Annotated in this window: 131 protein-coding genes, 2 tRNA genes and 1 pseudogene (2 of these 134 only partly in view); 63 read left to right on the top strand and 71 right to left on the bottom strand. The window is 61.2% G+C overall.

Annotated elements, in window-relative coordinates; all coding sequences use genetic code 11:
- From HX866_RS11460 to HX866_RS11320, 29 genes and pseudogenes are all read right to left on the bottom strand, one after another.
- A protein-coding gene (locus HX866_RS11460; RefSeq protein WP_177139638.1) for a phage tail tape measure protein crosses the window boundary here: on the bottom strand, positions 1-114 show its 5' portion. Its footprint begins 2829 nt before the window's first position; only the first 114 of its 2943 coding nucleotides appear in the window; the start codon lies at positions 112-114; its stop codon lies off the left edge, out of view.
- Positions 115-167: 53 nt separating this feature from the next.
- Positions 168-629, bottom strand: a complete 462-nt coding sequence (locus HX866_RS11455) for a hypothetical protein (protein WP_177139636.1) — start codon at positions 627-629, stop codon at positions 168-170.
- 64 nt (positions 630-693) lie between these two features.
- Positions 694-951: a phage tail assembly protein T gene (locus tag HX866_RS11450; RefSeq protein ID WP_177139635.1), complete on the bottom strand. Its 258-nt coding sequence runs from the start codon at positions 949-951 to the stop codon at positions 694-696.
- 23 nt (positions 952-974) lie between these two features.
- Positions 975-1331, bottom strand: a complete 357-nt coding sequence (locus tag HX866_RS11445; RefSeq protein WP_177139633.1) for a phage tail assembly chaperone family protein, TAC — start codon at positions 1329-1331, stop codon at positions 975-977.
- Positions 1331-2065, bottom strand: a complete 735-nt coding sequence (locus HX866_RS35045) for a phage tail tube protein (RefSeq protein ID WP_177139631.1) — start codon at positions 2063-2065, stop codon at positions 1331-1333. Before HX866_RS35045 ends, HX866_RS11445 begins: the two co-directional genes overlap by 1 nt.
- Positions 2066-2132: 67 nt before the next feature.
- Positions 2133-2495: a DUF3168 domain-containing protein gene (locus HX866_RS11435; RefSeq protein WP_177139629.1), complete on the bottom strand. Its 363-nt coding sequence runs from the start codon at positions 2493-2495 to the stop codon at positions 2133-2135.
- On the bottom strand, positions 2495-2980 hold the full coding sequence (locus HX866_RS11430) for an HK97-gp10 family putative phage morphogenesis protein (RefSeq protein WP_177139627.1): 486 nt from the start codon (positions 2978-2980) through the stop codon (positions 2495-2497). The genes HX866_RS11435 and HX866_RS11430 overlap by 1 nt, the downstream gene beginning before the upstream one ends.
- Positions 2973-3308 (bottom strand): phage head closure protein, encoded by a 336-nt coding sequence (locus HX866_RS11425; protein ID WP_177139625.1) that lies wholly within the window; start codon positions 3306-3308, stop codon positions 2973-2975. Before HX866_RS11425 ends, HX866_RS11430 begins: the two co-directional genes overlap by 8 nt.
- Complete coding sequence (locus tag HX866_RS11420; RefSeq protein WP_177139623.1) at positions 3305-3622, bottom strand: head-tail connector protein; 318 nt, start codon at positions 3620-3622, stop codon at positions 3305-3307. Before HX866_RS11420 ends, HX866_RS11425 begins: the two co-directional genes overlap by 4 nt.
- The gene (locus tag HX866_RS11415; protein ID WP_177139621.1) at positions 3615-4028 is read right to left on the bottom strand and encodes a HeH/LEM domain-containing protein; all 414 of its coding nucleotides are present in this window, start codon (positions 4026-4028) and stop codon (positions 3615-3617) included. Before HX866_RS11415 ends, HX866_RS11420 begins: the two co-directional genes overlap by 8 nt.
- Before the next feature lie 41 nt (positions 4029-4069).
- The gene (locus HX866_RS11410) at positions 4070-5275 is read right to left on the bottom strand and encodes a phage major capsid protein (RefSeq protein WP_177139619.1); all 1206 of its coding nucleotides are present in this window, start codon (positions 5273-5275) and stop codon (positions 4070-4072) included.
- A 10-nt stretch (positions 5276-5285) separates the two neighbouring features.
- Positions 5286-5939 carry an HK97 family phage prohead protease gene (locus HX866_RS11405; protein WP_177139617.1) on the bottom strand — a complete coding sequence of 218 codons (654 nt, stop codon included), beginning with the start codon at positions 5937-5939 and terminating at the stop codon, positions 5286-5288.
- Positions 5917-7143: a phage portal protein gene (locus HX866_RS11400; protein ID WP_177139616.1), complete on the bottom strand. Its 1227-nt coding sequence runs from the start codon at positions 7141-7143 to the stop codon at positions 5917-5919. Before HX866_RS11400 ends, HX866_RS11405 begins: the two co-directional genes overlap by 23 nt.
- Positions 7143-8870, bottom strand: coding sequence for a terminase large subunit (locus tag HX866_RS11395; protein ID WP_177139613.1), 1728 nt, complete (start codon positions 8868-8870; stop codon positions 7143-7145). Before HX866_RS11395 ends, HX866_RS11400 begins: the two co-directional genes overlap by 1 nt.
- On the bottom strand, positions 8870-9355 hold the full coding sequence (locus tag HX866_RS11390; protein WP_177139611.1) for a phage terminase small subunit P27 family: 486 nt from the start codon (positions 9353-9355) through the stop codon (positions 8870-8872). Before HX866_RS11390 ends, HX866_RS11395 begins: the two co-directional genes overlap by 1 nt.
- A gap of 180 nt (positions 9356-9535) precedes the next feature.
- Positions 9536-9928, bottom strand: coding sequence for an HNH endonuclease (locus HX866_RS11385; RefSeq protein ID WP_177139609.1), 393 nt, complete (start codon positions 9926-9928; stop codon positions 9536-9538).
- A complete protein-coding gene (locus HX866_RS11380) occupies positions 9919-10101 on the bottom strand; it encodes a hypothetical protein (RefSeq protein WP_177139608.1) in 183 nt (60 codons plus the stop codon). Before HX866_RS11380 ends, HX866_RS11385 begins: the two co-directional genes overlap by 10 nt.
- A 60-nt stretch (positions 10102-10161) precedes the next feature.
- Entirely contained in the window at positions 10162-10506 is a 345-nt protein-coding gene (locus tag HX866_RS11375) for a phage holin, lambda family (RefSeq protein WP_177139606.1), read from the bottom strand.
- Between the two features lie 157 nt (positions 10507-10663).
- The gene (locus tag HX866_RS11370) at positions 10664-11017 is read right to left on the bottom strand and encodes an antiterminator Q family protein (protein ID WP_065870011.1); all 354 of its coding nucleotides are present in this window, start codon (positions 11015-11017) and stop codon (positions 10664-10666) included.
- Between the two features lie 3 nt (positions 11018-11020).
- Positions 11021-11344, bottom strand: coding sequence for a hypothetical protein (locus HX866_RS11365; RefSeq protein ID WP_177139604.1), 324 nt, complete (start codon positions 11342-11344; stop codon positions 11021-11023).
- Positions 11341-11520 (bottom strand): hypothetical protein, encoded by a 180-nt coding sequence (locus HX866_RS11360; RefSeq protein ID WP_177139461.1) that lies wholly within the window; start codon positions 11518-11520, stop codon positions 11341-11343. Before HX866_RS11360 ends, HX866_RS11365 begins: the two co-directional genes overlap by 4 nt.
- Before the next feature lie 2 nt (positions 11521-11522).
- On the bottom strand, positions 11523-12815 hold the full coding sequence (locus tag HX866_RS11355) for a tyrosine-type recombinase/integrase (protein ID WP_177139602.1): 1293 nt from the start codon (positions 12813-12815) through the stop codon (positions 11523-11525).
- Entirely contained in the window at positions 12812-13243 is a 432-nt protein-coding gene (locus HX866_RS11350) for a VRR-NUC domain-containing protein (protein ID WP_177139600.1), read from the bottom strand. Before HX866_RS11350 ends, HX866_RS11355 begins: the two co-directional genes overlap by 4 nt.
- Positions 13240-13611 carry a Ref family recombination enhancement nuclease gene (locus tag HX866_RS11345; RefSeq protein ID WP_177139778.1) on the bottom strand — a complete coding sequence of 124 codons (372 nt, stop codon included), beginning with the start codon at positions 13609-13611 and terminating at the stop codon, positions 13240-13242. Before HX866_RS11345 ends, HX866_RS11350 begins: the two co-directional genes overlap by 4 nt.
- A 3-nt stretch (positions 13612-13614) precedes the next feature.
- Positions 13615-13809 (bottom strand): annotated as a pseudogene (locus tag HX866_RS11340) (hypothetical protein); the annotation flags it as partial.
- On the bottom strand, positions 13802-14584 hold the full coding sequence (locus HX866_RS11335) for a replication protein P (RefSeq protein WP_177139598.1): 783 nt from the start codon (positions 14582-14584) through the stop codon (positions 13802-13804). The pseudogene HX866_RS11340 and the gene HX866_RS11335, both read right to left, overlap by 8 nt.
- Positions 14584-15354, bottom strand: coding sequence for a helix-turn-helix domain-containing protein (locus HX866_RS11330; protein WP_177139776.1), 771 nt, complete (start codon positions 15352-15354; stop codon positions 14584-14586). The genes HX866_RS11335 and HX866_RS11330 overlap by 1 nt, the downstream gene beginning before the upstream one ends.
- A gap of 11 nt (positions 15355-15365) precedes the next feature.
- A complete protein-coding gene (locus HX866_RS11325; RefSeq protein ID WP_177139774.1) occupies positions 15366-16028 on the bottom strand; it encodes a phage antirepressor KilAC domain-containing protein in 663 nt (220 codons plus the stop codon).
- Between the two features lie 194 nt (positions 16029-16222).
- Positions 16223-16498: a transcriptional regulator gene (locus HX866_RS11320; RefSeq protein WP_177139596.1), complete on the bottom strand. Its 276-nt coding sequence runs from the start codon at positions 16496-16498 to the stop codon at positions 16223-16225.
- 100 nt (positions 16499-16598) lie between these two features.
- Here HX866_RS11320 and HX866_RS11315 point away from each other — a divergent pair, with 100 nt between their 5' ends.
- From HX866_RS11315 to HX866_RS11280, 8 genes are all read left to right on the top strand, one after another.
- Positions 16599-17312 carry an XRE family transcriptional regulator gene (locus HX866_RS11315; RefSeq protein WP_177139594.1) on the top strand — a complete coding sequence of 238 codons (714 nt, stop codon included), beginning with the start codon at positions 16599-16601 and terminating at the stop codon, positions 17310-17312.
- A gap of 42 nt (positions 17313-17354) precedes the next feature.
- Positions 17355-17588, top strand: coding sequence for a hypothetical protein (locus tag HX866_RS11310; protein ID WP_177139592.1), 234 nt, complete (start codon positions 17355-17357; stop codon positions 17586-17588).
- The gene (locus HX866_RS11305) at positions 17569-17934 is read left to right on the top strand and encodes a hypothetical protein (RefSeq protein WP_177139591.1); all 366 of its coding nucleotides are present in this window, start codon (positions 17569-17571) and stop codon (positions 17932-17934) included. Before HX866_RS11310 ends, HX866_RS11305 begins: the two co-directional genes overlap by 20 nt.
- A 472-nt stretch (positions 17935-18406) precedes the next feature.
- Positions 18407-18787: a helix-turn-helix domain-containing protein gene (locus HX866_RS11300; protein ID WP_177139588.1), complete on the top strand. Its 381-nt coding sequence runs from the start codon at positions 18407-18409 to the stop codon at positions 18785-18787.
- A gap of 501 nt (positions 18788-19288) precedes the next feature.
- The gene (locus HX866_RS11295) at positions 19289-19651 is read left to right on the top strand and encodes a hypothetical protein (RefSeq protein WP_177139586.1); all 363 of its coding nucleotides are present in this window, start codon (positions 19289-19291) and stop codon (positions 19649-19651) included.
- Positions 19648-19962: a hypothetical protein gene (locus HX866_RS11290; protein WP_177139584.1), complete on the top strand. Its 315-nt coding sequence runs from the start codon at positions 19648-19650 to the stop codon at positions 19960-19962. The genes HX866_RS11295 and HX866_RS11290 overlap by 4 nt, the downstream gene beginning before the upstream one ends.
- Positions 19963-20037: 75 nt before the next feature.
- Complete coding sequence (locus tag HX866_RS11285; RefSeq protein WP_177139583.1) at positions 20038-20400, top strand: hypothetical protein; 363 nt, start codon at positions 20038-20040, stop codon at positions 20398-20400.
- A 56-nt stretch (positions 20401-20456) separates the two neighbouring features.
- Positions 20457-20858, top strand: coding sequence for a hypothetical protein (locus tag HX866_RS11280; RefSeq protein ID WP_177139581.1), 402 nt, complete (start codon positions 20457-20459; stop codon positions 20856-20858).
- 6 nt (positions 20859-20864) lie between these two features.
- On the opposite strand, the gene HX866_RS11275 is transcribed toward HX866_RS11280, so the two are convergent.
- Positions 20865-21131 (bottom strand): hypothetical protein, encoded by a 267-nt coding sequence (locus tag HX866_RS11275; protein WP_177139579.1) that lies wholly within the window; start codon positions 21129-21131, stop codon positions 20865-20867.
- 101 nt (positions 21132-21232) lie between these two features.
- Here HX866_RS11275 and HX866_RS11270 point away from each other — a divergent pair, with 101 nt between their 5' ends.
- From HX866_RS11270 to HX866_RS11215, 12 genes are all read left to right on the top strand, one after another.
- On the top strand, positions 21233-21631 hold the full coding sequence (locus HX866_RS11270; RefSeq protein ID WP_177139459.1) for a hypothetical protein: 399 nt from the start codon (positions 21233-21235) through the stop codon (positions 21629-21631).
- A 56-nt stretch (positions 21632-21687) separates the two neighbouring features.
- On the top strand, positions 21688-23379 hold the full coding sequence (locus HX866_RS11265) for a DNA cytosine methyltransferase (protein ID WP_177139578.1): 1692 nt from the start codon (positions 21688-21690) through the stop codon (positions 23377-23379).
- A 310-nt stretch (positions 23380-23689) separates the two neighbouring features.
- Positions 23690-24193 (top strand): DUF4406 domain-containing protein, encoded by a 504-nt coding sequence (locus tag HX866_RS11260; protein WP_177139576.1) that lies wholly within the window; start codon positions 23690-23692, stop codon positions 24191-24193.
- Positions 24190-24894, top strand: coding sequence for a hypothetical protein (locus HX866_RS11255; RefSeq protein WP_177139574.1), 705 nt, complete (start codon positions 24190-24192; stop codon positions 24892-24894). The genes HX866_RS11260 and HX866_RS11255 overlap by 4 nt, the downstream gene beginning before the upstream one ends.
- Positions 24891-25469: a hypothetical protein gene (locus HX866_RS11250; protein ID WP_177139572.1), complete on the top strand. Its 579-nt coding sequence runs from the start codon at positions 24891-24893 to the stop codon at positions 25467-25469. Before HX866_RS11255 ends, HX866_RS11250 begins: the two co-directional genes overlap by 4 nt.
- A gap of 82 nt (positions 25470-25551) precedes the next feature.
- Entirely contained in the window at positions 25552-25749 is a 198-nt protein-coding gene (locus HX866_RS11245; RefSeq protein WP_177139570.1) for a hypothetical protein, read from the top strand.
- Positions 25750-25751: 2 nt separating this feature from the next.
- On the top strand, positions 25752-25991 hold the full coding sequence (locus tag HX866_RS11240; RefSeq protein WP_177139568.1) for a hypothetical protein: 240 nt from the start codon (positions 25752-25754) through the stop codon (positions 25989-25991).
- A 46-nt stretch (positions 25992-26037) separates the two neighbouring features.
- Positions 26038-26283 carry a hypothetical protein gene (locus tag HX866_RS11235; protein WP_177139566.1) on the top strand — a complete coding sequence of 82 codons (246 nt, stop codon included), beginning with the start codon at positions 26038-26040 and terminating at the stop codon, positions 26281-26283.
- Positions 26280-27026 (top strand): hypothetical protein, encoded by a 747-nt coding sequence (locus tag HX866_RS11230; RefSeq protein WP_177139564.1) that lies wholly within the window; start codon positions 26280-26282, stop codon positions 27024-27026. Before HX866_RS11235 ends, HX866_RS11230 begins: the two co-directional genes overlap by 4 nt.
- A 49-nt stretch (positions 27027-27075) precedes the next feature.
- Complete coding sequence (locus HX866_RS11225; RefSeq protein WP_256344901.1) at positions 27076-27555, top strand: hypothetical protein; 480 nt, start codon at positions 27076-27078, stop codon at positions 27553-27555.
- A 33-nt stretch (positions 27556-27588) separates the two neighbouring features.
- Positions 27589-27807: a hypothetical protein gene (locus HX866_RS11220; RefSeq protein ID WP_177139562.1), complete on the top strand. Its 219-nt coding sequence runs from the start codon at positions 27589-27591 to the stop codon at positions 27805-27807.
- A complete protein-coding gene (locus HX866_RS11215) occupies positions 27807-28919 on the top strand; it encodes a tyrosine-type recombinase/integrase (protein WP_177139772.1) in 1113 nt (370 codons plus the stop codon). The genes HX866_RS11220 and HX866_RS11215 overlap by 1 nt, the downstream gene beginning before the upstream one ends.
- A gap of 89 nt (positions 28920-29008) precedes the next feature.
- Here the strand turns inward: HX866_RS11215 and HX866_RS11210 are convergent.
- The 9 genes from HX866_RS11210 to thrS all read right to left on the bottom strand — a co-directional run bounded on the left by HX866_RS11210 (position 29009) and on the right by thrS (position 36475).
- Positions 29009-29085: transfer RNA gene (locus HX866_RS11210), tRNA-Pro, on the bottom strand.
- A gap of 90 nt (positions 29086-29175) precedes the next feature.
- Entirely contained in the window at positions 29176-29532 is a 357-nt protein-coding gene (locus tag HX866_RS11205) for a MerR family transcriptional regulator (RefSeq protein WP_017128239.1), read from the bottom strand.
- Positions 29513-29815 (bottom strand): integration host factor subunit alpha, encoded by a 303-nt coding sequence (gene ihfA / locus HX866_RS11200; protein WP_002553164.1) that lies wholly within the window; start codon positions 29813-29815, stop codon positions 29513-29515. Before ihfA ends, HX866_RS11205 begins: the two co-directional genes overlap by 20 nt.
- Positions 29816-29818: 3 nt before the next feature.
- Positions 29819-32200, bottom strand: coding sequence for a phenylalanine--tRNA ligase subunit beta (gene pheT / locus HX866_RS11195; RefSeq protein ID WP_177093604.1), 2382 nt, complete (start codon positions 32198-32200; stop codon positions 29819-29821).
- A gap of 34 nt (positions 32201-32234) precedes the next feature.
- Positions 32235-33251 (bottom strand): phenylalanine--tRNA ligase subunit alpha, encoded by a 1017-nt coding sequence (pheS, locus tag HX866_RS11190; protein ID WP_177093603.1) that lies wholly within the window; start codon positions 33249-33251, stop codon positions 32235-32237.
- A 110-nt stretch (positions 33252-33361) separates the two neighbouring features.
- Positions 33362-33718 (bottom strand): 50S ribosomal protein L20, encoded by a 357-nt coding sequence (rplT, locus tag HX866_RS11185; protein ID WP_007905879.1) that lies wholly within the window; start codon positions 33716-33718, stop codon positions 33362-33364.
- 28 nt (positions 33719-33746) lie between these two features.
- Complete coding sequence (gene rpmI / locus HX866_RS11180) at positions 33747-33941, bottom strand: 50S ribosomal protein L35 (protein ID WP_002553160.1); 195 nt, start codon at positions 33939-33941, stop codon at positions 33747-33749.
- A 60-nt stretch (positions 33942-34001) separates the two neighbouring features.
- Positions 34002-34553, bottom strand: coding sequence for a translation initiation factor IF-3 (infC, locus tag HX866_RS11175; protein WP_177093735.1), 552 nt, complete (start codon positions 34551-34553; stop codon positions 34002-34004).
- On the bottom strand, positions 34553-36475 hold the full coding sequence (thrS, locus tag HX866_RS11170; RefSeq protein ID WP_177105304.1) for a threonine--tRNA ligase: 1923 nt from the start codon (positions 36473-36475) through the stop codon (positions 34553-34555). The genes infC and thrS overlap by 1 nt, the downstream gene beginning before the upstream one ends.
- A 375-nt stretch (positions 36476-36850) precedes the next feature.
- On the opposite strand from thrS, the gene HX866_RS11165 reads away from it, so the two are divergent.
- A complete protein-coding gene (locus HX866_RS11165; protein ID WP_177093601.1) occupies positions 36851-37150 on the top strand; it encodes a hypothetical protein in 300 nt (99 codons plus the stop codon).
- Between the two features lie 293 nt (positions 37151-37443).
- Positions 37444-37656 carry a cold-shock protein gene (locus HX866_RS11160; RefSeq protein WP_003179963.1) on the top strand — a complete coding sequence of 71 codons (213 nt, stop codon included), beginning with the start codon at positions 37444-37446 and terminating at the stop codon, positions 37654-37656.
- Positions 37657-37727: 71 nt separating this feature from the next.
- Here the strand turns inward: HX866_RS11160 and HX866_RS11155 are convergent, their stop codons facing one another.
- The 9 genes from HX866_RS11155 to HX866_RS11115 all read right to left on the bottom strand — a co-directional run bounded on the left by HX866_RS11155 (position 37728) and on the right by HX866_RS11115 (position 45503).
- Complete coding sequence (locus HX866_RS11155) at positions 37728-38054, bottom strand: I78 family peptidase inhibitor (protein ID WP_177105303.1); 327 nt, start codon at positions 38052-38054, stop codon at positions 37728-37730.
- A 171-nt stretch (positions 38055-38225) separates the two neighbouring features.
- Positions 38226-38531 carry a hypothetical protein gene (locus HX866_RS11150; RefSeq protein ID WP_177093599.1) on the bottom strand — a complete coding sequence of 102 codons (306 nt, stop codon included), beginning with the start codon at positions 38529-38531 and terminating at the stop codon, positions 38226-38228.
- Positions 38532-38537: 6 nt separating this feature from the next.
- Positions 38538-39566 (bottom strand): nucleoside hydrolase, encoded by a 1029-nt coding sequence (locus tag HX866_RS11145; RefSeq protein WP_177139560.1) that lies wholly within the window; start codon positions 39564-39566, stop codon positions 38538-38540.
- A 28-nt stretch (positions 39567-39594) separates the two neighbouring features.
- Entirely contained in the window at positions 39595-39999 is a 405-nt protein-coding gene (rbsD, locus tag HX866_RS11140) for a D-ribose pyranase (RefSeq protein ID WP_177093597.1), read from the bottom strand.
- Entirely contained in the window at positions 39996-40916 is a 921-nt protein-coding gene (gene rbsK, locus HX866_RS11135; RefSeq protein WP_177139558.1) for a ribokinase, read from the bottom strand. The genes rbsD and rbsK overlap by 4 nt, the downstream gene beginning before the upstream one ends.
- Positions 40917-40939: 23 nt before the next feature.
- Positions 40940-41959, bottom strand: a complete 1020-nt coding sequence (locus tag HX866_RS11130) for a LacI family DNA-binding transcriptional regulator (RefSeq protein ID WP_177139556.1) — start codon at positions 41957-41959, stop codon at positions 40940-40942.
- Positions 41960-41962: 3 nt separating this feature from the next.
- Positions 41963-42940, bottom strand: a complete 978-nt coding sequence (locus tag HX866_RS11125; RefSeq protein WP_177093594.1) for an ABC transporter permease — start codon at positions 42938-42940, stop codon at positions 41963-41965.
- A complete protein-coding gene (locus tag HX866_RS11120; RefSeq protein ID WP_177139554.1) occupies positions 42937-44490 on the bottom strand; it encodes a sugar ABC transporter ATP-binding protein in 1554 nt (517 codons plus the stop codon). Before HX866_RS11120 ends, HX866_RS11125 begins: the two co-directional genes overlap by 4 nt.
- A gap of 56 nt (positions 44491-44546) precedes the next feature.
- Positions 44547-45503, bottom strand: coding sequence for a sugar ABC transporter substrate-binding protein (locus HX866_RS11115; protein ID WP_177093592.1), 957 nt, complete (start codon positions 45501-45503; stop codon positions 44547-44549).
- A 359-nt stretch (positions 45504-45862) separates the two neighbouring features.
- Between HX866_RS11115 and HX866_RS11110 the strand changes: the two genes are divergently transcribed.
- Both HX866_RS11110 and HX866_RS11105 read left to right on the top strand, forming a co-directional pair.
- Positions 45863-46141, top strand: coding sequence for a DUF1654 domain-containing protein (locus tag HX866_RS11110; protein WP_177093591.1), 279 nt, complete (start codon positions 45863-45865; stop codon positions 46139-46141).
- Positions 46142-46145: 4 nt separating this feature from the next.
- Positions 46146-46835 carry an endonuclease gene (locus HX866_RS11105; protein ID WP_177105299.1) on the top strand — a complete coding sequence of 230 codons (690 nt, stop codon included), beginning with the start codon at positions 46146-46148 and terminating at the stop codon, positions 46833-46835.
- Between the two features lie 155 nt (positions 46836-46990).
- Here HX866_RS11105 and HX866_RS11100 read toward each other — a convergent pair whose 3' ends face one another.
- The gene (locus HX866_RS11100; RefSeq protein WP_371318747.1) at positions 46991-47380 is read right to left on the bottom strand and encodes a hypothetical protein; all 390 of its coding nucleotides are present in this window, start codon (positions 47378-47380) and stop codon (positions 46991-46993) included.
- A 250-nt stretch (positions 47381-47630) separates the two neighbouring features.
- Here HX866_RS11100 and csrA point away from each other — a divergent pair, with 250 nt between their 5' ends.
- On the top strand, positions 47631-47822 hold the full coding sequence (gene csrA, locus HX866_RS11095; protein ID WP_121132523.1) for a carbon storage regulator CsrA: 192 nt from the start codon (positions 47631-47633) through the stop codon (positions 47820-47822).
- A gap of 93 nt (positions 47823-47915) precedes the next feature.
- Here the strand turns inward: csrA and bkdR are convergent, their stop codons facing one another.
- Entirely contained in the window at positions 47916-48404 is a 489-nt protein-coding gene (gene bkdR, locus HX866_RS11090) for a Bkd operon transcriptional regulator BkdR (RefSeq protein WP_177093589.1), read from the bottom strand.
- Positions 48405-48599: 195 nt separating this feature from the next.
- Between bkdR and HX866_RS11085 the strand changes: the two genes are divergently transcribed.
- Genes HX866_RS11085 through lpdA form a run of 4 tightly spaced genes read left to right on the top strand, consistent with a single transcriptional unit; the run spans position 48600 to position 53566 of the window.
- The gene (locus HX866_RS11085; RefSeq protein ID WP_177093588.1) at positions 48600-49835 is read left to right on the top strand and encodes a 3-methyl-2-oxobutanoate dehydrogenase (2-methylpropanoyl-transferring) subunit alpha; all 1236 of its coding nucleotides are present in this window, start codon (positions 48600-48602) and stop codon (positions 49833-49835) included.
- Between the two features lie 3 nt (positions 49836-49838).
- Entirely contained in the window at positions 49839-50894 is a 1056-nt protein-coding gene (locus HX866_RS11080; protein WP_177093587.1) for an alpha-ketoacid dehydrogenase subunit beta, read from the top strand.
- Positions 50895-52175, top strand: a complete 1281-nt coding sequence (locus HX866_RS11075; protein WP_177105298.1) for a dihydrolipoamide acetyltransferase family protein — start codon at positions 50895-50897, stop codon at positions 52173-52175.
- A gap of 2 nt (positions 52176-52177) precedes the next feature.
- Complete coding sequence (lpdA, locus tag HX866_RS11070; RefSeq protein ID WP_177093585.1) at positions 52178-53566, top strand: dihydrolipoyl dehydrogenase; 1389 nt, start codon at positions 52178-52180, stop codon at positions 53564-53566.
- A gap of 135 nt (positions 53567-53701) precedes the next feature.
- On the opposite strand, the gene HX866_RS11065 is transcribed toward lpdA, so the two are convergent.
- Complete coding sequence (locus tag HX866_RS11065) at positions 53702-54490, bottom strand: class II aldolase/adducin family protein (protein WP_177123658.1); 789 nt, start codon at positions 54488-54490, stop codon at positions 53702-53704.
- A gap of 334 nt (positions 54491-54824) precedes the next feature.
- Between HX866_RS11065 and HX866_RS11060 the strand changes: the two genes are divergently transcribed.
- The 4 genes from HX866_RS11060 (at position 54825) to HX866_RS11045 (ending at position 60417) form a co-directional block, all read left to right on the top strand.
- Positions 54825-56786: an oxidoreductase gene (locus tag HX866_RS11060; protein ID WP_177093583.1), complete on the top strand. Its 1962-nt coding sequence runs from the start codon at positions 54825-54827 to the stop codon at positions 56784-56786.
- A 241-nt stretch (positions 56787-57027) separates the two neighbouring features.
- Positions 57028-57624 carry a helix-turn-helix domain-containing protein gene (locus tag HX866_RS11055; protein WP_177139552.1) on the top strand — a complete coding sequence of 199 codons (597 nt, stop codon included), beginning with the start codon at positions 57028-57030 and terminating at the stop codon, positions 57622-57624.
- A 17-nt stretch (positions 57625-57641) separates the two neighbouring features.
- On the top strand, positions 57642-58742 hold the full coding sequence (locus HX866_RS11050) for a DNA alkylation repair protein (RefSeq protein ID WP_177139551.1): 1101 nt from the start codon (positions 57642-57644) through the stop codon (positions 58740-58742).
- A gap of 292 nt (positions 58743-59034) precedes the next feature.
- Positions 59035-60417 carry a nucleobase:cation symporter-2 family protein gene (locus HX866_RS11045; RefSeq protein ID WP_177093580.1) on the top strand — a complete coding sequence of 461 codons (1383 nt, stop codon included), beginning with the start codon at positions 59035-59037 and terminating at the stop codon, positions 60415-60417.
- Between the two features lie 67 nt (positions 60418-60484).
- Here the strand turns inward: HX866_RS11045 and HX866_RS11040 are convergent, their stop codons facing one another.
- Entirely contained in the window at positions 60485-61063 is a 579-nt protein-coding gene (locus HX866_RS11040) for a TetR/AcrR family transcriptional regulator (protein ID WP_177139549.1), read from the bottom strand.
- A 95-nt stretch (positions 61064-61158) separates the two neighbouring features.
- Positions 61159-61911 carry a 3-oxoacyl-ACP reductase family protein gene (locus HX866_RS11035; RefSeq protein ID WP_177139548.1) on the bottom strand — a complete coding sequence of 251 codons (753 nt, stop codon included), beginning with the start codon at positions 61909-61911 and terminating at the stop codon, positions 61159-61161.
- A gap of 274 nt (positions 61912-62185) precedes the next feature.
- On the opposite strand from HX866_RS11035, the gene HX866_RS11030 reads away from it, so the two are divergent.
- Positions 62186-63538, top strand: coding sequence for an OprD family outer membrane porin (locus HX866_RS11030; RefSeq protein ID WP_177105289.1), 1353 nt, complete (start codon positions 62186-62188; stop codon positions 63536-63538).
- A 154-nt stretch (positions 63539-63692) separates the two neighbouring features.
- Here the strand turns inward: HX866_RS11030 and HX866_RS11025 are convergent, their stop codons facing one another.
- Positions 63693-63908, bottom strand: a complete 216-nt coding sequence (locus tag HX866_RS11025; protein ID WP_177139546.1) for a DUF2790 domain-containing protein — start codon at positions 63906-63908, stop codon at positions 63693-63695.
- Between the two features lie 924 nt (positions 63909-64832).
- Here HX866_RS11025 and HX866_RS11020 point away from each other — a divergent pair.
- From HX866_RS11020 to HX866_RS10955, 14 genes are all read left to right on the top strand, one after another.
- Complete coding sequence (locus HX866_RS11020; protein ID WP_177139544.1) at positions 64833-66113, top strand: hypothetical protein; 1281 nt, start codon at positions 64833-64835, stop codon at positions 66111-66113.
- 131 nt (positions 66114-66244) lie between these two features.
- Positions 66245-67936 carry a type II secretion system ATPase GspE gene (gspE, locus tag HX866_RS11015; protein WP_256344910.1) on the top strand — a complete coding sequence of 564 codons (1692 nt, stop codon included), beginning with the start codon at positions 66245-66247 and terminating at the stop codon, positions 67934-67936.
- A 2-nt stretch (positions 67937-67938) separates the two neighbouring features.
- Entirely contained in the window at positions 67939-69147 is a 1209-nt protein-coding gene (gene gspF / locus HX866_RS11010; protein WP_177139542.1) for a type II secretion system inner membrane protein GspF, read from the top strand.
- A 12-nt stretch (positions 69148-69159) separates the two neighbouring features.
- On the top strand, positions 69160-69582 hold the full coding sequence (gene gspG, locus HX866_RS11005; protein ID WP_177093572.1) for a type II secretion system major pseudopilin GspG: 423 nt from the start codon (positions 69160-69162) through the stop codon (positions 69580-69582).
- Between the two features lie 2 nt (positions 69583-69584).
- A complete protein-coding gene (locus HX866_RS11000; RefSeq protein ID WP_177139540.1) occupies positions 69585-70040 on the top strand; it encodes a GspH/FimT family pseudopilin in 456 nt (151 codons plus the stop codon).
- Positions 70037-70408 carry a type IV pilus modification PilV family protein gene (locus tag HX866_RS10995; protein WP_177139538.1) on the top strand — a complete coding sequence of 124 codons (372 nt, stop codon included), beginning with the start codon at positions 70037-70039 and terminating at the stop codon, positions 70406-70408. Before HX866_RS11000 ends, HX866_RS10995 begins: the two co-directional genes overlap by 4 nt.
- Positions 70405-71034: a prepilin-type N-terminal cleavage/methylation domain-containing protein gene (locus HX866_RS10990; protein WP_177105282.1), complete on the top strand. Its 630-nt coding sequence runs from the start codon at positions 70405-70407 to the stop codon at positions 71032-71034. Before HX866_RS10995 ends, HX866_RS10990 begins: the two co-directional genes overlap by 4 nt.
- Complete coding sequence (locus HX866_RS10985) at positions 71031-71741, top strand: general secretion pathway protein GspK (protein WP_177139536.1); 711 nt, start codon at positions 71031-71033, stop codon at positions 71739-71741. Before HX866_RS10990 ends, HX866_RS10985 begins: the two co-directional genes overlap by 4 nt.
- Complete coding sequence (locus HX866_RS10980) at positions 71738-72805, top strand: PilN domain-containing protein (RefSeq protein ID WP_177139534.1); 1068 nt, start codon at positions 71738-71740, stop codon at positions 72803-72805. Before HX866_RS10985 ends, HX866_RS10980 begins: the two co-directional genes overlap by 4 nt.
- A 4-nt stretch (positions 72806-72809) precedes the next feature.
- Positions 72810-73433, top strand: coding sequence for a type II secretion system protein GspM (gspM, locus tag HX866_RS10975; protein WP_177105279.1), 624 nt, complete (start codon positions 72810-72812; stop codon positions 73431-73433).
- Entirely contained in the window at positions 73430-73921 is a 492-nt protein-coding gene (locus tag HX866_RS10970) for a general secretion pathway protein GspN (protein WP_177139532.1), read from the top strand. Before gspM ends, HX866_RS10970 begins: the two co-directional genes overlap by 4 nt.
- Before the next feature lie 97 nt (positions 73922-74018).
- Entirely contained in the window at positions 74019-76244 is a 2226-nt protein-coding gene (gene gspD, locus HX866_RS10965; RefSeq protein ID WP_177139771.1) for a type II secretion system secretin GspD, read from the top strand.
- 89 nt (positions 76245-76333) lie between these two features.
- A complete protein-coding gene (locus HX866_RS10960) occupies positions 76334-78193 on the top strand; it encodes a DAHL domain-containing protein (protein ID WP_177093564.1) in 1860 nt (619 codons plus the stop codon).
- A 70-nt stretch (positions 78194-78263) separates the two neighbouring features.
- Positions 78264-78842: a DUF4337 domain-containing protein gene (locus HX866_RS10955; protein WP_177093563.1), complete on the top strand. Its 579-nt coding sequence runs from the start codon at positions 78264-78266 to the stop codon at positions 78840-78842.
- 117 nt (positions 78843-78959) lie between these two features.
- Here HX866_RS10955 and HX866_RS10950 read toward each other — a convergent pair whose 3' ends face one another.
- From HX866_RS10950 to HX866_RS10920, 7 genes are all read right to left on the bottom strand, one after another.
- The gene (locus tag HX866_RS10950; RefSeq protein WP_177093562.1) at positions 78960-80282 is read right to left on the bottom strand and encodes an ABC transporter ATP-binding protein; all 1323 of its coding nucleotides are present in this window, start codon (positions 80280-80282) and stop codon (positions 78960-78962) included.
- A gap of 14 nt (positions 80283-80296) precedes the next feature.
- A complete protein-coding gene (locus HX866_RS10945; protein ID WP_177105276.1) occupies positions 80297-82039 on the bottom strand; it encodes an ABC transporter permease in 1743 nt (580 codons plus the stop codon).
- A gap of 349 nt (positions 82040-82388) precedes the next feature.
- A complete protein-coding gene (locus HX866_RS10940) occupies positions 82389-83153 on the bottom strand; it encodes an ABC transporter permease (RefSeq protein ID WP_177123730.1) in 765 nt (254 codons plus the stop codon).
- The gene (locus HX866_RS10935; protein ID WP_177139530.1) at positions 83153-84352 is read right to left on the bottom strand and encodes an ABC transporter substrate-binding protein; all 1200 of its coding nucleotides are present in this window, start codon (positions 84350-84352) and stop codon (positions 83153-83155) included. The genes HX866_RS10940 and HX866_RS10935 overlap by 1 nt, the downstream gene beginning before the upstream one ends.
- Positions 84339-85160, bottom strand: coding sequence for an ABC transporter ATP-binding protein (locus HX866_RS10930; RefSeq protein WP_177139528.1), 822 nt, complete (start codon positions 85158-85160; stop codon positions 84339-84341). Before HX866_RS10930 ends, HX866_RS10935 begins: the two co-directional genes overlap by 14 nt.
- Entirely contained in the window at positions 85157-86227 is a 1071-nt protein-coding gene (locus HX866_RS10925) for an acyl-CoA dehydrogenase family protein (protein WP_177139526.1), read from the bottom strand. The genes HX866_RS10930 and HX866_RS10925 overlap by 4 nt, the downstream gene beginning before the upstream one ends.
- A 49-nt stretch (positions 86228-86276) precedes the next feature.
- Positions 86277-86837: a carboxymuconolactone decarboxylase family protein gene (locus HX866_RS10920; protein ID WP_177105272.1), complete on the bottom strand. Its 561-nt coding sequence runs from the start codon at positions 86835-86837 to the stop codon at positions 86277-86279.
- 104 nt (positions 86838-86941) lie between these two features.
- On the opposite strand from HX866_RS10920, the gene HX866_RS10915 reads away from it, so the two are divergent.
- Complete coding sequence (locus HX866_RS10915; RefSeq protein ID WP_177139524.1) at positions 86942-87853, top strand: AraC family transcriptional regulator; 912 nt, start codon at positions 86942-86944, stop codon at positions 87851-87853.
- Positions 87854-88121: 268 nt separating this feature from the next.
- Here HX866_RS10915 and HX866_RS10910 read toward each other — a convergent pair whose 3' ends face one another.
- Complete coding sequence (locus tag HX866_RS10910) at positions 88122-88466, bottom strand: DUF6124 family protein (RefSeq protein WP_177105269.1); 345 nt, start codon at positions 88464-88466, stop codon at positions 88122-88124.
- Positions 88467-88892: 426 nt separating this feature from the next.
- Between HX866_RS10910 and HX866_RS10905 the strand changes: the two genes are divergently transcribed.
- Positions 88893-89597, top strand: coding sequence for a cyclase family protein (locus tag HX866_RS10905; protein WP_177139522.1), 705 nt, complete (start codon positions 88893-88895; stop codon positions 89595-89597).
- Positions 89598-89646: 49 nt separating this feature from the next.
- On the opposite strand, the gene HX866_RS10900 is transcribed toward HX866_RS10905, so the two are convergent.
- A complete protein-coding gene (locus HX866_RS10900; protein ID WP_177139520.1) occupies positions 89647-90612 on the bottom strand; it encodes an NAD-dependent epimerase/dehydratase family protein in 966 nt (321 codons plus the stop codon).
- 107 nt (positions 90613-90719) lie between these two features.
- Here HX866_RS10900 and HX866_RS10895 point away from each other — a divergent pair, with 107 nt between their 5' ends.
- Positions 90720-91610, top strand: a complete 891-nt coding sequence (locus tag HX866_RS10895) for a LysR family transcriptional regulator (RefSeq protein ID WP_371319247.1) — start codon at positions 90720-90722, stop codon at positions 91608-91610.
- A gap of 22 nt (positions 91611-91632) precedes the next feature.
- On the opposite strand, the gene chrA is transcribed toward HX866_RS10895, so the two are convergent.
- The 3 genes from chrA to HX866_RS10880 form a co-directional block, all read right to left on the bottom strand.
- Entirely contained in the window at positions 91633-92958 is a 1326-nt protein-coding gene (chrA, locus tag HX866_RS10890; protein ID WP_256344898.1) for a chromate efflux transporter, read from the bottom strand.
- Entirely contained in the window at positions 92924-93661 is a 738-nt protein-coding gene (locus HX866_RS10885; protein ID WP_177139514.1) for a class I SAM-dependent methyltransferase, read from the bottom strand. The genes chrA and HX866_RS10885 overlap by 35 nt, the downstream gene beginning before the upstream one ends.
- Positions 93662-93894: 233 nt before the next feature.
- Complete coding sequence (locus HX866_RS10880) at positions 93895-94413, bottom strand: SgcJ/EcaC family oxidoreductase (RefSeq protein WP_177139512.1); 519 nt, start codon at positions 94411-94413, stop codon at positions 93895-93897.
- Between the two features lie 174 nt (positions 94414-94587).
- On the opposite strand from HX866_RS10880, the gene HX866_RS10875 reads away from it, so the two are divergent.
- The 4 genes from HX866_RS10875 to HX866_RS10860 are packed head-to-tail and all read left to right on the top strand — an operon-like array spanning position 94588 to position 99198.
- Positions 94588-95772 carry a sensor histidine kinase gene (locus tag HX866_RS10875; protein WP_177139503.1) on the top strand — a complete coding sequence of 395 codons (1185 nt, stop codon included), beginning with the start codon at positions 94588-94590 and terminating at the stop codon, positions 95770-95772.
- Positions 95769-96422 carry a response regulator gene (locus tag HX866_RS10870; RefSeq protein ID WP_177139501.1) on the top strand — a complete coding sequence of 218 codons (654 nt, stop codon included), beginning with the start codon at positions 95769-95771 and terminating at the stop codon, positions 96420-96422. Before HX866_RS10875 ends, HX866_RS10870 begins: the two co-directional genes overlap by 4 nt.
- Positions 96419-98746 carry an ATP-binding protein gene (locus HX866_RS10865; RefSeq protein WP_177139499.1) on the top strand — a complete coding sequence of 776 codons (2328 nt, stop codon included), beginning with the start codon at positions 96419-96421 and terminating at the stop codon, positions 98744-98746. Before HX866_RS10870 ends, HX866_RS10865 begins: the two co-directional genes overlap by 4 nt.
- A complete protein-coding gene (locus HX866_RS10860) occupies positions 98743-99198 on the top strand; it encodes a response regulator (protein ID WP_177139497.1) in 456 nt (151 codons plus the stop codon). The genes HX866_RS10865 and HX866_RS10860 overlap by 4 nt, the downstream gene beginning before the upstream one ends.
- A gap of 33 nt (positions 99199-99231) precedes the next feature.
- On the opposite strand, the gene HX866_RS10855 is transcribed toward HX866_RS10860, so the two are convergent.
- Positions 99232-100245 (bottom strand): GlxA family transcriptional regulator, encoded by a 1014-nt coding sequence (locus tag HX866_RS10855; protein WP_177139495.1) that lies wholly within the window; start codon positions 100243-100245, stop codon positions 99232-99234.
- A gap of 72 nt (positions 100246-100317) precedes the next feature.
- The gene (locus HX866_RS10850; RefSeq protein ID WP_371316789.1) at positions 100318-101238 is read right to left on the bottom strand and encodes a LysR substrate-binding domain-containing protein; all 921 of its coding nucleotides are present in this window, start codon (positions 101236-101238) and stop codon (positions 100318-100320) included.
- A gap of 139 nt (positions 101239-101377) precedes the next feature.
- Here HX866_RS10850 and HX866_RS10845 point away from each other — a divergent pair, with 139 nt between their 5' ends.
- The 4 genes from HX866_RS10845 (at position 101378) to HX866_RS10830 (ending at position 105078) form a co-directional block, all read left to right on the top strand.
- Complete coding sequence (locus tag HX866_RS10845) at positions 101378-102244, top strand: aldo/keto reductase family oxidoreductase (protein WP_177139493.1); 867 nt, start codon at positions 101378-101380, stop codon at positions 102242-102244.
- 152 nt (positions 102245-102396) lie between these two features.
- Entirely contained in the window at positions 102397-102636 is a 240-nt protein-coding gene (locus tag HX866_RS10840) for a hypothetical protein (RefSeq protein ID WP_177139492.1), read from the top strand.
- A 190-nt stretch (positions 102637-102826) separates the two neighbouring features.
- Positions 102827-103501: a polysaccharide lyase family 7 protein gene (locus HX866_RS10835; RefSeq protein WP_177139490.1), complete on the top strand. Its 675-nt coding sequence runs from the start codon at positions 102827-102829 to the stop codon at positions 103499-103501.
- A 173-nt stretch (positions 103502-103674) separates the two neighbouring features.
- On the top strand, positions 103675-105078 hold the full coding sequence (locus tag HX866_RS10830) for a glycerophosphodiester phosphodiesterase family protein (protein ID WP_177093539.1): 1404 nt from the start codon (positions 103675-103677) through the stop codon (positions 105076-105078).
- Positions 105079-105159: 81 nt separating this feature from the next.
- Here HX866_RS10830 and HX866_RS10825 read toward each other — a convergent pair whose 3' ends face one another.
- A complete protein-coding gene (locus tag HX866_RS10825) occupies positions 105160-105366 on the bottom strand; it encodes a hypothetical protein (protein ID WP_177093538.1) in 207 nt (68 codons plus the stop codon).
- Between the two features lie 649 nt (positions 105367-106015).
- On the opposite strand from HX866_RS10825, the gene HX866_RS10820 reads away from it, so the two are divergent.
- Entirely contained in the window at positions 106016-106504 is a 489-nt protein-coding gene (locus HX866_RS10820; protein ID WP_177093537.1) for a hypothetical protein, read from the top strand.
- A gap of 170 nt (positions 106505-106674) precedes the next feature.
- On the opposite strand, the gene HX866_RS10815 is transcribed toward HX866_RS10820, so the two are convergent.
- Both HX866_RS10815 and HX866_RS10810 read right to left on the bottom strand, forming a co-directional pair.
- Positions 106675-107040 (bottom strand): helix-turn-helix domain-containing protein, encoded by a 366-nt coding sequence (locus HX866_RS10815; protein WP_177093536.1) that lies wholly within the window; start codon positions 107038-107040, stop codon positions 106675-106677.
- Positions 107041-107275: 235 nt separating this feature from the next.
- Positions 107276-107363 (bottom strand) — tRNA-Ser (locus HX866_RS10810).
- Between the two features lie 122 nt (positions 107364-107485).
- Here HX866_RS10810 and HX866_RS10805 point away from each other — a divergent pair.
- From HX866_RS10805 to tusC, 3 genes are all read left to right on the top strand, one after another.
- On the top strand, positions 107486-108154 hold the full coding sequence (locus HX866_RS10805; RefSeq protein ID WP_121132651.1) for a Bax inhibitor-1/YccA family protein: 669 nt from the start codon (positions 107486-107488) through the stop codon (positions 108152-108154).
- A 111-nt stretch (positions 108155-108265) separates the two neighbouring features.
- Positions 108266-108658, top strand: a complete 393-nt coding sequence (gene tusD / locus HX866_RS10800; RefSeq protein ID WP_177123712.1) for a sulfurtransferase complex subunit TusD — start codon at positions 108266-108268, stop codon at positions 108656-108658.
- A 1-nt stretch (position 108659) separates the two neighbouring features.
- Positions 108660-108958: the 5' portion of a sulfurtransferase complex subunit TusC gene (gene tusC, locus HX866_RS10795; protein WP_177105250.1), read on the top strand. It continues 64 nt past the right edge of the window; 299 of the gene's 363 nt are visible here — the first part of the coding sequence; its start codon is at positions 108660-108662; its stop codon lies off the right edge, out of view.

Here is a 108958-nt window from a genome sequence, read left to right as displayed (position 1 = left end):
CTTGATTACTTTTGCATTTTTCTTCGCATTGCGAGAGGCCTGATCCATCGGCGCAGTAAATCCACCGATCTTGGCAATCAGATCAAGCGTTAGAGTGCCAAGTGAACCCGACATACTTTTCTCCAGACATAAAAAAACCCGCACTAGGCGGGTCTATTGTCGAACATCTATCGACACAGTAAATTCCAAGAGGTAGAAAAATCACCACCCCCATCATCAAAAACAACAGATGATTTCTCGTAATGAAACAAAAACTTTTTTACGCCAGCGTACCCACCAAAGCCATTTTTAGAATTTACCGTTCCGCAAACAACATTCTGAGCACTGCCAGTAGAATATCTAGTCAAATGACCAAACACCGCACTTTCTGGATCTTTTAACTTCGACCTTACCGCAGAAAAAGCGCTTGCTATTATTTTCGGCTCACCAACAGAAGCATCTTTATCATTGGACTTTCCAAAATCAAAAATCCAAAAAAATAAAGCCGTGGCAGCAAAAAAAACTGCAAAAAACTTTATCGAAGATTTTGCCAAACCAGACAAGCCCGAGTTAGTTTTCAAGCAACTCGGGCAAACAGCATCACCAACAGGATATATCGCCGAACAGCTTCTGCACTTCAATGTCATCATGACGCCCTACTCCAAAAGAACCAAGGCAATCTAGCACTGTCGGTGCAAAGCTCCAAAACGCGCATCAGACCCAAGTAGCAATTGCCCCCTCAAGAGTCTCCACCGGCACATCCGTGTGTGGTGAAAAGTCCTCAATCCTGAAATCAGGCTTGCCGGCCTTCATGTTGGCGTACAGCGCGGCAAGCCTGGCCGAGGCCACCTCAACCCTCATGCCCAGGTTCAGGGATCCGCGCTTGCCCCGGTACTTGCACCAGAGCATGAACTCGGGATAGCTGATGTTTTCCTGTGCCTCGGCAACGGTGCGGCCGCCGATGCCATTCATCACCAGCTCGCACCAAAGCTCATCTAGGTCGCCGAGGGCTTCGTCTTTCCCGCGTTCTGAACCTCGCCGATGGCGATCAGCAACAGGTTGGTCAGCGCGGCATCAATGGCGCCGCGCTCCGGATCGTTCTCACCTGTCAAATCGGCAACGGTGAAAACCGCCTTGCCGTCCGCATCGCAGATGCTGGACGCAATACGCGACGCCAGGAAGTCATCACCGCGGTGCGAGGCGATGTCGCCGACGGCGGTCTGGTATGACAGCGGGCGAATGAAGGTAGTGAACTTGTGCTCCACACCCTCGCTCTCCCACACGATTTCCTTCTGCACCGGCTTTGACGTGAACGCCTTGGAGCTCTTCAGATTTGCAATGCTGAGTTCCATTATGCAATCACCTTACGCAACCAGGCGCTGCCGCCAGAGCGCTGGATCGTGGCCGCAGTGGTAACCACAGTGTTCGCTGCGAAGTCGAATGGGAAGTCCGAAACGTAACCGTCGAACAGGAACCAGGTCCGGGTGCTCGGCAGAACGAAGTCATCGCCGGCGCCCAGGATCGCCGTAGCGGCCGCTCCGGTGCCGCCGCCACCACCGCTGAAGGCCACGGCCGGTGCCGATGTGTAGCCGCTGCCAGGGTTGGTGATGGTGATGCTCGTGACTTCGCCAGCGGTAACGCTTGCCGTAGCAGTCGCACCGGTACCGCCGCCGCCAGTCAGAGACACATTCGGGGCCGAGGCGTAACCAGTGCCACCGGCGGTGATATTGATGCTGGTGAGCGAGCCGGAAGGCGCGACTGTCGGGAAGACATCCTTGCCGTCGGACCAACCAACCACCCAGCGCAGGCTCTCGATGCTGTCATCCTCGGACAGCTGATGGAGGCGGACGTGAGAGGCGTTGCGCGGATCAGCGTTCAATGTCAGGGATGCCTGGCCCGGGGTGCGCAAGCCACGCATGTAGCTGCGGGTCGTATTGGACAGACAGGTGTCTTCGATCTGGTCGGCCGGGTTGCCACCAGGGCTGAAGGCGGTTGCACACTCGATCTCCAGGACCTCGAACACCTTCGGATCGACAACAGTTGGAGCAAGGACGAACACCTGGGTGCCCTGCGTGAGAATTGACATATTTAACTCCTGCGGGTTTTCAGACAATAAAAAACCCGCACAGGGCGGGTTTGTTTTCGGTGCTGGGTTATCGCGCAACCAGCCAGCTCACGTCGAAGCTGTACCGGTAGTTCTTCGTTGCAGGGTCTCGGCCATCGCCGCCCCACCGGGTGATGTATGCGTGAAGCTCGATCGCGTCACGGATGGCCTTCGCGACAGCACGGGCAGACGGCCCAGTGGCTGCGTAGACATCGACCTGAAGTCGGTAGCCATCCACGTCTGGCCGCCCGGCCAAGTAGTTCTCAGGGCTGCCACCAATGGTCTGCCAGACCGCGTATGGCTTCTGTCCGTCTTGGGGTGCATCGCCGAACGGGTAGAGCCGCATGGGCATGCCAAGCAGCGCGATAACGCCGGCGTCCTTTGCACATACAGCATTGATCGGTGCAAACATCAGCTGCTCCTGTCGCTCGCGGCGCGCCGGCGAATAGCACGGTCAAGCCCCTTCTCGAACTGGGTGACAAACTCGTTTGTGACTTCGCCGATATGATCCTCAAGCGCCGGGCGGGCGACCGGGTCGGCGGCGATGTGTTCGGTGCCGAACTCGAGAAGGCGCCAGTGCGGGGTCGGGTCGTTGACTTCCTTGCCGCCGCCCTTCTTCAGCACCGCGCCGTGCAGGACCCCGATCCGGAACCCAAGGCTCCCGGTGCTCCGGAACAATCGTCCGTTCCAGCGGAGCACGATGTTGTCAGCGATGGATCGGCCGGTCTCAGGGTCGTCCCAACGGCGCGCGCCCTCCCTGAAGTGACCGGCCACCACCTCAGCTGCTCGACGAAGCGCCGCGCGGCCGGTCTTGCGCTTCACCTCTTCGTTCACCGTGGCCAGCTTTGAAAGCAGGCTGTCGACGCCGATCATGCTGAACTGGATCTCATCAGCCATCGTTCACTCCGAGCGAGTAGGGAAGCGTCAGATAATCAAGGCCCGAATCTGGATCAGGGAGAACCCCCTGGATGTTGTAGATCTCGCCACGATAAACGCCGCGCATCGACGCGGTAATGCCGGGCCGCCGCCGGATGACCAGGCGACCAACAACTTCGGATTGCACGGCCTGGGCCGCGATGAACTCGCGACCACTGAGCGGTTTGATGGCCGACCATAATTTGACGATATCAACCCACGCTCCCGGTGTTGGCTCCTGGGTTTCAGGGTCAACGCCAGCTTTCAGAGCCTGGAACTGAATGCTGTGCCGCAGATCGCCAGCTCTCATACATTCACCCAGCGGTGAGGCTTCCAGAGCGCGTTGGTTGCCAGCGGTAGGTCCGTGGCAATTGTGCCGGTCACCACAGTTTCACGATTGCTGTACCAGTGACCAATAAGCAGGAAGGCCCCCTGCTTTATGCTCTTGGTCATCAGGAGCGCATTTCCGACAGGATCCGGCAGCACCTCATCCGGATCTATCAGTGTTCGATTGGTCCAGGTCTCGAAAGCGCTGAGGGCTGCATCCGTGTAGCCCTGAATCAACGCATCCTCGTCGTCATGGTCGACCCGCAAGTGAGCCTTGACGATGGGCAGATCAATCACCCTTTGGCACCAGCGCCTGAAGCGCCTCTTTGTTGGCGGACGGATCGAACTCGATCCCCTTGCCGGTGAGCCACGCCTTCAGATCAGGAACTTTCATCTTGAGCGGGTCGGTTTCTTTCTGCGCCTCGACCGCTACGTCGATTTCTTCCTGCGTGCTGCGCGACGCGTAGCCCTCAGGCGGGTAGTTCACTGCCAGGTAGCCGGCAGATACAAACTCGACAATCGTCGGACCATCCAGCTTCAGACCATTGGCGTCCAGTTGGCCGAGGTAGGACGCCACGCCAAGGTGCTCGACGGCAACCAGCGCGCAACGATCAGATACATCCTGCTCGCCGGCCGCAACCTCGACTACATGGTTGCCATCCGCAGAGAATGGGAACGGCTTTTTCACAATAATGATCGGCATAAATCCTCCAGCAGGCTGGGCGCCCGTAGGCGCCCGCCCATTTAGGCAGCGGCGCTCAGGGTGAGAATCTTCACAGCCTGGGAGTCGACCAGCATGCCGCCGACGCGCTTGGTGGTGTAGAAGCCAACGAACGGCTTGTTGGTGTACGGGTCGCGCAGGACGCGGGTACCGATGCGGTCCACCACGGTGTAGGCGCGCTTGAAGTCACCAAATGCGATGGCATTGGCATCAGCCGCAACATCTGGCATGTCTTCGCTTTCGGTGATGCCGTAACCCAGCAGGACCGAGGGTGCGCCAGCTTCCAGGCCTGGGCGCCACAGGTAGTTGCCCTCACTGTCCTTCAGCTTGCGAACGTAGGCAACGGTCAGGTTGCCCATCATCCAGGTGCCGTTGGCGCGATAGCCCGCCTTGAGAGCGTGAATCAGGTTGATCAGGCTGTCGCCAGTGATCGCACCGGCGGTGCCGCTCACGAGCTTCTGCAGCACGCCGAAGGCGCGAGCTTCGTCGTCTTTCAGGTCCAGACCATAAGCCAGCAGACCTTTTGGCTTGTTCACACCATCGCCTTTCAGGAAAGCATTGCCTTCCTTCTCGGCGAAATCGCGAGCAACCTCGCCATTCAACCAGCCCTCAGCATCGAAGAAGATGTCGTCAAGGCTGGTCTGAGTGGCTTGTGGGTTGGCGTACAGCTCACCCATAAACGCAGAAATGTTGCCGAGCTTAGGAGTGTTGGTTGTCGGACGAGGATCGGTTTCACCTACCCAGCCCGCGCCGTTGCCGCCGAGGTTCACCAGGCGCTTGTAGTCTGGGCTACCCACGGTGATCTGATTGCAGACCTGACGCATAGGCGATGTATCGCGCAGCAGTTCGATGATGCTGCGGTCCAGTTCTTCAGGAACCGCGAAACCGCCATCAGCATCAACGCCGACCTGCAATGCCTTGGCCTGCAGTTCGCCCAGGCCGGTCTCGATACCCTTGCGCACGAACTGCATGAATGCGGTCTTGTGCTCACTGGCGGCCTTTGTGCCGGTGCCATCCGGACGCTTGAGCGCCAGCAGCTCTTTTTCCAGGCCGCTTTTCAGCTCGTCCAGTTCGCTCAACTTCTCGTTGAGCGTGTCGACCTGGCCAGACAGCTTGCCTTTCTCGGCCTCCAAGCCATCAATACGCTTGTCGTTGGCTGCCTTGAACTCGTCGAACTTCTTACCGAGGGCTTCAGTGACTTCCTGTACATCTTTCAATTCAACAGCCATGAGAGGCTCCTTACATTCGATTCATAAGTGATTTAAGGGATTGCAGTGCTTCGTCGGCACCCGCCTCTCGCGGTGAAACTGCGCCGTAGCCTTTGGCCATGAAGGCCTTGGCCTGGGAGCCAGAAAACCCAACCTCTCGAAGGGCTCGCTCCACTTTGCTGGGCGGCGGTGTTTCGCCGCGGGCCAGCAGAGATTTCACGTCAGTGATCCGGGCTTCATCGTTGGCCGGAAAGGTGACCAGGGAGACTTCCCACAGGTCGATTGCCTTCAGAATCCAAACGCCCTTTTCCTTGTCGTATTCGTAATCGTCGAGGATGTAGCCGATGGACATGCCAGTCAGGCTGCCAGCCTTCATATGGCCATGGGCACGCTTGGCCAGTGGATCGGCATCAATAAGCAACTGGCCCTTGACGTACAGGCCGGTGTCGTCTTCGCGCATCTCGGTGTAGATGCCGATAGGCTCACTCATGTTGTGCTGCCAGAGCATGGCCGGAAGACGGCCCTTCTCTTTCCACTTGGCCAAGGTGGCCGCAAACGCGCCGCGCACCACCACGTCGCCATAGCTGTCCTCGACGCCGAACACCGAGCCATATCCTTCGAACTCGCCGCTGTCGCTGACCGACTTGATGGTCAGCGGCAGATCAAGGCGTTGTTTTGTCTGCATTGCCAGCAGCCTCTGGGTTGGTAGTCATGTTCATTGGGGTGAGGTAGATGTCGCCGCCCTCGCGGGGGTTTTCGTCTTCCAGTTCGCGGCAGTCGTTGGGGCTCAAAATCCCCCACTGGATGCCCTTGCCGTACGACTCGTAACGACCCTTCAGGTCGCCACGCATCAGGGCGCCGGCATTGAACTTGGCGTAGTGCGTGAGGCGGTCTTTCTCGTCGAGCAAGCCGACCTGAACGCGATGCTCAATGCGGGTCATGATCGGAACCAGCGAGTAGTTCACGAAGCTCATGCCCATATGCTCGATATTGTTGAGCGTCATTTGCTCCATGCTACCCACCAGGTGTGGGGGCACCCGGAACAGGCCGCAGATCTGCGAGCCGCTGAGCTTTTTCGACTCGATGAACTGCGTGTCCTGGGCATTCAGGCTGATGGGCTTCCAATTCAACCCCAGCTCCAGAATCATTGGCTTGTAGGCGTTCGCCACGCCCATATGCTCGCCATTGAATTGCGTCTTCAGTCGGTTAAATGCCTCGTCCGTCAAGGCGTTGTCGGTAGAAAGAACGCCGCTTGCCACTGCGCCGTTGGTGAACAGCTTTGCCGCATGAACATCCATAGCCTGGCCCAGGCCGAGAGCCTGGCGGGCATAAGCAATTGGATTGAGTCCGTTCAGGCCGTCCAGGGTGAATAGCCGGACATGCCATATCTCATCCTGGGTAAGCACTCGCGTGCCGGACCTGAAGCTGACGGTGTACTCAACGGTCCAGTCGTCCCTGAGCTTTGGGGTGACCATGTCGGGATTGATCGGCAAAAGCTCGACAACCTTTCCCAGCACCACGACCTTGTAGGCGAAAAAATTACCCCGCAAGCAAAGGCACGCCACCAACATTTCCCAGAACTCCTGGGCCGTCATGTAGCCATTCGGAGCCATGGATAGCAGCGGAAACAGACGATGCTCGGTCGCAGGAAGTCGAACCCTACCGGTCTGCTTATACAGTCGACACGGGAGCATCCCAATTGATTCGGCCAGCACACGCACGCAGTTGAAAACCACCAGTTGCTGCATTGCGCTTGTGGTCGTTACCCGCTGCCCGGCATCGCTTTCGTACCCGGCCCCAAGGGCCTGGGCCAGCTTCTCCGGCGTATCGATAACCTGCGGATCGCCCTTCATGCCGATGAGCCGTCCAATGTTCTTGAGTAGCCGCATTAGAGCGTCCTGATTCCGTGTTTGGTTATGTGGTCAGAGAGGGTGTCCTCTGGATTTGCATTGGCCAGCACTCGCCCAATCGTCATGATCAGGGCCACTGCGCCGTCGATCTTGTTGTCATCGCCCTGCTTGATCGGGCGCACCACGTCGTCGTTGCCGTGCATGAACTTGCCGATCACGTTGCCGATACACCAGGTCATGATTGGGTTGCCGTCATGGTGGAACCGGCCCGCCTCGATAGCGGCTTCCAGCTCCTTCATGGGGTCGGACATGTTGGTGTAGTTCTGGGTGATCGTGACCGGGTTGAAACCCTCGTCATCAAGGTCGTGACTGAGGCCTGTAGCGCCGTGTGGGTCAATCGGGCATTCCCGAACGGGCGCCAGGTGGTTCGCCTCCTTGGCTTCGGCCAGGATCTCCCGGTAGTCGATCTCTGCGCCGTCCGTCACATCCAAGTGCCCGGAGTTGATCCATGCCTGAAAGCGCTCAGCCATTCGGCGGTTGTCGCTGTTGTGAGCGGTGTCCTCTGGGACCCAGAAGCGCGGCGCGATGCAGTAGTAATGCGTCCGACCATCGATCACCCGCCAGAACAGCCGGCACATCGAGTTCATGTCGAGCTTGCGCGCCAGGTCGAAGCCAAGAATGCATTCCTGCCCCTCGAACTGCTCCAGGGTCAGCGTCTTATCTTCACAGTTGCGCCAGCTTGAAACGTTGAAAAAGCCTGCCTTCGCGCTCACCCAAAGGTTGAGATGCTTCGTCTTGAAGGTGTTGGTGAATCGAGCCGACCGGATCGCCCGGGCAAGCTGGCTCTCCAGGTACTCCTGGAACACCGACACACCCATGCACGGATTGGCCTTTGCCAGGTTCTTCGGGTCAGTCCAATCGTCCCCCTCATCGAGCGTCCAGATGTAGCCGAACAATTCGGGGTCAGGGACGGTGCCGTCCAGCATCTCCAGCACCTGGCGCCGCTTGTCGTAGCACGGACCCTCGATGTTCGCGCCGGCAGTGGTGATGATGAACATCAGCGGTTGCCGACGGGCGCCCATGCCGGTCAGCATGGTGTCGTACTGAGCCGCCGTATCGTGCTCGTGGAACTCGTCGATGATCGCGCAGGACGGTGATGCTCCGTCGCCCGGATTGCCGATCAGCGGCTCGAAGCGGCTACTGTCGGACGGGATGTTCATGTTCGAGGCGTTGACCTCGATTCCGGCCGCCTCGATCAGCATTGGAGATCGCTGAACCATCAATCGCGCGGGGCGGAAAACTTCCCAGGCCTGCTTCTCGGTTGTGGCGCCCGAGTAGACCTCGGCGCCAAACTCGTTATCGGCGACGAACATACCGATACCGACGCCAGCGGCGATGACGCTTTTCCCGTTCTTCCTGGGGACCTCCCAGTAACTTTCACGGAAGCGGCGGTAGCCACCCTTCTTTTTGACCCAGCCAAATGTGCAGGCCAAGCCAAACAACTGCCAGGGCTCCAGGGTGATCAGCTGTCGCTTGAACGCCCACTCGCCTTTGGTGTGGGGCAGAAGCTGCATCAAGCGCAGCTTCTTCTCGGCCTTCTTGGGGTCGAACTTGTACGGGAACGACTTCAGACGGCTGGCGGCGACATCATCGAAGTGGCGCTGGATGGCCTGATGGATGTAACGGCATGCGGGGAACTTTCCCTTCAGGACAGTCCTTGCCCAAGCCATCGCCTTGTCGACGCTGGCATTGGGCGATCTGGCCATCAGCTATTCAGTACCTTGGCGAATTCGTTGGTTGATTTCTGCTTATTGCCGCCCATGATCCGGGTGCGGCTGGACGGGTCCAGGCCGAGCAGTGAGCCAAAGGTGACGATTTGGCGCATGGATTCGTTCGCTGCGGTAAGCGCCGGGTTCTTCATCGGGCTGCCCTGGGACGACTCGACGACAATTCCGAACTGCTGCACAGCCTCTTCGGCCATCCGCCACTTGTCATAGGCGGTACAAAAGGCCTCGACGTTGTGCAGATCCGTCAGCGCAACAACGTGCTCACGCAGCAACTCAGGGATCAACATCCTCCACATCGTTGCTGCGCGCTCGGTCAGCCACTCCGGCGGATCGATATTTGTGACTGTTGAAAACTGTGGCTCGGCCGTGTTCAAGGCCCGCTTGCCGGGGTTCCCAGCAAGTTTCTTTTGGGCCGTCGGCTTAGGTTTGCGACCACGGCCGGCGACCGTGGCGGTGCCTCCCATCGCGCAACTCCTGATTTTTTAATTTCGCGGGTGTGAAAAAACGATTGAGGGCGCGGTCTAGAAACTTTTTCGCCCGAAGTTTTGACCCTCCCCCTCCCCGCAAACGATAATTAATATCATTTCGACATTTTCGGTCGATTTTCCGTGGTTTTCATGAGAATTCGTCTCATTCATTGATCATCAGGCCTTGGGCGCCACCGCATTGCCCCATCCACCATCCTCGGCGGCCGTCTTCCGGCTGTGGCAGGGCCGGCACAGGCCTTGCCAGTTCGACCGATCCCAGAACACGGCCTTGTCACCCTTGTGCGGGGTGATGTGATCGAGGTCAGTGGCTGCGGTGGCCATGCCCTGGCGCTCGCACTCAGCGCAGAGCGGGTGCTTGACCAGGTACGACTTGCGGGCCTGCTGCCACTTGTAGCTGTAGCCGCGCTGCGAACTGGTATCGCGCTGCCGCTCTCGCTGCTTGGCCTCGAATCCTTTGCCGACGTCCGCATGCTCGTCGCAGTAGCGTGGGTTGCGCGTCAGCTTGTTGCAGCCCTGGGCATTGCATGGCTTCTGCGGTCTTAGAGGCACGGGGAGCCATCCATGTAGTGCGTCGGGGCAACGTCAGGATCTGCGCCGCCCTGATCTTCGGCCAGTGCCTGGATCAGCAGGGCCTGCTGCTCGGACATCCGGCTGAGGATTGATGTCTGCTTCTTCTGCTCGCCGAGGATCTCGACCAGCAAGGAGACCGCTTGCTCGTTCATATGCAACTGCACTCCACTTCTTCAGCCATTCGCGCCGGGCGGCACATCCACTGCAGGCCATCACTCAGCCTTCCGGCCAGGCAGCTTGATGTCAGCAACCCGCTCAGCGACTCGATCAGCGATCGCGGCGATCTTCTTCACGCCCAAGAAGCCAACGAACACCCCAGCAGCGGTTGCCAGGTTCTGCGGTAGTCCGAAGTACTCGAGCAGCGGGATCAGGCCAAGCGTGATCAGCGTGCAGAGCGAAGCCTCAAGCAGCGCCTGGCGCGTGCTGCCACCACCGTAGATGATCCGTAGGACGCCAACCACGAACGACAGAGCGCCGGCGTAGATCGTTGGCGCGTGCTGGCTCAGCCACGCGAACACAAGGATCCATGTGTCTGGTTTGTCGGGCATGTTGGGCATCCGATGTCCTCCCGATCAGGGAGCAAGAACGAAAAAGCCCCGCACGATGGCGAGGCTTATGAATGAGTCAGAAAGCAAAAAGCCCAACTCAGGGTCGGGCTTTGCTCGCGGAAAAACCGCAAAGTAACGAGAAAACTATATGGCGGGACCGGGCCTGTCAAGCTGCCTGACGACGAATATCTAAAGCCCCATCAATCCAGGCAATACCGGCCTTCCATAGCCCGCGCGTCTTCTCTTCGCCGAAGCCCATCTTTTTGCCGACCTCCATCAACGAGCTGTCGCGGGTGGTGTAGTACTTCATCAGCACCTGGCCGCATTCGGGGTAGCGTTTGAGCAGGCGACCCATCAGGCCATCGATCATCAACGCGTCGTCGTCGGTGATCATCGGCGACAGGATGGTGTTCTCGCGGGATGCACAGCAGGACACGCCTGAGCCCAGGACTACCCAGCGGCCCCAATGCTCCAGCAGATCCTCGGCGGTGCGTTCTTTAAAGCTCGGTGTGAAGGCCATGGATCAATCTCCTGTGTGGTTGGTGCCGCCGGCGCCGCGGCGATTGTTTGTGTTGTAGAGCGCCTCCGGGCCGACTGGCACGGGCGTCAACTTGCGAAATTGCGCAAGGTGAGATTCTGCAGCTTGGAGTCGGATGCTCAGTTGCGTCACCAGCACATCCGCCGGCAGCGCTTCACCGGTTTCGGCCGTGACCCAGCCCGAGGCGTTGCACTGCACACAGGCCAGTTCATGGAATACGCCCCTGATCACCGCCTTGCCACGGCATGCAGGGCACTTGGCCAGGTCCAGTTGGGCGGCGCGGAATGCCGGGCCGTGGGTCTTCTTCATGGGCGCGCACCAGCGAAGCCCTCAACAACTGCACCGGCAAAGAAGGACACCACGACGATAGTTGCGGCCCACCCCGAATTGAACGAGACCGCCAGGCCCATGCCACCGACACTGATGATGGTGACGTAGTGCTCCCAGAGGCTGATGCTCGGCTTGAAAAGGTCTTGATTCGCCATTTTTAAACCTCGCCATTAACAATTTGCGGAATTGCCTTGCAGACCACGTCATTCAAGGCGTGCGCGGACTTTTGCGAATCTTCGTATTGGGCGTCAGTCAGGTTGTGAATAGCCTGAAAGCCACGCTCATCTAACCAGTTGTGCCACTTCTCCAGAGCGGCCAGACGCTGCGCTCGGGCCTGGGTGTTGATGTAGGTCGACGCGATCTTGCCCAGCGAGTGGTTCAGCAACATCTCGCCGATGTGCCCGTCGATGCCCAGGTCTGTCCAGGCAGTTCGGGCGACCTTTCTCAAGTCATGGCTGGTCCACTCGCCTTGGCCCATTCGCGTGAACACGGCACTGGCCTGGCCCTCGCTCAATGACCGCCCGCGACGCGATGGGAACAGGTAGATGCCCTCGTAGCCCTGGGCTACCTGCGCGGCCCGGTAGCGACTCAGCAGGGCCTTGGCCTGGGCCGTCAGTGGCAGCCGGTGCTCGGTGCGCGTCTTCGTGTGCTCGGCAGGGATGAACCACTCATCATCGGCCAGGGATATATCGGACCAACGCGCCAGGCGGGTTTCACCGACGCGGGTGCCGTGGCATAGCATCATCAGCGCCAGCATGGCCTCACCCGGGCGACTGTCGAACAGGGCGGCCAGCATCGGCACCACCTTGACCAAGTGCACGCCGCGTAGCCGGGCCGGTTTTGGCATGATGCGAGCCTTGGTGAAGTCGACAAACTTCAGATCGGCCATGGGGTTCTTGTCGATCAGACCAAGCTTACCGGCCTGCCTGAATGCGACGACCAGCAGGCCGAACAGCTGCCGCACGTAGGAAAGGGACAGCACCTCTTGAGCAGGCCACATCAAGAGCTTGTCCAGCTCCGGCGCGCTCACGTCGCGAATCGGCAGTGCTGCCAGCCGAGGTTTCAGGTGACACGCAATAGCAGACTTGGCGCCGGCCTTGCGCTTTGCCGACAGGGATCTGTCCCGGCTCATCCGATCACCGAACCAGTCCAGCAACTGGCCAACTGTAGCGAGACCGCCCAGAGCGACGACCGCAGTAGGGTCGCGCAATAGCCGCTGACGCAGGGCGGGCAGCTCGGCCAGTACCGCGGCAGCCCCAAGGTCAGGGAATCGGGCAATCTGGTTCCAGGCCTTGCCCTTCACCAGGTACCACGATGCACGCTGCCGGTCCTGACCGAAACGCAGGTACAGGCCTGGGTGACGCGGGTCGCGCAGATCGTGCACGGCGGGATCGGCCGCCTGCCGGCGAATCTCGGCGTCTGTGAACTTCACTGCACGGGTCTTGCTCATGCTGCAGTCCTCGTTTGGGGTTGGAGCAGGTACGCCCTGATCGCCTCGATTGCGTCGACGTGCCCGCGGCAGACGATGGCCAGGTAACCCTGATCGGTCAGCGCCTGGAGATATGCGTCTTGCGCCGGGGATACGGGTGCGTCGTAAGGCGCCCTGGCCTTGAATTCGATGTACAGGCCGAAGTGCCCGCCGCGGGCCATCGGCAGCACCAGGTCCGGAACGCCAGCTTTGACGCCCTGCTCCTTGAGCTTGATCGCCACCAACTTGTGGCGGTGCCCGCCATTCGGGACGTGGTAGATCAGCTTTGCCGCGACCGGGTAGCGTGAAGCGACCTCGGCGAGCAGCGCGGCCTGCTCCAGGCCCTCACGATCTACTGGCTTGGCGCGAGCGACTTTTTGCTTGTATGGCTTGATCGATAATGACTTCACGCCTCCACCTCCGACCCGTCGAGCCAGACCATGAACGCCGCCGGAACGTCGGCGCCGGCGTCGGCAACGATCTGGACGCAGCGCTGCACCAGCGCACCCTGGGTGCCATAGGCGTTCTCGAACTGGGCTTTCTGGCCATGGAACGCGAAGCCAGGAAAGCCTTCGGCGCCGTACCCATGCTGGTGGTGGCCGGCGCACAGTGGCAGCACGTACCAGTGCGCATGCGGCTTGGTCCGGCCATCGACGTGGTGGATGCTGCACTGGTCGTTGTGGATGTCCATCGCCACCCGGCAAGCGATGCAGCCAACAGTGGTGACCAGCGTGTCGTGCCAGCGCTTCTGCACAGCCGAGACGGCGCGCCCTTTCATGCTCTCTCCAGAGACGATATCGATAACGTCGAAAGTTGATGGCCACATCATCTGGCCGAATTTGATTGCTGCCGCGCTGTCCTCGAACAGGGCGACAGCGCGGTCAGGGCCAGAGGACAACCCGAGCTTGTACGAGCAGCAGTGCGTGGCGTATCGGTAGCCCGCGGGATCGGTCGGGGCCAGGTGCGGGTCATGCATGACGCGACTCCCCTGCGACGCGCGCTGATGCCTTCAGGCCAAACCTCGCGAGAAGCTGCAGGCGCGCCGTGGGGCCGTCCGCAGAAATACCCATCCTCGCAACCTGGGCATGCGCGACCCGCTCGGTGAGTTCGGCCGCGCGCTGCATTTCGGTCTTGTGGCTGTCATGGCTGATGCCAATGGCGATATCACGCAATGGCTCGCCATTCATGATCATTCGGATGGTGATGTCGTAGTTGCGGTCGAACAGGTCACGGCCAATTGCCGAGTCCTGGTCGTTGAAGTTACCAACCTCGGACTGGAGGGCCGCATGCCTTACGGCCTCATGGGACCAGGTCCTGACACCGCCGCGGCTTGGGTGTAGGTTCTCGATGAGCTCGTTGTAAGCGGCAACGTGGCTGGGTATACCAAGCATTTCCGGCGTCGGCTGGCACATCTTGACGAACTTGCCGATGCTCGGAATGAAGTCGGTGCCCAGCTTTCGGCAGTTCACGACGCCGAAACGGATCTGCTCGAGGTGACTGATCCCTTCGGCCATCAACCCTTTGACCCAGCTCCGCTTTGCGTCGTCCTCGGACTTGGTATCCGGCCACGCCTGGCGCCAGGCGGGGAAGATCGACTTGAGCTCGCGGAAAAGCGTATTCACCACCTCGGCGGTCGCGGTATCGATCTGCGCCGGCGGCGGCGCGCTGAACACCTCGGGCGGGAGGTTGCCCATCTTCGACAGCATGTCGGTCATGGTCTTCGGCTTGAACAGCGGGATAGGCTTTGACATCAGACACCCCCCAGGTCATTTGCCCAGTCCGTGCTGGCGGAATCAGGCTCAGGCTGAGCGGCCGTCGCGGCTCGCTCGCGTTTAATCCAGCCGACCAGCTTGAAGCACCAACCGGCGGGCGTATCAACGACTGAAGTCTTCGCAACGAAGAACCCCTTGAAACCAGCGATCAGTTCGGCAGTGACCGAGTCAGCAGGCAGGCCGGCGATTTTCAGTTGGGTATCCAGGCATGCAGTTGGCGCATCCCACTCGGCGAACATGGCGAAACGTTGGCGGTCACCGAGCGCGTCGATGGCCGCACGGTCTTGCTCGGCGATCACATCGGAAATCTCGCGCTGCTGCTGCTCTTCGGTTACCTGATGGTTAATTGACGTATTGGGTGCAGCTGCTGCACCCCGTTCTGTTCCAGGCTGCACCCCGCTCTGTTGCTGGTTGCACCCCGTTGCGTCATTTGCACCCCGCTCTTCACGAGGTGCAGAATTTGCACCCCGCAATAGTTGGAGGTCGTAGACAACTGGGCGGCGGTCATGGCGATCGATGTGCACAGCAGCAATGGCCTGATTGCCCTTTTTTATCCAGCCGGATCGCTCCAGGTCATCCAGCTTGTAACGCACGGTACGCTCGGAAAGACCGGTGTCCTGGGCCAAGGTCGACGCCGACGGGAAAGCCCCGGCACCGTTCGATCCCGCGTAGTTGGCAAGGCACAGCAGCACGTGACGCGCGCTCGAATCCTTCAGGGATTGGATGGGCAGCGAGAGCGCCCAGGACATTGCTTGAACACTCACAGCGGATTTCCTTGAATTTGTTCGGCCAGGGCAACGATGCCCCGGCGGGTGACCATGACCTGCTCAACGACCTTGAGTTCTTCCTCCGTGCCCTTCCCTACCCTGATCAGCTTGTGCTCGAGCAGGCCGGAGGACAGGCGGGGCTGGTACGCAGACCAGGCAGCAAAGCCGCTACGGCGGTAGATCCAGCGGTTGTCGCTCATCCACTTGAAGAGTTTCAGCGGGCCCAGGCCGAGCTGCTTGGCGGCCGAGGTGATGCAGATCGATCCGTGGGTACCAGCCAGACGCTCAAGTGCTTGAACCTTCGGCGCCTGCTGCTGGATGACATGCTGGAGGTGCAGATTTTGTTCGGCCTGGTCTGCAGCGAGTCGAAGGGCCTCGGCAAAGCTAACGGGGATTTGCAGTTGACCGACCACTTTGGATTCCAGCTCCTGCCACCGGTCGATCACGCGGGCGCGGTGTTCATCGCTGTAGCCGGCCACGACAAGATGGGTATCTCGCTCGATCAGGTCGTAGACTTCAGTTGGCCGACCACCAGTGGATTCTCTGCGGGTTTTACGAGTTGATCGTAAAAGCCCTTTTCTGAAGAGTCGCTCGATTGTCGACACAACGTCGTTGTGGCGCGCCTCAACCAAATCGGCGATCTCACGTGACGACATGGTGTGTCGCGACACGTTCTGCGAATCCGCTAAAAGTGTCGTGACACGAGGGGTATTGCCAGGGGTATCTGTCATGTTCATAATGGCCCCACAGTGTTTTACAAGTTGTTAAAAGAGCCGCCCTGCCAGGCGGTTTTTTTGTGTCTGAAATTCAGGTACTGGATGAATGAACAGATAAATCGTCTGCCTGTCGGTCAGGACCTGAAGGCTGGATACTGGCTACATGGATCGGCGGCCTTAAGGCTGCCGGGATTTGTTCCCCGTACGTATGCCCAGTCGATGTCGGGTCGCAACTCTTCGCAGGTGACCTGCCCAGAGCTTTCGCGCTCAACGTTGATTGCGAGCGAAGCGCTTGGCCGTCGATTGCCGTAGGCAACCTGCTTTAACTGGCCAGGGCTCGTTTCGCAGGCCTTTGCAAAAGCGGCAACAGAGCCACCCTCCAAAGGCTTAAGAAATTCGCGCAGATTCATGTGCATCTCCTGTATTACAGGGAAGATTAGCGTTTGCTAATGCGACTGGCAATAGCAAACCGTAATTTACTGAATGCTAACTGAGGGCGATCATTGGCTGATGGACATCAACCAACTTCGGATAAAGGCTCTACGCCGCGCCATGGGGCAAAAGAGCCAAAAAGATTTTGCGAACGACTACGGGCTGGACGCTTCGTATTTGTCGCAGCTTCTGAATGGGCACCGCAAGCTAGGCGAGAAGGCAGCCGCAACCCTTGAGCAGAAGGTAGGGCTCAAGGCAGGCACCCTGATTTCTCCCAGCTCTACGGAGCCAGATAGCGACTTAGGCACGGAGAGCAATGTGATCGCGATCGATTCGCACAGGAAAGCGAAAGACGCCAGCTTCATCAAAATCCCGCATTTCGATGTCGCCGGGTCCATGGGCGATGGGCGTTTTCCGCCCGATCATCATGTAGAAGTAATTCGAGATATGACAGTCCATCTGGACTGGCTGCGCACCCAGGGTCTGACCTACTCGAAGCTGGAGAACCTGGCGATCGTCACCGGGGATGGCGACAGCATGGCGCCTACGTTCAGTGATGGCGACTCGCTGCTGGTGGATCGGGGTATAACCGAGATCCGCGCCGACGCCATTTACTTCTTTACCCTCGACGGGCAGATGTTCATCAAGCGCCTGCAGCGAATTGCCGGCGGCTCCTTGCGGATGATCTCGGACAACTCTGCTTATCCGCCGCAGATGATCGGTGGGGCAGATCTGGAAAAAGTCCATATCCAGGCACGAGTTTTGCTGGCCTGGAATACCAGAAAGTTATAATTGGGTGACTCAGCCAAATGTTTAATCCAAGGATGAAATGAGATGAATCCTGTCGATGATGCGCAGCAGAGGCTAGTGATCTCTCGCCTTGTGAGGCTTGGCGTACTTCAGAGCGCCTCACTTATGAATCTGAGCGCGGCCATTATGCGCATTGAAGGAGTTCCAAGAGAGGCGTTTGATGAGGCATACGAGGTTTTCTCAGGGATTCAGGGACAACTAGATATTCTGAAAGAGATCCAGGATCAGGAGACGGTCAATGTCCTCCGAGAAGATTGATGTTCGCCTGCTGCAAGCGCAGTATGAAGCGGTAACCAAAGATTTGGATCGGGAAAGAGAGCGTAATGGCGGGCCGAATGAGCCGCCTGGAGGTGGTGAGATGGACGCTCGAGTAGCGGCGCTTGAGAAGGCGATCCCCGACATCCGGGAGAGGCTTGCTCGCGTAGAAACAAAGCTAGACAACGTCGAGAAGACCATGGCTACGAAGTCGGATCTTGAGGCGTTGCAGGGCACAATATCTGCCGATCTCCATAAGGTCATTGGTGACTCCACATGGCGCTTCGTGCAGGTGGCCGTGGTCTTGGCCGGACTTGCATTCACTGCCGCAAAGTTCGTTAACCCATAGTACCAATCCGTATTTCAAAGCCCGGCCCAGTGCCGGGCTTTCTGTTTCTACCCTCCCCTGATCGTCCTGAAACAAGCCGCCGCTGAGCGGTTTTTTTTCGTCTCGCAAAAAATAATTTAGCAAATGCTATTGATAAAATATTTAGCAGTTGCTAATTTACATCTCAAGCCGACGCAACACCGGCCCAGCAGCACCGCTCTTTAGATCCACCGATTCACCCTTGCCGGATCGATACCGGCCACACAAGGCAGAAAGGCAGCGATGAACCGGCCTCAACGGTTCAGATGGGTGGCCACTACCCAAGGCGCGCAGCGTAAAGCGATCGAAAAAAGTGTTCTGGCGGACGGAGTCGCGGCCAGAGAAACAATCTGAACAGATCGGTACCGCGCCAGTAGCGCCAACGATCGCCGAATTTTTCACTGGCTGGCCTTGGCGACAGGGCCAGACGGGAAAACAACCGGGAGTCAAAACGATGAACACAATCATCAACGGCACATGGAAAGGCCAGCTCGGTATGGGCCTTGCGCCGAAAGAACTTCAGTACCTGCTGTCAGCGGCCCAGGGCAAGACGGCCAAGGAGATCGCCCGCCAGTTCGACGTTGCGGCCTGCACGGTCGTCAAGCGACTGAGCAGTGCGATGTTCAAGCTTGGCGTGCACCGCCAGACAGCAATGGTGGCCGAGGCAATGAAGCGGCAGATCATTTCGCCGATGTGCTTCGTCCTTGCCGCTCTGATCGCCATGCACGCGGTAATCGGTGATGACGCAATGCGACGTGATCGCCGGGTGCCGGAGCGTCGAACAGCCCAGGTGCGAGTGCTGCGCCAGGCGGAACGGCCAAGCCTCACCGCTTAACCCGTAAACATCACTTCTGCACCTTGGCGACAGGGTGCAGCGGGATGACAGCCTGTCGCTGAAAGAATCCTGAGCGGGGATTAAGCCGCCTCCGCCACGGCCGTCGGACAATACGGTCTTTGTGGGCACTCCAAAGCAGTGTTCGTTTCGCTCCGTATGAGCGAAGGCTTAGCCAATGAGCCAAATCAAGAACGCTGACAGTCGGAAGAGTACGACGGACAGCCGGGAAAGACTGGCACCCAATTCAATAGGTGGCCACTGCCTGCCCAGTGAGCGAACAGCAGGAGAGTCGCCATGAAGAAATAGCCGAAGCAAAAGCCCTTCCCTATGAAGGCATAAGCGCTCACGTAGGGTGGTACCTGTGAGCAGCAGTAAAGGCCCGGGATTTCTCGGGCTTTTTTACACCTGTCGTTACCCGTCAGCACCCTCCCCAGAGCCAACCGGCAAGATCTGGCGGCCAGGGTGCTGACGAATAACCGCAGCCCAGATCAAGGAGTCGACATGAACCAGACCATTCGCCAGAAACAAGCCGTTCTGCAGGTGTTGCGAGATCGCCTGTCGCTGTCCACCTCTGAGATGTACCAGAAGATCGGGCGCCTGGAGCCGATGCGCCTGCCGCGCTTCAATGTTGTGCCGTTGGGCGCCGGCAAGTTCGACGTGGTTGAGCGATCTACCGGCCGCTCTCGCGGCGCCCGCCAGGGGCACGACGGCGCCTGCCAGTACGCCGAACAACTCGAAAAGAACGCAGACCGCATCGAAGCGACCAGCAAGACGGCAAAGCGCTTCGGCGCAACGCTGCTCCGCTGGACTGTCGGCATGTCGCTGATGCTCGGGGTCTTCGCCTACTACGGAGCTTCACGATGATCGGCGTACCGATGGCGAACCCGCGCGATGCCGTGATCGACGAACTCAACAGGCAGATGGATCAGTTCTTCGGTGGCGGCGGCCAGATCAAAGAGATTGCCCGCGGCGTCAGCTCGTTTGCCCCGCACCTGGGCACTACCGGCCACCACGAACGCCTGCGGGCCGAGCGCGACAAGCTGGCGCCCTCAGTCAAAGCTCAGGCCGAAGCCGGAAAGACCGCAAGCGAAGCAGCGAAGGCCCTGCGCATGCACATCAAGCGCGCGACGCTGATCGCTAAAGAGAACGGATTCAAGTTCGCGGATCCAGCATGAGACGCCCGAGCAAGATCGCCAACGCCCGCCGGCGGATGTTCATCGAGTTACCGGCGGCAAACACAGAGAGCCGCCATGGCCGAGCAAGCACAACCCACGACGGAAGCCTTGAAGCAGCGACGCAAGCGCGAGAAGGCGGCGGAGAAGAACGCTGCATTGGGCGTCGAGAAGTTTACGGTTGAGGTAGCCGGCATCTTCAAGAAAGACCTCAAGCGCCTGATGAAGCAGCACGGCTTCAACAATCAGCAGGAGGTGCACCAGACCCTGCTGCGCAACGTGATCGCCGCCGACTTCGAAACAGCGGCGCAGATGCTCAAGTGTGTCACGACACCCTTTGTTGTTAGCGAAAAGGTGTCGATGCTAATTCGGGCGGCGGGCCTCAAGTCTCTCGCCGACGATCCGCCCGAGCCTGACGACGAAGTCGAAAGACCTGCATAACCCACCCCATTCGCTGCATCCGGTCACGGAGGGCGGCACCTGCATTGGAGAACACCATGAGCCACAACTGCGCATACGTCCGGCAGCACTATCAGGTGCCCGCCGAAGTCGGCCGCCGCGTCATCGCCTACGGAAAGCCCGGCGTCATCCTGGCAGATCGCGGCCACTACATCGGCGTGGTGCTGGACGAAGACCCAAAGAAGCGGATCAGCAACTACCATCCCACCCACGAAATGCAGTACGGCGAAATGGCCGAGACGCTACCGCTGAAAGAGTGGCTGGTCCTGCCGTTCAAACATGATTGGGACGATCTCAACTGGAACCGGGAAGCCCGCGAAGACCTGGTCAGGGTCTGGGCTGCTACTCGAGGCCAGGCCAAGTACAAGGCCTATGAGCGGCTTCAGGATTACTGCCACAGCATCAGGGCAATGCTGCATTTCAAAGTCCGGCGCGCCTGACGGCATTCAGCTACTGAGCACGTTGGCTGCAATCTGGAGCAAAACCGTTGCCGCCGCTGCAAATGCCGCTCTACTGTTCCACTTTGACTGTAAGCGAAGCGTCCCAAAAAGCTCGCCACCGTCAATCACCGCACACTTCCAGTAGTCGCCATCTGGCACCCCCTTGAACTCTGGCGGTACAGGCGCTTTTACGATTGCCGCAATCACCCAGAATCCTGCGGAAGCCAGTCCAACGAAAAGCGACGCGACATTTGCTACTTGTGCGCAGTCCACGGAAATCTCCTTGATCCGGCTCCATGCCGGGCCTTAACCAATAGCCCACTTCAACCAATCACGCCACCCTGGCGAGGCCAGAGGCTGCCCGGAGATAACCCATGAGCACCTTTGCAGTGTTTGGAATGACCCTCGATGTCGCCAAGACCGAGGCCCGCAAGAAAGTCAGCGGCACCCGGAAGAACCCCAAGGCCCCTGGTGGCGTCGAGCCGATCCCGGAAGCCGAATGGCTGGAGTTGGTCGCCAAGCGAACCGAGAAGATCATGGGGGGGGGTACGGTCCGCCAACTCTCACCGCTCTTCGACGCGCCGCAGTACGCCGAGCAGTTCATTGAGTTGGCGCGCAAGACTCTGAGGTGCCGGGACATGCACATCAGGGCCAAGGCGGTGCTTGTCAATGCCAAGGGCGAGCCAATCATCAACCCGAAGACGAAAGCACCGAAGGTCGGGTTCAGCGAGTGGCCGCCGAAGCCGCAGGCGCAGCAAGACCTGGCGGCCTGACCAATCCGCGCTGAACGCCACACCTCAACCAATCACGCCGCCGACGAGGACCTGCCATGGACATCACATACGGCTCAGTGTGCAGCGGCATCGAGGCCGCGACCGCCGCCTGGCACCCGCTGGGCATGGTGCCTACCTGGTTCGCCGAGATCGAACCCTTCCCCAGCGCAGTGCTGGCCCACCACTACCCCGACGTGCCAAACCACGGCGACATGACCAAGCTGGCCGCCCTGGTGCTGGCCCGCAAGATCCCGGCGCCTGACGTGCTGGTCGGCGGCACACCGTGCCAGGCCTTTTCGGTCGCTGGCATGCGTGAAGGCCTGGCCGATCCCCGTGGCGCCCTCACCATCAAATACGTGGAGCTCGCAGATGCAATTGACTATGTTCGCGCCCTCGATCGAAAGCCCCCCGCCGTCACCGTCTGGGAAAACGTCCCCGGTGTCCTCTCAGACAAAGGCAATGCGTTCGGCTGCTTCCTCGGGGCCCTGGTGGGCGAATCCGAAGAACTCAAGCCGCCAGGGGGCAAATGGAAGGACGCTGGTTGTGTGTATGGACCCCGCCGAACAGTCGCGTGGCGGATTCTGGATGCCCAATATTTCGGCCTGGCCCAACGACGCCGTCGTGTGTTCGTTATCTCAAGTGCTCGAGACGGATTCGATCCCGCCGAGGTACTTTTTGAGCGCGAAGGCGTGCGCCGGGATACTGCGCCGCGCCGAGGCGAGAGGCAAGACGCTACCGGCACAGCTCCTTTCGGCCCTGCACTCCAGTGCGGGTGCGGATATGTCTTCGCCGAAGCCCTAGGAAACTACGGTTGCCCGAACTGCGAGGGTGATGAGGGCCCAGCGGTAGATATGTTCGGCGGCATCCCGGCATTCGGCGGGCACAGCCTGGCCGGCTCGATCGAGCGAGCAGCAACGCTCACAGCCAAAGACAGCCGGCTAGACATCGAAAGCGAGACGTTCTTTGTTGCGCCAACGCTCGCCGGCGGCGCTCGAAAGTCTGGAGGCTACAGCCTCGACGACATCCCACTAACTGCCCCCGCCCTTCGCGCCCAGGCCCAAAGCAGCCATCGTGCAGACTCCGAAGCCTTTATCGTAGCAGGCACACTCAATGCCAACGGCAAAGCGGCCGGCAGCGCGACCAACCAGGACGCCGAGTCAGGACTTCTGGTAGTGCACGGTACGCAAGACCCGGTCACTAGTGACAAGCTCGCTTTTGCCCTAGGCCGGAACAGTGGCCAGGAAAACGCCATTCTTGCCTTCTCCTGCAAGGATCACGGCGCTGATGCGGGCATGATCTCGCCGACCTTGCGGGCAATGAACCACTCCGGAAGCCATGCCAACGCCGGCGGCCAGGTTGCCGTCTGTATCACCGGCGACATCACCCATACGCTGAAAGCTGAAGGGTTCGATGGGAGTGAGGGCGGAACAGGCCGTGGGCAGCCGATAGTCGCATGCCGCGACGTAGCCCAGACCTTGACCAGCAACTACGGCAAGCAGGTCGACAACACTGATTCAGCCCTAGGCCCCAACGTCGTGTCTTCCACCAGCGCTGTCCGCCGCCTGACACCGCGCGAATGCGAGCGCCTTCAGGGCTTCCCTGACGACTACACGCAGATCCCTTGGCGCGGCAAGCCTGCCAGCGAGTGCCCGGACGGACCACGCTACAAGGCGATCGGCAACAGCAAGGCCGTGCCAGTGGTTCGCTGGATTGGGATGCGCTTATTGGCTCAGTTGTGTAGCCGATGAAGTCTGATGTTGGCGGTTGAAAGTATCGGCACCTCATCACGGTCGCGCATTCGATTCAGCTCTTCCCGCGCCTCCTGAATCCCTGGCGCGTAGCCTGGCGCCATGGCCGCTATCAGGTTCCCGCTGATGATATGCCGCCCGCACTCAGGACAACCAACATCCCTACCGTCATACGCCGTGTGGTGATCGACCGACTCGGCCCCGCAAATGAAACAAAGCATAAGCACCTCCCCGAACTGATCGGCCAACTGTAGCTGATATTTGCCGACGCCTCACTCCACCGCCCGGGCATGCCGGGCAAGGACTCCCCATGCCTACAGAAAACCGAAACCATCCAGAAGATCAAGACGCAATCGAGAACCTGCACCAGCAGTACGCCGGCCAGATCCATCGTTTCTCTGATGAGCTCATGACGTTCCAGGATGCGGCTTACGCCATGGGCCTCGATCGCGGCAAGCAACTGGCAGCGAACCCAGGCGTCACGCTTCAGGCTGCCCGCGCCAACCGCGTGTACGTGGCCGGGCCGATGACAGGGATCAAGGACTTCAACTACCCGGCCTTCAACGCCGTGGCCGAGCAACTGCGCGCCAAGGGCTACGAGGTGGAGAACCCAGCAGACCACGGCATCGTCGAGGGTGCGCAGTGGGCCGACTACATGGCCTACGACCTGACTCGCCTGGGCCTGTGCGGGGTCATCTGCCTGCTGCCCGACTGGGAGCGGTCTCGCGGTGCCCGGCTGGAAGCACATATCGCCGAGCAACTCGGCATGGCCGTCATGAATCACCAGGGCGTCATTGTTCGGGAGGCTGTATGAGAAACATCCCTGAAGGCTGGAAGCTGGTGCCGGTTGAACCCACGACAAAGCAGCGGATTGCAGTTTGCATGCACCCTGATCTTGCTGCCGCCCTATACCGCTCAATGGTCGGAGCCGCCCCCATGCCGCCGCAAGGTGAATCGTCAGCTTGCGCAAAATCGCAAGTTGATAGGCAGCCATCGCACTGGGCGGAGCCTGGTGGAGCAACGATTACCGCGGAAGTGAAGGAGCACAACGAAATGGTTGGCGGCGCTCCAGCGGCGGCCGCTGCTACCTACACCGCGCCTCTGTTCCCACAAGCCCCAGCACCTGCCGATGCCCGGCCAGTGACGTTACCGGATCGAATGGAACACGGCTTTCACCCGATGGCACATGAGGGCTTTAGAGGCGGCTGGAATTCCTGCATTGATGCCGTGAACAAGCTCGGACCGCTCTACACCCGCCCCGACGCGGGCGACGTTGAGCGGTTGCGCACCGAGGTTAAACGCCTGGCACTGATGGTGGCCCAGGCCGACTACAACTACGACGCCGATCGGCAGCAGTTCAAACGACAGCTAGCCGAGCGGGATGCGTTGCTGCGCAAGGTAGTGAGCTCTGGCAACCTGGTGGCGGAAAACGAGCCTACGGGTGAGACCGTGGCGCTCCACGACAGCATCGAAGCCGTCTTATCCGACAGCGCAGAGCCGGAGGTGAAGCCGTGAGTAAGGCAGAGAGATTTTCAAAGCATGGCGTGCTGCATTCGGACCGAAAGGGCCTATGGGTTCATGCTGGCGACTTCAACCAGAAGATCGAACAGGGCGCTGCCCGCGAGGCAGCCCTGCAACAGCGCCTGACCGCAGCGGATGAGCGGATTGATGCGCTGACTCAAGGCGACGGTGAGCAGGTCGCCATGATGCCGGTGGATCGCAGCTACGACGTCCGGGCGAAAATGATCATCGCATTCAACGAGGCGAAGAAAGCTGGAGGTGATCTGGATGACGCTCTCGACGCCGCATACAAGTCAGCCTTGCGCTATTCGCCAAACCCACTGACTGCCGAGCAGCCCGCGCCGGTAGCGGCGATGCATCCATTCGCTGAAAAGGTTATCCGTAAGCTGGAACGCTTCCAAGAGTGCGCGGATGACGGCCAGGGTGCGGAAATTGGTCGGCACTGGTTTGACCTGCTCACCCAGCTCGGCCTCCTGAATCGTGTGCAGCGCAGTCCTGCACTGTGGGAAATGACCCAGCAAGGCGAAGACGCCCTGGAATTTTCGCGGCAGAGCACCAAATCCCGATAGGAGTACATCTGTACTCCTCCCGCAAAACCTGTAACCCCTCCCCCTTCAAAGTCAGCCGCTATAGCGGCAAGGACGAACTCGCATGAAAAAAATGTATTGGATCCTCCGCGCCGCTCTGCACATGCGCAGCCTGATGGGTTGGTGGAAACCGAAAGACCTGGCCTTCTGCTGGGAAACCGCCGCCGTGATCTACGACAACTACGAGTACGACGGGCGCCTCAGTGAGATCGGCGAACCCGCTGAAGAGATAGCAGAAGAACTCAGCTGCTGGGGAGACTGATCATGACCAACAAACCAAAACCGACCGACGCCGAGATCAAAGGCAAGATCATCTGCTGGGGCTCTCAGCAGATGACCTATGTCATTCGCAACGGCCTGGCCATGGAAGGTCACAAAGGTCTGAAAACGGACTGGGTGCGCCGCCAGTTGCAGCGCCTGGAGAAAGCCGGCGAGGTCAGGCGAATGCCAACACCATATGCCCGGCAGATCTGCTGGGCCCTGGCCGAACCGGTGACGCCATGATCGCCCTCGCCTACATGGCATGGCTCATCTACAAGGGGCCGAAGCCATGAATACCTACCGTCACACCTTCGCCGCTGTCTGCCCATCGGACGGCGAAACCATCATTTACCGCCTTGAATTGCGTTCAGTCGTGATGATCCGCGTCGAGCACATCCGAGCAGCGACCGCCCCGATCAAAAAGGGTTGGCACGAACAGATCGCCGACCGTCTGGCTGAATCACTGGGCGGTGATCAAACCATCATCGCCACGCACCAGGGCGTCGAAATCGAAACGGTGAGGCTCAGCGGATGATCCACTACCACGGCTTGCCAATTACTCCAGAGACAGCTGCGGCCGCTGCGATTGGCGGCGGTCACGCCTTCGTGAGCTTCAGCGATCCCCGGCAACTCGCGCTGGCGGCGCAAGTCTGCCAGTCGTTTGCCATCGACAATGGGGCGTTTTCCGCCTGGAAGCAGGGCAAGCCGGTTACCGATTGGCGGCCGTTCTACCGCTGGGCAGCCGACGCTAAGTTGATACCTGCCTGCGACTTCGCCGTGATACCAGACGTGATCGATGGTGACGAAGCCGCCAACGATGCGCTTATCGAGGAATGGCCACTGCCCAGATGGTTCGGGGCACCCGTATGGCACATGCACGAAAGCCTCGAGCGACTGGAACGCTTGGCGAGCAGTTGGCCAAGGGTATGCATCGGCAGCTCAGGCGACTACTCACAACCTGGCAGCGAATCCTGGTGGGTGCAGATGGGCAAGGCCATGCGCGTGGTTTGCGACGATGACGGCAGACCGATGTGCAAGCTTCACGGCCTGCGCATGCTTGACCCTGCAATCTTTGGCCACCTGCCTCTATCAAGTGCAGACAGCACGAACATCGGCCGGAACATCGGGATCGACCAAGCCTGGCGCGGCACTTACTCACCGCCCACCAAGGAGGCGCGCGCGTCGGTAATGCGCAGCCGCATCGAATCGCATAATTCGCCACCTCGCTGGACTTACCAAATCCCAGAGCCAACGCCGAAACAAGGCGCGCTGCTCTAACCCCATCCAACTATTCAGCCTGCCGGCCACCGGCGCCCGAGGTATTTCTATGTCAGCAGTTCAGCGATTCCACGAAGCAGCCAATGACGCCCTGGTAAAACTCAGCGGGTACTGCCCGCCTGGAGCCAAGCTTGCCCTGGTCATTATCACCCCGGGTGAGCCGGAGCGGGACATCATCCTGGAAGACCAGGGCCTGGATAGAAACGAGGTTGTCAGCGCCCTGCGCCGGCGAGGACTTAGCATCGACGGCGACAACGTCTACAAGCGTGATCTCTGCGACTTGATCGTCGGGGCCATGTCCCTCGGCAAGCAGAACACGAGCCCACCGCCTGCGGGCCACTGGGGCGAACGGTTCTGGGAGATCGGCAGGGCCGAGGGCGAGCTTCAGGAGGAATTGGTCCAGGCCCTGGTTCCGCTGCTGGCGCACTGGGCAGATCTCGCGCCAGGCGAGTCACTGAATGTCGACCGGGCCCGGGTGGCGATCGCCAAGGCCACCGGCACCACGCCACCCAACCCCGAACAGCAATAGCCCAATAGCCCCGTACGGGGAAGAGGTAGATCCATGAAAACGAAGCGCGAACTGATCAAGATCAGCGAATTTCAGCGCCGGCGCTGGGGGGAGAATGGAACGCCGCAATGCCCCCAGGCGATCCGCAATCACATCCGCAACGGTATCGTCCCTGGCGAGCAGATCGGAAAACTCTGGTACGTTGATTGGACCGCATTCAGCAGGTCCAGCGGTAACGACCTGGTGTCGATGGTATTGAAAGGAGCTGCATGATGGTCCCACGGCCGCGCAACAAGGCGAACAAGAGCCTGCCGCAGAACCTGTATTTCGACTCGCGGCGCTCGACCTATCGCTACCGGCGGCCTACCGACGGCAAATGGTTTCAGTTCGGCAGCGACCGAATCAAGGCGATCGATGCCGCGAAGCAGTTGAACTTGGAGTTCATGCGCGGCGCAGATCTGATCAGTGCAGTGATGGGCAGCACCTCCGAATCTTTCGCCGGTTTCCTCGACACCTACGAGCGCGACGTTTTGCCGCCGCGCGAGCTGGCCAAGGGGACTCTGGGGCTGTACGCCGTGCACTTCCGGCGTTTTCGGAAACACTTCGAAGGGAAGGCCATCGACCAGATCACGATCCGCATGATCGCGGAGATGCTGGATGCCCTCACCCCGCGCACGGCCAACCAGTGCCGCGCCCTGCTTGTCGACATATTCAATCACGCTGCGGCTAAGGGCTTGTGCCCGGACAATCCCGCGGCCAGCACCATCAACCGGATCGAGAAGAAACAGCGCAAGAGGCACACCGTCGACGGCCTGAAAGCCATCAGGGAAAAGTCACCCACCTGGCTGCAGAACGCAATCGACCTCGCGCTGATCACGGCACAGCGCCGCACCGACATTCTCAATATGCGATTCGACGGTGTTCGGGAAGGGTATTTGTATGTTGTGCAACAGAAGACGGCGAAAGCCAGTGATGCGGCATGGATCCGGTTCAAGGTGACCGAAGAGCTCCAGGCCGTTATCAGTCGGTGCCGGGATGATATCGCCTCTCCCTATTTGGTTCACCGCCGCCCTGATCGCCTGAAACAGAAGCAGGCGCAGACGAAAGATCACTGGACGCAGGTTGAGGAGCGGTATTTGACTCGGGCCTTCAAGGAGGCTCGGGAGTTGGCAGGCTGTTACAAGGGGTGGAAAGAGGAGGAAATGCCGGGCTTCCACGAAGTGCGAGCGCTATCGCTGCACCTGTACCAAAAAGCCGGAAAGGACGGCCAGAAAATCGCCGGACATGCGAGCGAGAACATGACCAAGAACTACCAGAAAGACCACGCAGAAATCGTATGGTCGGAGGCAATACCCGACCTGAATATCAGCGAAATAACCGGGTAGTTTTGCGCAAGTTTTGCGCGGGTTTTGCGCAGACACAAAAAAGCCGATCTATCTGATCGGCTTAAGTGTCTGATTTTACTCAGGAATTATGGTCGGGACGGAGTGATTCGAACACTCGACCCCTAGCACCCCATGCTAGTGCGCTACCGGACTGCGCTACGCCCCGACTAGGCGTGAAACTGGGTTTGCTTCTTGTGGAAGCGAGGAGAAATATACCGCAAGCTTTTGAAATGTCAAAGTATTTTAAAACCTTGAATCACTTCTTCAGTACTACCAGCACGTCCTCCAACTCGGAGATCATCTGGCGGATCAGTTGCTTGTACTGGGTGCTGTCGTCCTTGGCCTCATCGCCGGAGAGACGCAGACGCGCCCCGCCGATGGTGAACCCCTGGTCGTACAGCAAGGCGCGAATCTGCCGGATCATCAGCACGTCATGGCGCTGATAATACCGGCGATTGCCACCCCGCTTGGCCGGGTTGAGTTGAGGAAACTCCTGTTCCCAGTAACGCAGCACGTGCGGCTTTACAGCGCACAGCTCGCTGACTTCACCAATGGTGAAGTAGCGTTTGCCTGGGATCGGCGGAAGCTCGTCGTTATGACTTGGTTCCAGCATAGGCCTCAACTCGGGCTTTCAACTTCTGCCCTGGACGAAAGGTGACCACACGGCGAGCCGTGATCGGGATTTCTTCTCCCGTTTTTGGATTGCGGCCAGGCCGCTGGCGTTTGTCCCGCAAGTCAAAATTGCCGAAACCCGACAGTTTGACCTGCTCGTTGTCTTCGAGAGCGTGTCTGATTTCTTCAAAAAACAGTTCGACCAATTCCTTGGCCTCCCGTTTGTTCAGACCCAGCTCCTCGTAGAGACGTTCCGCCATTTCAGCTTTCGTCAGAGCCCCCATACGTCACTTCCTTAACGTGGCGTTCAACCTGGTTTCGAGCGAGGTGAGGATATTTTGCGTCGTGGAATTCACCTCATCGTCATTAAGAGTGCGCGATGGATGCTGCCAGGTCAAGCCAACTGCAAGGCTTTTTCTATGCGGATCAATGCCTTTACCCTCATAGACGTCAAAGAGCCTGAGGTCTGTGAGCCACTCGCCTGCATTTTCACGAATTACGTCCAGTACATCCTGGGCCGCAACCACCTTGTCCGCCAGCAACGCAAGGTCACGACGCACTTCAGGGAAACGCGACAGCTCGCTGAATTTAGGCATTTTTCCAAGCGCCACTTCAGCCAGGACCAGCTCGAAAACGAAGACCGGACGGTCGAGACCGAGGGTTTTCGACAATTCGGGGTGAATCGCGCCGACGAAACCGACCAGACGCCCTTCCCGCTCGATCCGCGCGGTCTGACCCGGGTGCAACGCTGGGTGTTTACCCGGCACGAACGTGAACGAATCCAGAGCACCGGCAAAGCCCAGCACCGCTTCCACATCAGCCTTGACGTCGAAGAAGTCGACGGTGTCGCGCCCCTGTGCCCAGCCTTCCGGCAGACGGCTGCCGCAGACCACACCGGCCAGCATCGGCTCTTGCTTCAGGCCTTCCAGCTGACCGACAAAGCGCAGGCCGCTTTCGAAGAGACGCACACGATCCTGCTGGCGGTTCAGGTTGTGCTGCAACGCCTTGACCAGACCTGGCCACAGGGACGAGCGCATGGCCGCCATGTCGTTGGAGATCGGGTTGGCCAACAGCAATGGCTCGACGCCCGGGCTGAACAGTTCGAACTGCTTAGGATCGATGAAGCTGTAGGTGATCGCTTCCTGGTAACCACGGGCCACCAGCAAACGACGCAGCTCAGGCAGGTCGCTACGCGCCTCGGCCTTGGCTTGCGGTGCAAGACGGGCTTGCGGGTAACGAACCGGCAGGCGGTTGTAGCCGTACAGGCGCGCCAGTTCTTCGATCAGGTCGACTTCCAGACTGATATCGAAGCGATGGCTTGGCACTTCTACCTGCCACTGCCCCGCGCCACTGGCGACAATACCCAGGCCCAGGCCGGACAACAGACGCTCGACCTGCGGGCCGTCCATTTCCATGCCCAGCATCTGGGTGATGCGCTCAGCACGCAGGGTCACCGGTGCCACGGAGGGCAGGTGTGCGTCACTGACGGTTTCGATGATCGGGCCGGCTTCGCCACCGGTGATTTCCAGCAGCAGGCCAGTGGCGCGCTCCATGGCTTCACGGGCCAGTTGCCAGTCCACGCCACGCTCATAGCGGTGCGAGGCGTCGGTGTGCAGGCCATAGGAACGGGCCTTGCCAGCGACGGCGATCTGATCGAAGAACGCGCTTTCGAGGAAGATGTCACGGGTGGTCGCGGTGTTCACGCCGCTGTGCTCGCCACCCATCACGCCAGCAATCGCCAGGGCGCGGGTGTGGTCGGCAATCACCAGGGTATCGCTACGCAGGGTGACTTCCTGACCGTCGAGCAAGACCAGCTTCTCGCCCTCTTCAGCCATGCGCACACGGATACCGCCGTTGATTTCGGCGAGATCGAAAGCGTGCAGCGGTTGACCCAACTCGATCATCACGTAGTTGGTGATGTCGACGGCGGCATCGATGCTGCGCACGTCGGAACGACGCAGGCGCTCGACCATCCACAGCGGGGTCGGCTTCGACAGGTCGACGTTACGGATAACGCGCCCCAGGTAACGCGGGCACGCGGCCGGCGCCAGGACTTCGATCGAACGGACTTCGTCGTGCACCGCTGGCACAACCGGCACCACCGGACGCTCAACCGGAGCGGCATACAGCGCGCCGACTTCACGGGCGAGACCGGCCAGGGACAGGCAGTCGCCACGGTTCGGGGTCAGGTCGACCTCGATGCTGGCGTCGTCCAGGTTCAGGTAGACACGAATGTCCTCGCCCACCGGCGCATCCGCCGCCAGTTCCATCAGGCCATCGTTGCCTTCACCAACCTGCAGCTCAGCTTGCGAGCAGAGCATGCCGTTGGACTCGACGCCCCGCAGCTTGGCTTTCTTGATCTTGAAGTCGCCAGGCAGTTCGGCACCGATCATCGCGAACGGAATCTTCAGGCCCGGGCGCACATTCGGCGCGCCGCAGACAACCTGGAAGGTCTCCGAACCGTTGCTGACCTGGCACACACGCAGCTTGTCGGCATCCGGGTGCTGTTCGGTGCTGAGGACTTCACCGACGATCACGCCGCTGAACGCGCCGGCGGCCGGCGTAACGCTATCGACCTCAAGACCGGCCATCGACAGACGAGCCACCAGCTCGTCGCGGCTCACTTGCGGGCTTACCCAGCCACGCAGCCATTGTTCACTGAATTTCATCCTGCTCTCCTAATAATTCGTTACGGACGACGACCTAGCGAAATTGCGCGAGGAACCGCAAGTCGTTGTCGAAGAACAGGCGCAAGTCATTCACGCCGTAACGCAGCATCGCCAGGCGCTCGACGCCCATGCCGAAGGCAAAACCCTGGAACTCTTCCGGGTCGATCCCGGACATACGCAGCACGTTGGGGTGAACCATGCCGCAGCCCATGACTTCCAGCCAGCCGGTCTGCTTGCAGACGCGGCAGCCTTTACCGCTGCACATCACGCATTCCATGTCGACTTCAGCGGACGGCTCGGTGAACGGGAAGTAGGACGGACGGAAACGCACCGCCAGTTCCTTCTCGAAGAACACCCGCAGGAATTCTTCGATGGTGCCTTTCAGGTCGGCAAAATTGATGTCGCGATCAACCAGCAGGCCTTCGACCTGGTGGAACATCGGCGAGTGGGTGATATCCGAGTCGCTACGGTACACACGGCCTGGGCAGACGATGCGGATCGGCGGTCGTTTCGATTCCATGGTGCGGACCTGTACCGGCGAGGTATGGGTGCGCAACAGCATGTTCGCGTTGAAATAGAAGGTGTCATGCATCGACCGGGCCGGGTGATGGCCTGGGATGTTGAGCGCTTCGAAGTTGTGATAGTCGTCTTCGACCTCAGGGCCTTCGGCAATGCCGTAGCCGATGTGGGTGAAGAACTGCTCGATACGTTCCAGAGTCCGGGTAACCGGATGCAGACCACCAGAGGTCTGGCCGCGGCCAGGCAGGGTCACGTCAATGGATTCGGCGGCGAGCTTGGCCGCAAGATCGGCCTCCTCGAACAACGCCTTGCGCGCATTGAGAACCTCTGTGACACGCTCCTTGGCAACGTTGATCAGCGCGCCGACTTGCGGACGCTCTTCGGCCGGCAAATTCCCCAGGGTCTTCATCACCTGAGTCAATTCACCTTTTTTGCCAAGGTAGTGAACCCGGATTTGCTCCAGGGCATTGATATCTTCAGCGCTTTGCACAGCCTCGAGAGCTTGAGAGACCAGCGCGTCCAGGTTTTCCATGTACAGACTCCAGATACGAAATAGGGGAAGAGCTTAAAGGCTCTTCCCCTATTTATGACGTTTAACACCGGGCCTTACAGAGGCAAGGCCTGGTGATTGTCGGGGGGTACTTAAGCCAAGGTGGCTTTAGCTTTCTCGACAATCGCAGCAAACGCAGCTTTTTCGTTCACAGCCAGATCAGCCAGAACCTTACGGTCGATCTCGATCGACGCTTTTTTCAGGCCAGCGATGAAACGGCTGTAGGACAGACCGTTGATACGCGCACCAGCGTTGATACGAGCGATCCACAGAGCGCGGAACTGACGTTTTTTCTGACGACGGTCGCGGTAGGCGTATTGGCCTGCCTTGATGACCGCTTGCTTGGCAACACGGAATACGCGCGAGCGAGCGCCGTAGTAGCCTTTTGCAAGTTTCAGAATCTTTTTGTGACGCTTACGGGCAATGACGCCACGCTTTACACGAGCCATGAGTTACTTCCTCTATTCTTGACTAAAATTAACGAAGGCGCAGCATGCGCTCGACTTTTGCCACGTCAGACGGATGCAGCAAGCTGCTACCGCGCAGTTGACGCTTACGCTTGGTCGACATTTTGGTCAGGATGTGGCTCTTGAAAGCGTGCTTGTGCTTGATACCGTTAGCAGTTTTCAGAAACCGCTTAGCAGCACCACTTTTGGTCTTCATTTTTGGCATGTTCGGATACTCCGCATTCAGTTGATAAACATAATCAGAAGGCCTGCCGTGCCCTGTTGATTACTTCTTCTTTTTCGGGGCGATGACCATGATCAGCTGGCGTCCTTCCATCTTAGGATGCTGTTCGACCGAACCGTACTCGAGCAGGTCACCTTCAACCCGCTTGAGGAGTTCCATCCCCAGCTCCTGGTGGGCCATCTCACGGCCGCGGAATCGCAAGGATACCTTGGCCCTGTCCCCATCACTCAGGAAACGTACCAGGTTGCGCAGTTTTACCTGGTAATCCCCTTCCTCCGTCCCTGGACGAAACTTGATTTCTTTAACCTGCACTTGCTTCTGGTTTTTCTTCGCAGCAGCAACTTGCTTTTTCTTTTCGAAAATCGACTTGCCGTAGTCCATCACCCGACAGACGGGCGGTACTGCATCGGCGGAGATCTCCACCAGATCCAGCTTGGACTCTTCGGCAATCCGAAGCGCTTCATCAATCGAGACGATGCCAATCTGCTCGCCATCAGCGCCAATTAACCGAACCTCGCGTGCCGAGATATTCTCGTTGATCGGGGCCTTCGGTGCAGCTCGTTTATCTTGTCTCATTTCACGCTTAATAGTAATTACTCCGAATCTGGGCGACCACGCCGGGAAACCGCTTGCGCGAGGAACTCGGCGAACTGGGCGACGGGCATCGAGCCCAGGTCAGCACCTTCACGAGTACGCACAGCGACAGTCTGCATCTCGACTTCCCGATCTCCGATAACCAAAAGATAGGGAACCTTGAGCAAAGTATGCTCGCGGATTTTAAAGCCGATCTTTTCATTTCTCAAGTCGGACTTGGCACGAAATCCGCTTTCGGCCAGAGTTTTTTCGACTTCGAGGGCGAAATCAGCCTGCTTGTCCGTGATATTCATGATCACGGCCTGGGTCGGCGCCAGCCACGCAGGGAATGCACCCTCGTAGTGCTCGATCAGAATTCCGACGAAACGCTCGAAGGAACCCAGGATCGCCCGGTGCAACATCACCGGATGCTTGCGGCTGTTGTCTTCGGACACGTATTCGGCGCCCAGACGGATCGGCAGATTGAAATCGAGCTGCAGGGTACCACACTGCCACACACGACCGAGACAGTCCTTGAGCGAAAACTCGATTTTCGGACCGTAGAAGGCGCCCTCGCCCGGCTGCAGGTCATACGGCAGGCCGGCGCTGTCGAGCGCGGCAGCCAGTGCGCTTTCGGCGCGATCCCACAGCTCGTCGGAACCCACGCGCTTTTCAGGGCGGGTGGACAGCTTCATTTCGATGTCTTTGAAGCCGAAGTCGGCGTAGACAGCCATGGTCAGCTTGATGAACGCCGCGGATTCAGCCTGCATCTGCTCTTCGGTGCAGAAGATGTGGGCGTCGTCCTGGGTGAAAGCCCGCACGCGCATGATGCCGTGCAGTGCACCCGATGGCTCGTTGCGGTGGCAGGCACCGAACTCGGCCAGGCGCATCGGCAGCTCGCGGTAGCTCTTCAGGCCCTGGTTGAACACCTGCACGTGGCACGGGCAGTTCATCGGCTTGATGGCGTAGTCGCGGCTTTCCGACTCGGTGGTGAACATGTTTTCGGCGTAGTTGGCCCAGTGCCCGGACTTTTCCCACAGGGAGCGGTCGACCACTTGCGGGGTCTTGATCTCCAGGTAGCCGTTGTCACGCTGCACTTTGCGCATGTACTGCTCGAGCACCTGATACAGGGTCCAGCCATTCGGGTGCCAGAACACCATGCCCGGCGCTTCTTCCTGGGTGTGGAACAGGCCCAGGCGCTTGCCGATCTTGCGATGGTCGCGTTTTTCCGCTTCTTCAATGCGCAGGACGTAGGCGGCCAGTTGCTTCTTGTCAGCCCATGCGGTGCCGTAGACGCGCTGCAGTTGTTCGTTCTTGGCATCGCCGCGCCAGTAGGCGCCGGACAGCTTGGTCAGTTTGAACGACTTCAGGAAGCGGGTGTTCGGCACGTGCGGACCACGGCACATGTCGACGTATTCTTCGTGATAGTACAGACCCATGGCCTGTTCGTTCGGCATGTCCTCGACCAGGCGCAGCTTGTAGTCTTCGCCGCGCTGGGTGAACACGTCGATCACTTCGGCGCGCGGCGTGACCTTCTTGATCACGTCGTAGTCTTTTTCGATCAGCAGTTGCATGCGCTGCTCGATCGCGGCCAGGTCGTCCGGGGTGAACGGACGCTCGTAGGCGATATCGTAATAAAAACCTTCGTCGATAACCGGACCGATGACCATCTTCGCCGTCGGGTACAGCTGTTTGACCGCGTGGCCAACCAGGTGTGCGCAAGAGTGGCGAATGATCTCCAGCCCCTCTTGGTCCTTGGGCGTGATGATTTGCAGGCTGACGTCGCTGTCGATCAGGTCGCAGGCGTCGACCAGATGGCCGTTGACCTTGCCGGCCACGGTGGCTTTGGCGAGGCCAGCACCAATGGAAGCGGCGACTTCGGCTACGGAAACCGGATGGTCGAACGAACGTTGACTGCCGTCGGGAAGAGTAATAGTGGGCATGGCGCCTCCTCTCCTAGTGGTGACCCCTACCAAAGGTCACGTGGGTTGGGATGAGCAGCCAGTACGCGATTCGTCCAGCCGTTTATGAAAAACGCCTGCCGCACAGTGGCAGGAGCCGTAAGGCCAACCGGAAACGAACCAGAGTGACTGGAGTTCAAAAAAAGGGTTGATGGCTCGGTATCGAGCATGAGACACGCCTGCAATACCGAAAATAACCAAGTCTGGGATGCTAGCACAGATGAACGGTCATCGCCTCGTTCACAAACTGCTAAAGTCGCGGGCGTTTTGTGTCGGGGGTGAACTTGCCCCCGGCTCTCACCCTCAAAGATTCAGAATGCAGCACCGTATCCAGCCGTCTCCAAGGAGTACCCGAACATGCGCCTGATCCACCTTTTCGCCTTTGCCGCCCCCCTCGCCCTGCTGCTGCCACTGAGCGCACAGGCCGCCTGGCCGGCCGGCGCCAAAAACAGCTACATGAAAGACTGTGTTGGCGCGGCCAGCCAGAGCGTCAACCCGACCGTCGCCAAACAGCACTGCGAGTGCGGCGCCAAAGTCCTGGAGACGAAGTTCACCACCCAGGAAATCGCCCAACTGATGAACCCCAAGGCACCCGCGCCGGCTCAGTTGCAGTCCCGCGCCTTGCAGGAAATCGCCGTCTGCAAGGTGCAGAAGTAACCCGCAACCACGGGCCTTTCAGGTCCCAAGCGGGGTGAAAACGGCTCGAAAACGTGACTTTTATCAATATTTACGCAGCTTTTATGGGTTTTTTTAGGGGCTGTCGTTTCTAGTGAAAGCCTTTAAAACCGGGGCCTCCAGCCAATAAAACGGCTAAAGAAAGCGCAACTGATTGGCAATCCGCTGCTGGGGGGGGCTCCCAAGTCGAACATTTCGACTATGATAGGCCAGTGTGCCCAGTTGGCCTGAGCAGCACAGCACTACTGAAAATATATGTTTCTTGGAGATACACCATGTCTAATCGCCAAACCGGCACCGTAAAATGGTTCAACGATGAAAAAGGCTTCGGCTTCATCACTCCTCAAGGTGGCGGTGACGACCTGTTCGTACACTTCAAAGCTATCGAAAGCGACGGTTTCAAAAGCCTGAAAGAGGGCCAGACCGTTTCCTTCGTGGCTGAGAAAGGCCAAAAGGGTATGCAAGCTGCACAGGTTCGTCCGGAGTAAGTTTCCGCGAACTGAAAAAACCCCGTCCATGCGACGGGGTTTTTTATGGGCGCAACAAAAGCCCGACAGCCTTAACCGCAGTTGGCGCGAATGATTTTGCCGCTGCTGTCGGTGTTGAGGTTCAGACGGTCGGAACGGTACTCCAGGGTCACCATGTCGTTAGGACCGAGGACCCGAGCGCTCTGCGCGCCGCTACGGGTGCGGGCTTGCTGCAGCAGTGCGGCCGTGGCCGTCTGACCGATGGTGAAATCGGCGCCTTTGGCTTCGCAACGATCGTAGGTGGTCTGGGCGCCCGAGTCCTTGGCCGGCTCTTTAGCCGCGGATGACTCTGGGGTGGAGCAACCCGCCAGTACCGACAGGGCGAACAACGTCCCCAGGGATGCAAGCTTCCAAGGCATGAAGCCTCCTTCAAATAAAATAAGTAGAGTGCGTGCGACCGCGATTTGCGCCATTGGTTGCACGCAAGGCAGCAGATCATCCGATTCCGACAGCCGCCGCCGACGAGTCTGCCTGACCTGTCGGACGACTTCTGCGGGGAATCGTGACTGAATATGAACGAGTGATTTCGTTCAGTAAATGTCGATGTAGTCGAAAGGTGGATTGGGCCAGTTCTGCTTCAAGGCATTGAACACCTGCATGACCCAGACTTCGTCGGCGGCCGCGACCTTGCCGACGTAGCCGGAGCCCGCCGCCCAGGTCTCCAGGCGGAACAGCAGGCCGTCGATCTGCGCGCCGCCGACCACCCCCGAGGAAATGTAGGCCAGACCCGAGCGCGTCACGCGCAGTTGGGTATGCTCCTCATCGCTGGCCGCCGCGAGCATCTGGCGCACGGCGTCCTGGGTCAGGTTGTCAGGGTTGTTCAGATCGATCTGCATTGAATATCACTTAAGGCGTGCCAGACGCTCTGTCAGCAAGTTGAAAAAGTCTTGGGCATCGCCGTTCTCGACCCAGAACACATTCTTGGGCTGCTTCAGGCCATCGTACCAGTCGACGATGGTCTGGCCGAAGGTCGGGCCTTCACGGCTGTCGATCACCATGTTGACCTGACGCCCGCTGAACAGCTCGGGTTTGAGCAGGTAGGCGATGACGGTGGCGTCGTGTACCGGGCCGCCAGGAATACCATAGTGTTCCATGTCGCCCTTGACGTATTCGTTGAGGATATCACTGACCACCTTGCTGGCGTTGTTGTTCAGTGCCGCGATCTTCTTCAGGCGCTCGTCGCTGGTGAGGATCTTGTGGGTCACGTCCAGGGGCAGGTAGGTCAGCTTGACACCACTCTTGAGCACCACTTCGGCGGCCTGGGGGTCGGCGAACAGGTTGAACTCGGCGACCGGGGTGATATTGCCGCCGTTGAAGTGCGCACCGCCCATGACCACCACTTCCTTGATGCCCTGGGTGATCTCGGGGTCCTGGATCAAGGCCAGCGCCAGGTTGGTCTGTGGCCCGAGCATGGCAATGGTAATGCTATGGGGCTTGGCCGCCCGCAGGGTCTCGATCAGGTAGTTGACCGCATTGCCCTTGGCCAGGGGCGCCTTGGGTTCATGCACGGCGACCCCGGAGATGCCTTCCTTGCCGTGGATATTCTCGGCATAGATCGGTGTGCGCAACAACGGTTTCGGTGCACCCGCGTAGACCGGCACGTCTTCGCGCCCGGCCCACTCGCGGGCCAGGCGGGCATTACGTGAGGTCTTGTCCAGGCGCACGTTGCCGGCCACGGTGGTCAGCGCACGGATATGCAGTTCCTCCGGCGAGGCCAGGGCGAACAGCAGCGCCACCACGTCGTCGGCCCCCGGGTCGGTGTCGATGATCAGGTCGATCTTTTCCGCCGCCTGGGCGCCTGTAGCCGTGAGGAAGGACAAAATCAGCAGACTCCGAAACCAGCGTTGCAAGATCTGAGCATAGCGTTGCATAGCGCACTCCTTGTGCGAGAAAGAACAGTTAGAACGTAACGCCGGCCACCAGCACGACGTTGCAGTAAGGCTGGCATTCGCCGGTGCGCACGACAGCCTTGGCCTTGCGGTTGAGCACTTTGAATTCTTCATGGCTGAGCAACTGGCGTTGCCCCATGGCGCCTTCGGCGTTCAGCGCGTCGAGGTGTTCCAGGGCCGGTGGACGCTTGAGCAGGATTTCCTCGGCCAGCACATGGCTCTCCACCTGCATTTCGCTGAGGACCGTGCGCAAGGTGCTGACGAAGTCGGGAATCCCGTGGGTCAGGGCCAGGTCGATCAGTTCCACGCCCGGCGGCACCGGCAGGCCGGCGTCGCCGATCACCAGCATGTCGCCGTGGCCGAGGGACGCGATCAGGCGCGACAGGGCAATATTGAGCAGTGGTGTCTTTTTCATGGCGATTTGAAACCCTGTACGTCGGACAAGTGGGGAATGGACGGCTGGGCACCGGAGCGGGTCACCGACAGTGCCGCCGCGATCTGGCCGAAACGAATGGCCTCGGCCTCGCTTTGCCCTTGGGCCAGCGCCGCCGCGAAACCGCCGACAAAGGTGTCGCCGGCCGCCGTGGTGTCGAGGGCCTTGACCTTGGGCGCGGGGAAATGCGTAAAACCCTGGCCGTCGGCAAACAACGAACCCTGGGCACCGAGGGTGACAATCACCTTCCCTGCCCCTGCGGCCATCAGCCGGGTCGCGGCCGCCTCGGCACTCGCCAGGGAATCCACCGGCAGGCCGCTCAGGGCCGAAGCTTCGCTTTCATTGGGAATCAGGTAGTCGATCGACGCGTACCAGTCGGCCGGCAGTGGCGCGCTGGCCGGCGCCGGATTGAGGATCACCGTCTTGCCCAGTTCACGCCCACGCTTGAGCGTATAGCCGACGGTGTCCATCGGCACTTCCAGCTGGCAGATGATCACGTCCGCCTCCTGGAGCACGGCATCAAAACCCTTGAGTACCTCAGGAGAGAGACAGCCGTTGCCGCCGGCAACGATCACAATGGCGTTCTGGCTGTTGTCATCGACGACGATCAGCGCGACGCCGCTGGACACGCCCGGCGCCACGGTGACGGCCTGGCAATCGATTCCTTCGGCCAGCAGCGCATCGCGCAGTTGCGGACCGTAGGCATCGTCACCCACGCAGCCGATCATCGACACCGAGGCACCCAGACGCGCGGCCGCCACGGCCTGATTCGCGCCCTTGCCGCCAGACACCGTGGCGAACGACTGGCCCACCAGGGTCTCCCCCGCCCGCGGCAGGCGCTCGGCGCGGGTGACCAGGTCCATGTTGAGGCTGCCCACCACCACTACTTTTGCTTGCATACATCAGTACCCATCAATTCGATTCAGCGGTATTGCGCAAATACGCCCGGCACCGGGGCCGTCGATTCGCGCAGGACAATACTGGGTGTCACGATCCGCCGGTCAACCGCCAGCAGTGGCGTGGCGATTCGGTTCAAAAGCATTTCGGCCGCGGTTTCTCCCAACTGGAGAATCGACTGGCCGACCGTGGTCAACGCCGGGTAGACATAACGGCTCATCTGGATATCGTCGAAGCCGATCACCGACAGCTCACTGGGCACGCGGATATTACGTTCCGCCGCCGCGCGCAATACGCCGATGCCGAGCAGGTCGTTACCGGCGAAGATCGCGCTGGGCCGCTCCCGCTCCAGCAGCCGCGCCGCCGCCTGATAACCGCCGGTGCTGGTGAAATCGCTTTCCACCACCCAACGCTCGGGCACCTGCACCGCCGCCTGCTCCAGGGCCCGTCGATAACCGGCCAGACGCATCTGCGCCACGCTGGTGTCGGCCGGGCCGCCGATAAAGGCAATCGCCCGATGCCCCAGCTCCAGCAAGTGCCGGGTCGCCAGGTAGGCGCCCTCTTCGTGATCGATGCGCACCAGGTCGGCTTCGACCCCGGCAATGCCCCGGTCGACAATGACCATGGGCGTACGCACCGCCGCCAAGCCGCTGGCAAAACCGTCGTCGCCGCCCGTGGACGTGACGATAAGGCCGTCGACCCGTTTCTCCAGCAGCACCCGCAGGTAGCTGCGCTGCTTGTCCGGGTCATCGTCGGAGTTGCAGAGGATCACGCAGTAGTTATTGCGCTCGCAGTAATCCTCGATCCCCCGCGCCAACTCGGCGAAGTAGGGGTTCAAGCTATTGGGCACCAGCAGGCCGATGGTCGCGGTGGTCTTGGCCTTCAACGAACGCGCCACGGCGCTGGGCACATAGTCGAGTTCGGTGATCGCCGCCTCGACCTTGAGCCGTACCTGCTCGCTGACCGGGCGCGTCTTGTTCAGCACATGGGACACCGTGGTGTACGAGATCCCCGCCAACGCGGCCACATCCTTGATGGTTGCCATGCCTCAGGTCCGCCGACGGGCGCGTTGACTGCGGTAGGTATCGAGCACCACCGCGATCACGATCACCGCACCGGTGATGATGCGCTTGGTCGGTTCGGTGGCGCCGATCTGCGCCAGCCCCGCCGCCAGCACGGAGATGATCAGGACGCCAAAGAAGGTGCTGATCACCGAGCCGCGACCGCCCATCAAACTGGTGCCGCCGATCACCACAGCAGCGATCACTTGCAGCTCCAGGCCGGAACCGGCGTTCGGGTCCGCCGCTTCCAAGCGCGAGATCTGGAACAGCGCCGCAACGCCGGCCAGCAGGCCCATCAGGCTGAACACCAGGATTTTGTAAGGCTTGGGATTGATCCCCGCCAGGCGCACCGCTTCCTCGTTGGTGCCGATGCCGATCAGGTAACGGCCGAACACGGTCCGTGTCAGCACCAGTTGGGCCACAATGATCACCAGCAAGGCGATGATGAACGACGGCGAAATACCAAAGGCCACCGGGTTCGACAGCCAGGCAAACGAGTCGCCGATATAGGCAGTGCGCGAGCCGGTCATCTGGTACGCCAGGCCCCGGGCCATTTCCAGCACACCCAGGGACACAATGAACGACGGAATGCGCCAGGCCACGGTGATCGAACCGGTCACGGTGCCGGCCAGCGCCGCGCAGCCCATGCCCAGCACCGAGGCCGGCAACACGCCCCAGCCCCAGCCGAGGATCGCCACGCTGACCGCCGAAGCCGCCAGGGCCAGGACCGAACCCACCGACAGGTCGATGCCGCCGATGATCAGCACGAAGGTCATGCCCACCGCCAGCACCATCAGGTCGGGAATCTGGTTGGCCAGGGTGCTGAAGGTGTCATAGGACAGGAAATGACTGCTCAGGCTGGAAAACAGGATGATCATGGCGAGCAATGCGCCCGCCAGCCCCAGGTAGGTGCCCAGGCCATAGAAGTGACGCGAGGTCTTGCCGGCAGAAGGTGCAGTTTTCATAGGGTATTCCTGGGCGCCGCTTCGTTGAGCAACGCATCACGTTTTTGGTAGCCGGCGAATGCGGCGGCAAGCAACTCATCCTGGGTCCAGCTATCACGCTCGAAGGTCTCGATCAGGCGTCCGGCCGAGAGCACGCCGATGCGGTCGCAGATCAGCATCAGCTCGCGCAGGTCGCTGGACACCACCACCAGGGCCTTGCCCTGGCGGGTCAGTTCACCCAGCAAGGCATAGATATCGAACTTGGCGCCGACGTCGATCCCTCGAGTCGGTTCATCGAATAGCAGCACCGCACAATCGCGCTCCAGCCAGCGGCCGATCACCACTTTCTGCTGGTTGCCGCCGGACAGCTCGGACACCAGTTGATCGGGACTGGAACTGCGAATCCGCATGGCATCGATCTGACGCCGTGCCAGCGCCGACTCGTCACGTCCGTTGACCACGCCACCGCTGGAAATCGCCGGCATATTGCCCAGGGCGATATTGGCGCTGATGGATTGCGTCAGCAGCAGCCCCTCGCCCTTGCGGTCTTCCGTGATCAGGGCGATGCCATGCCGCACCGCATCGACCGGCGAGCGAATGTCCGCGACCTTGGCCGGCGAGCCGAGGGCCACCGTGCCGCCGTCGGCGATATCCGCGCCGTAGATCAGGCGCAACAGCTCGGTGCGGCCGGCGCCGATCAGGCCGGAAATCCCGAAGATCTCACCAGCACGCACTTCAAACGAAACGTCGAGCACCTTGTCCGAACGGCTCAGGCCGTTGACGGTCAGGGCCGGCGCGCCAATCTTGCGCACGCCCATGTCCATGTGTTCGCCCAGCTCGCGACCGACCATCAGGTTGACCAATTGCTCGCTGTTGTAGTTGGCCATCGGCTCGACGCAGACCAGGTTGCCGTCGCGTAATACCGCGATGCGCTGGGCCACCCGGGCCAGTTCTTCAAGCCGGTGGGAGATATAGATGATCGACACGCCACGGGCTTGCAGGCGGGTGATCTGGTCGAAAAGCATTTCGACTTCACGGGCCGTGAGCATCGCGGTCGGCTCATCGAGAATCAGCACATGGCAATCGCCGATCAGGTTGCGGGCGATTTCCACCATCTGCTGGTGGCCGATGCCGAGTTCGCCGACCAGGGTGTCCGGGTCGATGGCATCGAGGCCGACCTGAGCCATGGCTTCGATGGCGGCGCTGCGCAATTGCTTGCGGCTGATCCAGCCACCGTGGCTGGGCAGGTTGTCGAGAAACAGGTTTTCCGCCACGGACAAGGTCGGCAGCAAATTGAGTTCCTGCATGACCATGCGGATCCCCAGCTCTTCAGCCTGGGTCCGACTGCCCGGTGTATAAGCGCGGCCGTTGAACAGCATCTGCCCGGTGGTCGGTGTGACCAACCCGCCGATGATCTTCGACAGCGTACTTTTGCCGGCACCGTTTTCACCCGTCAGCGCCAACACTTCGCCGCGCAGCAACGTCAGGTCGATGTTGCTGAGGACAGGTTGCGCATAGGTCTTGCCGATACCGCTGACCGACAGGACAGCGTTCGGAGCGGGAGATGACATAGGAGAGTCTCCATGCGCCCGCTCAGGACGAGCGGGCACGTTGAACGGCGAGTGGATTACTTCTTGAGTACCAGCTCGACTGGGGTTTCGATCACGCCGTCCTTGCTGTCGACTTTTTCGCCCTTGATGATTTTCAGTGCGGTTTCGATGCCGAACACCGCCTGGCGGGCCGCGAACTGGTCGGCGGTGGCGAGCACACGACCGTCCTGGAGCATCGGCTTGATGGCGTTGATATTGTCATAGCCGACCACTTGCACCTTGCCGGCCTTGCCCGCCGAACGCACGGCGGAGACGGCGCCCAGGGCCATGCTGTCGTTACCGGCCAGCAGCGCCTTCAGGTTCGGGTATTCGTTGAGCATCGCCGAAGCCACCGCGTTGCCCTTGTCGATTTCCCAATCGCCGGACTGCACGGAGACGATCTTCATGTCCGCGGCCTTCATGGCATCGGTGAAACCGGCGGTGCGCATCTGGGCGTTGGTGGTGGTGGACACCCCTTCGATGATGCCGACCTCGTCACCCGCTTTCAGCTGCTTGGCCAGGTACTCGCCGACCAGGCGCGCGCCCTTGCGGTTGTCAGGGCCCACGAACGGCACTTCGATGCCTTTGCTTTTCAGCACGCCGGCGTCGAGTTGGTTGTCGATGTTGATGACGGTGATCCCGGCATCCTTGGCTTTCTTGATCACCGAGACCATGGCCTTGGAGTCGGCCGGGGCGATCACGATGGCGTTGACCTTGGAGACGATCATCTGGTTGACGATGTCGATCTGCGCGGTGGTGTCGGTTTCGTTCTTGATTCCGTTGGAGATCAGGTCGAAATCGGCACTGTGGGTTTTCTGGTAGTCCTTGGCGCCGTCTTCCATGGTGCGGAAGAACTCGTTGGCGAGGGATTTCATCACCAGGCCGACTTTGGGCTTGGCGTCATCAGCGGCAAAGGCCTGGGACAGTGGCAGGGCGGCAGAAGCGGCAGCAAGTACGGCGACAGCAAGGAGGCGTCCAGCGAATGGCAACTTCATGGGTTTACTCCGGATCTTATGATTGTTGTGAGCAACGCCAGGAGCGTGACGGGAAATGCGTGTGCACAGCCCTGGAAACGGTTCGCGCAAACGTTTGCGTAATCCAACTATGCGAACCTTGCGAGGATTTGTCAACGGTCTGTCACAGCATAGTCGTCGGTCTGACCATCAAGGCGTCCTGAGCGAGGTGGGGCGAGGATTTCTCTGGCTGCCGCCCCCACCCTCCCTCGCCATACTGCGCATCTCACTGTAAAGCCTAATAATTTTCCTCCTTGATGGGCACCAAATCGCAAAAGTCGCTGTCAGAAGCAGCTCATCATTCCCTGACAGTTGCGAAATGGCTTACAGTTAAATACTGTATGCACGTACAGCTAATTAAGGATTGTTCCGTGGCCAACTCAACTTCCGCCTCCGCAACCCCCAGCACCTACGAACGCATGGGCCTGCGCGTCCAGAAAATCATCAACTCGCCGAACGCCCAAAAAGCCAAGGCCGCCCTGCTCTTTCGCCTGCCGGACGAACCGGTGGACGAGTGGGAGCAACTGCTCGAAGAAATCGCCGAGAACGACAACGTCACGCTGGCCTACCGCGATGACGGTGGCGTGCACATTTTCTGGGTTGTGCCGAAGGAAGACTGAATCAATGATTGTCCGCTTTATCGCCTTGCTCTGTTTGTTCTACGTTTTGCCGGCCCAGGCCGATGCGCCCCGCACCTTCGCCGAAGCCAAGAAAGTCGCCTGGAAGCTCTACGCCCGACAGTCCACCGAGTTCTATTGCGGCTGCAAGTACAACGGCAACCGGGTTGACCTCGCAGCCTGCGGGTATGTGCCGCGCAAGAATGCCAAGCGCGCCGAACGCATCGAGTGGGAACACATTGTGCCGGCCTGGCAGATCGGCCATCAGCGCCAGTGCTGGCAACAGGGCGGGCGCAAGAACTGCAGCCAGAAGGATGCGGCGTACAAAAAGGCCGAGGCCGACCTGCACAACCTGGTGCCGAGCATCGGTGAGGTCAACGGCGATCGTAATAATTTCAGCTTCGGCTGGTTGCCGGTGCAGAAGGGCCAATACGGTTCCTGCCTGACCCAGGTTGATTTCAAGGCCAAGAAGGTCATGCCCCGCCCGTCCATCCGCGGGATGATCGCGCGTACCTATTTCTACATGAGCAAGCAGTACGGCCTGCGTCTGTCGAGGCAGGATCGTCAGCTGTATGAGGCGTGGAACAAGACCTACCCGGTCCAGGCCTGGGAACGCCAGCGCAACCAGAGCGTCGCCTGTGTCATGGGACACGGCAACGCATTCGTCGGGCCGGTGAACCTCAAGGCCTGTGGTTAGAGGCTCGATGCCCCTTGGTGGAGACACCGACACCTTGCGCTGAAACACCCCTTGTAGGAGCGAGCTTGCTCGCGATGGTAGTCCAGTCACCGCTTGGTATCAGATACCTCGCGTTATCGTTGACGTCCATCGCGAGCAAGCTCGCTCCTACAGGTTCAATAGCCCGTGGCGGGCGCGTCGGTATTTTGCACCGAAGCGCTCTGTCCAGGCGCCTTGTGCTCCACCACCTCGGAGTCCATGTTCTGCTTGTCCGCCAGCTGGGCCTTTTTATCCTCGGCAATGGCTTTCGTCGCGAACGGCCCGGCAACGACCTGGCCGTTATCGAGGATCTTGAACGGATAACCATGCTCGATCAGCCAGGCGGTCCAGTCAGTGAGCGCCTTGGTCTTGTCATCCTTGATCAACAGATCCCAGCCGGTCACCGGCGCCACTGCCACTACCGCCGGCGCAACCGCCACCACTTTTGCCGGTTCGACCTTGTTTCCCGAGCCATCCCCGCAACCACCCAGCACCACGAGTGCCATCATCACTGCTATTCTGCGCACAAAGCGTCTCCCGTAATGATCAGTTAATGTGATTTTATCACCTTGCAGCCTGTCTTAACCTCGTTCCACTGGCTGTGGCGGTCTTATCAGGCTGAATTACCGACGATTTTCCGACTCTGGGGAATTAAATAGAATGAAATGACGTCTGTAATGAACCACCCGTTCGGATGCACTTAGCGGTATTCTGTGTGTAAGACCTAAGCCAGGAATGCCTGAGAAAGGCACCTTAGTAACATTCAAGGAGAAAGACATGCTGATACTCACCCGCAAAGTCGGTGAAAGCATCAACATCGGTGACGACATCACGATCACGATTCTGGGCGTTAGCGGCCAGCAAGTCCGGATAGGCATCAATGCCCCGAAGGACGTAGCCGTGCATCGTGAAGAGATATACCAGCGCATCCAAGCCGGCTTGACGGCAGGTGACAAAGAACCAAAGTAACAAGCCTGCTCCCTCGTCAGCCCTGCCATTGCAGGCCGCGGCTGACGAAAGCTCCCCCCTCTCCTCGCTACTTGTTCCACGCCCCCGAAGTTCTCAACTGCCCAAGGTCAGACCGCCCGCCGGCAACGGCAGCGCCGTCTTGTAGCGCACCTGCTTGAGGGCAAAACTGGAGCGGATGTTCGCCACCCCCGGCACCTTGGTCAGAAAATCCATCATGAACCGCTCCAACGACTGGATCGTCGGCACCAGCACGCGGATCAGATAGTCCGGGTCCCCGGCCATCAGGTAACACTCCATCACCTCCGGCCGATCGGCAATCGCCGCCTCGAAATGCTGCAACGCCTCCTCCACCTGTTTTTCCAGGCTGACATGGATAAACACATTGACGTGCAGCCCGAGCAATTCCGGATCGAGCAAGGTCACCTGCTCGCGAATCAGCCCCAGTTCCTCCATGGCCTTGACCCGGTTGAAACACGGCGTCGGCGACAGGTTGACCGAACGGGCGAGGTCGGCGTTGGTGATGCGGGCATTCTCCTGAAGGCTGTTGAGAATCCCGATGTCAGTGCGATCCAGTTTGCGCATGAGATAAAAGCACCTGCTTTTTATGGTTATGCAGATTTTTTATCTGCAAATCGTCTTGAGCGCAATGAAACAGAGAGAAATATTCTCCTTCGTCCGGCCTATGATTGTTGTAGGACAAGATTTCCCTTACCCAGGGAATGATTGCCAGCTCGCGCGCCCACTACAAGAAATTCACAAGATAGAGCGTAGAAAGCCATGACCCCAGCGTACGAACCGCTGCGCCTGCACGTTCCTGAACCCTCAGGCCGTCCCGGTTGCAAGACCGACTTCAGTTACCTGCGCCTGACCGATGCCGGCCAGGTTCGCAAACCCCCGATCGACGTAGAACCCGCCGACACCGCTGACTTGGCCAAAGGCCTGATTCGTGTGCTCGACGACCAGGGCCAGGCCCTTGGCCCCTGGGCCGAAGGCGTGCCGGTGGCGATCCTGCGCCAGGGCATGCGCGCCATGCTCAAGACCCGCCTCTTCGATACACGCATGGTGGTTGCCCAGCGTCAGAAAAAGATGTCGTTCTACATGCAGAGCCTCGGCGAGGAAGCCATCGGCAGCGCCCAGGCCCTGGCCCTGAACCTCGACGACATGTGCTTTCCGACCTACCGCCAGCAGAGCATCCTGATGACCCGGGAGGTGCCGTTGGTGGACATGATCTGCCAACTGCTGTCCAACGAGCGCGATCCGCTCAAGGGCCGACAACTGCCGATCATGTACTCGGTGCGCGACTACGGCTTCTTCAGCATTTCCGGCAACCTCGCCACCCAGTTCGTCCAGGCCGTCGGCTGGGGCATGGCCTCGGCGATCAAGGGTGACACCAAAATCGCTTCCGCCTGGATCGGCGACGGCGCCACCGCCGAGTCGGACTTCCACACCGCCCTGACCTTCGCCCACGTCTACCGCGCCCCGGTGATCCTCAACGTGGTCAACAACCAGTGGGCGATCTCGACCTTCCAGGCCATCGCCGGCGGCGAGCAAACCACCTTCGCCGGGCGCGGCGTGGGCTGCGGCATCGCCTCACTGCGGGTCGACGGCAACGACTTCATCGCCGTTTACGCGGCCTCCGCCTGGGCCGCCGAACGGGCCCGGCGCAACCTCGGGCCGACCCTGATCGAGTGGGTCACCTACCGTGCCGGCCCGCATTCCACCTCCGATGATCCCTCCAAGTACCGCCCCGCCGACGACTGGAGCCACTTCCCTTTGGGCGACCCGATCATGCGCCTCAAGCAGCACCTGATCGCCATCGGCCAATGGTCGGAAGAGGAACACGCTGCCGTCAGCGCCGAGCTGGAAGCCGAGATCATCGCCGCGCAGAAGGAAGCCGAACGCTTCGGCACCCTGGCCGGCGGGCAGATGCCCAGCGCCGCGACCATCTTCGAGGACGTCTACAAGGACATGCCCGAGCACTTGCGTCGGCAGCGTCAGGAATTGGGGTTATAAGCCATGAACGATCACAGCAAACTGCAAACGGAGAACGCCGTGGCCACCAGCACCATGACCATGATCCAGGCCCTGCGCTCGGCCATGGATGTGATGCTCGAGCGCGACGACAACGTGGTGGTGTTCGGCCAGGACGTGGGTTATTTCGGCGGCGTGTTCCGTTGCACCGAAGGCCTGCAGGGCAAGTACGGGACCTCGCGGGTGTTTGACGCACCGATCTCGGAAAGCGGCATCGTCGGCGTCGCCGTCGGCATGGGCGCCTACGGCCTGCGCCCGGTGGCGGAAATCCAGTTCGCCGACTACTTCTACCCCGCCTCCGACCAGATCGTCTCGGAAGCCGCCCGCCTGCGCTATCGCTCGGCCGGTGAGTTCATCGCGCCGATGACCCTGCGCATGCCTTGCGGCGGCGGCATCTACGGCGGCCAGACCCACAGCCAGAGCCCGGAGGCGATGTTCACCCAGGTCTGCGGCCTGCGCACGGTGATGCCATCCAACCCCTACGACGCCAAGGGCCTGCTGATCGCCGCCATCGAGAACGATGACCCGGTGATCTTCCTCGAACCCAAGCGCCTGTACAACGGCCCGTTCGACGGCCACCACGAACGTCCGGTAACGCCGTGGTCCAAGCACCCGGCCAGCGCCGTGCCCGAGGGTTACTACACCGTGCCGCTGGACTGCGCCGCCATCGTCCGTCCCGGTAGCGAAGTGACCATCCTCACCTACGGCACCACCGTCTATGTGGCCCAGGCCGCCGCCGAGGAAACCGGGGTCGATGCCGAAGTCATCGACCTGCGCAGCCTCTGGCCGCTGGACCTGGAAACCATCGTCAATTCCGTGAAGAAAACCCGTCGTTGTGTCGTCGTCCACGAAGCCACCCGCACCTGCGGCTTCGGTGCCGAGCTGATCGCCCTGGTCCAGGAACACTGCTTCCACTACCTGGAAGCGCCGATCGAGCGCGTCACCGGCTGGGACACGCCCTACCCCCACGCACAGGAATGGGCTTATTTCCCAGGGCCAGTGCGCGTCGGTGCGGCCTTGAAACGGGTCATGGAGGTCTGAATGGGTACTCATATCATCAAGATGCCGGACATTGGCGAAGGCATCGCAGAAGTCGAATTGTCGCAGTGGCACGTGCAGGTCGGTGACCTGGTGGTCGAAGACCAGGTGCTGGCGGACGTGATGACCGACAAGGCCATGGTCGATATTCCCTCGCCGGTTCACGGCAAGGTGATTGCCCTCGGCGGCGTGCCCGGTGAAGTCATGGCGGTCGGCAGCGTGCTGATCAGCATTGAAGTGGAAGGCGCCGGTAACCTGCGCGAAGGCACGCAAGCGCCGGCGCCGAAAGCGGCACCTGCCGCGGTCGTGGAAAAGCCGGTCGTGAAAGCCGAAGCACCGAGCCAACCCGTTGCCAAACCTGCTTCGACCACCTCCGCGACTGCCCGCCCAGCCCCCGTGGCCCGTGCCGCCGATGAGCGTCCGCTGGCCTCCCCGGCCGTGCGCAAGCGCGCCTGGGATGCCGGTATCGAATTGCGTTTTGTCCACGGCAGCGGCCCGGCGGGACGTATTCTGCACGACGACCTCGACGCTTATCTGGCCCAGTCCGAGCAACCGGCACCGGCTGTTGCCAGCTATGCCAAGCGCACCGACGAGCAGCAGATTCCGGTGATCGGCCTACGCCGCAAGATCGCCCAGCGTATGCAGGACGCCAAGCGTCGCGCCGCGCATTTCAGCTATGTCGAGGAAGTGGACGTCACCGCCCTCGAAGAGCTGCGGGTGCACCTGAACCACAAGTACGGCGACAGCCGCGGCAAGCTGACCCTGCTGCCATTCCTGGTGCGGGCGATGGTCGTGGCCCTGCGGGATTTCCCGCAGATCAACGTGCGTTACGACGACGATGCCCAGGTCATCACCCGCCATGGCGCGGTGCATGTCGGTGTCGCCGCGCAGACCGACGGCGGCCTGATGGTGCCGGTGGTGCGTCACGCCGAGAGCCTCAACCTGTGGGGCACTTCCGACGAGATCAACCGTTTGGCCCAGGCCGCCCGCAGTGGCAAGGCCAGCCGTGAGGAAATGTCCGGCTCGACCATCACCTTGACCAGCCTCGGGGCACTGGGCGGGATTGTCAGCACGCCGGTGCTGAACCTGCCGGAAGTGGCCATTGTCGGGGTCAACCGCATTGTCGAGCGGCCCATGGTCATCAAAGGCCAGATCGTCATCCGCAAGATGATGAACCTGTCCAGCTCCTTCGATCACCGCGTGGTCGACGGCATGGACGCGGCCCAATTCATCCAGGCCATTCGCGGCTTGCTCGAACAACCCGCCAGCCTGTTTGTGGAGTGATCATGCAACAGACCCAAAACACCACCCTGTTGATCATCGGCGGCGGCCCTGGCGGTTATGTCGCGGCGATTCGTGCCGGCCAACTGGGCATTCCCACCGTGTTGGTGGAAGGCCAGGCGCTGGGCGGCACCTGCCTGAACGTCGGCTGCATTCCGTCCAAGGCGCTGATCCATGTGGCCGAGCAGTTCCATACCACCCAGGGCTACAGTGGCGACACTTCTCCCCTGGGCATCAAGGTGTCGGCGCCGACCCTGGATATCGGCAAGAGCGTCGAGTGGAAGAACGGCATCGTCGACCGCCTGACCACTGGCGTCGCGGCACTGCTGAAGAAGAATGGCGTGAAGGTGATCCATGGCTGGGCCAAGGTCATCGACGGCAAGCATGTGGAAGTCGACGGCCTGCGCATCCAGTGCGAACACCTGCTGCTGGCCAGCGGTTCGCAGACCGTGAACCTGCCGATGCTGCCCCTCGGCGGGGCCGTTATTTCGTCCACCGAAGCCCTCGCGCCGACGTCGATTCCCAAGCGCCTGACCGTGGTCGGCGCCGGTTATATCGGCCTGGAGCTGGGGATTGCCTACCGCAAGCTGGGGGCCGAAGTGACCGTGGTCGAGGCTCGCGAGCAGATTCTGCCGACCTATGACCGTGAACTGACCCAGCCGGTGGCCGAGTCGATCAAGGCTCTGGGTATCACCGTGCACCTGGGGCACAGCGTCGAAGGTTTCGATGCGGCGTCGAACACCCTGCAAGTACGCGATCCCCAGGGTGGCATCCTCAAGCTGGTGAGTGACCAGGTGTTGGTGGCCGTGGGGCGCAAACCGCGGACCCAGGGCTGGAACCTGGAAGCCCTGGCGTTGGAGATGAATGGCGCGGCGATCAAGATCGACAACCGGTGCCAGACCAGCATGCGCAATGTCTGGGCCATCGGCGACCTGACTGGCGAACCGATGTTGGCACACCGGGCCATGGCCCAGGGTGAGATGGTCGCGGAACTGGTGGCCGGCCAGCATCGTGAATTCAACCCGACAGCGATTGCGGCGGTGTGCTTCACCGATCCGGAGTTGGTGGTGGTGGGTAAGACACCGGATGAAGCCAAGGCGGCCGGGCTGGATTGCCTGGTGTCGAGCTTCCCGTTTGCGGCCAACGGACGGGCCATGACCCTGGAATCGAAAAGCGGTTTCGTGCGGGTGGTGGCGCGGCGTGACAATCATCTGATTGTCGGCTGGCAGGCGGTGGGGGCTGGGGTTTCGGAACTGGCGGCGGCGTTCGGGCAGTCCCTGGAAATGGGCGCCTGCCTGGAAGATATCGCCGGGACCATCCATGCCCATCCGACCTTGGGTGAAGCGGTGCAGGAAGCGGCGCTGCGGGCATTGGGGCATGCGTTGCACCTCTAGACCGCGTTGCCGCTGATCGCCAGCAAGCCGGCTCCTACAGAAGCCTGGGCCCGACGTCATTTTTGTGCTGAAACACAAATCCGTGGGAGCCGGCTTGCTGACGATGGCGTTCTCAGGAACGCCACACAAACCCGATCAATCCCGATAATCCGGCGCCACCCGCTCCAACAAGCGCAACATCGCCGCCCAGGCCAGGCCCAGGGCATCCGGGTCGGTCAACTGCCCTTCCTTCGCCGGTTTGGTCGGTTCATTGAACTGGCGCTCGGTGTGAGCGCACACCTCATGGGGCGGCAACACCAACGTCTGGCCGCAGGACTGGGCCGTTACCTGGATCTCGCAGGCCTTCTCCAGGTAGTACATGCGCAGGAAGGCTTCGCCCACGGTCTCGCCGACGCTCAGCAAGCCATGGTTACGCAGCAACATCACCTGCTTGTCCCCCAGGTCGTGAACCAGCCGTGCCTGCTCTTCGAGATCCAGCGCCACGCCCTCGTAGTCGTGGTAAGCCGTCTGCCCGTAGAACTGCATGGAAATCTGGTTCACCGGCAACAAGCCGCATTCAAGCGCCGCCACCGCACAACCGGCTTTGGTGTGGGTGTGCAGCACACAGTGCGCATCTTCCCGAGCGCCATGGATCGCGCTGTGAATCACAAACCCGGCTGGATTCACCAGGTAGGGTGTTTCCTCTACCGCCCGGCCATCGAGACCGATCTTCACCAGGTTCGACGCGGTGATTTCCTCGAACATCAGCCCATAGGGGTTGATCAGGAAATGATGATCCGGCCCCGGCAAGCGCAGGGAGATATGGGTGAAGATCAGGTCGGTCATGCGAAAGTGCGCAATCAACCGATAACAGGCCGCCAACTGCTCGCGCAGTTGACGCTCGATAGCCGCTGGTGCAGCAGCGGTGTGCAGAAGGTCGTTCAAGCGGGTCACTCCCTCAGGCAGGATGGTTCGAATCAGGCCGCCGGTACGCGCCAAGGCGTCCGGCAGCCCCTACTTTACTTGCTTGCCCAGGCATTGAAACGTTCTTCGAGTTCTTCGCCGTGATCGACCCAGAACGCCACGTTCATCGACAGCGCGCCCAAGCGTCGGATGATCCATTTTTTTGTTGTATGAGGTACGCCCTGGCATCAGGCGCCATTCGAAGCTAACCCAAGGTAAAGTAAAAAAACAAGTTGATTTTTTACTAAAGGTAAATTTTCATGGTTAAATAATAACAACCGCCCGCCCCTTATCCCGGGCCGCCTGGAGCCTTGCCATGTCGACGTCGCCACCTGCCTTTCGCCATCTGTTCGAACCGTTGCAGATCCGTGGCAAGCGCCTGAAGAACCGCATCATGTCCAGCGGGCACGACACCTCCATGCCCACCGATAATCGGGTCAACGAACAGCTGATCGCCTATCACCGGGCTCGCGCCGAGGGCGGTGTCGGCTTGATCGTGTTGCAGGTGGCGGGGGTTCACGACAGTGCGCGCTACACCTCCCATGTGTTGATGGCCACCGACGATGCCTGCATCGACGGCTATCGGCGGCTGGCCGAAACCTGTCATGCCCATGGCACCCTGGTGCTGTCGCAGATCTTCCATCCGGGCCGGGAAATCATGGAGTCCAGCGACGGCCTGCTGGCGGTCGCCTACTCGGCGTCAGGCGTGCCCAACGAGCGCTTCCGGGTCATGCCGCGGGCGCTGGACCAGGCAATGATCGACGAGATCGTCGGCGGCTACGCGGCAGCGGCACGGCGCTTGTACCAGGCGGGAATCGACGGCGTGGAAGTGGTCGCCAGTCACGGTTACCTGCCGGCGCAATTCATCAATCCGCGGGTCAATCGACGCACCGATGGCTACAACGGCGAACTGGCGCAGCGCCTGCGTTTCTTGCGGGAAGTGATCGCCGCCGTCCGCGCGGCCACCGACGAGCAATTCATCATCGGCCTGCGAATTTCCGCCGACGAGCGCGATGCCGAAGGCCTGACCGAGGACGAATCCCTGGCCGCCGTGGTGCAACTGCAAGGTGAACTGGACTACGTGCATATCGTCGCGGGGACTTCCGCGTCCCTCGGCGGCGCCGTGCATATCGTCCCGCCCATGGCCATCGAAGCCGCGTACCTGGCCAAGGAGGCCGGTACTTTCAAGGCCAGCCTGTCGATTCCGTTGTTCGTCACCGGGCGGATCAACCAGCCCCAGGAAGCGGAACTGATTCTCTCCCGTGGCCAGGCCGATGTCTGTGGCATGACTCGGGCGCTGATCTGCGACCCGCAGATGCCGAACAAGACCGACAGCGGGCACAGCGAGGATATTCGCGCCTGTATTGCCTGCAACCAGGCTTGTATCGGGCACTTCCACAAAGGCCTGCCGATCAGCTGCATCCAGCACCCGGAAACCGGGCGCGAGTTGCAGTACGGGGAGTTGATCGCCACCACGCTGCGCAAGCGGGTGATGGTGGTCGGCGGTGGCCCGGCGGGAATGAAGGCGGCGGCCGTGGCGGCGCAGCGTGGGCATGAGGTGACGTTGTACGAAGCCTCCCCGCAGTTGGGGGGCCAGGTGTTGCTGGCGCAGTTGCTGCCGAGGCGAAGTGAGTTCGGCGGCGCCAGCACCAACCTGCAACGGGAAATGGAATTGGCCGGCGTGCGGGTGGTACGTAATACCCGGGTCGACCGGGCGCTGGTGGAACACGAGCGGCCGGATCTGGTGATTGTCGCGACCGGTGCCGAGCCTTATTGGCCGGCTTTCGAGCGCGCTGGCGAATTGCAGGTGGTGGATGCCTGGCAGGTGTTGCGTGACGAGGTGAAGATCGGGCGTTCGGTGGTGGTGGTTGATTGGCGTTGCGACTGGATCGGCCCGGGGATTGCCGAGCGTTTGGTGCGCGCCGGGCATCAAGTGCAACTGGCGGTCAACGGCACCCACTGCGGGGAAAGCCTGCCGCTGTATGTGCGCGATCAACTGGCGGGCGAGTTGCATCGCCTGGGCATTCCCATCACGCCGTATGCCCGGCTCTACGGGTGCGACGACAACACGGTGTACCTGCAACATACCGCCAGCGGCGAGCCGATGCTGTTCGAGGAGGTCGACACGCTGGTGCTGTGCCAGGGGCATCAACCGGTCGACACCTTGGGTGACGAGCTACAAGGGCTGGTGGAGTTCCGCCGGATTGGCGATTGCCTGGCACCGCGTACGGTGGAGGAAGCGATCTACGAAGGCCTGAAAGTCGCCTGGGAGCTCTGACTCACCCAATCAACGCAGACAAAATCCTTGGTTGCCCCCGGAACCTGTAGGAGCCGGCTTGCCGGCGATGGGCGCAAGGACGGCGCGGTGAATCAGATGCCCAGCGGTATCGTTGTCGACCATCGCGAGCAAGCTCGCTCCTACAAGGGGCCGTATTCGCTTAAATGACTGGCATTAGGGCTCGCCACAGTCCGGCCGCAACTGCCGTATAATCCCGCGCTTTCAAGGATCGGAGCAGGCCATGAGCAACGCCCTTACGCCCGCCGGCGACAACCCCGCCGCCGGCCCGCAGTTTCTCGGCACGCGCATTCGCGGCCTGCGCAAACGGCGTGGCATGACCCTGACCGAACTGGCGACCCAGGCCGAACTCACCGCCGGCTACATCAGCCAGCTGGAGCGTAACCTCGCCTACCCATCGATCCCGGCCCTGTTCAATATCGCCCGCAGCCTCGGCGTGACCATCCAGTGGTTCTTCGCCAGCGAAACCACCACCGCCCCCGCCGACAACGGCTACGTGGTGCGCAAGAACAGCCGCCTGAGCGTGCACTACGAAGACGGCATCGTCGACCAGCTCCTGACCCCACAACCCAACCGCCAACTGGAAATCCTCCACTCGCGTTTCCCGCCGGGCACCTACAGCCAGCAGAGCTACAGCCACAACGGCGAAGAGGCCGGCTACCTGCTGTCCGGCGTCTTCGAACTGTGGGTCGGCGAGCGCCATTTCCAACTGGCCGAGGGCGACAGCTTCAGCTTCTCCAGCCAGGAACCGCACCGCTACGGCAACCCCGGAGAGGTCGATGCCGTGGTCATCTGGGTCATCACCCCGCCGACTTTCTGATTCCCCGAGGCCCCGCCATGAGCACCGAACAAGCCGCCCCCGCGCTGAAGGAAATCTTCAACAGCGAACGCCTGCTGCATATCGCCAGCGAAATGCGCGCGGTGTACCCCGACTTCGACAGCGCCGGGTTTATCAGTCGCACCCACCAGGGCCTCGGCGAACTGTCGATCATGCAGCGCCTGGCCCGGGTCAGCGAAAGCCTGCACGCGGTGCTGCCCCTGAGCTACAAGCAGTCCCTCAAAGTGCTGCGCCAACTCGCCCCACGCCTGAACAGCAGCTTTGTCAGCATGTGCCTGCCGCACTATGTGGCGAGCTACGGGGCCAAGGACTTCGAGCTGTCGATGGATGCGCTGAAGTACTTCACCCCCTTTGGCTCCTCCGAATTCGCCGTGCGGCATTTCCTTCTCAGCGATTTCGAACGCACCCTGGCGGTGATGAAAACCTGGTCCCGGGACGAAAACGAACACGTGCGTCGCCTCGCCAGCGAAGGCTCGCGACCGCGACTGCCGTGGTCCTTCCGGCTGGCCGAAATCCAGGCTGACCCGAGCCTTGCCGCCGACATACTCGACACGCTCAAGGCCGACGACAGCCTCTACGTGCGCAAATCGGTGGCCAACCACCTCAACGACATCACCAAGGAACACCCCGACTGGGTGTTGGACCTGATCGAAAGCTGGTCCCTGGACGACCCGCGCACCGCCTGGATCGCCCGCCACGCCCTGCGCAGCCTGATCAAACAGGGCAACCCGCGTGCCCTCACGCTGATGGGCGCCGGGGCCAAGGCCGAGGTTGACGTGTTGGACTTGAAGGTCGAGCCCGCGGTCATCCGTTTGGGCGAGAGCGTGACCCTGTCCTTCACCCTGATGTCCACGGCGACGACTGGACAGAAGCTGGTGATCGACTACGGTATCGACTATGTGAAGGCCTCGGGTGCCACCTCGAGCAAGGTTTTCAAGCTCAAGACCCTGCACCTGGCCGCCGGCACGAGTGAAACCCTGAGACGCCGCCAACACATCCGCGAGCTGACCACCCGCAAGCACTACAGTGGTCATCACGCCGTGCATTTGCTGGTCAATGGCGAGCGCCTGGGCAGCAGCGGCTTCGACATTCTCGACTGAGCATTGCCAACAAAATCACCACCCAACCTGTAGGAGCCGGCTTGCTGGCGATGGCGTCAGCAAGAACACCTCAAGACTCAAGGGCCTCATCGCTGGCAAGCCAGCTCCTACAGGGGGACTGGGGCAACACGATACTGTTGTGGTGAAACGCGGTTCTGTAGGAGCCAGCTTGCTGGCGATGAGGCCAGCAAGAACACCCCAGGATTCAACGTTCACCGATCCCACATTGCGTTTCGCGCAAGTGAATGGCATTGCAGTAGAATCGCCGATCTTTTTTTCCAGGGCCCCCACCATGACCGCTCACCAGACACCGCCCACCGCCGAGCCCCAGGCCAATGAACTGGTCCTCGGCCTCGAGGACCGCCCCAGCCTGCCCATCAGCCTCCTCGCGGCGTTGCAGCACCTGCTGGCGATCATCGTGCCCATCGTCACCCCCGGCCTGCTGATCTGCCAGGCCCTGGGCGTCTCGGCCCGGGACACCAACCTGATCGTCTCCATGTCCCTGGTCATTTCCGGCATCGCCACCTTCGTCCAGTGCCGCCGCTTCGGCCCCTTCGGCGCCGGGCTGCTGATCGTCCAGGGCACCAGCTTCAACTTCGTCGGCCCGCTGATTGCCGGCGGCGCACTGATGGTCAAGCAAGGCACGCCAGTGGAAGCGGTGATGGCCGCGATCTTCGGCGTGGTCATCGCCGGCTCCTTCGTCGAGATGGGCATCTCACGCATCCTGCCCTTCGTCAAACGCATGATCACCCCGCTGGTGACCGGCATCGTCGTGCTGATGATCGGCCTGACCCTGATCAAGGTCGGCCTGATCAGCATGGGCGGCGGCTTCAGCGCCATGGCCAACGGCACCTTCGCCAATGGCGAGAACCTGCTGCTGTCCGGCGTGGTGCTGGCGATCATCGTGGTCCTCAACCGTATCCCGCTGGTGTGGATGCGCAGCTGCGCCATCGTCATCGCCCTGGCGGTCGGTTATGCCCTGGCCGGCTACCTCGGCCGCCTGAACTTCACCGGCATGCACGAGGCCGCGCTGTTCCAGGTGCCGACGCCCCTGCACTTCGGCCTGGGTTTTTCCTGGGCGCTGTTCATTCCGATGCTGGTGATCTACCTGGTGACCTCCCTGGAAGCCATCGGTGACGTCACCGCCACCAGCAAGGTCTCGCGCCAGCCGGTGGAAGGTCCGATCTGGATGCAGCGGATCAAGGGCGGCGTGCTGGTCAACGGCGCCAACTCATTGTTGGCCGGACTGTTCAACACCTTCCCCAGCTCGATCTTCGCCCAGAACAACGGGGTGATTCAGCTGACCGGCATCGCCAGTCGGCATATCGGCAAGTGGATCGCCCTGATGCTGGTGTTGCTCGGTCTGTTCCCGTCGGTGGCCGGCGCGATCCAGGCAGTGCCCGAGCCGGTGCTCGGCGGCGCGGCGATGGTGATGTTCGGTGCGGTGGCGGCCTCGGGGATCAATATCCTCGCGAGCATCCACCTCGATCGCCGGGCGCTGCTGATCATCGCCGTATCCCTGGCGTTGGGCCTGGGGGTTTCCCAGGTGCCGGAGTTCCTCGCGCATATGCCGGCGGCCTTGCGTAATGTGCTGGAGTCCGGTGTGGCAACCGGTGGGATCTGTGCGCTGGTGCTGAATTGGTTCCTGCCGGAAAGCCCACGCAGCAACGCTTGAGGTCCGGTGCAACAGGTGGGTTCTGTGTTGCAACAGCACCCACCGCTTGCCCCAACCCCGCAACCGCCTACTTCAGGCTGCGTAGCGCAAACCTCGCGGTCTCCTGCAGGATTTGAATCGAGGCCCCGGCCTTGGCGCTGATCTTCAAACCGCTCAGGCAGGTCATCAGGTAACGCGTCGCCACCGACACATCGATCCCCCGATCGATCTCCCCCGCCTCCCGCGCCTCGTTCAAGGCCCGCTCGAACGCCGCCGTCAGCGTCTGCCCGGCGGTCTCACCCAGTTGATTGATCTCGGGGTCTTCAAGGCCGAACTCACAGACCGCATTGACCCCCATGCACCCGGAAGTGCCCTCGTGCTGCGCCCGCGAGGCAAACGCCAGCAAGGCGTTTTCCAGGCCGGCCAGGGGCGAAACACCCTTGCCCAGCTTGAGAATCAGGTCGCTGACGCTGTCCGCGTAGTACTGCCGCATGGCCTGCATGTACAGCGCACGCTTGTCGCCAAAGGTGTTGTACATGCTCTGTCGGCCAAGCTGCATGGCCTGCATCAACTCGTCGGTCGACGCCGCGCTGAAACCCTTGTCGCAAAAGACCCGGATCGCCTGTTGCAGCGCCTGTTCGCGATTGAATGCTCGGGTTCTGGCCATGCTCGCTCTCGTGGTTCAAGGCAGATCGGAACGGCGTGCAACGCCCTCTGCCACAAACCGCGCATGATACGGCGCCTTGCACGCGGCGTCTCGCCTCAGGCCAGGTAGCCGCCGTCGACGGTCAGGCAGGCGCCGGTGACAAACGACGACTCGGGACCGGCCAGGTAGGCCACCATCCCGGCGATTTCCTCGCCTGTGCCCATACGCTTGAGCGGCACCAGACTCTTTACCGCTTCATGGTGCGGACCGTCGGCCGGATTCATGTCGGTGGCCGTGGGGCCGGGCTGTACCACATTGACCGTGATGCCCTGTGGCGCAAGGTCCAGGGCAATGCCCCGGCCCAGGCCGACCAGCGCCGACTTGGTCATCGAGTACACACTGGCACCAGGGAACGCCGAACGCTCGGCCACCACGCTGCCCATCAGGATGATCCGGTCGCCCTCGCCCATCTCCCGGGCGGCATATTGGGCCGCCGCAAAGGCCGCCCGGACGTTGACCGCAAACATCTGGTCAAACACCTCCAGCGAGAACTCACGGATATCGCCGCGCTGCAGGATCCCGGCGTTGTTGACCAGGATATTCAGGCCGCCCAAGGTCTCGACCGTCTGTTTAACTGCCCGCTCAAGCGCCGCCGCATCGGCGCTGTCGGCGTGAATCGCCAGGGCCCTGCCCCCTTCGGCTTCGACCGTGGCCACCACCTCGAGGGCCTTTTGTTCGGCACTGGCGTAGGTGAACGCCACCGCCGCACCGTCACGAACGAGTCGCATGACCACGGCTGCACCGATGCCACGAGAACCGCCGGTAACCAGCGCCACTTTACCTTTCAGGGGTTTGATTTCAGATGTCATGATTGCGCACTCAATTTTGGATTAATAAATCCAAAATAGCACCATAAGGCTTAATCCTTGAATACCTAAAGTCATTATTTTTGATTTATTTATCCATAATGTGCACCCAAAAAACCGACCGAACCGACGAAAAACACGTCGAAAAGTTCATTTCTTAAATTTAATTTCATCCGTCAAAACCGACGTTTGACTCAGAACTGTCACATGGCCACTCCTTAATTGTTTCAAGAGTTTGCTGCTCTTATTTCAATTCTGTGACTAGGATCCGAACCCAATGAACAAGCTGTTAAGCCCTCTGATGGGCGCCGCTCTGGCGAGTGTCACGATCTGCGCCCACGCGGATTTTATCGATGACAGTCACGCCGACGTGACCCTCCTTAACCGTTACCTGAACCAGGACGGCCAAGGCGTCAGTGGCAGCTCGGCCAAGGCCAAGAGCTATCACGATTGGGGTCAGGGCTTCCAGTTCGACTTCAAGTCCGGCTACACCGAAGGCACCATCGGTCTGGGTCTGGACCTGCAGGCGTTCTACGGCCTGAAACTCGATTCCGGCGGCGACCTGGACGACAAGAACCACCAGGGCCGCTACCCCGGCAGTATGTTCCCGCTGGACAACGGCAAGTCCGTCGACCAGTTCGGCGTACTCAGCCCGACGTTCAAGGCGCGCTTCCTGAAGGATGAACTGCGGGTCGGTACCCTGTACCAGAACAACCCGATGCTGGCCAACACCGATGGCCGTCTGTACCGCCAGACCAACACCGGTGCACAACTGGTGTCCAAGGACCTGGATAACTTCACCTTCACCGTGGGTGATATCACCCAGACCAAGATCCGTAACGAAACCGGTGACACCGGCATGATCACCGCCGGCGGCACCAAGAAGAGCGATCGCTTCCTCTACGGCGGCGCCGACTACGCCGGTATCGAGAACACCACGCTGAGCGCCTGGTACTCGGACCTGTCGGATTACTACCAACAGTTCTTCCTCGGCGCCAAGCGTCATGACGCCCTGCCTGTCGGCGCCATCGATAGCGACTTCCGTGCCTACCGCAGCCTGGGGACCGGTGGCAATGCCGACGGCGACAGCCAGTACGCCGCAGCCGGTTACTACGGCAATGGCCTGACCAAGGGCCGGATCAACCAGTCGACCATCAGCCTGATGGAAAGCTACAGCCTGGCCGGTCACACCGTTGGCCTCGGCGTGCAGAAGAACAGCGGCAGCAGCGACTTCCCCTACCTGGACTCCGGCTTGAACAGCGGTGCCGAACTCCAGGGCCCGGGTTCGGGCGCCGACACCCCGGCACTGACCAACATGCAATTGAACAAATTCCAGCACGCCGGCGAGCGCAGCTGGTTGGCACAGTACAAGTATGACTTCGCCAAGTTGGGCGTGGACGGTCTGGTGTTCGCCACCACCTATGTCCATGGCGACCAGATCCGCACCCCAGCCAACCCCGACGCCAATGAGTGGGAACGCGACATTTCCCTCGCCTACAACGTCCCGAGCGGCGAGCTGAAAGGCCTCGGCGTGCGCTGGCAGAATGCCCACGCAAGCCCGGACATCACCGGCCAGACGATTCAGGATGAAAACCGCTTCTACGTCAGCTACGTGGTCCCGCTTTGGTAGGAAACCGACGCAAGTCCTGAGCGTTATATCACTACGACAAACGGGCTTGCCCGCGAAGAGGCCGTCAACAGCGGCCGATCTTCGCGGGCAAGCCCGCTTGTTTTATCCCGCCAGCCCACCGCTTATCCAACGGGCCGCCCACGTACTCGCTCGATCAATCCCCGGCACAGCCATTGCCCCAGGTCTTGTACTTGTACTCCTTGAGTTCACCGCTCGGGGTCTTGTAGGTCATCTTCGCGTCAGTGATACCGCAGGCATAAGGATCGGAGTTCACGCTGACAACTTGCGCAATGTCTTTCCTGTCCAGGGCAAAGGTTTGGGCGCTGAACAGAACGACCGCAACGGTCAGGCACTTGGTATAGATATTCATGGTAATGACTCAATATGAGAAATAGGGAATAACCCGCCGCACTGGGCAGACTGCACCTGCGCAGGCTCTCAATCGATCATTATGCGTAGATTAAGGAAATGGCCGAGTTCATTAACTAATTATTTATAAACACCCTGACACTTATCTAATTGAATTCTAGCGGGCACTCGTCATCGCTTCCGCCCACTGAAAAATGACAAAACATTCATGGAATATGAAGTTTTCTAATAGGCCGCGCCGACCTCACCGTTCAACGACGGGACGTGCAGTACTCAGTCTCAACAAGCACGCAATCCATACTTTGCTCTTTCCCATGAGCTATTCGAAGAGCAACTGGCAGAGGGTCTCACTGGCGGCGGAAGGGCGTTCCCCCCGAAGTCCGTCAGCCCTCCAAAGCCAAGAAGCGGCACTGAAAGCACAGGTTCGTCATCAACCTGATTTGAAAAATCATTTCCACCCGATTGAGCACCCGATATTGAGGGTGTTTCAATCACAGGCTGAGCGCTCGCCTGAGCAGTAAACCCTCCGACACAACAGATCGCAATAACCAATGAAAATGACGCGACTATTTTTCGCCCACCCCAAACAGACCCCGTCGCAACAGCATCACTCCCAACTCCGGACTTGAATATCCGATGTTCAAGCACTCCGCTCATATCCGTCTCCTCAACATTCACACGCAAAACTTAAAACCGTTTTCATCAATCAGCCTGCCCCCAAACTCTCACACCGCCTACTGTCAGAAATGACAGTTCGTATAGCCGTTCGTCTGAAATGGCCATTCACTCTTCATCTGACAGGCCCACTCCGAAACGACGAGCGGTAATACGAACTGTCATTTCTGACAGTAGGCGCTCCTCTGATTAAAGCCCAGGCTCTTTCGACCAGGTATGGAACCTGGCGAGACATCAAGAGGATCAGTTCATGAACGTGAATAAATCGTCCATCACCGTCGTCTTCAACCTTGTCATTTTTTGTCTGGCCCTCGCCGGACTCAGCGCCGCGGCCCAAGCGGCCTTGCTGGATGAAGGCAGCGCCGGCGGCAATAATTGCACGCCCGTCTCGGTCAATGATGCCGGCGTGGAAGTCGGTGCCTGCACGGACAGCAGCACCCACACCAGCGTCGCCTATATCGCCGTGACACCGGGCAGCGAAGTGGACCTGGCGCCCCTGGTGACCGGCTATGCCTGCATGGCCGGGGCCATCAACCATGTGGCCCTGGCCAGCGCTACCGTCGTCGGCCGTTGCCAGAACGCCAGCGGCGTCTGGAACGCCGTCACCTGGCAGGCCAGCAGTCCGAGCACCACCCCGCGACTGCTCGCCCCCCTGAGCGGCTTGCTCGGCCTGGGCGCGGACGTCAGCACCCGAGCCAGCGGCGTCAACCTGACCGGCATCGTCGTCGGCGACAGCATCAGCGGCAACGGCACCCACACACCCGTCTACTGGGCGGCAGGCAGCACCAGCGCCGTGCCGCTGGCAGGTGTGCGGGTCCTGCTGGGCCTGCTCTCAACCGACCCGATCAATTGCGCCGTCAGCGACATCAGCGACAGCACCCCGGCCGTCGTCCTGGCCAACTGCCCCTCTGGCGCCGCAGGCATGGGCAAACCCATCGCGCTGGTCTGGACCTCCCTGAGCAGCAACGCGGTCACCGTCGCCCTCCCCGCCGGGGCCCGCTATTGTGAGGTCGGCCAGGTCAATGCCCTCGGCAATATCGTCGGCGATTGCACCTTTGCCACCAGCACCCACCAAACAGCCTTCTGGTCGAGTGTCAGCGCCACGCCGATCGTCATGAGTTCCGTAGCGGTCGGCGGGGTTTCCCAGGTCAGTACCCACAACGGCGCCGTCGACATGAACGCCTCCGGGCATATCGCCTGCAATTTCAAAAACACCAGCGGCGAGACCGAGGCCTGCTTCTGGAATACCAGTACCACCACCGGTACCGCCCTGGCCCCGATCAGCGGGGGTATCCGCGACGCCGCGCAAGCCATCGGTAACAACGACACGCTGCTGGTCAACGGCGAAACCGCCAGCGGCAGCCTGCACCAGGGCCATGTCCTGGCCGGCGGCACGGCGGTCACCGACGACGGCACGCTGAGCGGCGGGGTCAACAGCGCCGGCACCGCCTTGTCGCCGGATGGGCACACCGCTGCGGGCATCAGCGAAACCGCCGGCGAAACCGTCGATGCCGATTCCGAGGCCCTATAGGCCCGCAACGCCTGCTCCGACCCGACCAACGGTCAGCAGAACTGTCATTTCTGACAGTAGCCGCCCAAGCGCTTCGGGGTCAGGCTGTTCCGATAGGCATGGAGCCTGGAGAGAGCACCATGAACGCCCTGATGTCCCAAGACCTGGGCAGGCTTGCCGTCGACTGGCTGGTCGACGCCGGCCGCCTGAAACCCGCCGATCTCGACCGCGCCCAGCAACTGCAGGACGGCGGCGCGCGGCAGGACGCTACCGAACTGTTGGCGCGCCTGGGCCTGGTCTCGGAACAGGATCTCGCCCAAGCCTGGTCGACCCTGCTCGGCGCGCCCCTGCTGGCCTTGGCCAGTGCGCCCGAACTGCTGGAAAACCCGCCCGAGCTGGCACCGCGCTTCCTCAAGCAGCATTGCCTGGTGCCACTCTCGGCGCCCGACAGTGAATTGCACGTGCTGATCGCCAACCCGAACCAACCCCATGCCTTGCACGCGCTGGAGTATGCCTGCCAGTGCCCGGTACGCCTGTCCATCGGCCTGCGCAGCGATATCGAGCAATTGATCGAGCGCTATTACGGCCAGGGCCGCACGGCCATGGGCACGCTGATCGAAAACCTGGAAGACGACAGCGGCAACCAGAAGACCGATATCGAACACCTCAAGGACCTCGCCTCGGAGGCACCGGTGATTCGCCTGGTCAACCTGCTGTTGCAGCGGGCGGTCGAGCAGCGCGCGTCGGATATTCATATCGAACCCTTCGAGAACCAGCTCAACGTCCGTTACCGGGTCGATGGCGTGCTGCACCTGGCCGAAGCCCCACCCGTGAGCTCGTCGGCGGCGGTGATCTCGCGGATCAAGATCATGGCGCGCCTGGACATCGCCGAACGCCGCCTGCCCCAGGACGGCCGGATCATGCTGCGGGTACAAGGCAAGGAGCTGGACCTGCGGGTCTCCACCGTGCCCACCAGCTTCGGCGAGTCGGTGGTCATGCGCCTGCTCGACCGCCAGACCGTATCCTTCGATTTCCCCAGCCTGGGTTTCGACGGCGCTCGCCTCGCGGCCTTTCTCGACGTGCTCGAACGGCCCCACGGCATCCTGCTGGTCACCGGTCCCACCGGCTCGGGCAAGACCACCACCCTGTACACCGCCCTCGCCCGGCTGAACACCGCCGAACGCAAGATCATCACCGTCGAGGACCCGGTGGAATACCAGCTGGAGGGGATCAACCAGATCCAGGTCAAGCCGGCCATCGGCCTGGATTTCGCCGGGGTGCTGCGCGCCATCGTGCGCCAGGACCCGGACGTGATCATGATCGGCGAAATGCGCGACCTGGAAACCTGTCGGATCGCCATTCAGTCCTCGCTGACCGGCCACCTGGTGCTCTCGACCCTGCACACCAACAGCGCCGCCGCGAGCATCACCCGCCTGCTCGACATGGGGGTCGAAAGCTACCTGATCGCCTCGACGGTCAACGGTATTCTCGCCCAGCGCCTGGTGCGCCGGCTGGCCCCGGAATGGCGCGAAAGCTTCGAGGCGCCGGCTGAACTGGTGGCCGAACACCAACTGCAACGCTTTACCGATGAACGCCCGATCCGCCTCTATCGCCCGCGACCGAATGCCCCCGGCAACGGCTATCGCGGACGCAGCGCCCTCAGCGAACTGCTGGTGATGAACGAGACCCTGCGCTCGCTGCTGATGCGCCACGCCGACGCCGCGACGCTGGAGCAGGCCGCCCGGGCCAATGGCTTGCGTACCCTCTATGAGGACGGATTGCGCCAGGCCCTGGCCGGAATCACCAGCCTGGAAGAGGTGCTGCGCGTCACGCGCGGCGACTGAGCATGGAACACTATCGTTATCGCGCCCTGGACCCCACCGGCAGCACCGTCAGCGGCGCGTTGGACGCCGAGGGCGAAGACGACGCCGCCAGCCAGTTGCAGGAGCGCAGCCTGCTGGTGTTGCAGCTCGAACCGGCAGTGGCCGGCAGCGCAGCGACTGGAAGCTGGTTCAAGCGCCCGCCCCTGAACGCTGACGAACTGGAGCGTTTCACCCAGCAACTCGCCACCTTGCTCGACGCCGGCCAACCGCTGGAGCGGGCCTTGAACACCCTGGTCCGCCAACCGGCTAAACCCCAGTCCCGGCGCTTGCTCGAACGCATCCGCGACCGGGTCAAGGGCGGCCAGCCGCTGTCGGCGGCGATGTCCCTGGAAGGCCCGCCGTTCTCGCCGCTGTACCTCAGCCTGGTGCGTGCCGGGGAAGCCGGCGGCGCGTTGGGTAAAACCCTCGGGCAATTGGCGAGCTACCTGGAACGGGCGCAGAAAGTCCGCGGCGAGGTGGTCAATGCGCTGATCTACCCGGCCTTCCTGCTGGTCGGCGTACTCGGCTCGCTGGTCTTGCTGCTGGCCTATGTGGTGCCGCAATTCGTGCCGATCTTCAGCGGCCTCGGCGTGCCCGTGCCGCTGATCACCGAAGCGATCCTCGCCCTCGGTCAGTTCCTCGGCAACTACATCCTCTACCTGCTCGGCGCCATGGCCGTGCTGATCGGCTGGTGGGTGCAGCGCCTGCACACGCCGCAAGGGCGCTTGCAGTGGGATCGGCAGATGCTCCGCGCCTGGGTGATCGGCCCCTTGCTGCTGCGCCTGGAAACCGCCCGCCTGGCCCATACCCTCGGCACCCTGCTGAGCCAGGGCGTGGCGCTGATCAGTGCCTTCGATATCGCCCGCCAGGTCTGCCGCAACCAGGTGGTTCGCGACGCGGTGGAACAAACCATCGTCCGGGTCAAGGACGGCAGCCGACTGTCGGCCGCGATGGAGACCACCGCAACCTTCCCGGAACTGGCGCTGCAGATGATCCAGGTCGGTGAGGAGTCCGGGCAACTCGACCGCCTGCTGCTCAAGGTCGCGAGCATTTTCGACGCTGAGGCCAAGCGCCATATCGACCGCCTGCTCGCCGCCCTGGTGCCGTCCCTGACCCTGGTGATGGCCGCCCTGGTCGGATTGATCATGCTGGCCATCATGCTGCCGTTGATGAGCCTGACCAATAACCTCTGAAAGGAAGCCGCCATGACCGCCAGTCGCTCGCTGCGTTACCGTCACCAAGGTTTCACCCTGCTGGAAATGCTCGCGGTAATCGTCCTCCTCGGTGTGGTCGCGACCATTGTCGTGCGCCAGGTCGGGACCAATGTCGACAAGGGCAAGTACGGCGCCGGCAAGGCGCAGCTGGCCAGCCTGTCGATGAAGATCGAGGGTTACGCGCTGGATGTCGGGACGCCGCCCAGGAACCTGGTCGACCTGACCACCGCGCCCGCCAACGTGCATAACTGGAACGGCCCCTACGCCAAACCCAGCGACCTGCTGGACCCCTATGGCCATGCGTTCGGCTATCGCTATCCCGGCGAGCACGGTCCCTTCGACCTGATCTTCTACGGCAAGGACGGGCAACCCGGTGGCGATGGCTACAACACCGACCTGGGCAACTGGGAATAGCCATGGCCAAGCCGCGCGGTACCCGGGCCTTCACCCTGCTGGAAATGCTGGTGGTGATCCTGATCATCGCCATCGGTGCCAGCCTGCTGGCCCACAGTGTCGCCGCGGGCCTCGACAACGCCCGTGACCGCCAGGCCAAGCGCGAGCTGAGCCTGGCACTGCGCAACGTGCGCAGTCAGGCGGTACTGAACGGCCAACCGGCCGCCCTGCACTTCGACCTGATGCGCAACAGCTATCGGGCCGAGGGCCAGGCCGAACATTTACTGCCCGCCGGGATGCACCTGCGCCTGACCACCGCCGCCGAGCTGTCGTCATCCCGCGATGGCGTGATCGAGTTCTATCCCGACGGCGGCTCCAGTGGCGGCAATGTCTATCTGGAACGCGGCCCGAGCCATTGGCGGGTGGATGTCGCCTGGCTGACCGGCAAGGTCAGCGGGCAGGACGGTGTCAGCCCATGAAAACACCGAACCAAGGCGGTTTCACCCTCCTGGAAATGCTCGCGGCGGTGGTGCTGCTGAGTATCGGCTTCGCCGTCTACCTCAATGCCATGGGCGCCACGACCCAGGCCTTGCTGCACGACGAACAGAGCACACGCATGGCGCTGCTGGCCAAGACCCTGTTCGACGACCAGAGCCGCAAACTGCTCAAGCCAGGGCACTGGCAGGGCAACCTGGCGCAGGTGCAATGGCAACTGACCGCCACCGCGCAGCCCGGTATCCCGCCGGTGGACCTCTACCGACTGGAACTGGTGCTGGAACAGGGCCATCGCCAGGAACGCTTCGTCACCTGGCGCGCCCAGGGGCCCAAGCCAGGAACCACGCCATGAAGTCGCGGCCACGGGGTTTCACCTTGCTGGAAGTGCTGATTGCCCTGAGCCTGCTCGGGTTGTTGATGGTGCTGATCGCCTCGGCCCTGACCGCCGGCAACCGCACCCAGGACCTGGGCGAGCGTTATTCCAATCGTCTGAACGAGGTCCGTTCGGCCCAGGACTTCCTCAGAAGTGCCGTGCAACAGGCCTATCCGGCGGTGTTTCTACGGGACGCGCAGAACCTCGCCGAGGTGTTCGACGGCGAAGCACAACAGATGCGCTTCGTCGCCCCGCTGCCCGCGCGATTGTCCGGCGGCCTGCAACTGCACGCGTTCACCCTGGTGGACAATCGCCACGGTTCAAAAGACCTGCAGGTGGCGTTCTTCCAGTTCGACGCCCAGGGCCTGCATGCCTGGGGCGAACCGCAGGTCCTGCTGCCCAACCTGGACAGTTGGCGCTTGAGTTACCGCGGCCTGGACCCACACTCGCAGCCCACCGGCTGGCTGCCCCGCTGGCCCTGGCCGGAGCGTTTACCGCTGGCGATACGTATCGACTTGCAGGCCGACGGCCCCATCCCCTGGCCGCCGCTGGTGGTCGCCCTGCGCATGAACCTGGGCCTCGATGAAGCCCAGGTCTCGCGATGAACAGCCAACGGGGGGCCGCTCTGGTCCTGGCGCTCTGGGCCCTGGCACTGTTGAGCCTGATGATGGCCGTGGTGGTCGGCACGGTACGCCTGGAAAACCGCCAGAGTGCCTATGCCCTGCAACACGCCCGTGCCCTGCTCGCCGCCGAGTCCGGCCTGGCGCTGGTGGTACAGAGCCTGGCGGCCAAGGTGCCGGGGATGATCGCCGATGGACGTGCCTATCACCTGAACCTCGAAGACGCGCAACTGACCGTCGAACTGCGCAGCGAACGCGGCAAGCTCGACCTCAATCAAGTCAGCCCCGAAGCGTTCAACCAGGTGCTGGGTTATCTGGGTGCCAGCCCCGCCCAAGGCCGCAAACTGACCCAGGAGCTGCTGGCTCGCCGCACCCGCAACGATCCGCTGTCGGCCATCGAGCAACTTCAGGTGTTCGCCGCCATGGACTCCGCGCTCTATGGGCAACTGGCGCCGAACCTGACGCTGTGGACCGGCCTGCCCCAACCGGACCCGACTTACGCCACCGCCCTCCTGCGGGCCGCGCTCAAGCTGCCGGCGCCGCTGCTCGAAAGCTCGCCCGGCCAGATCTACAGCGCACAGATACAGGCAGTGCTGGTGGCGCCTTTTGCCGCGAACCTGAACGTGACCTTTCTCCTCAACCCACAAGCCGAGGGCACGCAACTCTATCGCGTACTGCGGTGGCAGGAATGAAGACCCTCGAAAGGCCATGGCGTGGCCCACTGCAAACCACGACCACACGGCTGGCGCAGCACTGGCAAGCTTCCCGACTGCCGGTGTTCCTGCGTTGGTGGCTCCGGGAACTGATTGCCTGCCTGCCCCGACGCTGGCGCGAGCACCTGGAATCGTCGAACCAGGAACACCTGCTGCACTGGCACGAAGGGGCCTTGCATCACGCTTGCGGGGACGTCGCCCCAAGCGCGTCGGCCCCGACCCGGCGCCAGGTCCTGCTGATGCCCTGTGAACAGGTCCTGCTCAGCCGCGTGCAACTGCCCCTGGCCGCTTCCGCCCAGGCCCATGCGGCGCTGGCCTTCGAGATGGACAAGTACACACCGTTCAAGGCAGCCCAGGTCTATTTCGATACGCTGCGCGTCCCGCAAGAAGATCGCACCCGGCCGGTGTTCGAGCTGACCCTGGTGGTTGCCCTGCGCGAACGGATCGATGCGATCCTCGATGAAGCGGCGCGCAACGGCCTGCGGATCGATGCCATCGACACGCTGGATCGCAATGGCACGCGCTTGCACGTCAACCTGCTGCCCGCCCAGCGCCGTCCCCAGGAGTGGCATCCGACCCGGCGACTACGGCTCAGGTTGGCCTGGCTCGGCGCCGGGCTGCTGGTGGCCGCCATGCTGATGTGGGTGCATAACCGCCAATTGGCCCTGGACGCCATGAACGCCGAGGTCGCTGCGCTGCGCAACGACAGCCAACAGATTCAGGGACTGCGCCAACAGCTCAACGAGCGCCTCGACACCGGGCGCTACGTACAAACGCAAAAGACCCAGGCGCTGTCCAGGACCGCGCTGCTGCAGGAACTGACCGCCTGCATTCCCGTCGACACCTGGCTGGAACAGTTGGATATCGATGCCCAGGGCACCCTGACCCTCAGCGCGCAAAGCAGCCAGGCCGGTGACCTGATCGGCAAGATGAAGGCCTGCACGCACCTGCGCAACCTGCAGTTCCAGGGTGTGATCCAGGCTGACGCGAGTACAGGCCAGGATCGACTCAACCTGACCGCCCACCTGGATACCCGGGAGTAGCGCCATGCCCTTGCGCCTGACACACCGTGACCAACGCGGGGCGGCCTTGCTACTGGCCGCGCTGGGGCTGATCGCGGCCTACTTCATCGCCATTCATTGGTGGTTCACCGCACCCTTGCAGTCGATCAGCGAGGACATGGACACCCTACGCGCCCAGCGCCAACGCTACCAGGCGCTGGAACGCCAGCGCCCACTCCTCGAAGCGCAGCTGGCACAAGCCCGCAACGTGCCGAGCAGCAACGACAGCCTGCTGCCGGACACCGATACCGGCGCGGCCACCGCACAGCTGATGCAATTGGTGACGGCAAAACTCCAGGCCCTGGCGCCCGAGGGCGGAGACTGCAGCCTGACCAATCGCATGCCAATCCCGGTCCTCGACAGCGCGCCATACCGCCAGGTCAAGGTCAGCCTCAACCTCGACTGTGCCATCGAACCCCTGGCGGGCCTGCTCTATGAACTGGAAAACCAGCCGGTGGCGCTGTTTGTCGACACCCTGAGTATTCGCCGCAACCCCACGCCGGCCCCCGACGCCAATCACCGCCTGGCGGTGCAACTGCAAATCGGCGCCTACCTGAACAACCCGCCGGATAAAAATCCTCCGCTCAGGAAAGGGAAGCCAACCCCATGAAAACCCCGGGCCGACCGACGTTTTGGCTGAGCGTCCTCGTGGTGTCGCTGGCAGCCCTGTGCCTCGCCTTGTTCGAGGGCCTGGGCGCGGGCATCGAGTGGTACCCCGAGTTGGCTCATCCCCTGCCGGCCTCGCCGAGCGCACCGGCCACGGTCCTGGAAACGCCGACGCTGGAGTCCTATGCCGAGATCTGGGGGCACTCGCTGTTCAATCGCGACCGCAAACCCGACCCGGTGGCCTGGAACGAACACGACACGCAATCGCTCGCCGGTTTTTCGCTGAATGGCATCGCCGTCTCCCAGACCTTGCGCAAGGCGCTGTTCAAGACCAAGGAGGGCAAGAGCCTGAGCGTCGCGCAAGGCGACACCTTGCCCAATGGCTGGCGCATCGAACGGATCACCACGCAAACCGTGTCCCTGAGTTTCAAGTCCAGCCAGCAGGAACTGAGCCTTCCCGTTTTGAAATTGCCGGCCAGCGCCGTGCATTAAGACCACTTCGGTACCCCGCACCGCAGGTGCCGTAAGGGCCGTACAAGGATGAATCAATGTGAGCAAACGCGCCGCCTACCCTTGCCTTCTCAGCTTCATGCTGCTCGCCGGCTGCATCGCGCCCGTGACCGATGAGGTGCATGACGACCAACTGCTGCGCGACGGCCTGGCCGGCACCGGGCCTGATCGCCCGCCCCTGGCGGCGACGCTGTCCCGGGCCAATGTCGTGGCCGCGCCCCTGGCGGCACCGCCCCCGGGAGCACAGATCATCCGCGGCAGCCAGAGCCTGGTGGCGCGCGGCAGCACCCCGCTCAAGCCGCCGACGGCGCCCCAGGGCGACGGCGGCACAACCTTCAATTTTGCCGGCGTGCCGATCCAGGCGGTGGTCAACACCATCCTCGGCGATGTGCTCAAGGAGAACTACAGCATCGGCCAGGGCGTGACCGGCGAGGTGACCTTCTCGACTTCAAAGCCGGTGGACAAGGCCCAGGCGTTTTCCATTCTTGAAACCCTCTTGTCCTGGACCAACAACGCGATCATCCGCCAGGGCGAACGCTACCTGATCCTCCCGGCCAACCAGGCGGTCGCCGGCCAGCTCACGCCCCGCCAGTCGATCCCGGAACCGGGCAGCGGCCTGACCGCGCGCTTTTTCGTGCTGGAGTACATCTCGCCGCTGGAAATGCAGAAGCTGCTCAAGCCGTTTGCCCGGGAGAGTGCCTTTCTCGACGTCGACACCTCGCGCAATGCCTTGGTGATGGCCGGCACGCCGGACGAACTGAACAACTACCAGCAGACCATCAACACCTTCGACGTCAACTGGCTCAAGGGCATGTCCATCGGTGTGTTCGGCCTCAAACGCGCCAATGTCAGCCAATTGATGCCCGAGCTTGAGCGTCTGTTCGGCGCCCAGAGTGGTACCCCGCTGGCCGGCATGCTGCGTTTCCTGCCCATCGAGCGGACCAATGCGATTGTCGCCATTTCGCCACAGCCGGAATACCTGAACGACGTCCGTCGCTGGATCGACACCATCGACCAGGGCGGCGGCGACGAACCGCAGATGTATGTGTATGACGTGCGTAACATGAAGGCCACGGACCTGGCCCGCTACCTGCGCCAGATCTACAGCGATGAAGCGGTCACCGAAGAAGGCGCCGCCCAGGTCGCGCCGGGACTGCGGACGGTGACCCTGACCAGCAACGGTTTCGGTAGTGGTCTGGGCAGCGCCACCGGCAGCAACCCGGGGTTGTCCGGCACCACCGGCACCGGCGGCCTGCCACCGCCGGTTAGCAGCACGGCGAGCACCTCGCCGGAGCGAACCGACGACTTGCAGCTCGGCCCGCCCGCTCCAGCGAATACCGCGCGCGCCCCGGTCAATGCCAACAACCCGACCAATTCGGTGCGCATCACCGCGCAGAAAAGCAGCAACCAACTGCTGGTGCGCAGCCGCCCGAGCCAATGGGCCGAGATCCAGTCGGCGATCCAGCGACTCGACAACCCGCCCCTGCAGGTGCAGATCGAAACGCGGATTCTCGAAGTCGGCCTGAGTGGCTCGCTGAACCTCGGCGTGCAGTGGTACCTCGGGCGCCTGGCCGGCAACTCGACGACCGCCGGCATCGCCAACGCCTCCGGTAGCCAGGGCGCCCTGGGCCAGGGGGGCGCGAGCCTCGGGGCCACGGATGCGTTGTTCTACTCGTTTGTCAGCAACAACCTGCAGGTGGCCCTGCACGCCCTGGAAACCAACGGCAACACCCGGGTGTTGTCGGCGCCCTCGCTGGTGGTGATGAACAATGAACAGGCGCAGATCCAGGTCGGCGACAATATTCCGATCAATCAGACCACCATCAACACCAACACCACCACCGTCAGCACCAGCTCAGTGCAATACATCCAGACCGGGGTGATTCTCGATGTCATCCCACGGATCAATCCGGGCGGCCTGGTGTACATGGATATCCAGCAACAGGTCAGCGATGCCAGTACCACCGTCGATGCCAACGGCAATCCGACCATCTCGACCCGCGCCGTCTCGACCCAGGTGGCGGTGCAAAGCGGGCAGACCATCCTCCTCGGCGGCCTGATCAAGCAGAACGAAAGCGTCACCGACAACAGTGTTCCTTACCTGGGGAAGATCCCCGGCCTGCAGTGGTTGTTCGGCAATACCCAGCGCCAGCACGGCCGCTCGGAACTGATCGTGCTGATCACCCCCCGGGTGATCACCGGCAACAGCGAGGCCCGGCAGGTCACCGACGAGTACCGCCAGCAGTTACAACTGATGAAACCCCTGGACGCCCACTCCGCAAACGCCGCCCATGCAAAGAAATGACACTTTTCCAGGACCTGGGGACGCCGTGGCACTACACTTTGCGGCAAGAGCCAGAAGCCGCCACGTCAACCGGACAAAGGAAGTACCCAATGATGCGATGGAGCCGATACAGAAGTGCGGCGCTGGTCACCCTGTTTGCCATTCTGGTCAGTCTCCTGGCGTTCCTGCTGCTCAAGGCCTTTTCCCGCGAAACCTCCACCTACTTCGAGTCCCGCGACCTGATCCGCCAGCTCAAGCAGCTGGATGCCAGGCTCGACGCGAAGATTCTCAAGACCCGGATCAGCGACGAATACAATTACAACCTGCTCGCCATCCCCATCGCCGACTCCAGCCGACGCTGGGATCAATTGGTCGCGCAGAACAGCTCCCTGGAGAGCTCCGGCATCTGGCAGGCGCGCAAGAAAGCCTACCTGGACGCCACGGCGGAAAAGAACAAGCTGATCGAACAGTTCCAGGCCCACAACACCGCCTTGCGCGATGATCTGGAAACCCTGTCGGCCATCGAGGAGACCATCCAGGCCGACCTGGAACCCTTCAGCGTCGAGCACCCGGTGGAAACCCTCAGCGTGCTCTACAGCGCCTCGAAACTGACCTTGAGCGCGCTGGAATATGCGCAGCACGTGTCCAATGGCAAAGCCGACAAGATCGAACGGCAGATCCAGCACCTGGCGACACAAAAGGCCAGTCTGCCGGCGACCTTGAGCCCGACCATCGACAAGTTGATCGACCAGGCCAATGTCGTGGTGCACGAGCAACCCCAGGTCAATGACCTGCTCGACCGCATCGGTTTTATCCCGGTGGCCGCCAGCCTCGACGGCATCAACGAACTGTTGAATGAAATCCAGCGCCGCGCCGAGCTCCAGGACCGCCAGTACCTGATCTATCTGAGTGTGTGTGCGGCCCTGATGGCCATGCTGGTGTTCTACCTGATCATTCGCCAGCTACGTAGCTATGGGCTGATCAACCAGATGAACAGCGCCTTGCAACTGTCCAACGAACGCCTCGAACAGCGCGTCGAGGAACGTACCCGCGAACTCAAGGAAGCCCAGAGCGAGCTGATGGACGCCGCGCGTACGGCGGGCATGGCGGAAATCGCAACCAACGTCCTGCATAACGTCGGCAACGTACTTAACAGCGTGAACATCTCCGCCGACCTGGTGACCCGCAAGGTCCGTTCCAGCAAGGCCCAGGGGCTGACCAAGGCGGTTCAGTTGATGAACGAGCACCCGGATGACCTCGGGGACTTCGTCAGCCATGATGAAAAAGGCAAACTGCTGCCCGCCTACCTCAACTCACTGGCCGCCGCCGTCGCCACCGAGCAGACGGAGATCATCCAGGAACTGGCGCAATTGAGTAAAAGCGTCGATCACATCAAGGAAATCGTCGCCACCCAGCAATCCTATGCCGGTGCGGCCAAGCTGCTCGAAGCGGTGAACATCACCGACCTGTTCGAAGATGCCCTGCGCATGAACTCAGGGGCCCTGAACCGGCACAAGGTCACGGTGCACAAGGACTACCAGCCGGTCCCGACCTTCCTCGGCGACAAGCACCGGCTGCTGCTGATCCTGATCAACCTGATCAGCAACGCCAAGTACGCGGTGTCCGACCTGACCAACCGCGAACGGGACATCACCCTGGGCGTACGCATCATCGACGGCAAGACCTTGCGCATCACCGTCAAGGATGAGGGCGAAGGCATCCCCGCGGAAAACCTCGCGCGGATCTTTACCCATGGTTTCACCACCCGCAAGGACGGCCACGGCTTTGGCCTGCACAGTTGTGCCCTGGCGGCGATCGAGATGGACGGCCGCCTCTACGTACACAGTGACGGCGCGGGCAAAGGCGCGCTATTCACCCTGGATATCCCCCTGCAAACCATCCACCTGCAGGAGGAGCGGCCTATGACGGGCACTGCCCCGGCGCCGGCATATTCGAATATTCATCAATGAGAGAGAGCCTTCCGCCAGCACTGGCTTTACACTTCGATCCCGCCCTTTTACACCCAAAGATCCATCTCTGATGACTGAAAACTTCGAAGTCCCAAGCCCTCACGAAAAACACGTCGAACACACCACCGAACATGCCCATGCACGCGGTGACGGCTTTGCCAGCCGGATCGCGGTGATGACCGCAATCATGGCGACCATTGGCGCCATGCTCAGCTACCAGGCGGGCTCCACGGAAAGCGAAGCGGCGATGGACAAGAACAACGCCGCGATCTTCAAGACCGAGGCCGCCAACCAGTGGAATTACTACCAGGCCAAGTCCAGCCGGCAGAACCTCTCGGAAATGGCCAGCCATATCCCGGGCCTGGACGCCGCGCATTACACCGCCGAGGTCGAGCGTTACAAGAAGGAAAAGGAAGTCGTGCGGCAGAAAGCCGAGGGCCTGGAAGCCAAGAGTCGCGAGTGGGATGACAAATCCGAAGAAGTCCTGCACCAGCACCATCGCTGGGCCCAGGCAATGACGGCGATCCAGATTGCCATTTCGCTGGCGGCGATCACCCTGCTGACCCGCAAGGAATGGCTCAAACGCCTGGCCTACACCGCCGCCGGTGTAAGCGTGGTACTCGGCGGCCTGGCTGCGGCGCATATCTGAAGCACTGAACCGGCCGGCCCCTGGGACTTCGGTTTAACGAGGCGCCTTGTAGGAGCCGGCTTGCTCGCGAAGGCGTCAGCTCAAGCAAGACCAGCTTCAAGGGCACAGGGTTGCCTGTCAGATCTCGCCTTCCACGTCTTCCAGGCTGAAGGTTTCGGTGGTGTCGTTGTAGGAGAAGATCTCGGCGTAACGGCCCCAGCTGATCACGCTTTCCAGGGTCTGCTCGACGAAGTCTTCGCTGAGGGAGTCTTCCAACTCCTGCTCGAAACGCACCCGCGGCGCCCAGTGTCCGTTACGCTCCTGCAACACCTGGCGAATGCGCGCCGCCAGGGGCACGGTGCGCAGCAGGTGCTCGGCAAACATCACCTTGCGCTCCTGGGTACCGTCGTCGGCGAAACGCTTGCCCGAGTCGGTGAGCTTGATATCAGCCCCACGCAGTTCGGCAAAGCCCAGGTGCTCGAGCATCTCGGCCACCGGGAACAGGTCATCGACCTCCAGCAGCAGCCGCTCGGCCACGTTCGGCAAACCGGCATGGCCATGGTAAGGCTCGGCCGCCAGGGCTTCGATCAGACCGGCCATCAGGTTGGTCGGGACTTCCGGCAGGCGGCTACCCAATTGCAGCTCGGCCTTGCCGGTGCGCTCGTCGGCACTGCGACGGTTGGTCATCAGCGCGTAGATATCGTCGACCATCTTGCGGAAGATCGGGTCCAGGCGGTTGCGCGGGTGGGCGAACGGCACCTTGATCTGCGCCACCACGCGCCCCGGGTTGGACGACAGCACCAGGATGCGGTCGCACATCAGCACCGCTTCCTCGATGTTGTGGGTCACAATCAGGATCGACTTGATCGGCAGTTGCCCGCCGCTCCACAACTCCAGCAGGTCGGTCCGCAGGTTTTCGGCGGTGAGCACATCAAGGGCGGAAAACGGTTCGTCCATCAGCAACAGAGTCGGGTTGACCACCAGGCCACGGGCAAAACCCACACGCTGGCGCATGCCGCCGGACAGCTCGCGCGGGTAGGCGTTTTCAAAACCGTCGAGGCCGATCAGGTCGATGGCCGCCAGCGCGCGCTTGCGCGACTCCTTGGGCTCGACCTGCAGGGCCTGCAAACCGGCTTCAACGTTTTCAAGCACCGTCAGCCAGGGAAACAGGGCGAAGGTCTGGAACACCATCGCCACGCCCTTGGCCGGGCCGTCCAGGGCTTCGCCGTTGTAGAGCACTTCGCCGGAAGTCGGCTGGATCAGGCCGGCAATGATCCGCAGCAAGGTCGACTTGCCGGAGCCCGAGCGCCCCAGCAGCCCGACGACTTCGCCTTCGTGCAGGTGCAGGTCGACTTCACTGAGTACCTGACGTTCGTCCTTGCCGTTGCCAAAGCCCTTGCTCACGTTGGTGAGCGAGTAGATTTCACGGGCGCTGCTGGTGTATTCGATATGACTGTTCATGAGAGCGGCTCGGATTAATTCAGACGAAGTTTGTTTTCGGCGATGGCGTACATCGGTCGCCAGATCAAACGGTTGAAGGCCACCACAAAGACCGACATGACCACGACGCCCAGGGTGATTTTCGGAAAGTCGCCGGCTGCCGTGGTCTGGGCGATGTAAGCCCCCAGGCCATGGGCCACGACCTTGTCCTGCCCCCAGGAAACAAACTCGGAAACGATACTGGCGTTCCACGCACCACCGGAAGCGGTGATCGCACCGGTGACGTAATACGGGAAGATCCCCGGCAACATGACCTTGCGCCACCACTGCCAGCCACGGATATGGAAGTTCGCGGCGGCTTCACGGAAGTCGTTGGGGAAGGCACTGGCGCCGGCGATCACGTTGAACAGGATGTACCACTGGGTACCGAGCACGATCAGCGGGCTCAGCCAGATATCCGGGTTCAGCTTGAAGTGCAGGATCACGATGACGAACACCGGAAACAACAGGTTCGCCGGAAACGCCGCGAGGAACTGGGCCAATGGCTGGATCTTCTCGGCCAGGCGCGGACGCAGGCCGATCATCACCCCCAGCGGCACCCAGATCAGCGAAGCAACGCCAATCAGCAAGGTCACCCGCACCAGCGTGATCGCGCCCAGGCCGATGACCTCGCCGACATCGGCGAAGCTCACTTCGCTGCCGACGTAGAGGGCGATGTGATACAGCGCATACAAGGCCAGCGCACCGATGAACAGACCCCAGACCCAGTCGATCACCCGCGAGGTCGACGCGCTCGAGGCACTCGCCCGCGCCTTGACGCTGGGCAGGCTCAGGCGCAGATGGCCGATACGGGTCAGCCCCCGTGAAACCGGGCGGATCAGACGCTGGATGATCCGGGTCCGCTGGATCAGGTTGAGCACCCAGGATTCCGGTGCGCCACCCTGGGCCGCAGTGTCTTCCATACGGAACTTGTCCGCCCAGGCCACCAGCGGACGGAACAGGAACTGGTCGTAGATCAGGATTACCACCACCATCGCCAGGATCACATAGCCCACGGCGGTGAGGTCACGCTGCTCAATGGCCGTGGCCAGGTAGGAACCGATCCCCGGCAGGGTGATGGTCTTGTCACCGACGGTAATCGCCTCCGACGCCACCACGAAGAACCAGCCGCCGGACATGCTCATCATCATGTTCCAGACCAACCCGGGCATGGCGAATGGCACGTCGAGCTTCCAGAATTTCTGCCAGCCGGACAGGTGCAGGCTCTCGGAAACCTCTGTCAGGTCACGCGGCAACATGCGCAGCGACTGATAGAAGCTGAACGTCATGTTCCAGGCCTGGCTGGTGAAGATCGCAAAGATCGCCGCGCACTCGGCGCCCAGCACCCGGCCGGGAAACAGCAGGAGAAAGAAGGTCACGGTGAACGAGATATAACCCAGCACCGGCACCGATTGCAGGATATCCAGCACCGGCACCAGGAGTTTTTCAGCACGGCGGTTCTTCGCCGCCAGCGTCCCGTAGATGAACGTGAAGACCAGTGACGCGATCATCGCCGCCAGCATCCGCAGGGTGGTCCGGATCGCATATTCCGGCAGGTTGGCCGGATCGAGGGAAATGACCTGGGTCTGCAAGGTGTCGATCGGGGCCCAGGTCTCCCGTGCGCCGATCGAGAAAAACAGCAGGAATCCCACCACCAGCGGCAGCGCGATCAGATCCCAGCGATTGGGCAGCAAGCGCCGCGTACTTGCCGGGATGTAATGGCGTAATACTTTATTCATCGTCAATGATTCCAGCAGCGTTCTGACATACAGGCCCACGAACCTCAGGAGACAAGCGCACAAAGCAATGCGGCGCCGGCAGTCTAAGCACAGCACATCCTGAAGAAGTGGTTGGAAAATCGTCGAAACAAGGCCACGTACTGAACGCTACAGACTGGATACCGGGGCAACGGCTGCACCGGCGGTATCCCATTGTAAATCCCGCTACGTGGCCCACCGAGAATGGGCAGGGTCCAAGTTCGAATCTCCTGGGGGTGGCGGTTGAAACGTGAGGGGGTGCTTCAGCGCGGGATTATACATTTCAAAATGTTACAGTAATGTAAATTACTTATAAATTGAGACGATAGCGTCAGGCATGTGCCCAACGCCGATGCAGCCCCCGCGCCAAGGCATCGAGGGCGAACCCCAGTACGCCGATCAGCAGCACCATGGCCATCAGCTCGGAATAGGCCAGGCGGTCTCGAGTATCGAGGATAAAATAGCCCAGGCCGGCGCTGACCCCGAGCATTTCGCAGGGCACCAGGACGATCCAGAGAATCCCGATGGACAGCCGCACGCCGGTCAGCACATGGCCGAGCACACCCGGCAGGATCACCTGGCGCAGGGTTTCCCAGCGGGTCGCGCTGAGGCTGCGGCTCAGTTGCAACCAGCGCGGATCGAGCTGGCGCACCCCGGCCGCGGTGTTGAGCAGGATCGGCCAGACGGCGGCAAAGGCCAGCAGGAAGTAGATCGGCTGGTCGCCCACCCCCATCAGCATCACCACCACCGGCATCCAGGACAACGGCGAAATCATCCGCAGGAACTGGAACGCCGGGGTCGTCGCCGCCTCCAGGTGGCGGTAGCTGCCGATCAGCAGCCCCAGCGGCACGCCGACCAACAAGGCCAGCAGCAAGCCGATCAGGATGCGCTTGAGGCTGACCAGGACGTTTTCATACAGCTCGGCACGACCGAGCAACTCCACCAGGCTGGTCAACGTCGCTTCGGGCGAGAAGCGCGCCGACAGGCCGTCGGGGCTGCCGAACAAGCGCACCCCCAGCCACCAGAGCAGCAACAGGCAGAGCAACCCCGCCACGCCCAGCGCCCAATGCAGGAGCGATGCGGAAGGCTTGCGGATCAAATGCCGAACTCCTCGCTACGCTCAAAGCTGTCCGGCAAGCCGAAGGCCTTGAGTCCGCCCACGGCTGCCAGGCTGTTGCGCACAAAGCGATCATCCACCAGGTCGCGGGCGGTCTGCTGTGGATCGAGACCGGCGAGGAACCCCTTGTCGCCTTCGATCAAGGTGTCCTTGAGGCGTTTGACCAGCTCCTCGGTGTAGCTGGGGAAGGGATAGGGTTGGAAGTCGATGCGCTGCTCGTCCCAATTGCCGTGCCGGATCGCCCCGCTGACGAGGTAGGCGTCGCGCTCGGCGGCGCTCGGCGCCAGCACCCGAGTGAGCACTTGCGGGGTGTGCGGCGTGTAGCGATTGGCGCCGTCCTTGGAGAGCAATTGGGCCGCCTCGGCGCGGTTGTCACGGGTCCAGAGCTGGGCCTTGACGATGGCGTTGACCACCTTCTGCGACCACTCGGGACGGTTGTTCAGGTCCTGCTCGTGCATGAACACCACGCAGCAGGCATGGTTGCGCCAGATATCGCCGGTGAAGCGCTGCACTCGACCGACCTTCAGCTCCTCGGCCAGGGCATTGAACGGTTCGGCGACGATGTAGCCGGCGATGCGCTTGCTCGCCAACGCCGGCGGCATGTCCGAAGGCGGCAGCACCACCAGGTTGACCTCGTTGGCCGCCAGCATGCTGTTGGCGGCCTTGGTCACCGGTTGCAGGCCGTTGTCACGCAACAGTTGCTGGACCACCACGTTGTGGATCGAGTACCAGAACGGAATCGCCACCGACTGCCCGCCCAGTTGCTTGACGTCGGTAATCCCCGGCGCCACGGTCAGGCCGGAACCGCCGACATGGTTCCAGGCCACCACCTTGGCCGGCACCTTGCTGCCGTAGCGGGCCCAGACGGTCATCGGCGACAGCAGGTGAATCACGTTGACCTGCCCGGAAATAAACGCCTCGATCACCTGGGCCCAACTGCGCAGCAACACCGGCCGTTCGGCCTGGATGCCTTCGGCTTCGAACAGGCCGTTGTTATGCGCCACCAGCAGCGGCGTGGCGTCGGTGATCGGCAGGTAGCCGATTCGCACCGGCGCGTTGGGCTCCGACGCGGCGCGGGCTTGCAGGCTGTTGAGCAGCGGCAAGGCGCCGCCGGCGGTCAGCAAGGCGCTGAGTTTGAGGAAGTCACGACGTGTGTGGGTGAAATCATCCAGGCACATGGGTCATCTCCGACGGTTCGAGCAAAGAGTGAGAGGGTGAGGTGCGGCTGGCCCGCCGAAGGGTCTTGAGAATCTCAATACGCAGGGCGCCCAGTTCCTCCACCAGCTCGGCACGCGGCTGAGGCAGGTCGATACGCCACTCGCCGAGGGTTCGCGCCGGGCTGTGGCCCAGTAGCAGAATCCTGTCGGAGAGCAGCAGGGCTTCATCAATGTCGTGGGTGATCAGCACGGCGGCGGTGTCGTGCTCGGCAATCACTTCCAGCAGCAGTTGCTGCATGTCGGTGCGCGTCACTTCATCCAGGGCGCCGAAGGGCTCGTCCAGCAACAACACCTGCGGCTGGCGGGCCAAGCAACGCGCCAGGGCGGTACGCTGGGCCATGCCGCCGGACAACTGCGCCGGGTACTGGCCCCGGGCGTGTTGCAGGCCGACGGCGGCAATCGCGTGGTCGATCCGCGCCTTGCGCTCTGGTGCGCCCAGGTGCGGCTGGCGGGCAAAGTCCAAACCGAAGGCGACGTTCTTTTCCAGGCTCAGCCACGGCAGCAGGCTGGGGTCCTGGAAAGCCACCGCCACTCGTGGGTGTGGGCCGCTCAGGGCTTCGCCGAGAAAATGCACATGGCCTTCATGGGCCGTCTGCAAACCCGCCAGGACCCGCAGCAGGCTGGATTTTCCGACGCCGCTGGGGCCAAGGATCGACACCACTTCGCCGGCTTGCAGTTGCAGGTCGAAACCTTCCAGCACGGTTTGCCAGCCCTGCTCGCGGGGGTAGCCGAGGCTGATCTGACGGGCATCCAGCAACGGCACACTCATGCTGCCGTATCCCGGGCCTGACGTTGCAGTTCGGCGCGCAGTTGCACCAGGCTCGGGGTGACGATCGGCACAAAGGCCGACTCCCGCCAACGTCGGGCGAAGCCGCTGCCGTGCTCGTTCAGATAGGCCTTGCCGCCGCTGGCCTGCAATTCCAGTTGCACCGCCTGGGCGACGGATTCGGCCAGATTGATACGGATCTGGAACAAGGCGCTCGGCTGGGCCAGGAAGCGTCCGTCGTGCAAGCCGTCCCTGAGTGCTTCCACCGTTTGTTCAAGGTTGTGGCGTTGCTCCAGCAAGGGTTCACGCAGAATCGAGCGCGTGTCCTGCAGATGGCCATCCACTTCGTTCAAGGCCTGACGCGCCAAGCCAATGGACATACCGCACTGCAAGCCGAGAAATGCCGGGCGCACCGCCGGCAGAAAGACCCGGGCATCGTCGTGCAGCAACCAGTCGCGGCTGACTTCCACCTGTTTGAAATCCAATGCGGCGGTATTGCTCGACTGCAAGCCCATCAGTTGCAAGTCATCCGAGCGTTGCAGGCCGCTCAGCGCATCCGGCATCGCCAGGACGAAGGGTGCGCCGCCCTCTTCCCGTTCGATGGCGGCGGCCACCACAAAACCGCTTTTGCGCAGATTGGTCACCCAGTGCAGGCGGCCGTCCAGGCACCAGCCATCACCCTGATCGCGGGCCCGCAGTTGCAGTGACTCGATCCCCGAGAGGAATTTCATCGCATTCGATAGCCCGGTGGCACCGGCCAGCTCGCCGCTGAGCAGCGACGGCAGCAGATGATCGCGCAAAGTCGTGTTGGGACTGTGCAGCAGGTACTCGATAAAGGCTCGCTGGCCCCAGAACACAAAGGCCGCCGCCAGGGAATGGCTGGCCACCTCGGCGATGCTTTCCACCGCGTCGGCCACCGTGCCACCGCTGCCGCCCAGGGCTTGCGGCACACCGACCCGCAGCACCTTCGCCGTCGCCAGCCGGGAAATCACATCCTGTGGGTCGCACTGCCCCAGGTCCAGGGCCTGGGCTTGTGCGTCCAGCCATTGACTCAATGCCGGATTGGCCATGTCGTTTTCTCCTTGAAGACAGCGTCGAATGATAGCTGACGCTGAAACATCATTGATCCGTCGATGGCCAACGGTATTGCGCCAGCTCAGGATTGAGCGGCGTGCGGGCGAAGACATTGGCGAAATTGCACAGCGTGGCCAGGCTCACCCCGAGGATCACTTCCAGGGCATTGCCCTGGGTGTAGCCGGCGGCGAGGAACTCGCTGAAAGCCTGATCACTGACATTGCCCCGGGTGGCGATCACCTCCCGGGCGAAGGCGGCGAGAACTTCGAGTTTTTCCTGGGGCAGTTCGTCCTGCCCGCGCAAGGCCTCGACCACTTCAGCCGGCAACTTGGCCTTGTTCAACGCCACCGCCGTGTGCCCGGCAACGCAGAAGTCGCAGCCGTGGGTGGTGGCGGCCACCAGTTGCACCACCTCGCGTTCGGCCAGACTCAGCTCGGCCTTGCCATTGAGCGCCGATACCGTAACGTAGGTTTCCAGCGCCGCCGGGGCATTGGCGAGCACCGCGAGCAGATTGGGGATGAACCCGGAGTTCTTCTGGGCGTTTTCCAGGAAGGGCTTGGCCGCTTCGGGAGCGCTTTGCAGCGTGTGAAGAGTGACGCGCGACATCGAGTGGACTCCTGTTGTAGGGTGATCGGGTAAGTCTGTTGGTTATAAGAATTCCGATCCATATTCAAAAGTAGCGATTACTTGCTCCTGAGTGTTTCCATTAGATGATTTCGTCGAGCCCACTGGTTGATTGGTTATTAGAAGGCCTGGAACTGGATACGAGCCTGTTTCACGTGGGCCGTTACTGCGGCGGCTGGCACGCCAGCACCCATGGCCTGGCGCGGGCGAGTTTCCACTTGATCGTGCAGGGGCATTGCTGGCTGCATATTGATGGGCAGCCAGAGAGCCTGCGACTGGAGGCCGGGGACGCGGTGTTTTTGCTGCGGGACCTGGATTATCGGCTCTCCAGTGCCCAAAGCAGCGTAGAAGCGCAACGCTTGCCGCGCCAGACAATGGCCGGGCTGGACAGCGCCGCCCAGGATGGCGTGGGGCTGGTGTGCGGGTTCTTTCATTTCAAGTCCGGGCTGTCGTCATTGATTATCGACGGGCTGCCGGACTGGATCGTCCTGCGGGCGGGCGATCCGTCGCTGAGTGCGGCGCGGGCGTTGTTCGGGCTGATATTAGCCGAGTGCGAGCGGCTGCCGGCGCCCTCCTCGGCGCTGCTGGAGCGTTTGAGTCACCTGCTGTTTCTGTATGTGCTGCGTCAGGAGGTGGCGGATAACCAGAGCCTGGGCGGATTGGTGGCACTGGCGCGGCATCCGGGGTTTGCGCCGTTGCTGGAACAGTTGATCGAACGGCCTGGGGAGAGTTGGTCGCTGGAAAGCATGGCGGCTTGTACCGGGATGTCGCGTTCGGCGTTTTTCAAGCGCTTCAATGAACTGGCCGGGCAGTCACCGGGGCAAGTGCTGCTGGCGTTGCGCATGCGCCATGGGTGTCAGTTGCTGCGGGCCAATAACACCGTGGAGCAGGTGTGCGCGGCGGTGGGGTATCAGTCGATTGCAGCGTTTACCCGGGCGTTTGCCAAAGCCCTGGGGGTGCAGCCGGGGGCTTATCGTCGGCAGCATGAGGGGCGGTGAATGTGACATCGCAATCGCTGGAAGCCAAATCAAGGACAGTGCCTCCAATGCCTGTCAGTTAAGAGAATCTGAAGCCGAGCGCGATGTTGTGGCGAGCGGGCTTGCCCGCACTCGGTTGCGAAGCAGCCGCCCCCCCTCAACTCGGTCTACCTGATGTACCGAGCTCTCAGGTTTCAGGGCCGCTTCGCGCCCCAGCGCGGGCAAGCCCGCTCGCCACAAATCTCGGCCAGACTTGAGGTCGCGTTAGGCCGCGGCCCGTCTTCGGGGATCAGCGAACGCCGCTGGTAAACTCCCTCTCCAACACCGAATCCACCCGCCCCTGAGCCAGTTCGATCAGACGTACCACGCCCATCGCCACCTTGCGATCAGCGTCTGAGAGGTTATCGGCATGCTCGTAGGCAGTGGCCGCGGCAGACTCCAGAATCGAACTGGCATCGACCAGGACTTCTTCACGACTTTCGGGTTCGGAGTTGTTCTTACGGATGGAGTTCGCACCGCACCGTTTCGAATTCGTGCCCGGCGACAAATTGTAATGCGCCAACACACGGTCAACGATTTGCGGATCGATGGTTTCGACGTGAGGTAAAGGAGGATTGGGCGTGACCTTGAACATGTCTGAAACTCCTAACAGAGATAAGGAGCCGACACCTTCTCGCTTGCACACGAATGAGGGTGGCAGCTGTACGCAGGTGTGCAAGACCAGGTCTGTTAGGACACCCGGCAGACCCGAAGGTCTCCCGCGCACAGCCACCATAAAGAGGCAGACTGCAAAAACGCCCAGGCGTGACAAGGGCGTTGTGCGTCATAACAGAATTCCGGACTTGCACGTCCGTATCACCGATTTGCGGCGACAAGATGCAGATTAGCCACCGGTTCTGCCAGGAGCAACAAGGTAGAAGTTTCTAGGAAATTTCACTCAATGGAAAGCGAGCCGTCTTGCAAATCAAGCACTAAGCGACTCCCGCCACCTTGCAGTATTGGGTCATCACGCGCTGCCGGGTATCCTCAACCCTTTCACCAAGGGTCGGGAGTCAAAGGAATGCACAGCATCCAGTTTCAAAAAATCATCGATCTGAGCCACGTCATTACCCCGTCCATCCCCCTTTGGCCCCACGATCCTGCCGTCACCTTCAGTGGTGTAGCCTCACAGGAACAAGACGGTTACTACCTGCGCAGTTTCAGCATGGGCGAACACAGCGCCACCCATATGAATGCGCCCAACAGTTTTCACCCCGAGGGTATCGGGATCGATGCCTACAAGCCGGAGTCGCTGGTGCGGGCAGCCGTGGTGATCGATGTGCGGGGGCAGGCGCAGGCCGACCCCGACTACGTGATCAGCCCTCAAGACATCGAGCGCTGGGAACAGGCCCATGGTCGTATCGCCGAGGGCTCTATCGTGCTGTTCCATACCGGGTGGCAAGCGCTGTGGGACGATCCCAAGCGTTTCTTCAATGAAGATGAGCACGGTGGCCTGCACTTCCCCGGGATCGGTGCCGACGCGGCAAAGCTACTGGTTGAAGAGCGCGGGGTCGCCGGGGTCGGGATCGACACTCATGGGGTCGATCCCGGCCAGAACACGGGCTTTGCCGCCAACCACCAGGTCCTGGCGAAAAACGGCATTGTCCTCGAGTGCCTGACTCATCTGGATCAATTGCCCGCCCTGGGTACCACACTGGTCATTGGGATTCTGAAACTCAAGGACGGATCCGGCTCCCCCGCCTCCGTGCTGGCCTTTGTGCCCTGACCGCGCTTGGGGTCGAGAACCTTTGATCCACAGGGCAGGTGAACAGCCCTTACAAACACCCGGCGCCCTTCAACGTCGCTTCCACCGCCTGATCCAACGACGTATGCGGCTCCGCTCCCAGTACACTCAACAGATGGGCATTGTTCATCCGCACCGGCTGACGCCACAGGTAGCGCATCTCCAGCATTTCGCGAAAGGTGGTCACAAACGGCGAGACCAGTCCCACCAGCCACCAGGGAAAACGCCGCAGTTTCGCCTGGCCGCCCGCGCGCTCGACCAAGCGGGTGATAGCGGCCGCGATCCGGGTGCCGTCAGCGTCCCAGTGCCCCGCCATATGAAAGGTCGCAAAGGGCGCCAGGGCCTGCCGCCGCTCCAACAACTCGACCATGGTCCGCGCTACATCCGGCAGATAGGCCCACTGATGCCCGACGCCCGGATCGCCCGGCAGATTGATCACTTTCACCGCCTGCCCCGGCTTGATCATCCCCTGGGAAAGCCAGCTGCTGCCGGCCTGCGGTCCAAAGAAGTCCCCTGCCCGCACGACAATCGCTCGAACTCCGTCCCGCGCCGCGTCTTGCAAGCGCTGCTCAAGCTCGACGCGAATTCGCCCCTTGCGGGTCAAGGGACGTTGCGCCGTCTGTTCGTCCAATGCGGCAAACGCATCCGGGCCGTAGTTGTAGACCGTACCCGGCAACACAATGGTCGCACCGGCAATACGTGCCGCCGCAATCGTGTTGTCGATCATCGGCAACACCTGCTCGGCCCAATGCCGATAACCCGGCGGGTTCACCGCGTGCACGATCACGCTGCAACCCTGCGCCGCCCGCACCACGTCGTCACGGTTGAGGGCATCGCCACTCAACCACTGAATGCCGTCGCGCTGTTCAGCCGCCGTCGCCAAACCCCGCTTGAGCGCCCGCACCTGCCAGCCGCCATCGCGCAATTGCCGCGCCACTTCGCCGCCAATGCCGCCGCCGGCGCCCAATACCAGAACCTTGTTGCTCATTGCTGCCATGTCGATGCTCCACAAAGGTGACGATGAGCAGAGTCTGGCCCTCCCCCTTCAGGAAATGAATTGCATGGCACACGCTATCCGCCATACATTTATGCATGGACCAGATCATGAGTTGGGAGCTGTACCGAACCTTGCTTGCCGTGCTGACGGAGGGCTCGCTTTCGGCTGCCGCACGGGCACTGGGAATTGCCCAGCCCACCGTGGGCCGGCATATCGCCGCGCTGGAAGCGTCGTTCAAGCAACCGCTGTTCATCCGTTCGCAGACCGGCTTGCTACCCACCGAGACCGCCCTGGCGCTGCGCAGTTATGCCGAAACCATGCAGCACACCGCCGCCGCGCTGGAGCGGGCCGCCACCGGCCAGGGCCAGACGGTGAGTGGCACGGTGCGGATATCAGCCAGCGAAATCATTGCCATAGAGGTGCTGCCGCCCATGCTGGCGCGACTGCGTCAGGACCATCCGCAACTCAAGATCGAGCTGCTGGCCACCGACAAGGTGCATGATCTGCTGCAACGAGAGGCCGATATTGCCGTACGCATGACCGCACCGAAACAGGATCAACTGATCGCTCGGCGCATCGGCCAGGTGGAACTGGGGCTCTATGCCCACGCGGATTATTTGCAACGACACGGCACGCCCGTCGCAATGGCCGATCTGTCGAGCCATGCGCTGATCGGCTTCGATGTCACCACCCCCTTTATCCGCACCGCCAGCAAACAGCTGCCCAGTTGGAACCGCGAGGCCTTCACGCTGCGCACTGACAGCAACCTGGCGCAACTGGCGATGATCCTCGCCGGCTGTGGCATCGGCATCTGCCAGAGCGCCCTGGCGATCCGCACGCCGACGCTGGTGCGGCTGTTGCCGGAGCAGTTCACCTTCCAGCTGGAAACCTGGGTGACCATGCACGAGGACCTGCGCAGCAGCCCCCGCTGCAAGGCGACCTTCGACGCGCTGGCGGAGTGTCTGCTGGCCCATATCGGCGTGACGGGCCAGTCGTGAATGTGCAGACCTTCAACTAGCGTCACCCCAGCAGATGCACGACCAGGCCGACAACCGCACAGGCCGCCAGGACCGGGATCACCCCGCGCTTGAAGCGAAACAGCGCCACCGCCGCGGCCAGCGCGATCAGTGCCGAGGGCCAGTCCAGGGCGCCGCTGAAACCCTTCGGCCAGAACACGTGGTAACCGAAGAACAGCGCCAGGTTGAGTATCACCCCGACCACAGCGGCTGTAATGCCGGTGAGCGGCGCGGTGAAGCGAAGTTCGTTGCGGCTCGCCTCCACCAACGGGCCGCCGGCGAGGATAAACAGGAACGAAGGCAGGAAGGTGAACCAGGTCACCAGCGTCGCGGCCACGGCTCCGGCCAGGAACATCTGTTCGGCATCGAATACCTGCGAGACATAGCCGCCGATAAAACCGACGAACGCCACCACCATGATCAGCGGCCCGGGCGTGGTCTCGCCCAGGGCCAGGCCGTCGATCATCTGCGTCGGAGTCAACCAGCCGTAATGGCTGACGGCGCCCTGATAGACATAGGGCAACACCGCATAGGCGCCGCCAAATGTCAGCAGCGCAGCCTTGGTAAAGAACCAGCCCATCTGGGTCAGGGTGCCCTGCCAGCCGAACAACGCCGTCAAGATCCCCATGGGCAGCGCCCACAACACGGCGCCGATCAGCAGCAGCAAGGCCAGGCGCGGCCAACTGAAGCGGGCGTGCGCCGGGGGCGGGGTGTCATCGTCAATCAACGCCGGACCGAAGGATTGGCTCGCCGCGCCATGGCCGCCCGTGGTGAACGTTGCGGGCGCCACACGCCCACCCAGATAACCGATCAGCGCGGCCCCGAGCACAATCAGCGGAAACGGCACATTGAAGGCGAAAATGGCCGTGAACGACGCCGCCGCTATCGCCCACAACCAGTTGTTCTTCAGGGCCCGCGAACCGATCCGATGGGCCGCGTGCAACACAATCGCGGTCACCGCGGGCTTGATGCCGTAGAACAACCCCGCCACCACCGGCACATCCCCGAAGGCGATATACAGCCAGGACAAGGCGATCAGGATGAACAGCGATGGCAGCACAAACAGCCCGCCAGCGATCACCCCGCCCCAGGTCCGGTGCATCAGCCAGCCGATATAGGTTGCCAGTTGCTGGGCTTCGGGGCCGGGCAGCAACATGCAGTAGTTGAGTGCGTGGAGAAAACGCCGCTCGGAGATCCAGCGTCGCCGCTCCACCAACTCTTGGTGCATGATCGCGATCTGCCCGGCCGGCCCGCCAAAACTGATAAAGCCCAGCTTCAGCCAGAACCAGAAGGCCTCACGCAGGCTGATGGTCAAAGGGCAGAAAGACATCGTGCACATGGACAAATATTTTCTTGGTTATCCTGGGCAACAAGCGAAGGTAAATATGCAGGCAGTCGCTACCGGTTTTTACCGTATGCGTGGAGTCGATAAACAGGATATCGCCATCTTCCAGTGTGGCATTCAACATCTCGACGGTCAGCTCCTGAGCGCGCAACGTTTGCAACTCAAGCGCCCCTTCGTTGGCCAGGGACGTAATAAACGGTCCTGGAAAGGGTTCGATGCAGAGCAACCGGCCGCTCCCGTTTTTACCCAGCGCCTCCAAGGCAATCAGCGATGAGAAGCCACTGCCAATCTCGACAATGGTCTTGGGGCGGATACGCCTGACATAAGCGTAATACGCAACGGCATCGCTGCAGGTAAACTGACCGTTTTTCCAGAAATAGGAAGTGCAGGTTTCCTCGTCCCCGACTTCCTCGGGCGTAAAGTCGACCGCATACGGAATCAGTTCACGGAGCTCCGCCCGCTGCGCATCCTGATCGAACAGGCCGCAATTCAAATAAGGCGGTTCTGTCTCAGTGTATTCGTAGGAGCTGGCAATCTCGGACAGAGAAGGTGTGTTCGAGTAAAAATTGGAAGGAACCACATTGAGGCCGTGCTCTTGCACTCGCGCTCTGTCCAGCGGATCCACCCACAACAGCTTTTGCATCACCGGCAACGCCGCATTGAATTCTTCATCCGTTACACGTGCCATCTTCTAGAATTCCCGTCCCGAGCTATATTGGGCCGTGTGCGGACTGCGCGCACGAGCAAAGCCTATGGATTCTGATTCCAAATGTAACCCATCACGGCGTTTCGTAGCCATTGGCAGGCCATTAGGATCGGGATCAAAACCCCGTGGGGCGAGAACCGAGCGCCACGTATCCGGATAGCTGGCGCTCAGGTAAAGACGTGGTCATGCCAGACGGCAAATACTCGCCACCCCACTCAGTTCCCGACATGCGCCAGTTGCGCTTCCGGCATTGCCGAAGAGTGGTGGTTGAGGATCTTCCACTGGCCATCGAGCTGCTCATAGACGAAGGTGTAGCGCGCCTGCACCTGGCGGGTCTTGCCGTCAGCCTCGGTCAGGGTAAAGGTGTAGACGCCACTGTCCATGGCCACGTCGCTGCCCAGCCGGTGAATCTTGCGGTAATTGATCTGCCCCACCGGCTTGAGCGCCAGGAAGTGATCAAAGTAGTCCCGGATCTGGGCCGGTGTGGTGCGCACCTGATTGGATACCGTCGGTTGCAGCATGGCATCCGGGGCATACAACTCGACCACGGCCTGGACATTACCCGCCTTCAAAACCGTGTTCCAACGATCAAACAGCCCGGCAATCTCACGGTCCTGCACGTTCTTCGGCTGTTCGGCCACGCCGCTGTAGATATACGGGACCGTCGCTGCCGCCTGGACAAACGGGGCGCTCAGGGCAACCAGCAGGACGAGGGCCGAGGTTTTCAATTTCATGGTGATGCTCCAGTGATGTTCGATCAGCCCACTTTGCCCTTCAGGACCGCGCGCGCCATCGGCCAACCGGAGTGATTTGCCTATGCCATTTGGCAGATAGCCGCCTGCCGGGTTACACGGTTTAATAACGCCCCTTCCCGAGTGGGCGCGCCTGCAACGCGCCGGAGCCGTACCATGCAAAGCCCGCCCCATGACCCCAGCAGCGCCCTGGCCATTCGCACCCAGTATCGACAGTCGCAAAGTCGGGCCGCGCGCCTGCGGCTGCTGGTGGACACCGGACAGGAACTGACCCAACTGCCTCCCGACGCCATGCGCGAGCGCGTGCTGGCCCGGGCCTGCGCCTTCCTCGCGATGGACCACGGCGTCCTGCTGGAATGGGACGCCGAGGCGCAAGTCAGGACCACCGCCAGCCAGGGCAGCCTGGATCGCTTGAACTGCCTGGATGGCCTGGTGGACACCTCGATCCGCACACCGCGCTGGCATGAGCCTGCGGGGACGGCCCTGGCCAATGCGCTCTGGGTGCCCCTGCGCGGCGGCGACGGCGAGGCCTTCGGCGCCCTGGTCCTGGCCAACAGCGTCAGCATCGGCGCACCGGACAACGAAGACCTCGAATCCCTGCAACTGCTCGCCACCCTGCTGGCCGCGCACCTGGAAAACCATCGCCTGCTGAGCACCTTGATGACACGGGATCGCACCCTCTCGGATCTGGTCAAGCGGTTGTTCAGGGCCCAGGAAGATGAACGCAAACGCATGGCCTACGACCTGCACGACGGCCTGGCCCAGACCCTCGCCGGACTGCATCAGCGCCTGCAAGGTTTTGCCGGCCGCTGTCCGCCCCTGTCCGATGCCCTGGGCGCGGACCTGCAGGCCATCCTGACCCTGGCCCAGCATTGCGTGGGCGAAGGCCGGCAATTGATCGGCGGCCTGCGCCCCACCGTACTCGACGACTTCGGCTTGCTGACAGCCCTCGACAGAGAGGCCGACCGTCTGCGCGAAGCCGGGATCGTCGTGCACTGGACAGCGCGCTGCGAAGCACGCCTGCCCAGCTCGGTGGAGATCGCCCTGTTCCGAATTGCCCAGGAAGGGATCAACAATATTCTCAAGCATGCCCACGCCAGCCAGGTGGAACTGGCCCTGGCGCTGCACGACGGCCAGGCCTCGCTGCGGGTGGACGATAACGGCAGAGGGTTTGCCATGGAACAAGCGCTCGACACCGGCGGCAGCCGGCACCTGGGGCTGGCAGCGATGCAGGAGCGTGCCAGCCTTCTGGGCGGTCAGCTCACCTGCATCAGCCGGGTACACGGCGGCACCCGACTGAGTGTCAGCGTCCCCTTTGACCTGGATGGAGCCCCACAATGACTCAAGCCTTGCGCCTGGTCCTGGCCGACGACCACGAGGTCACCCGCACCGGTTTCGTCGCCTTGCTGGCCGGCCACCCCCAGTTCGATGTGGTCGGCCAGGCCCGCGATGGCCAGGAAGCGGTGGAGCTGTGCGAGCGCTTGCTGCCGGACATCGTCATCCTCGATATCCGCATGCCGGTGCTCAACGGGTTGGGCGCGGCACGGATTCTTCAACAGCGCCTGCCCGCCCTGAAAGTGCTGATCTTCACCATGGACGACAGCCCGGATCACCTGGAGGCGGCGATGAATGCCGGGGCCATGGGCTACTTGCTCAAGGATGCCAGCCGCGATGAAGTGATCCACGCCCTGCAGCGTATCGCCGCCGGTGAAGAAGCCCTCAACAGCGCCGTCAGCGCCCGCCTGCTGCGCCGCATGACCGAACGCAATGCCAATGGCACAGGCCCGACCGAAAACCTGACCGCCCGGGAGCGCCAGGTGCTCGGGCTGGTGGCCAATGGCATGAGCAACCGGAAAATCGGCGAGACGCTGGGCATCACCACCGGCACCGCCAAAGCCCACGTCGAACGGGTGATCGGCAAGCTCGACGCCGCCGACCGAACCCAGGCCGCCGTCCGCGGCATTGCCCTGGGCCTGGTGACTCAGCCATGAAGGTGTTTTACGCCAGGCGCTGGGCCGATCTGCCGCTACGGGGCAAGGCCCTGGTGGTCATCTCGCTGCCGCTGGTGGTCCTGTTGCTGTCCCTGGTGCTGATCTACATCACCGAGCGCCAGACCGCACACGCCGAAGAAGATGTGCGTCGGGTACTGCTGGTTCAAGGCGATATCCAGACCGTGCACACCCTGCTCGCCGAGGCGGCCGCCAGCGTGCGCGGCTACCTGCTGACCCACCGGGATGACTTCCTTCCCGGTTATCTGAAAGCCAAGCCGCTGATCGAGTCAGCCCTGCGTCGACTGGACGGCAATGTCCGGGACAAGCGGGTGCGCGAGCAGTTGGAGGCCATCACCCCGCTGATCGAGAGCAAAATCGATGGCCTGGAGGAGATGCTCGATCATCGCGAGAAGAACCCCGAGTCGATCACCACCATCCTGATCAACAACAAACATATTCTCGACGAGTTGCGCGAACGCATCAGCACAATGCGCACCCTCGAGGACAGGCTGCTGGCCGAACGCACCGCCGCCGCCTCCGCGACCCGCCAGCGCCTGCTGCTCTCGACCTTGTTGGCGGCCCTCTGCGGGCTGTTCGGCGCCATTGTTGCGGTGCTGTTCCTGTCCAAAGGCATCGTCGCCCGGGTCCACAAGGTGCAAGGTAATGCCCAACGCCTGGCCCTCGGCCAGCCGTTATTGCCCCAACCACCGGAACACGATGAGATCGGCCAATTGGGCACCCGTCTGGTGGAGGCCGGGTTGCTGCTGGCCGAACGCGAGCGGGCGCTGCGCGAGAATGAAGAGCGCCTGCGGCTGATCATCGACGGTGTGAAGGACTACGGGATCTTCGCCCTCGACACCCAGGGTTTTGTCACCAGCTGGAACGCCGGGGCCGAGCGGATCAAGGGCTACACCGAGCTGGAAATCATTGGCCAGCATTTCTCGGTGTTCTACCTGCCGCAAGAATGCCCGGAGCATCCCGAAATGGCCCTGCAGGAAGCCACTCGCGACGGTCACTACATGGAGGAAGCCTGGCGCAGCCGCAAGAATGGCAGCCGCTTCTGGGCCAGTGTGGTGATCACCGCGCAATACGACAGCAGCGGTGCGTTGCGGGGGTTCTCCAAGATCACCCGGGACATTACCGACCGCCGCGCCACCGAGATCGCACTGCGGACCGCCCGTGAAGAAGCCGAGCGCGCCAGCCGTGCCAAAAGCGAGTTCCTGTCGCGCATGAGCCACGAACTGCGCACACCACTCAACTCGATCCTGGGTTTTGCGCAATTGCTCGACATGGACTCGACCCAGGGACAAAAGGCCCAGATCGGTCATATCCTGCGTGCCGGCCAACACCTGCTGACCCTGATCAACGAGGTGCTGGACATCGCCAAGATCGAGGCCGGGCGCCTGCCGCTGAACATCGAGCCGGTGCCCCTGGAGCTCGTGCTGCAGGAGGCCCTGACGCTGGTCTCGCCGATGGCCACCGACGCCGGCATCCAACTGGTGCCATTGCCGGTGCTGACCGCGGACAGCGGCATCGTCGCGGATCGACAACGCCTGACCCAGGTGCTGCTGAACCTGCTGTCCAACGCCATCAAGTACAACCGGCCCCAGGGTCAGGTGAGCATCGAGGTCACGCTTGAGCAACAGCGTATCGCCGTGTCGGTCAGCGATACCGGCAAGGGCATTGCGGCCGATCGCCTCGATCAACTGTTCAAGCCGTTCGAACGCCTGGAGATCGACCCCAACGTGGAAGGCAGCGGCCTTGGCCTGGCGCTGAGCAAAAGCCTGCTGGAAATGATGAACGGCAGCCTGACGGTGCAAAGCCAACCCGGCGCGGGCTCCCGATTTACCCTGGAGCTGCCTTTTGTGCGTCTGCAGGCAAGCGTCGAACTGATCGCGGCGCCCATCGACCAGCGGCCGCGCGCCCCTGCCCTGGCCCGCACGGATTTCCAGGGCCAGGTGCTGTGTATCGAAGACAACCTCTCAAGCCTCGCGCTGATCGAAACCCTGCTGCAACGGCGTCCGGGGATAAAACTGCTGTCCAGCATGCAAGGCCAACTGGGACTGGACCTGGCGGCTCAACACGCCCCGCAGCTGATTCTGCTGGATGTCTCCCTGCCGGATATCGACGGGCTGAATGTGCTGCGGCGCTTGCGCCAAACGCCGCTCACCGCGGCCATACCAGTGCTGATGATTACCGCCGATGCCAGCGACCTCACCCGCCAGGCCTTGTGCGAAGCCGGCGCGGCCGCGGTGCTGAGCAAACCGATTCATATCCCTTCGTTTCTCGCTCACCTCGACCAGTACTTTCCGGAGCCCGCGTGAACAGCGACCTACGCATTCTGATCATTGACGACCAACGCCCCAATCTCGACCTGATGGAACAACTGCTGGTGCGCGAAGGGCTGACCAACGTACTGAGCAGCACCCAGCCGCTAAGGACCCTGGACCTGTTCAACAGTTTCGAGCCGGACCTGGTGATTCTCGACCTGCACATGCCGGAGTTCGACGGCTTTGCGGTGCTTGAACAACTCAACCGGCGCATCCCGAACGGGGAATACCTGCCTGTCCTGGTACTCACCGCCGACGCCACCCGCGACACCCGCCTGCGGGCCCTGGCCCTGGGCGCCAAGGACTTCATCAGCAAACCGCTGGATGCCCTGGAAACCATGCTGCGGGTGTGGAACCTGCTGGAAACCCGTGCGCTGTATAAAAAACTGCGCACATTGGTGCCGGCGGATCAGATCGATCTGCTGCGCCAGTCACCGCTGGCATGAGGGTGCCGCGCGACACCCACGCACCGGCAGGCCTTATTTGACCAGGCGCTTTTCCTTGGAAGGTCGATAGCCGAAATACGAGCTGTAGCATTTGCTGAAATGGCTGGGTGAGACAAACCCGCAAGCCACCAGCACATCGACCTGGGACAGCTCGGTGTGCTGCAACAATCGACGCGCCTCGGTGATCCGCAATTCCATGTAATAGCGTTGCGGCGTGGTGCCCAATTGCTCCTTGAACAGGCGTTCGAGCTGGCGACGGGAACGGCCGGCGTAGGCCGCCAGTTGCTCCAGCTCAAGGGGTTCTTCGAGGTTGGCATCCATCAGCTTGACCACCTCACGCAGTGGCGCGCTCACACAGACGTTTTCCGCCGGTTTGATGCGCCGGTAGCGCGACTCCTCGAACGCCAGGATGTCCTCGATCCCCTCGACCAGGGCTTTATCGTGCAGGCCCTTGATCCAGTCCAATGCCATGTGGAAAGCCCCCGAGGGGCTGGAAGCGGTGAGCCGATCGCGGTCAATGACATAGGCCTCGCTGGTGACCTGCGTCGCCTTGGAGATTTCCGCCAGGGCTGGCCGATGTTCGGGGTGAATCGCACAACGATAGCCGTCCAGCAAACCCGCGCTACCGAGGAACCAGGCGCCATTCCACAAACCGGCCAAGCTGACACCCTGGTCTGACGCCGCCCGCAGCAGATTGCCGAGTTCATCATCGGCCTTCAGCTCTGTCCGGTAGCCGCCGCAAATGACCAGCAGGTCGAGGTTCTGAATGGCGGCCGTATCGATACGCGCATCAGGCCGGATGACCAGGCCCAGGTCGCTGATGACCTCCCCATCATTCAGGCCGAAGGTTCGCGAAGAGAACAACCCGGGGCGCAGAAGATTCGCCGTGACGATCGTATCCAGTGCCTGGGTAAACGCCGGCAGCGAGAAATGCTCGAGCAGCAAAAAGCCGGTCCGGGTCATCTGAGCGAGCTGGCCAGGGTTTTCATTCAGGTAGCGGAGGTTCTTGCCCTTCATTCCTCCGCTGAATTGACGTCGTTCGATCAAGGTGTGAGTCACTCGGTGGTGTTAACCACTCTATTGTTGGAGGTGTTGCTGAGTCGCTGATTGTAATCAGACTCAGGCTCGCAAGGGCAGCGTCGCCGACAGCTCGTGCAGATAGTCGACAAATGCCCGCAACGGTGCCGGCAAATGGCGCCGTCCAGGGTAATACAGGAACGGGCCGGAAAACGTCTGCCACCAAGGTTGCAAGATGGGTTCCAGCTCACCGCTGTCCAGTTGCGGCCGCAGCAGGTCTTCAAACAGATGCACCACCCCAAGGCCGGCGACCGCGGCACTGACCGTCAAGTCCAACGCGCCGCTGGGGGTCACCAGCAGGCGTTCGGGTGGATCGAGCTCGATCTGCTCGCCATCGCGCTCGAATTTCCAGGTGGGTTTGCTGCCGCCGGAGAACTGGCTGCGCAGGCAGGCATGGGTCAACAATTCCCGCGGATGAGCTGGGCGACCATGCAGGTCCAGATAGCCGGGCGCCGCTGCCGTGACGAAGCGTTGCTGCCTGGGACCGATGGGAATGGCGATCATGTCCTGCTCCAGCCTTTCGTCGTAGCGGATACCGGCATCGCAGCCCGCCGAGAGCACGTCGACAAAACCGTCTTCCACCACCACCTTGATGCGGATATCCGGATAACGCCGAAGAAATCCGCCGATGATCTCCGGCAACACGATACGTGCGGCACTGGTGGGCACATTGAGCCGCAGCGTACCGGTGGGCTTATTGCGAAAGCCATTGAGCACATCCAATGATGCTTCCATTTCGCAAAGCAGTGGCTCCAGCCTGGCCAACAAGTGTTGCCCGGCTTCGGTCAACGCCACGCTGCGCGTGGTGCGGTTAAGCAAGCGCAAGTCCAGCCGCGCCTCAAGACGCTGCACGGCAACGCTCAGGCTGGCGGCGGAAACGTCGCCGCTACGGGCCGCCTCGCGAAAACCACCGGCCTGGGCGACGGCGACAAAGGCCGCCATATCATTCAGTTTCATGGCAATTGTTCAGTAATTTAAACAGCCCGTAAACTTTATGCCGGATTATCAAACAGCGCAATTGGAACTATATTCGGTCCATCGAACCCCGCTGTGGAACGCTCTGCGGCTCGTATCGAAACCGACCCAATAGAGGAAAATGCCCATGAGCACGTCCGCCCACTCTTCCCATTTCAACTTCGCCGATCGCCAGGTCCGGCGGATGGGTTATGGCGCCATGCAGCTTGCCGGGCCGCACGTATTCGGGCCGCCGAAGGATCGAGCCGCCTGTATTGCCGTATTGCGCGAGGCCATCGCTGCCGGCGTCGACCATATCGACACCTCTGACTTCTATGGTCCACACGTCACCAATCAGATCATTCACGAAGCCCTTCACCCCTATTCCGACGAGCTGACCCTGGTCACCAAGATCGGCGCCCGGCGTGACGAAAAGGGCGACTGGCTGGCCGCCGATAGTCCGCAAGAGCTGCGCAGCGCCGTCGAGGACAATCTGCGCCATCTCGGCCTGGCATCCCTGGACGTGGTCAACCTGCGCGTCTTCGGCCATGGCCTGACTCAAGACACTATCGGGCATCGGGTCGAGGTCATGGCGCAACTCAAGCAAGAGGGGCTTATCCGTCATATCGGGCTGAGCAACGTCACCCGCGGGCAGATAAAGGAAGCCCAGGCGATCGCCGACATCGTCTGCGTGCAGAACCAATACAACCTGGTCCACCGCGAGGATGATGGGCTGATCGACGAATTGGCCGCCCAGGATATTGCCTACGTGCCGTTCTTTCCCCTGGGCGGGTTCACCCCCATCCAGTCGACAGCGCTGTCGGATATCGCCGCTCGCCTGGAAGCCCAGCCAATGCAAGTGGCGCTGGCCTGGTTGCTGCACCGCTCGCCCAACATCTTGCTGATTCCGGGTACGTCCTCGGTGGCGCACCTGCGCGAAAACCTGAAGGCCGGACAGTTGCAACTGACGCCCGGCATCCTGGCCGAACTGGATGCGATTGGTGGCAAGGCGTAAGTGAGTTGAGGGTGGAGTGATAAACTCCAGAAACGATAAAGCCCCGGATTCCGGGGCTTTATTCATTGGGGCCACGACATCGTCCAATAATTGGTGCACCGTGTCCCCTACTCCACACATGCATCGCAGACCCACCTTTATCCGGACGTCACATGACACCCAACGCAGAGCTCTATAACCCCTCCACCGAATATGCCGACAAGTTGATTTCGCGCATTGGCCAAACGCCTTCCTGGATCGCAAAACGCATCGGCGTGACCGACAAGCGCATTCGCTACATCCTGGATGGCGAAAGGACCGTCAAAGAGGAAACCACCCCCATTCAGATGACCTACACCGAACAGTTTGCCCTTGAGTGCCTCGCCGCCGAGGCTGCCGCCAGGAAGAAATAGGAACTGAGCGGGAAAGGCTGATGGAGCTACAGGGCAGGATGCCCAAGGCTCCAAATCAAGGTGCTCGCAGGGCTGAATACCCACGCTCAATCACCTGCGATGCACACGCAACGGCGAACTATCACCGTCTATCGACATCAGACTAGCCGGCTTCAATTAAAAACAGTGCCCATGACCAAGGACGACCATCATGACTGTGGATATCAGCAACTTCGACATTGCCACCCCCCTGCCGACATCAGCCACCAACCCGGTGGCGCTTGAATTGAACGGCGCCAAGGCGCTCGAAGAGTGTCCAAGCGTAATCATCCGGCTGGACGATGGATCTATTCAGCTCACGGCCCCCACCAAGGGGGCCTCAAGCAAAAGTACCCATCGAACGCGCTGCGAATGGAAAGAGTCGACGTATTGGCCGCTGCCGAGCGCTGCCAACCATTGGAACCAGCAGGAAATGACGCTGGTGAAGGTGAACTCCGCCCTGCGGGTAGTGGTTTCACAGATGCACGTTCAGGACGATGTCGATCCGGCCATCAAGGTGTTCTGGGAAAAGGGTTCGCTCACCTATGCGTTTCGCAAGGACTACAACGGTGCCGACCCAACGCCTGTATTGCTACTGGGCAGCGTTGCATTAGGGGCGAAGTTTCAAGTGAGCATCCATAGCACGTCTGCGGGTGCCGTTGTGGTGAGTGCCAGTATCGGCGGCAAGACCGCATCCTCCCCCCTTCTTCAGTTGGGAAGCACCTGGCTGTCCAAATCCTTCGATTTCCATGGAGGCATTTACAATCAGATTGACTACAGCGATACAACGCCAGCAAGCGATGGCTCGATTTGCATTATCAGCCAGCTGTCCGTGACTCACGTTTAGTCGTCGCCGACGACCGAGAAGATGACGGAGTTTGCATTTGTGCAGGCTCCGTTGGTGGCTTGGCTGGACGCGTCATGTCCGGTCGAGTTTACGTACTTGCATCGCCATGATTTTGTCATGTGTTTAACCTACCGTCGGCCGATCGCCGTCTCGACCCTCTTGAAGGACTCCGCATGCACACTCGCCCAGGTCTGCTCCCTGTTAAAAAATCCCTTGTCCGCTTTATCGTTCTCGGATGCAGCCTGCTGGTGGGTGCTTGTGACAGTACGAGCAAGAGCTTACCGGGCGCCGGGCCAACCGCATCGACTCCGTTCAAGACCCTTGACGGTGCACAGCCCTTGATTATCGGGCATCGCGGCCTGCCAGGATTGTATCCGGAAGAAACCCGGGCTTCTTACGAGAATGCCGCTGATGCTGGTGCAGATTCGCTTGAAATGGATCTGCACATGACCAAGGACTGCGTCTTGGTGGCTCGACACAACCCCTGGTTGAGTGACAACACCAATATCGGCGAAGTCGCGAAGATCAACGCTGAAGTTGCACGCCGTAAGCGCACCGTTCCAGGCGTACTGGTCAATGTCAAATATCCCGCCACAGCAGAAAATGGTCCAGCACAGTACCTGAGTGACTTGACCGACCCCAACGATCCGAAATCAGTATTGAAATCATTGGTTGTTGATGGCGAAGACCATACCAACGACTGGTCGATCAGCGATTTCACCCTGGCCGAACTCAAGCAATGGATAGGCGGCACCACGTACGATGCCCGCGACCAGCGCCCGACCGAACTTAACGGCAAGTTGCCGATCTTGAGTTTCCAGGAAGTGATTGACATTGCCAAAGCCAAAAGCGCCGCGACAGGCCGCGTCATTACGACCTACCCAGAAAGCAAGAATCCGATCTGGAACAATGCCCAGGCCGTTGCCAATGGTTGCGGCGCACCGGGCAGTCATCCGTTTGAGAAAGCTTTCCTCAAGGTCCTCAACGACAACGATCTCAATCGCAAGGACGCCCCGGTCTTTGTGCAAAGCTTTGACCCCGGCAGCTTGAAATACCTACGCTCTATCGGCCTGAAATCCAAAGCGGTTCAGTTGGTCGATGGCAACGGCGTGAACTTCAAGACTGGCGAAACCATCTTCATCACCGACAAACCCAACACCTTCGTCAGCGGCCGCCCTTATAGCTGGACCGTAGCCGGCGACCCACGCCCCTTTGGTGCGATGCTGACGCCGGCCGGCTTGGCCGAGGTCAAGACCTACGCCGACGGTATCGGTCCATGGAAGCCGCAGGCAATGTCGCTCACCGTCGCTGCAGCCCAGGATTCATCCAGTGCCAGCCTGGACAAGGTCGACACCCTCAAGCCAACCGCCCTGATCAGCGACGCTCACAAGGCCAATCTGTTCGTTCACATATTCACCTTCCGCAACGAAGCGAAATACCTGGCAGGTGCCTATAAGGGCGATCCAGCGGCAGAATACCTGGCCTTTTACCGAGCCGGTGTTGACGGTGTATTTACAGACTTCACGCCTAACGCATTGGCTGCCCGCAATCTCTATCTGAAAGAAGTGGCGCGTTAAACGACGCTATTGGCGCTCACTCTTGCCCCCTCTTCAAGGGGGGCAAGACAATAACCAGAGACGTCAAACCTGAGGGCACAGTCAGAGCAGACAGCTGGCTGCTTGTCCGAGCTGATTGTCCTGCGCTCCAGAGATGAGGTGCAGGGGAACCTGCTGCTGGGCATCACTGGATGGGATTTCGAAGCTACAGACTATTTGAAGGTGTAGCTCACTCAGTCCGGTCGACTCTTCTTCCTTTGCCTTGGCCATTCTCGCGTGGTTTGCTGCGATTTCATTGAGAGTTGACACGGTACATCTCCTGGTGACTGACCAAGCGTCTCGCTGGCGTCCTGAAGTGTTGATTTGATGGCTGCCGCGTCAGAATTACGCCGTTCCGGGGCCGCTACGATCGGCCTCTGCAAGCCGCAAGCCAGACATTATCGTGTATTGCGCACCGCGTTTTTATAGGCGACGAATGGTGTCACGGTGTTGCCCTACCCATGAGCCAACACACTTGTCTCGCCGCTCACACTCAAAGAAAAAGCCTACGAAACAACAGGACACATACCTATATTGCATAGGCATGGTCCGACTATTAGATTTGCAGCCCTGCCGTTAGCCTAGTTTCGCCACAGTCAATCCTGTGGCCGGGTGTCGCAACCCAGGATAACCAAGGCGCGGCAGCGCCATCATTGTTGTGTAGCCGGCGTTTTTAAGCGCCCGGCTAACGTACTTTATGGTGGACCGCGCGAGGCAGGCCTTGTGCCTGGCCGGTTCCCTTGGTTGCCGGTTTGCGACTCTCGTGCGGTCTGCCACCCTTTTTGCCGTGTCGCAACGGTGGGTGACAGTTCCTTAATCCAACCAAGGAGCATAAGGATAATGGTCTATCCCCCTTTCACGCACGGGCACCGCCTACAACGTCAGCCGTTGCTGCACCGCGATCACGGAGACCGACTCCATGATTGACCGCTCGTTACTCTCCCGCCTTCCACCGTATGACCTGATCAGGCTGGCGTCCCTCAAGCCGCTTGAAGCCGCACGGCATTTTCGTGTCGCCGCAAGGCTCTGCCTGGACGGTGCCCGTTGCGTGGCCTTCCACGATCAAGAACAGGAACGCTTGGCCCATCGGCTGATCGCCGACGGCATAGCCCTTTATACCCTGGCCTTTCAGCGACTCGGTTCACCACCACCCCGCCCCATCGGGATTCCCGCGATACGGCGTGCCGCCAATGACCCGACCCATCACACAACGCTCCGAGAGAAGTGTCCGCCCCAGGATGTCATCAAGGGCATGCACTGTGCCGAACACTGGCTGGAGCAACCCGGCACCCTACCGTTATGGCAGCAGTTCTCCCAGGCACGGCAAGATTGCTCCAGCCGTGACCGGCAGTACGCCTTCGAAACGGGATTCCTGTTCCGGCTACAGGAACACCTGCTGAGGCTCTGAGCACAGGCATAAAAAACCCGCGAAGCCTCTGGCTTGCGGGTTTTCTCTACAGAAACGTGGCTGGACTTGCAGGCAGTTCGGCGGGCTTGACGGCCGGGCCTGATGTTGACGCAACAGGCCCGGTCGCCCCTTCCAGGTTTAACGGGATGAGCGCGGTCTTTTCGCGAACCTCAGCGTGGGTCAACGGGTGGAACCAGATACAACTGTGGTGGCCTGGGCACTTTCACCACACTGTCGGCCAACTGGCGCAGCGCCGCCCGATCATTCGGCGCCATACCTCGATAACAGGCCAGCAATCTCATTTCCTCCGTACTCAGGGTGTCGGAACTGATTGGACCCAGCCTACCGGTCAGTAGATACGTCAGATCGACCCCAACCTCCGAGATGGCCTCCAGATAACCAACCCTGGGTGCCCTTTGCCCATTTTCGTAGTGGATCTGGGCACCCGCTTCTACCCCACCTAAATGGGCTAGCTGGCGCTGCGTGAATCCCAGGCGCTTTCTCTCGCACCTCAACCGTTCGGCAAAACAAGTCATTTGAAAACCTCAAATAGCTGCAACCCACCAAATGGTATGGCGCTTGCTGCCAGAAGTGAGACTTCTACGACTATTTCCTACAGGACACCCACGCTCGCTGAGCACAGGCCTCTCGTACAATTTTCCAACGCAACAGCCCCGCCGGGGTGGGGTCAGTTGTAGATAATGAGTGGAGTATTCACAACCCCCAGAAACGACAAAGCCCCGGATTCCGGGGCTTTGAGGTATCTCGATATGGCGGAGGCGCAGAGATTCGAACTCTGGGACCTGTTACAGTCGGCAGTTTTCAAGACTGCTGCCTTAAACCACTCGGCCACACCTCCTATGTACTGCGGGCGCCATAATACCGGAATGAAACACGCTGTCAAACTCTCGTGATAGCTTGTTACAGAGCCTCTGGTATGATCTTTTAGACTAAACATTTCAAACCCGAAGGAGTGTCGCCATGCGCGAACAGGATTATGCCGTTAACAGCGTGCAGGCTGAGCAGCTAGAAGTTAGCCGCGTCCTGCGCAACACCTACAGCCTTCTGGCCCTCACCCTCGCCTTCAGTGGTCTGACGGCCTTCATTTCCCAACAGATGCACGTCGGCTACCCGAACGTATTCGTGGTGCTGATCGGCTTCTACGGGCTGTTCTTCCTCACCAACAAACTCCGTGACTCGGCCTGGGGCCTGGTTTCCACCTTCGCCCTGACCGGCTTCATGGGCTATCTGCTCGGCCCGATCCTCAACCGCTACCTGGGTATGCAGGGCGGCGCTGAAGTGGTCAGCTCGGCCTTCGCCATGACCGCGCTGGTCTTCGGCGGCCTCTCGGCCTACGTGCTGATCACCCGCAAGGACATGAGCTTCCTCAGCGGCTTCATCACCGTCGGTTTCTTCGTCCTGCTGGGCGCGACCCTGGCCAGCATGTTCTTCCACATCAGCGGCCTGCAACTGGCGATCAGCGCCGGTTTCGTGCTGTTCTCCTCGGTCTGCATCCTCTTCCAGACCAGCGCCATCATCCAGGGCGGGGAACGCAACTACATCATGGCGACCATCAGCCTGTATGTGTCGATCTACAACCTGTTTATCAGCCTGTTGCAGATCTTCGGCATCATGGGCCGCGATGACTGATCGCAGCCGTTAAGCAAAAAGCCCGCTTCGGCGGGCTTTTTCTTGTCCCCGATTTAGCTTCTTGGGGGTTCTGGCTTTATCATGAGTTCAGGTTTGCTGACAGAGTCCCCCATGAAGTTTGCCATTGCGCTGTTTTCCGCGCCCCACGCGCCCTCCTCCCGCCGCGCCCTGCTGTTTGCCCAGGCCGTGCTCGCCGGTGGGCATGAGATTGTGCGGCTGTTCTTTTATCAAGACGGCGTGCACAGCGCGTCAAGCAGTGTGGTCACGCCACAGGACGAGCAGGATCTGCCCCGGCAATGGGCCGACTTCGTCAGCCAACACCAACTCGATGGCGTGGTCTGCATCGCGGCGGCCTTGCGCCGTGGCGTGCTGAACGACGAAGAAGCCCAGCGCTATCAACGCTCGGCGGTCAACCTGACGGCGCCCTGGGCCTTGTCCGGCCTCGGCCAGTTACATGATGCGGTGCAAAGCGCTGACCGCTTGATCTGTTTCGGAGGGCCTTGAGATGCCGAAGTCCCTGCTGATTATCAGCCGCCAGGCCCCTTGGTCCGGCCCGGCCGCCCGCGAAGCGCTGGATATAGTGTTGGCTGGCGGTGCGTTCGATCTGCCCATCGGCCTGCTGTTCATGGACGATGGCGTGTTCCAACTGATGCCCGGGCAGAACGCCAAGGCCCTGCAACAGAAAGACCTGACCGCCAACCTCCAGGCTCTGTCGCTGTTTGGTATCGATGCGCTCTACGCCTGCGCCGACAGCCTGGCCGACCGCGGGATTTTCCCGACCCAGGTCGCCGGCGAGGACCTTGA

The sequence above is a fragment of the Pseudomonas gingeri genome, assembly GCF_013386165.1.
GTDB lineage: Bacteria > Pseudomonadota > Gammaproteobacteria > Pseudomonadales > Pseudomonadaceae > Aquipseudomonas > Aquipseudomonas gingeri_C.
The sequence above is the reverse complement of the archived record's forward strand: the minus strand, read 5'-3'. Positions and strand labels throughout refer to the sequence as shown.

Bases quoted from the DNA above. Each gene is read 5' to 3' on its own strand.
- HX866_RS11455 (WP_177139636.1), bottom strand. From the start codon at position 629: ATGATGACATTGAAGTGCAGAAGCTGTTCGGCGATATATCCTGTTGGT.
- HX866_RS11450 (WP_177139635.1), bottom strand. From the start codon at position 951: ATGAATGGCATCGGCGGCCGCACCGTTGCCGAGGCACAGGAAAACATC.
- HX866_RS11445 (WP_177139633.1), bottom strand. From the start codon at position 1,331: ATGGAACTCAGCATTGCAAATCTGAAGAGCTCCAAGGCGTTCACGTCA.
- HX866_RS35045 (WP_177139631.1), bottom strand. From the start codon at position 2,065: ATGTCAATTCTCACGCAGGGCACCCAGGTGTTCGTCCTTGCTCCAACT.
- HX866_RS11435 (WP_177139629.1), bottom strand. From the start codon at position 2,495: ATGTTTGCACCGATCAATGCTGTATGTGCAAAGGACGCCGGCGTTATC.
- HX866_RS11430 (WP_177139627.1), bottom strand. From the start codon at position 2,980: ATGGCTGATGAGATCCAGTTCAGCATGATCGGCGTCGACAGCCTGCTT.
- HX866_RS11425 (WP_177139625.1), bottom strand. From the start codon at position 3,308: ATGAGAGCTGGCGATCTGCGGCACAGCATTCAGTTCCAGGCTCTGAAA.
- HX866_RS11415 (WP_177139621.1), bottom strand. From the start codon at position 4,028: ATGCCGATCATTATTGTGAAAAAGCCGTTCCCATTCTCTGCGGATGGC.
- HX866_RS11410 (WP_177139619.1), bottom strand. From the start codon at position 5,275: ATGGCTGTTGAATTGAAAGATGTACAGGAAGTCACTGAAGCCCTCGGT.
- HX866_RS11405 (WP_177139617.1), bottom strand. From the start codon at position 5,939: ATGCAGACAAAACAACGCCTTGATCTGCCGCTGACCATCAAGTCGGTC.
- HX866_RS11400 (WP_177139616.1), bottom strand. From the start codon at position 7,143: ATGCGGCTACTCAAGAACATTGGACGGCTCATCGGCATGAAGGGCGAT.
- HX866_RS11395 (WP_177139613.1), bottom strand. From the start codon at position 8,870: ATGGCCAGATCGCCCAATGCCAGCGTCGACAAGGCGATGGCTTGGGCA.
- HX866_RS11390 (WP_177139611.1), bottom strand. From the start codon at position 9,355: ATGGGAGGCACCGCCACGGTCGCCGGCCGTGGTCGCAAACCTAAGCCG.
- HX866_RS11380 (WP_177139608.1), bottom strand. From the start codon at position 10,101: ATGAACGAGCAAGCGGTCTCCTTGCTGGTCGAGATCCTCGGCGAGCAG.
- HX866_RS11375 (WP_177139606.1), bottom strand. From the start codon at position 10,506: ATGCCCAACATGCCCGACAAACCAGACACATGGATCCTTGTGTTCGCG.
- HX866_RS11370 (WP_065870011.1), bottom strand. From the start codon at position 11,017: ATGGCCTTCACACCGAGCTTTAAAGAACGCACCGCCGAGGATCTGCTG.
- HX866_RS11365 (WP_177139604.1), bottom strand. From the start codon at position 11,344: ATGAAGAAGACCCACGGCCCGGCATTCCGCGCCGCCCAACTGGACCTG.
- HX866_RS11360 (WP_177139461.1), bottom strand. From the start codon at position 11,520: ATGGCGAATCAAGACCTTTTCAAGCCGAGCATCAGCCTCTGGGAGCAC.
- HX866_RS11355 (WP_177139602.1), bottom strand. From the start codon at position 12,815: ATGAGCAAGACCCGTGCAGTGAAGTTCACAGACGCCGAGATTCGCCGG.
- HX866_RS11345 (WP_177139778.1), bottom strand. From the start codon at position 13,611: ATGAAAGGGCGCGCCGTCTCGGCTGTGCAGAAGCGCTGGCACGACACG.
- HX866_RS11335 (WP_177139598.1), bottom strand. From the start codon at position 14,584: ATGTCAAAGCCTATCCCGCTGTTCAAGCCGAAGACCATGACCGACATG.
- HX866_RS11330 (WP_177139776.1), bottom strand. From the start codon at position 15,354: ATGTCCTGGGCGCTCTCGCTGCCCATCCAATCCCTGAAGGATTCGAGC.
- HX866_RS11325 (WP_177139774.1), bottom strand. From the start codon at position 16,028: ATGTCGTCACGTGAGATCGCCGATTTGGTTGAGGCGCGCCACAACGAC.
- HX866_RS11320 (WP_177139596.1), bottom strand. From the start codon at position 16,498: ATGAATCTGCGCGAATTTCTTAAGCCTTTGGAGGGTGGCTCTGTTGCC.
- HX866_RS11315 (WP_177139594.1), top strand. From the start codon at position 16,599: ATGGACATCAACCAACTTCGGATAAAGGCTCTACGCCGCGCCATGGGG.
- HX866_RS11310 (WP_177139592.1), top strand. From the start codon at position 17,355: ATGAATCCTGTCGATGATGCGCAGCAGAGGCTAGTGATCTCTCGCCTT.
- HX866_RS11305 (WP_177139591.1), top strand. From the start codon at position 17,569: ATGTCCTCCGAGAAGATTGATGTTCGCCTGCTGCAAGCGCAGTATGAA.
- HX866_RS11300 (WP_177139588.1), top strand. From the start codon at position 18,407: ATGAACACAATCATCAACGGCACATGGAAAGGCCAGCTCGGTATGGGC.
- HX866_RS11295 (WP_177139586.1), top strand. From the start codon at position 19,289: ATGAACCAGACCATTCGCCAGAAACAAGCCGTTCTGCAGGTGTTGCGA.
- HX866_RS11290 (WP_177139584.1), top strand. From the start codon at position 19,648: ATGATCGGCGTACCGATGGCGAACCCGCGCGATGCCGTGATCGACGAA.
- HX866_RS11285 (WP_177139583.1), top strand. From the start codon at position 20,038: ATGGCCGAGCAAGCACAACCCACGACGGAAGCCTTGAAGCAGCGACGC.
- HX866_RS11280 (WP_177139581.1), top strand. From the start codon at position 20,457: ATGAGCCACAACTGCGCATACGTCCGGCAGCACTATCAGGTGCCCGCC.
- HX866_RS11270 (WP_177139459.1), top strand. From the start codon at position 21,233: ATGAGCACCTTTGCAGTGTTTGGAATGACCCTCGATGTCGCCAAGACC.
- HX866_RS11265 (WP_177139578.1), top strand. From the start codon at position 21,688: ATGGACATCACATACGGCTCAGTGTGCAGCGGCATCGAGGCCGCGACC.
- HX866_RS11260 (WP_177139576.1), top strand. From the start codon at position 23,690: ATGCCTACAGAAAACCGAAACCATCCAGAAGATCAAGACGCAATCGAG.
- HX866_RS11255 (WP_177139574.1), top strand. From the start codon at position 24,190: ATGAGAAACATCCCTGAAGGCTGGAAGCTGGTGCCGGTTGAACCCACG.
- HX866_RS11245 (WP_177139570.1), top strand. From the start codon at position 25,552: ATGAAAAAAATGTATTGGATCCTCCGCGCCGCTCTGCACATGCGCAGC.
- HX866_RS11240 (WP_177139568.1), top strand. From the start codon at position 25,752: ATGACCAACAAACCAAAACCGACCGACGCCGAGATCAAAGGCAAGATC.
- HX866_RS11235 (WP_177139566.1), top strand. From the start codon at position 26,038: ATGAATACCTACCGTCACACCTTCGCCGCTGTCTGCCCATCGGACGGC.
- HX866_RS11230 (WP_177139564.1), top strand. From the start codon at position 26,280: ATGATCCACTACCACGGCTTGCCAATTACTCCAGAGACAGCTGCGGCC.
- HX866_RS11225 (WP_256344901.1), top strand. From the start codon at position 27,076: ATGTCAGCAGTTCAGCGATTCCACGAAGCAGCCAATGACGCCCTGGTA.
- HX866_RS11220 (WP_177139562.1), top strand. From the start codon at position 27,589: ATGAAAACGAAGCGCGAACTGATCAAGATCAGCGAATTTCAGCGCCGG.
- HX866_RS11215 (WP_177139772.1), top strand. From the start codon at position 27,807: ATGGTCCCACGGCCGCGCAACAAGGCGAACAAGAGCCTGCCGCAGAAC.
- HX866_RS11205 (WP_017128239.1), bottom strand. From the start codon at position 29,532: ATGCTGGAACCAAGTCATAACGACGAGCTTCCGCCGATCCCAGGCAAA.
- ihfA (WP_002553164.1), bottom strand. From the start codon at position 29,815: ATGGGGGCTCTGACGAAAGCTGAAATGGCGGAACGTCTCTACGAGGAG.
- pheT (WP_177093604.1), bottom strand. From the start codon at position 32,200: ATGAAATTCAGTGAACAATGGCTGCGTGGCTGGGTAAGCCCGCAAGTG.
- pheS (WP_177093603.1), bottom strand. From the start codon at position 33,251: ATGGAAAACCTGGACGCGCTGGTCTCTCAAGCTCTCGAGGCTGTGCAA.
- rplT (WP_007905879.1), bottom strand. From the start codon at position 33,718: ATGGCTCGTGTAAAGCGTGGCGTCATTGCCCGTAAGCGTCACAAAAAG.
- rpmI (WP_002553160.1), bottom strand. From the start codon at position 33,941: ATGCCAAAAATGAAGACCAAAAGTGGTGCTGCTAAGCGGTTTCTGAAA.
- thrS (WP_177105304.1), bottom strand. From the start codon at position 36,475: ATGCCCACTATTACTCTTCCCGACGGCAGTCAACGTTCGTTCGACCAT.
- HX866_RS11165 (WP_177093601.1), top strand. From the start codon at position 36,851: ATGCGCCTGATCCACCTTTTCGCCTTTGCCGCCCCCCTCGCCCTGCTG.
- HX866_RS11160 (WP_003179963.1), top strand. From the start codon at position 37,444: ATGTCTAATCGCCAAACCGGCACCGTAAAATGGTTCAACGATGAAAAA.
- HX866_RS11155 (WP_177105303.1), bottom strand. From the start codon at position 38,054: ATGCCTTGGAAGCTTGCATCCCTGGGGACGTTGTTCGCCCTGTCGGTA.
- HX866_RS11150 (WP_177093599.1), bottom strand. From the start codon at position 38,531: ATGCAGATCGATCTGAACAACCCTGACAACCTGACCCAGGACGCCGTG.
- HX866_RS11145 (WP_177139560.1), bottom strand. From the start codon at position 39,566: ATGCAACGCTATGCTCAGATCTTGCAACGCTGGTTTCGGAGTCTGCTG.
- rbsD (WP_177093597.1), bottom strand. From the start codon at position 39,999: ATGAAAAAGACACCACTGCTCAATATTGCCCTGTCGCGCCTGATCGCG.
- rbsK (WP_177139558.1), bottom strand. From the start codon at position 40,916: ATGCAAGCAAAAGTAGTGGTGGTGGGCAGCCTCAACATGGACCTGGTC.
- HX866_RS11130 (WP_177139556.1), bottom strand. From the start codon at position 41,959: ATGGCAACCATCAAGGATGTGGCCGCGTTGGCGGGGATCTCGTACACC.
- HX866_RS11125 (WP_177093594.1), bottom strand. From the start codon at position 42,940: ATGAAAACTGCACCTTCTGCCGGCAAGACCTCGCGTCACTTCTATGGC.
- HX866_RS11120 (WP_177139554.1), bottom strand. From the start codon at position 44,490: ATGTCATCTCCCGCTCCGAACGCTGTCCTGTCGGTCAGCGGTATCGGC.
- HX866_RS11115 (WP_177093592.1), bottom strand. From the start codon at position 45,503: ATGAAGTTGCCATTCGCTGGACGCCTCCTTGCTGTCGCCGTACTTGCT.
- HX866_RS11110 (WP_177093591.1), top strand. From the start codon at position 45,863: ATGCACGTACAGCTAATTAAGGATTGTTCCGTGGCCAACTCAACTTCC.
- HX866_RS11105 (WP_177105299.1), top strand. From the start codon at position 46,146: ATGATTGTCCGCTTTATCGCCTTGCTCTGTTTGTTCTACGTTTTGCCG.
- csrA (WP_121132523.1), top strand. From the start codon at position 47,631: ATGCTGATACTCACCCGCAAAGTCGGTGAAAGCATCAACATCGGTGAC.
- bkdR (WP_177093589.1), bottom strand. From the start codon at position 48,404: ATGCGCAAACTGGATCGCACTGACATCGGGATTCTCAACAGCCTTCAG.
- HX866_RS11085 (WP_177093588.1), top strand. From the start codon at position 48,600: ATGACCCCAGCGTACGAACCGCTGCGCCTGCACGTTCCTGAACCCTCA.
- HX866_RS11080 (WP_177093587.1), top strand. From the start codon at position 49,839: ATGAACGATCACAGCAAACTGCAAACGGAGAACGCCGTGGCCACCAGC.
- HX866_RS11075 (WP_177105298.1), top strand. From the start codon at position 50,895: ATGGGTACTCATATCATCAAGATGCCGGACATTGGCGAAGGCATCGCA.
- lpdA (WP_177093585.1), top strand. From the start codon at position 52,178: ATGCAACAGACCCAAAACACCACCCTGTTGATCATCGGCGGCGGCCCT.
- HX866_RS11060 (WP_177093583.1), top strand. From the start codon at position 54,825: ATGTCGACGTCGCCACCTGCCTTTCGCCATCTGTTCGAACCGTTGCAG.
- HX866_RS11055 (WP_177139552.1), top strand. From the start codon at position 57,028: ATGAGCAACGCCCTTACGCCCGCCGGCGACAACCCCGCCGCCGGCCCG.
- HX866_RS11050 (WP_177139551.1), top strand. From the start codon at position 57,642: ATGAGCACCGAACAAGCCGCCCCCGCGCTGAAGGAAATCTTCAACAGC.
- HX866_RS11045 (WP_177093580.1), top strand. From the start codon at position 59,035: ATGACCGCTCACCAGACACCGCCCACCGCCGAGCCCCAGGCCAATGAA.
- HX866_RS11040 (WP_177139549.1), bottom strand. From the start codon at position 61,063: ATGGCCAGAACCCGAGCATTCAATCGCGAACAGGCGCTGCAACAGGCG.
- HX866_RS11035 (WP_177139548.1), bottom strand. From the start codon at position 61,911: ATGACATCTGAAATCAAACCCCTGAAAGGTAAAGTGGCGCTGGTTACC.
- HX866_RS11030 (WP_177105289.1), top strand. From the start codon at position 62,186: ATGAACAAGCTGTTAAGCCCTCTGATGGGCGCCGCTCTGGCGAGTGTC.
- HX866_RS11025 (WP_177139546.1), bottom strand. From the start codon at position 63,908: ATGAATATCTATACCAAGTGCCTGACCGTTGCGGTCGTTCTGTTCAGC.
- HX866_RS11020 (WP_177139544.1), top strand. From the start codon at position 64,833: ATGAACGTGAATAAATCGTCCATCACCGTCGTCTTCAACCTTGTCATT.
- gspE (WP_256344910.1), top strand. From the start codon at position 66,245: ATGTCCCAAGACCTGGGCAGGCTTGCCGTCGACTGGCTGGTCGACGCC.
- gspF (WP_177139542.1), top strand. From the start codon at position 67,939: ATGGAACACTATCGTTATCGCGCCCTGGACCCCACCGGCAGCACCGTC.
- gspG (WP_177093572.1), top strand. From the start codon at position 69,160: ATGACCGCCAGTCGCTCGCTGCGTTACCGTCACCAAGGTTTCACCCTG.
- HX866_RS11000 (WP_177139540.1), top strand. From the start codon at position 69,585: ATGGCCAAGCCGCGCGGTACCCGGGCCTTCACCCTGCTGGAAATGCTG.
- HX866_RS10995 (WP_177139538.1), top strand. From the start codon at position 70,037: ATGAAAACACCGAACCAAGGCGGTTTCACCCTCCTGGAAATGCTCGCG.
- HX866_RS10990 (WP_177105282.1), top strand. From the start codon at position 70,405: ATGAAGTCGCGGCCACGGGGTTTCACCTTGCTGGAAGTGCTGATTGCC.
- HX866_RS10985 (WP_177139536.1), top strand. From the start codon at position 71,031: ATGAACAGCCAACGGGGGGCCGCTCTGGTCCTGGCGCTCTGGGCCCTG.
- HX866_RS10980 (WP_177139534.1), top strand. From the start codon at position 71,738: ATGAAGACCCTCGAAAGGCCATGGCGTGGCCCACTGCAAACCACGACC.
- gspM (WP_177105279.1), top strand. From the start codon at position 72,810: ATGCCCTTGCGCCTGACACACCGTGACCAACGCGGGGCGGCCTTGCTA.
- HX866_RS10970 (WP_177139532.1), top strand. From the start codon at position 73,430: ATGAAAACCCCGGGCCGACCGACGTTTTGGCTGAGCGTCCTCGTGGTG.
- gspD (WP_177139771.1), top strand. From the start codon at position 74,019: ATGCTGCTCGCCGGCTGCATCGCGCCCGTGACCGATGAGGTGCATGAC.
- HX866_RS10960 (WP_177093564.1), top strand. From the start codon at position 76,334: ATGATGCGATGGAGCCGATACAGAAGTGCGGCGCTGGTCACCCTGTTT.
- HX866_RS10955 (WP_177093563.1), top strand. From the start codon at position 78,264: ATGACTGAAAACTTCGAAGTCCCAAGCCCTCACGAAAAACACGTCGAA.
- HX866_RS10950 (WP_177093562.1), bottom strand. From the start codon at position 80,282: ATGAACAGTCATATCGAATACACCAGCAGCGCCCGTGAAATCTACTCG.
- HX866_RS10945 (WP_177105276.1), bottom strand. From the start codon at position 82,039: ATGAATAAAGTATTACGCCATTACATCCCGGCAAGTACGCGGCGCTTG.
- HX866_RS10935 (WP_177139530.1), bottom strand. From the start codon at position 84,352: ATGTGCCTGGATGATTTCACCCACACACGTCGTGACTTCCTCAAACTC.
- HX866_RS10930 (WP_177139528.1), bottom strand. From the start codon at position 85,160: ATGAGTGTGCCGTTGCTGGATGCCCGTCAGATCAGCCTCGGCTACCCC.
- HX866_RS10925 (WP_177139526.1), bottom strand. From the start codon at position 86,227: ATGGCCAATCCGGCATTGAGTCAATGGCTGGACGCACAAGCCCAGGCC.
- HX866_RS10920 (WP_177105272.1), bottom strand. From the start codon at position 86,837: ATGTCGCGCGTCACTCTTCACACGCTGCAAAGCGCTCCCGAAGCGGCC.
- HX866_RS10915 (WP_177139524.1), top strand. From the start codon at position 86,942: ATGATTTCGTCGAGCCCACTGGTTGATTGGTTATTAGAAGGCCTGGAA.
- HX866_RS10910 (WP_177105269.1), bottom strand. From the start codon at position 88,466: ATGTTCAAGGTCACGCCCAATCCTCCTTTACCTCACGTCGAAACCATC.
- HX866_RS10905 (WP_177139522.1), top strand. From the start codon at position 88,893: ATGCACAGCATCCAGTTTCAAAAAATCATCGATCTGAGCCACGTCATT.
- HX866_RS10900 (WP_177139520.1), bottom strand. From the start codon at position 90,612: ATGGCAGCAATGAGCAACAAGGTTCTGGTATTGGGCGCCGGCGGCGGC.
- HX866_RS10895 (WP_371319247.1), top strand. From the start codon at position 90,720: ATGAGTTGGGAGCTGTACCGAACCTTGCTTGCCGTGCTGACGGAGGGC.
- chrA (WP_256344898.1), bottom strand. From the start codon at position 92,958: ATGTCTTTCTGCCCTTTGACCATCAGCCTGCGTGAGGCCTTCTGGTTC.
- HX866_RS10885 (WP_177139514.1), bottom strand. From the start codon at position 93,661: ATGGCACGTGTAACGGATGAAGAATTCAATGCGGCGTTGCCGGTGATG.
- HX866_RS10880 (WP_177139512.1), bottom strand. From the start codon at position 94,413: ATGAAATTGAAAACCTCGGCCCTCGTCCTGCTGGTTGCCCTGAGCGCC.
- HX866_RS10875 (WP_177139503.1), top strand. From the start codon at position 94,588: ATGCAAAGCCCGCCCCATGACCCCAGCAGCGCCCTGGCCATTCGCACC.
- HX866_RS10870 (WP_177139501.1), top strand. From the start codon at position 95,769: ATGACTCAAGCCTTGCGCCTGGTCCTGGCCGACGACCACGAGGTCACC.
- HX866_RS10865 (WP_177139499.1), top strand. From the start codon at position 96,419: ATGAAGGTGTTTTACGCCAGGCGCTGGGCCGATCTGCCGCTACGGGGC.
- HX866_RS10845 (WP_177139493.1), top strand. From the start codon at position 101,378: ATGAGCACGTCCGCCCACTCTTCCCATTTCAACTTCGCCGATCGCCAG.
- HX866_RS10840 (WP_177139492.1), top strand. From the start codon at position 102,397: ATGACACCCAACGCAGAGCTCTATAACCCCTCCACCGAATATGCCGAC.
- HX866_RS10835 (WP_177139490.1), top strand. From the start codon at position 102,827: ATGACTGTGGATATCAGCAACTTCGACATTGCCACCCCCCTGCCGACA.
- HX866_RS10830 (WP_177093539.1), top strand. From the start codon at position 103,675: ATGCACACTCGCCCAGGTCTGCTCCCTGTTAAAAAATCCCTTGTCCGC.
- HX866_RS10820 (WP_177093537.1), top strand. From the start codon at position 106,016: ATGATTGACCGCTCGTTACTCTCCCGCCTTCCACCGTATGACCTGATC.
- HX866_RS10815 (WP_177093536.1), bottom strand. From the start codon at position 107,040: ATGACTTGTTTTGCCGAACGGTTGAGGTGCGAGAGAAAGCGCCTGGGA.
- HX866_RS10805 (WP_121132651.1), top strand. From the start codon at position 107,486: ATGCGCGAACAGGATTATGCCGTTAACAGCGTGCAGGCTGAGCAGCTA.
- tusD (WP_177123712.1), top strand. From the start codon at position 108,266: ATGAAGTTTGCCATTGCGCTGTTTTCCGCGCCCCACGCGCCCTCCTCC.